General features: G+C 71.1%; 104 protein-coding genes, 1 tRNA gene and 2 pseudogenes (1 of these 107 cut by a window edge). 57 read left to right on the top strand and 50 right to left on the bottom strand.

All coding sequences use genetic code 11. The features are described 5' to 3' along the window. A protein-coding gene (locus ACFUNE_RS34375; protein WP_383576300.1) for an HAD family hydrolase crosses the window boundary here: on the bottom strand, positions 1 to 106 show its 5' portion. 836 nt of this gene lie to the left of the window's left edge; the window shows 106 of its 942 coding nt (coding positions 1-106); it begins with the start codon at positions 104 to 106; the stop codon falls past the left edge of the window. Positions 107 to 240: 134 nt separating this feature from the next. Between ACFUNE_RS34375 and ACFUNE_RS34370 the strand changes: the two genes are divergently transcribed. The 8 genes from ACFUNE_RS34370 to ACFUNE_RS34335 all read left to right on the top strand — a co-directional run bounded on the left by ACFUNE_RS34370 (position 241) and on the right by ACFUNE_RS34335 (position 9836). Then, positions 241 to 516, top strand: a complete 276-nt coding sequence (locus tag ACFUNE_RS34370) for a glutaredoxin family protein (protein ID WP_383576297.1) — start codon at positions 241 to 243, stop codon at positions 514 to 516. A gap of 285 nt (positions 517 to 801) precedes the next feature. After that, on the top strand, positions 802 to 1587 hold the full coding sequence (locus tag ACFUNE_RS34365; protein WP_383576295.1) for a redox-sensing transcriptional repressor Rex: 786 nt from the start codon (positions 802 to 804) through the stop codon (positions 1585 to 1587). Further along, a complete protein-coding gene (locus tag ACFUNE_RS34360) occupies positions 1584 to 3077 on the top strand; it encodes a glutamyl-tRNA reductase (protein ID WP_383576292.1) in 1494 nt (497 codons plus the stop codon). The genes ACFUNE_RS34365 and ACFUNE_RS34360 overlap by 4 nt, the downstream gene beginning before the upstream one ends. Beyond that, positions 3074 to 4060: a hydroxymethylbilane synthase gene (gene hemC, locus ACFUNE_RS34355; protein ID WP_376379396.1), complete on the top strand. Its 987-nt coding sequence runs from the start codon at positions 3074 to 3076 to the stop codon at positions 4058 to 4060. Before ACFUNE_RS34360 ends, hemC begins: the two co-directional genes overlap by 4 nt. Next, positions 4057 to 5724, top strand: a complete 1668-nt coding sequence (locus ACFUNE_RS34350) for a uroporphyrinogen-III synthase (RefSeq protein WP_383576288.1) — start codon at positions 4057 to 4059, stop codon at positions 5722 to 5724. Before hemC ends, ACFUNE_RS34350 begins: the two co-directional genes overlap by 4 nt. A gap of 274 nt (positions 5725 to 5998) precedes the next feature. Beyond that, entirely contained in the window at positions 5999 to 6994 is a 996-nt protein-coding gene (hemB, locus tag ACFUNE_RS34345) for a porphobilinogen synthase (protein ID WP_383576285.1), read from the top strand. A gap of 107 nt (positions 6995 to 7101) precedes the next feature. After that, entirely contained in the window at positions 7102 to 8418 is a 1317-nt protein-coding gene (locus ACFUNE_RS34340; protein ID WP_383576282.1) for a hypothetical protein, read from the top strand. Between the two features lie 368 nt (positions 8419 to 8786). Beyond that, positions 8787 to 9836: a MarR family transcriptional regulator gene (locus tag ACFUNE_RS34335; RefSeq protein ID WP_383576280.1), complete on the top strand. Its 1050-nt coding sequence runs from the start codon at positions 8787 to 8789 to the stop codon at positions 9834 to 9836. On the opposite strand, the gene ACFUNE_RS34330 is transcribed toward ACFUNE_RS34335, so the two are convergent. The 3 genes from ACFUNE_RS34330 to ACFUNE_RS34320 all read right to left on the bottom strand — a co-directional run bounded on the left by ACFUNE_RS34330 (position 9830) and on the right by ACFUNE_RS34320 (position 11971). Then, positions 9830 to 10591 carry a hypothetical protein gene (locus tag ACFUNE_RS34330; protein ID WP_383576277.1) on the bottom strand — a complete coding sequence of 254 codons (762 nt, stop codon included), beginning with the start codon at positions 10589 to 10591 and terminating at the stop codon, positions 9830 to 9832. The genes ACFUNE_RS34335 and ACFUNE_RS34330 overlap by 7 nt on opposite strands. Positions 10592 to 10705: 114 nt before the next feature. Then, positions 10706 to 11464, bottom strand: coding sequence for a DUF4253 domain-containing protein (locus tag ACFUNE_RS34325; protein WP_383576274.1), 759 nt, complete (start codon positions 11462 to 11464; stop codon positions 10706 to 10708). 99 nt (positions 11465 to 11563) lie between these two features. After that, the gene (locus tag ACFUNE_RS34320; protein ID WP_383576271.1) at positions 11564 to 11971 is read right to left on the bottom strand and encodes an SRPBCC family protein; all 408 of its coding nucleotides are present in this window, start codon (positions 11969 to 11971) and stop codon (positions 11564 to 11566) included. A gap of 487 nt (positions 11972 to 12458) precedes the next feature. On the opposite strand from ACFUNE_RS34320, the gene ACFUNE_RS34315 reads away from it, so the two are divergent. Beyond that, entirely contained in the window at positions 12459 to 13922 is a 1464-nt protein-coding gene (locus ACFUNE_RS34315) for a glycosyl hydrolase (RefSeq protein ID WP_383576268.1), read from the top strand. A gap of 44 nt (positions 13923 to 13966) precedes the next feature. Next, complete coding sequence (locus ACFUNE_RS34310) at positions 13967 to 14716, top strand: SGNH/GDSL hydrolase family protein (RefSeq protein ID WP_383576265.1); 750 nt, start codon at positions 13967 to 13969, stop codon at positions 14714 to 14716. A 97-nt stretch (positions 14717 to 14813) separates the two neighbouring features. Here the strand turns inward: ACFUNE_RS34310 and ACFUNE_RS34305 are convergent, their stop codons facing one another. From ACFUNE_RS34305 to ACFUNE_RS34295, 3 genes are all read right to left on the bottom strand, one after another. Then, positions 14814 to 15899, bottom strand: coding sequence for a CU044_5270 family protein (locus ACFUNE_RS34305; protein WP_383576262.1), 1086 nt, complete (start codon positions 15897 to 15899; stop codon positions 14814 to 14816). After that, a complete protein-coding gene (locus ACFUNE_RS34300; protein ID WP_383576259.1) occupies positions 15896 to 16567 on the bottom strand; it encodes an RNA polymerase sigma factor in 672 nt (223 codons plus the stop codon). Before ACFUNE_RS34300 ends, ACFUNE_RS34305 begins: the two co-directional genes overlap by 4 nt. 134 nt (positions 16568 to 16701) lie before the next feature. After that, a complete protein-coding gene (locus ACFUNE_RS34295) occupies positions 16702 to 17610 on the bottom strand; it encodes an alpha/beta fold hydrolase (protein ID WP_383576255.1) in 909 nt (302 codons plus the stop codon). A gap of 56 nt (positions 17611 to 17666) precedes the next feature. On the opposite strand from ACFUNE_RS34295, the gene ACFUNE_RS34290 reads away from it, so the two are divergent. Continuing rightward, positions 17667 to 18215 (top strand): helix-turn-helix domain-containing protein, encoded by a 549-nt coding sequence (locus ACFUNE_RS34290; RefSeq protein ID WP_383576252.1) that lies wholly within the window; start codon positions 17667 to 17669, stop codon positions 18213 to 18215. A gap of 62 nt (positions 18216 to 18277) precedes the next feature. On the opposite strand, the gene ACFUNE_RS34285 is transcribed toward ACFUNE_RS34290, so the two are convergent. Genes ACFUNE_RS34285 through ACFUNE_RS34275 form a run of 3 tightly spaced genes read right to left on the bottom strand, consistent with a single transcriptional unit; the run spans position 18278 to position 19849 of the window. Then, on the bottom strand, positions 18278 to 18811 hold the full coding sequence (locus ACFUNE_RS34285; protein WP_383576249.1) for a putative immunity protein: 534 nt from the start codon (positions 18809 to 18811) through the stop codon (positions 18278 to 18280). Positions 18812 to 18821: 10 nt separating this feature from the next. Continuing rightward, positions 18822 to 19067 (bottom strand): DUF397 domain-containing protein, encoded by a 246-nt coding sequence (locus ACFUNE_RS34280; protein ID WP_383576246.1) that lies wholly within the window; start codon positions 19065 to 19067, stop codon positions 18822 to 18824. Continuing rightward, positions 19067 to 19849: a Scr1 family TA system antitoxin-like transcriptional regulator gene (locus tag ACFUNE_RS34275; protein WP_383576331.1), complete on the bottom strand. Its 783-nt coding sequence runs from the start codon at positions 19847 to 19849 to the stop codon at positions 19067 to 19069. The genes ACFUNE_RS34280 and ACFUNE_RS34275 overlap by 1 nt, the downstream gene beginning before the upstream one ends. A 151-nt stretch (positions 19850 to 20000) precedes the next feature. Here ACFUNE_RS34275 and ACFUNE_RS34270 point away from each other — a divergent pair, with 151 nt between their 5' ends. Beyond that, a complete protein-coding gene (locus ACFUNE_RS34270) occupies positions 20001 to 20411 on the top strand; it encodes an ATP-binding protein (protein ID WP_383576243.1) in 411 nt (136 codons plus the stop codon). Positions 20412 to 20523: 112 nt separating this feature from the next. Here the strand turns inward: ACFUNE_RS34270 and ACFUNE_RS34265 are convergent, their stop codons facing one another. Beyond that, positions 20524 to 21801: an LAETG motif-containing sortase-dependent surface protein gene (locus ACFUNE_RS34265; RefSeq protein ID WP_383576240.1), complete on the bottom strand. Its 1278-nt coding sequence runs from the start codon at positions 21799 to 21801 to the stop codon at positions 20524 to 20526. A gap of 284 nt (positions 21802 to 22085) precedes the next feature. Beyond that, positions 22086 to 22829, bottom strand: coding sequence for a DUF4232 domain-containing protein (locus ACFUNE_RS34260; RefSeq protein ID WP_383576237.1), 744 nt, complete (start codon positions 22827 to 22829; stop codon positions 22086 to 22088). A gap of 395 nt (positions 22830 to 23224) precedes the next feature. Between ACFUNE_RS34260 and ACFUNE_RS34255 the strand changes: the two genes are divergently transcribed. Further along, positions 23225 to 24679, top strand: coding sequence for a helix-turn-helix domain-containing protein (locus tag ACFUNE_RS34255; protein WP_383576234.1), 1455 nt, complete (start codon positions 23225 to 23227; stop codon positions 24677 to 24679). Positions 24680 to 24710: 31 nt separating this feature from the next. Here ACFUNE_RS34255 and ACFUNE_RS34250 read toward each other — a convergent pair whose 3' ends face one another. Continuing rightward, entirely contained in the window at positions 24711 to 25631 is a 921-nt protein-coding gene (locus ACFUNE_RS34250) for an RNA polymerase sigma-70 factor (RefSeq protein WP_383576231.1), read from the bottom strand. Positions 25632 to 25804: 173 nt separating this feature from the next. On the opposite strand from ACFUNE_RS34250, the gene ACFUNE_RS34245 reads away from it, so the two are divergent. Continuing rightward, positions 25805 to 26290 (top strand): carboxymuconolactone decarboxylase family protein, encoded by a 486-nt coding sequence (locus ACFUNE_RS34245; protein WP_383576229.1) that lies wholly within the window; start codon positions 25805 to 25807, stop codon positions 26288 to 26290. A 95-nt stretch (positions 26291 to 26385) separates the two neighbouring features. Here ACFUNE_RS34245 and argS read toward each other — a convergent pair whose 3' ends face one another. After that, complete coding sequence (gene argS, locus ACFUNE_RS34240; protein ID WP_383576226.1) at positions 26386 to 28155, bottom strand: arginine--tRNA ligase; 1770 nt, start codon at positions 28153 to 28155, stop codon at positions 26386 to 26388. Between the two features lie 147 nt (positions 28156 to 28302). Here argS and lysS point away from each other — a divergent pair, with 147 nt between their 5' ends. Beyond that, on the top strand, positions 28303 to 30063 hold the full coding sequence (gene lysS / locus ACFUNE_RS34235) for a lysine--tRNA ligase (protein WP_383576223.1): 1761 nt from the start codon (positions 28303 to 28305) through the stop codon (positions 30061 to 30063). A gap of 66 nt (positions 30064 to 30129) precedes the next feature. On the opposite strand, the gene ACFUNE_RS34230 is transcribed toward lysS, so the two are convergent. From ACFUNE_RS34230 to ACFUNE_RS34220, 3 genes are all read right to left on the bottom strand, one after another. Next, positions 30130 to 31512: a DUF2637 domain-containing protein gene (locus ACFUNE_RS34230; RefSeq protein ID WP_383576220.1), complete on the bottom strand. Its 1383-nt coding sequence runs from the start codon at positions 31510 to 31512 to the stop codon at positions 30130 to 30132. Between the two features lie 182 nt (positions 31513 to 31694). Then, entirely contained in the window at positions 31695 to 32531 is an 837-nt protein-coding gene (locus ACFUNE_RS34225) for a DUF3558 domain-containing protein (protein WP_383576218.1), read from the bottom strand. Between the two features lie 255 nt (positions 32532 to 32786). Next, positions 32787 to 33605: a DUF3558 domain-containing protein gene (locus ACFUNE_RS34220; protein WP_383576215.1), complete on the bottom strand. Its 819-nt coding sequence runs from the start codon at positions 33603 to 33605 to the stop codon at positions 32787 to 32789. 171 nt (positions 33606 to 33776) lie between these two features. Between ACFUNE_RS34220 and ACFUNE_RS34215 the strand changes: the two genes are divergently transcribed. Next, entirely contained in the window at positions 33777 to 34970 is a 1194-nt protein-coding gene (locus tag ACFUNE_RS34215; RefSeq protein ID WP_383576212.1) for an RtcB family protein, read from the top strand. A gap of 104 nt (positions 34971 to 35074) precedes the next feature. Here the strand turns inward: ACFUNE_RS34215 and ACFUNE_RS34210 are convergent, their stop codons facing one another. The 3 genes from ACFUNE_RS34210 to ACFUNE_RS34200 form a co-directional block, all read right to left on the bottom strand. Continuing rightward, positions 35075 to 36718: an alpha/beta hydrolase gene (locus tag ACFUNE_RS34210; protein WP_383576209.1), complete on the bottom strand. Its 1644-nt coding sequence runs from the start codon at positions 36716 to 36718 to the stop codon at positions 35075 to 35077. A gap of 276 nt (positions 36719 to 36994) precedes the next feature. Next, positions 36995 to 37753: an SDR family NAD(P)-dependent oxidoreductase gene (locus ACFUNE_RS34205; RefSeq protein ID WP_383576207.1), complete on the bottom strand. Its 759-nt coding sequence runs from the start codon at positions 37751 to 37753 to the stop codon at positions 36995 to 36997. A gap of 62 nt (positions 37754 to 37815) precedes the next feature. Beyond that, a complete protein-coding gene (locus ACFUNE_RS34200) occupies positions 37816 to 38151 on the bottom strand; it encodes a YnfA family protein (protein WP_307126497.1) in 336 nt (111 codons plus the stop codon). A gap of 146 nt (positions 38152 to 38297) precedes the next feature. Between ACFUNE_RS34200 and ACFUNE_RS34195 the strand changes: the two genes are divergently transcribed. Further along, positions 38298 to 38813, top strand: a complete 516-nt coding sequence (locus ACFUNE_RS34195) for a hypothetical protein (RefSeq protein WP_383576204.1) — start codon at positions 38298 to 38300, stop codon at positions 38811 to 38813. A gap of 112 nt (positions 38814 to 38925) precedes the next feature. On the opposite strand, the gene ACFUNE_RS34190 is transcribed toward ACFUNE_RS34195, so the two are convergent. Then, entirely contained in the window at positions 38926 to 40434 is a 1509-nt protein-coding gene (locus ACFUNE_RS34190; RefSeq protein WP_383576201.1) for an FAD-dependent oxidoreductase, read from the bottom strand. 85 nt (positions 40435 to 40519) lie between these two features. On the opposite strand from ACFUNE_RS34190, the gene ACFUNE_RS34185 reads away from it, so the two are divergent. Continuing rightward, positions 40520 to 41095 carry a TetR family transcriptional regulator gene (locus tag ACFUNE_RS34185; protein ID WP_383576198.1) on the top strand — a complete coding sequence of 192 codons (576 nt, stop codon included), beginning with the start codon at positions 40520 to 40522 and terminating at the stop codon, positions 41093 to 41095. A gap of 77 nt (positions 41096 to 41172) precedes the next feature. Here the strand turns inward: ACFUNE_RS34185 and ACFUNE_RS34180 are convergent, their stop codons facing one another. Together ACFUNE_RS34180 and ACFUNE_RS34175 are read right to left on the bottom strand one after the other, a co-directional pair. Beyond that, a complete protein-coding gene (locus ACFUNE_RS34180; RefSeq protein ID WP_383576195.1) occupies positions 41173 to 41922 on the bottom strand; it encodes a Mut7-C RNAse domain-containing protein in 750 nt (249 codons plus the stop codon). 190 nt (positions 41923 to 42112) lie between these two features. Next, entirely contained in the window at positions 42113 to 42949 is an 837-nt protein-coding gene (locus tag ACFUNE_RS34175; RefSeq protein ID WP_383576192.1) for a DUF6597 domain-containing transcriptional factor, read from the bottom strand. 82 nt (positions 42950 to 43031) lie between these two features. Here ACFUNE_RS34175 and ACFUNE_RS34170 point away from each other — a divergent pair, with 82 nt between their 5' ends. Further along, entirely contained in the window at positions 43032 to 43610 is a 579-nt protein-coding gene (locus ACFUNE_RS34170) for a TIGR03086 family metal-binding protein (RefSeq protein WP_383576189.1), read from the top strand. Here the strand turns inward: ACFUNE_RS34170 and ACFUNE_RS34165 are convergent. After that, on the bottom strand, positions 43537 to 43848 hold the full coding sequence (locus ACFUNE_RS34165; RefSeq protein ID WP_383576186.1) for a hypothetical protein: 312 nt from the start codon (positions 43846 to 43848) through the stop codon (positions 43537 to 43539). The two genes, ACFUNE_RS34170 and ACFUNE_RS34165, sit on opposite strands and share 74 nt — an antisense overlap. 331 nt (positions 43849 to 44179) lie before the next feature. Continuing rightward, entirely contained in the window at positions 44180 to 44599 is a 420-nt protein-coding gene (locus ACFUNE_RS34160) for a MerR family transcriptional regulator (RefSeq protein ID WP_383576184.1), read from the bottom strand. 350 nt (positions 44600 to 44949) lie between these two features. Between ACFUNE_RS34160 and ACFUNE_RS34155 the strand changes: the two genes are divergently transcribed. From ACFUNE_RS34155 to ACFUNE_RS34140, 4 genes are all read left to right on the top strand, one after another. After that, entirely contained in the window at positions 44950 to 46452 is a 1503-nt protein-coding gene (locus tag ACFUNE_RS34155) for a SulP family inorganic anion transporter (RefSeq protein ID WP_383576181.1), read from the top strand. A 362-nt stretch (positions 46453 to 46814) separates the two neighbouring features. Further along, the gene (locus ACFUNE_RS34150) at positions 46815 to 48503 is read left to right on the top strand and encodes a SpoIIE family protein phosphatase (RefSeq protein ID WP_383576179.1); all 1689 of its coding nucleotides are present in this window, start codon (positions 46815 to 46817) and stop codon (positions 48501 to 48503) included. Then, entirely contained in the window at positions 48500 to 48721 is a 222-nt protein-coding gene (locus tag ACFUNE_RS34145; protein WP_383576176.1) for a hypothetical protein, read from the top strand. Before ACFUNE_RS34150 ends, ACFUNE_RS34145 begins: the two co-directional genes overlap by 4 nt. After that, a complete protein-coding gene (locus ACFUNE_RS34140) occupies positions 48718 to 49140 on the top strand; it encodes an STAS domain-containing protein (protein ID WP_383576173.1) in 423 nt (140 codons plus the stop codon). The genes ACFUNE_RS34145 and ACFUNE_RS34140 overlap by 4 nt, the downstream gene beginning before the upstream one ends. A gap of 37 nt (positions 49141 to 49177) precedes the next feature. Here ACFUNE_RS34140 and ACFUNE_RS34135 read toward each other — a convergent pair whose 3' ends face one another. From ACFUNE_RS34135 to ACFUNE_RS34120, 4 genes are all read right to left on the bottom strand, one after another. Then, positions 49178 to 49549, bottom strand: a complete 372-nt coding sequence (locus ACFUNE_RS34135) for an STAS domain-containing protein (protein ID WP_383576170.1) — start codon at positions 49547 to 49549, stop codon at positions 49178 to 49180. Positions 49550 to 49654: 105 nt separating this feature from the next. Further along, entirely contained in the window at positions 49655 to 50140 is a 486-nt protein-coding gene (locus ACFUNE_RS34130; RefSeq protein WP_383576167.1) for an ATP-binding protein, read from the bottom strand. An 82-nt stretch (positions 50141 to 50222) separates the two neighbouring features. Next, on the bottom strand, positions 50223 to 50576 hold the full coding sequence (locus ACFUNE_RS34125) for an STAS domain-containing protein (protein WP_383576164.1): 354 nt from the start codon (positions 50574 to 50576) through the stop codon (positions 50223 to 50225). An 83-nt stretch (positions 50577 to 50659) separates the two neighbouring features. Further along, positions 50660 to 51268 (bottom strand): hypothetical protein, encoded by a 609-nt coding sequence (locus ACFUNE_RS34120; RefSeq protein WP_383576161.1) that lies wholly within the window; start codon positions 51266 to 51268, stop codon positions 50660 to 50662. A 292-nt stretch (positions 51269 to 51560) separates the two neighbouring features. Between ACFUNE_RS34120 and hemL the strand changes: the two genes are divergently transcribed. The 7 genes from hemL to ccsB all read left to right on the top strand — a co-directional run bounded on the left by hemL (position 51561) and on the right by ccsB (position 59234). Next, positions 51561 to 52868: a glutamate-1-semialdehyde 2,1-aminomutase gene (hemL, locus tag ACFUNE_RS34115; protein ID WP_383576159.1), complete on the top strand. Its 1308-nt coding sequence runs from the start codon at positions 51561 to 51563 to the stop codon at positions 52866 to 52868. Then, the gene (locus tag ACFUNE_RS34110) at positions 52865 to 53554 is read left to right on the top strand and encodes a histidine phosphatase family protein (protein WP_383576156.1); all 690 of its coding nucleotides are present in this window, start codon (positions 52865 to 52867) and stop codon (positions 53552 to 53554) included. Before hemL ends, ACFUNE_RS34110 begins: the two co-directional genes overlap by 4 nt. Before the next feature lie 184 nt (positions 53555 to 53738). Next, entirely contained in the window at positions 53739 to 54995 is a 1257-nt protein-coding gene (locus tag ACFUNE_RS34105) for a hypothetical protein (protein ID WP_383576154.1), read from the top strand. 67 nt (positions 54996 to 55062) lie between these two features. Then, entirely contained in the window at positions 55063 to 55668 is a 606-nt protein-coding gene (locus ACFUNE_RS34100; protein ID WP_383576151.1) for a TlpA family protein disulfide reductase, read from the top strand. Further along, positions 55665 to 56438 (top strand): cytochrome c biogenesis CcdA family protein, encoded by a 774-nt coding sequence (locus tag ACFUNE_RS34095; RefSeq protein WP_383576148.1) that lies wholly within the window; start codon positions 55665 to 55667, stop codon positions 56436 to 56438. The genes ACFUNE_RS34100 and ACFUNE_RS34095 overlap by 4 nt, the downstream gene beginning before the upstream one ends. A 4-nt stretch (positions 56439 to 56442) precedes the next feature. Continuing rightward, a complete protein-coding gene (locus ACFUNE_RS34090; RefSeq protein ID WP_383576146.1) occupies positions 56443 to 58155 on the top strand; it encodes a cytochrome c biogenesis protein ResB in 1713 nt (570 codons plus the stop codon). Next, entirely contained in the window at positions 58152 to 59234 is a 1083-nt protein-coding gene (gene ccsB, locus ACFUNE_RS34085) for a c-type cytochrome biogenesis protein CcsB (RefSeq protein ID WP_383576143.1), read from the top strand. Before ACFUNE_RS34090 ends, ccsB begins: the two co-directional genes overlap by 4 nt. 67 nt (positions 59235 to 59301) lie before the next feature. Here ccsB and ACFUNE_RS34080 read toward each other — a convergent pair whose 3' ends face one another. Further along, the gene (locus ACFUNE_RS34080; protein ID WP_383576141.1) at positions 59302 to 60627 is read right to left on the bottom strand and encodes an aldehyde dehydrogenase family protein; all 1326 of its coding nucleotides are present in this window, start codon (positions 60625 to 60627) and stop codon (positions 59302 to 59304) included. Further along, the gene (locus tag ACFUNE_RS34075; RefSeq protein ID WP_383576138.1) at positions 60624 to 61319 is read right to left on the bottom strand and encodes a type 1 glutamine amidotransferase domain-containing protein; all 696 of its coding nucleotides are present in this window, start codon (positions 61317 to 61319) and stop codon (positions 60624 to 60626) included. Before ACFUNE_RS34075 ends, ACFUNE_RS34080 begins: the two co-directional genes overlap by 4 nt. 174 nt (positions 61320 to 61493) lie before the next feature. On the opposite strand from ACFUNE_RS34075, the gene ACFUNE_RS34070 reads away from it, so the two are divergent. Beyond that, entirely contained in the window at positions 61494 to 61934 is a 441-nt protein-coding gene (locus ACFUNE_RS34070; protein ID WP_383576135.1) for a MarR family winged helix-turn-helix transcriptional regulator, read from the top strand. Between the two features lie 44 nt (positions 61935 to 61978). Here the strand turns inward: ACFUNE_RS34070 and ACFUNE_RS34065 are convergent, their stop codons facing one another. Then, positions 61979 to 62383, bottom strand: a complete 405-nt coding sequence (locus ACFUNE_RS34065) for a PLD nuclease N-terminal domain-containing protein (protein WP_383576132.1) — start codon at positions 62381 to 62383, stop codon at positions 61979 to 61981. 89 nt (positions 62384 to 62472) lie between these two features. Here ACFUNE_RS34065 and ACFUNE_RS34060 point away from each other — a divergent pair, with 89 nt between their 5' ends. After that, complete coding sequence (locus ACFUNE_RS34060; protein ID WP_383576129.1) at positions 62473 to 63930, top strand: menaquinone biosynthesis decarboxylase; 1458 nt, start codon at positions 62473 to 62475, stop codon at positions 63928 to 63930. Beyond that, positions 63927 to 64838 (top strand): menaquinone biosynthesis prenyltransferase MqnP, encoded by a 912-nt coding sequence (mqnP, locus tag ACFUNE_RS34055; protein ID WP_383576126.1) that lies wholly within the window; start codon positions 63927 to 63929, stop codon positions 64836 to 64838. The genes ACFUNE_RS34060 and mqnP overlap by 4 nt, the downstream gene beginning before the upstream one ends. Here the strand turns inward: mqnP and ACFUNE_RS34050 are convergent. Continuing rightward, on the bottom strand, positions 64828 to 65433 hold the full coding sequence (locus ACFUNE_RS34050) for a rhomboid family intramembrane serine protease (RefSeq protein ID WP_383576123.1): 606 nt from the start codon (positions 65431 to 65433) through the stop codon (positions 64828 to 64830). The genes mqnP and ACFUNE_RS34050 overlap by 11 nt on opposite strands. A 95-nt stretch (positions 65434 to 65528) precedes the next feature. Here ACFUNE_RS34050 and ACFUNE_RS34045 point away from each other — a divergent pair, with 95 nt between their 5' ends. Then, complete coding sequence (locus tag ACFUNE_RS34045) at positions 65529 to 66212, top strand: UbiX family flavin prenyltransferase (RefSeq protein WP_383576120.1); 684 nt, start codon at positions 65529 to 65531, stop codon at positions 66210 to 66212. A 10-nt stretch (positions 66213 to 66222) separates the two neighbouring features. On the opposite strand, the gene ACFUNE_RS34040 is transcribed toward ACFUNE_RS34045, so the two are convergent. Further along, on the bottom strand, positions 66223 to 66372 hold the full coding sequence (locus ACFUNE_RS34040) for a hypothetical protein (protein WP_383576337.1): 150 nt from the start codon (positions 66370 to 66372) through the stop codon (positions 66223 to 66225). Positions 66373 to 66493: 121 nt separating this feature from the next. On the opposite strand from ACFUNE_RS34040, the gene ACFUNE_RS34035 reads away from it, so the two are divergent. The 5 genes from ACFUNE_RS34035 to ACFUNE_RS34015 all read left to right on the top strand — a co-directional run bounded on the left by ACFUNE_RS34035 (position 66494) and on the right by ACFUNE_RS34015 (position 71046). Next, positions 66494 to 66949 (top strand): Lrp/AsnC family transcriptional regulator, encoded by a 456-nt coding sequence (locus ACFUNE_RS34035; RefSeq protein ID WP_329229967.1) that lies wholly within the window; start codon positions 66494 to 66496, stop codon positions 66947 to 66949. 92 nt (positions 66950 to 67041) lie between these two features. Next, entirely contained in the window at positions 67042 to 68205 is a 1164-nt protein-coding gene (gene mqnE / locus ACFUNE_RS34030; protein ID WP_103760160.1) for an aminofutalosine synthase MqnE, read from the top strand. A gap of 151 nt (positions 68206 to 68356) precedes the next feature. Continuing rightward, complete coding sequence (locus ACFUNE_RS34025; protein WP_383576117.1) at positions 68357 to 68884, top strand: GNAT family N-acetyltransferase; 528 nt, start codon at positions 68357 to 68359, stop codon at positions 68882 to 68884. A gap of 112 nt (positions 68885 to 68996) precedes the next feature. Beyond that, a complete protein-coding gene (locus ACFUNE_RS34020; protein ID WP_383576114.1) occupies positions 68997 to 69293 on the top strand; it encodes a DUF4229 domain-containing protein in 297 nt (98 codons plus the stop codon). A 367-nt stretch (positions 69294 to 69660) separates the two neighbouring features. After that, positions 69661 to 71046: a dicarboxylate/amino acid:cation symporter gene (locus ACFUNE_RS34015; RefSeq protein ID WP_383576111.1), complete on the top strand. Its 1386-nt coding sequence runs from the start codon at positions 69661 to 69663 to the stop codon at positions 71044 to 71046. A 75-nt stretch (positions 71047 to 71121) separates the two neighbouring features. Here ACFUNE_RS34015 and ACFUNE_RS34010 read toward each other — a convergent pair whose 3' ends face one another. Beyond that, positions 71122 to 72312: an alpha/beta hydrolase family protein gene (locus ACFUNE_RS34010; RefSeq protein WP_383576328.1), complete on the bottom strand. Its 1191-nt coding sequence runs from the start codon at positions 72310 to 72312 to the stop codon at positions 71122 to 71124. A gap of 241 nt (positions 72313 to 72553) precedes the next feature. Here ACFUNE_RS34010 and ACFUNE_RS34005 point away from each other — a divergent pair, with 241 nt between their 5' ends. Further along, positions 72554 to 73174, top strand: coding sequence for a TetR/AcrR family transcriptional regulator (locus ACFUNE_RS34005; protein WP_383576325.1), 621 nt, complete (start codon positions 72554 to 72556; stop codon positions 73172 to 73174). 10 nt (positions 73175 to 73184) lie between these two features. Here ACFUNE_RS34005 and ACFUNE_RS34000 read toward each other — a convergent pair whose 3' ends face one another. Continuing rightward, positions 73185 to 74015, bottom strand: coding sequence for a MaoC/PaaZ C-terminal domain-containing protein (locus ACFUNE_RS34000; protein ID WP_383576108.1), 831 nt, complete (start codon positions 74013 to 74015; stop codon positions 73185 to 73187). A gap of 3 nt (positions 74016 to 74018) precedes the next feature. Further along, the gene (locus tag ACFUNE_RS33995) at positions 74019 to 75341 is read right to left on the bottom strand and encodes a 3-oxoacyl-ACP reductase (RefSeq protein WP_383576105.1); all 1323 of its coding nucleotides are present in this window, start codon (positions 75339 to 75341) and stop codon (positions 74019 to 74021) included. Positions 75342 to 75415: 74 nt separating this feature from the next. On the opposite strand from ACFUNE_RS33995, the pseudogene ACFUNE_RS33990 reads away from it, so the two are divergent. The 3 genes and pseudogenes from ACFUNE_RS33990 (at position 75416) to ACFUNE_RS33980 (ending at position 80679) form a co-directional block, all read left to right on the top strand. Then, positions 75416 to 76693 (top strand): annotated as a pseudogene (locus ACFUNE_RS33990) (acetyl-CoA C-acetyltransferase). Between the two features lie 230 nt (positions 76694 to 76923). Beyond that, a complete protein-coding gene (locus ACFUNE_RS33985; RefSeq protein WP_383576103.1) occupies positions 76924 to 78846 on the top strand; it encodes an AMP-dependent synthetase/ligase in 1923 nt (640 codons plus the stop codon). A gap of 264 nt (positions 78847 to 79110) precedes the next feature. Then, a complete protein-coding gene (locus tag ACFUNE_RS33980) occupies positions 79111 to 80679 on the top strand; it encodes an APC family permease (RefSeq protein WP_383576100.1) in 1569 nt (522 codons plus the stop codon). Between the two features lie 5 nt (positions 80680 to 80684). On the opposite strand, the gene ACFUNE_RS33975 is transcribed toward ACFUNE_RS33980, so the two are convergent. Next, positions 80685 to 81416 carry a siderophore-interacting protein gene (locus ACFUNE_RS33975; protein WP_383576098.1) on the bottom strand — a complete coding sequence of 244 codons (732 nt, stop codon included), beginning with the start codon at positions 81414 to 81416 and terminating at the stop codon, positions 80685 to 80687. A gap of 181 nt (positions 81417 to 81597) precedes the next feature. On the opposite strand from ACFUNE_RS33975, the gene ACFUNE_RS33970 reads away from it, so the two are divergent. Then, positions 81598 to 82443 carry an LLM class F420-dependent oxidoreductase gene (locus ACFUNE_RS33970; protein WP_383576095.1) on the top strand — a complete coding sequence of 282 codons (846 nt, stop codon included), beginning with the start codon at positions 81598 to 81600 and terminating at the stop codon, positions 82441 to 82443. Between the two features lie 136 nt (positions 82444 to 82579). Beyond that, complete coding sequence (locus tag ACFUNE_RS33965; RefSeq protein ID WP_383576092.1) at positions 82580 to 84064, top strand: peptidoglycan D,D-transpeptidase FtsI family protein; 1485 nt, start codon at positions 82580 to 82582, stop codon at positions 84062 to 84064. A gap of 71 nt (positions 84065 to 84135) precedes the next feature. Here ACFUNE_RS33965 and ACFUNE_RS33960 read toward each other — a convergent pair whose 3' ends face one another. Both ACFUNE_RS33960 and ACFUNE_RS33955 read right to left on the bottom strand, forming a co-directional pair. Then, positions 84136 to 85314 (bottom strand): hypothetical protein, encoded by a 1179-nt coding sequence (locus tag ACFUNE_RS33960; protein ID WP_383576089.1) that lies wholly within the window; start codon positions 85312 to 85314, stop codon positions 84136 to 84138. 180 nt (positions 85315 to 85494) lie between these two features. Then, positions 85495 to 86328: an HAD family hydrolase gene (locus ACFUNE_RS33955; protein WP_383576087.1), complete on the bottom strand. Its 834-nt coding sequence runs from the start codon at positions 86326 to 86328 to the stop codon at positions 85495 to 85497. A gap of 119 nt (positions 86329 to 86447) precedes the next feature. Between ACFUNE_RS33955 and ACFUNE_RS33950 the strand changes: the two genes are divergently transcribed. Beyond that, entirely contained in the window at positions 86448 to 89024 is a 2577-nt protein-coding gene (locus ACFUNE_RS33950) for a bifunctional FO biosynthesis protein CofGH (RefSeq protein ID WP_383576085.1), read from the top strand. Positions 89025 to 89226: 202 nt separating this feature from the next. Then, positions 89227 to 90097 (top strand): annotated as a pseudogene (locus tag ACFUNE_RS33945) (hypothetical protein). A 74-nt stretch (positions 90098 to 90171) separates the two neighbouring features. Here the strand turns inward: ACFUNE_RS33945 and ACFUNE_RS33940 are convergent. Then, on the bottom strand, positions 90172 to 90567 hold the full coding sequence (locus ACFUNE_RS33940) for a MerR family transcriptional regulator (RefSeq protein ID WP_383576082.1): 396 nt from the start codon (positions 90565 to 90567) through the stop codon (positions 90172 to 90174). Between the two features lie 59 nt (positions 90568 to 90626). On the opposite strand from ACFUNE_RS33940, the gene ACFUNE_RS33935 reads away from it, so the two are divergent. The 3 genes from ACFUNE_RS33935 (at position 90627) to ACFUNE_RS33925 (ending at position 93691) form a co-directional block, all read left to right on the top strand. Beyond that, positions 90627 to 91733 (top strand): alkene reductase, encoded by a 1107-nt coding sequence (locus tag ACFUNE_RS33935; protein ID WP_383576079.1) that lies wholly within the window; start codon positions 90627 to 90629, stop codon positions 91731 to 91733. A 138-nt stretch (positions 91734 to 91871) separates the two neighbouring features. Continuing rightward, positions 91872 to 92345, top strand: a complete 474-nt coding sequence (locus ACFUNE_RS33930) for a carboxymuconolactone decarboxylase family protein (protein WP_383576076.1) — start codon at positions 91872 to 91874, stop codon at positions 92343 to 92345. Between the two features lie 230 nt (positions 92346 to 92575). Then, complete coding sequence (locus ACFUNE_RS33925; protein WP_383576073.1) at positions 92576 to 93691, top strand: ADP-ribosylglycohydrolase family protein; 1116 nt, start codon at positions 92576 to 92578, stop codon at positions 93689 to 93691. A gap of 175 nt (positions 93692 to 93866) precedes the next feature. Here ACFUNE_RS33925 and ACFUNE_RS33920 read toward each other — a convergent pair whose 3' ends face one another. The 4 genes from ACFUNE_RS33920 to ACFUNE_RS33905 form a co-directional block, all read right to left on the bottom strand. Further along, on the bottom strand, positions 93867 to 95450 hold the full coding sequence (locus ACFUNE_RS33920; RefSeq protein WP_383576070.1) for a sodium:solute symporter family protein: 1584 nt from the start codon (positions 95448 to 95450) through the stop codon (positions 93867 to 93869). A gap of 553 nt (positions 95451 to 96003) precedes the next feature. Next, positions 96004 to 96210: a DUF397 domain-containing protein gene (locus tag ACFUNE_RS33915; RefSeq protein WP_383576067.1), complete on the bottom strand. Its 207-nt coding sequence runs from the start codon at positions 96208 to 96210 to the stop codon at positions 96004 to 96006. A gap of 280 nt (positions 96211 to 96490) precedes the next feature. Continuing rightward, entirely contained in the window at positions 96491 to 97348 is an 858-nt protein-coding gene (locus tag ACFUNE_RS33910) for a helix-turn-helix domain-containing protein (RefSeq protein ID WP_383576064.1), read from the bottom strand. Between the two features lie 240 nt (positions 97349 to 97588). After that, positions 97589 to 98308, bottom strand: coding sequence for a GPP34 family phosphoprotein (locus ACFUNE_RS33905; RefSeq protein ID WP_383576062.1), 720 nt, complete (start codon positions 98306 to 98308; stop codon positions 97589 to 97591). Between the two features lie 195 nt (positions 98309 to 98503). Here ACFUNE_RS33905 and ACFUNE_RS33900 point away from each other — a divergent pair, with 195 nt between their 5' ends. The 3 genes from ACFUNE_RS33900 to ACFUNE_RS33890 all read left to right on the top strand — a co-directional run bounded on the left by ACFUNE_RS33900 (position 98504) and on the right by ACFUNE_RS33890 (position 104165). After that, positions 98504 to 101158 (top strand): D-alanyl-D-alanine carboxypeptidase, encoded by a 2655-nt coding sequence (locus ACFUNE_RS33900; RefSeq protein ID WP_383576059.1) that lies wholly within the window; start codon positions 98504 to 98506, stop codon positions 101156 to 101158. A 229-nt stretch (positions 101159 to 101387) separates the two neighbouring features. Further along, positions 101388 to 103220, top strand: coding sequence for an MFS transporter (locus ACFUNE_RS33895; RefSeq protein ID WP_383576057.1), 1833 nt, complete (start codon positions 101388 to 101390; stop codon positions 103218 to 103220). Positions 103221 to 103268: 48 nt separating this feature from the next. Then, the gene (locus ACFUNE_RS33890) at positions 103269 to 104165 is read left to right on the top strand and encodes an adhesin (RefSeq protein WP_383576055.1); all 897 of its coding nucleotides are present in this window, start codon (positions 103269 to 103271) and stop codon (positions 104163 to 104165) included. Positions 104166 to 104195: 30 nt separating this feature from the next. On the opposite strand, the gene ACFUNE_RS33885 is transcribed toward ACFUNE_RS33890, so the two are convergent. From ACFUNE_RS33885 to ACFUNE_RS33875, 3 genes are all read right to left on the bottom strand, one after another. Next, positions 104196 to 104945: an ATP-grasp domain-containing protein gene (locus ACFUNE_RS33885; protein WP_383576052.1), complete on the bottom strand. Its 750-nt coding sequence runs from the start codon at positions 104943 to 104945 to the stop codon at positions 104196 to 104198. 189 nt (positions 104946 to 105134) lie between these two features. Continuing rightward, positions 105135 to 106322: a PQQ-binding-like beta-propeller repeat protein gene (locus tag ACFUNE_RS33880; RefSeq protein WP_383576050.1), complete on the bottom strand. Its 1188-nt coding sequence runs from the start codon at positions 106320 to 106322 to the stop codon at positions 105135 to 105137. Positions 106323 to 106720: 398 nt separating this feature from the next. Continuing rightward, positions 106721 to 106793: transfer RNA gene (locus ACFUNE_RS33875), tRNA-Arg, on the bottom strand. A gap of 439 nt (positions 106794 to 107232) precedes the next feature. Between ACFUNE_RS33875 and ACFUNE_RS33870 the strand changes: the two genes are divergently transcribed. Continuing rightward, complete coding sequence (locus ACFUNE_RS33870) at positions 107233 to 107808, top strand: TetR family transcriptional regulator (RefSeq protein WP_383576047.1); 576 nt, start codon at positions 107233 to 107235, stop codon at positions 107806 to 107808. A 79-nt stretch (positions 107809 to 107887) separates the two neighbouring features. Here the strand turns inward: ACFUNE_RS33870 and ACFUNE_RS33865 are convergent, their stop codons facing one another. Together ACFUNE_RS33865 and ACFUNE_RS33860 are read right to left on the bottom strand one after the other, a co-directional pair. Continuing rightward, complete coding sequence (locus ACFUNE_RS33865; protein WP_383576044.1) at positions 107888 to 108544, bottom strand: ScbR family autoregulator-binding transcription factor; 657 nt, start codon at positions 108542 to 108544, stop codon at positions 107888 to 107890. Positions 108545 to 108711: 167 nt separating this feature from the next. Then, a complete protein-coding gene (locus ACFUNE_RS33860) occupies positions 108712 to 109491 on the bottom strand; it encodes a response regulator transcription factor (RefSeq protein WP_383576041.1) in 780 nt (259 codons plus the stop codon). Between the two features lie 546 nt (positions 109492 to 110037). On the opposite strand from ACFUNE_RS33860, the gene ACFUNE_RS33855 reads away from it, so the two are divergent. From ACFUNE_RS33855 to ACFUNE_RS33845, 3 genes are all read left to right on the top strand, one after another. Next, complete coding sequence (locus tag ACFUNE_RS33855; RefSeq protein ID WP_383576038.1) at positions 110038 to 111027, top strand: ScbA/BarX family gamma-butyrolactone biosynthesis protein; 990 nt, start codon at positions 110038 to 110040, stop codon at positions 111025 to 111027. Positions 111028 to 111062: 35 nt separating this feature from the next. Next, positions 111063 to 112091, top strand: coding sequence for an NAD-dependent epimerase/dehydratase family protein (locus tag ACFUNE_RS33850; protein ID WP_383576035.1), 1029 nt, complete (start codon positions 111063 to 111065; stop codon positions 112089 to 112091). Between the two features lie 237 nt (positions 112092 to 112328). Next, a partial coding sequence (locus ACFUNE_RS33845) for a biotin carboxylase N-terminal domain-containing protein (protein ID WP_136209427.1) occupies positions 112329 to 112453 on the top strand: 125 nt, incomplete at its 3' end.

Here is a 112453-nt window from a genome sequence, read left to right as displayed (position 1 = left end):
AGGGGAGTGCCGACTTCCGCGCGGCCTCGGCTGCGGCCTCGCCTGCGAGCACGCTGCGTGCCGTGGCGGGGCGCCTGCGGGGGGTGAGCCATCCAAGAGCGGCCATGTCGTGAGCATAGCCATTCCGTTCGGCTCTTCCCGACCCGGCGGGATGCGGCGGTGTGAACTCTCCGGGACCGGGGCGTTAAACGGGTGATTCCGCGCTCCCACCCACCCGTCCGGGGGGCGCAGAATGAAGGTATGAGTGCACTGCTGCGTCGTACGAGGAAGAAGCCCGCGGACCGTGTGGTGACCCTGGTGGGGAAGCCCGGGTGCCATCTCTGTGACGATGCGCGGCTGGTGGTCAGCGCGGTGTGCGAGGAGACCGGCGCGTCCTGGGTGGAGAAGGACATCACGCGGGACGAGGCGCTGTACAAGGAGTACTGGGAGCAGATCCCGGTGGTCCTGATCGATGACGAGCAGCACACCTTCTGGCGCGTGGATCCGGCGAGGCTGCGCACGGCTCTGCGTACGTGAGGGGGCTTCCTCGGCGAAACCCGGTTAACATCATGGGCGTTTTGAGTGGTCTCGGGGGCGTGGACATGAGGAGTGTGTACCGTCTTGCCCCCTTCGGGCCCGCAACGGGCTGATGGCGTCCCGGGTTCCGGGTCCGCGCAGGGAATATGCGTGACCCCGGTCACTTTGACCGGACAAAACGGACACTATCTTTGTGCACGCGTTCACAAAGACATAGCCTGCTGTCGACGGGGCGGTCATAGGACATACGGCCGCCTGCAGCCCCGCTCATCCCGCAGGAGCACCGTGGCAACTGGCCGAACTCACCGACCGGCGACCCGTAGCCGAGGAATTCCCGAGGCCACCGTCGCCCGGCTTCCGCTGTATCTCCGCGCACTGACGGCGCTCTCCGAGCGCTCGGTTCCCACGGTGTCGTCCGAGGAACTCGCCGCGGCGGCGGGAGTCAATTCCGCCAAGCTGCGCAAGGACTTCAGCTACCTGGGCTCCTACGGCACGCGTGGTGTCGGGTACGACGTCGAGTATCTCGTCTATCAGATCTCCCGTGAGCTCGGGCTCACACAGGACTGGCCGGTCGCGATCGTCGGCATCGGTAATCTCGGCGCCGCGCTCGCCAACTACGGCGGCTTCGCCTCCCGTGGTTTCCGGGTCGCGGCCCTGATCGACGCCGACCCCGCCATGGCGGGCACGCCCGTGGCCGGGATCGCCGTGCAGCACACCGACGACCTCGACCGGATCATCAGCGACAACGGGGTGTCGATCGGCGTGATCACCACCCCGCCCGGCGCCGCCCAGCAGGTCTGCGACCGGCTCGTCGCCGCTGGGGTGACCTCCATCCTGAACTTCGCGCCGACGGTGCTCTCCGTGCCCGACGGTGTCGACGTGCGCAAGGTCGACCTCTCGATCGAGCTCCAGATCCTCGCCTTCCACGAGCAGCGCAAGGCCGGCGAGGAGGCCGCGGCCGACGGCCGGACGGTGGCGGAGGACGACGCCGACGACGCGCCGCCGATGCGCGCCACGCCCACCGGCCGGAAGGGACCTGACGGGGACATGCCCGCCGTGATGCCGGCATGAGTCTTCTGGTCGTCGGACTGAGCCACCGCAGCGCCCCCGTCTCCGTGCTGGAGCGGGCGTCGCTGGCGGTCGACGCGCAGACGAAGCTGCTTCAGGACACCCTCGCCGCGGAGCCGGCGACCGAGGCCGCCGTCCTGGCCACCTGCAACCGCATCGAGCTGTACGCCGATGTGGACAAGTTCCACGCGGGTGTGGCCGAGCTGTCCACCCTGCTCGCGCAGCACAGCGGCGTCGGGCTGGACGAGCTCACTCCCTATCTTTATGTGCACTACGAGGACCGTGCCGTCCACCACCTCTTCTCGGTGGCGTGCGGACTGGACTCCATGGTCGTCGGCGAGGGCCAGATCCTCGGCCAGATCAAGGACGCGCTCGCGCTGGGGCAGGAGCTCCACACCGCGGGCCGGCTGCTGAACGACCTCTTCCAGCAGGCCCTGCGGGTCGGCAAGCGCGCCCACAGCGAGACCGGGATCGACCGGGCCGGGCAGTCGCTCGTCACCTTCGGCCTGGAGCAGCTGGCCGACGGCGCCGAGGTCACCGAGTGGGCCGGGGGCAAGAGTGCCCTGGTGATCGGCGCGGGCTCGATGTCCTCGCTCGCCGCGGCCACCCTGGCCCGCGCGGGTGTCGAGGAGATCGTCGTCGCCAACCGGACCCGTGCCCGTGCCGACCGGCTCGTCGAGATCCTCGGCCAGGCCGGTGTGCCGACCGTGCGCGCCGTGGAGATGGCCCGGGTGACGGGCGAACTGACACGTGCCGACATCGTGGTGTCCTGCACCGGCGCGACCGGGCTCGTCCTGGGCGCGGATGCCGTCGCCGACGCGCTCGGCGTCGACTTCGACAGCGCCGCGCAGGCGCCCGAGGCTTCCTCGGCGGCCGCGCCCGACGAGCTGGACCAGCACGCCGCCTGGGTGGAGAACGGCTCAGCGACCGCCGCCGCGCAGGACCGGGCCGCGCGCCGGGGCGAGCCGCGCCCGGCCGGCACCGGACCGGCCCGGCTCCACCTGCTCGACCTCGCGATGCCGCGTGACATCGACGGAGCGGCCCACCGCATCGCCGGTGTGCGCCTCGTCGACATCGAGTCGCTCGCCGAGGCGTCCGCGGACGCCCCGATGGCCGCCGATGTGGACCAGGTGCGCACCATCGTCGCGGACGAGGTCGCCGCATTCGGAGCCGCGCAGCGCGCCGCCCACATCACTCCGACCGTGGTCGCCCTGCGCACCATGGCCGCCGATGTGGTGGCGGGCGAGATCGCGCGGCTCGACGGACGCCTCCCCGACCTGGACGAGAAGCAGCGCGCCGAGATCACGCAGACCGTGCGCCGCGTCGTCGACAAGCTCCTGCACGCGCCCACCGTGCGGGTCAAGCAGCTCGCCAGCGAGCCCGGCGGCGCCGGGTACGCCGATGCGCTGCGGGAACTCTTCGACCTCGACCCGCAGACGGTGGCCGCCGTCTCACGGGCAGACCTGAACGACCCGAATAGAGGGCGGTCATGACCGACAACTCACCCCTGGGCGGGGAGACCACCACACCGCTCCGGCTAGGCACCCGGCGCAGCAAGCTCGCCATGGCGCAGTCCGGCATGGTCGCCGACGCGGTCCGTGAGGTGACCGGGCGTGCCGTGGAGCTCGTGGAGATCACCACGTACGGAGACGTCTCCCGGGAGAACCTGGCGCAGATCGGCGGGACCGGTGTGTTCGTCGCGGCCCTGCGCGAGGCGCTGCTGAGCGGCGAGGTGGACTTCGCCGTCCACTCGCTCAAGGACCTGCCGACCGTGCAGCCCGAGGGGCTCGTCCTGGCCGCCGTGCCGGTGCGCGAGGACCCGCGCGACGCACTGGTGGCGCGGGACGGGCTGACCTTCGAGCAGCTGCCGCCCGGTGCCCGCATCGGCACCGGTTCGCCGCGCCGTATGGCGCAGCTCAACGCGTACGCCCGCTCGCACGGCCTCGAGATAGAGACCGTCGCGATCCGCGGCAACGTCGATACGCGCATCGGTTTCGTACGAAGCGGGGAGCTGGACGCGGTGGTACTCGCCGCCGCCGGGCTCAGCCGCCTCGGACGCACGGACGAGGTGACCGACTTCCTGCCGGCCGACACCGTCCTGCCCGCTCCCGGCCAGGGAGCACTGGCGATCGAATGTGCTGAAAGCAGCACGGACCTCGCCGCAGCGCTCGCCGAGCTCGACGACCCGTACACCCGGGTCGCCGTGACCGCCGAGCGCGCCCTGCTCAACGCCCTGGAGGCCGGCTGTTCCGCACCTGTGGGTGCGCTGGCCGACCTCCTGGCCGACGCGCAGGTTGTCAACGAACTGCGCCTGCGCGGTGTCGTCGGTTCAACCGACGGCACTTCCCTGGTGCAGCTGTCCATCACCGGTCCCGTCCCCACGTCGCACGACGACGCGGCGGCCCTCGGTCGCGAGCTCGCGGCCGAGATGCTTGCCAAGGGTGCGGCCGGTCTTATGGGGGAGCGAGCACTTTGAGCCCCACCGGCCCTGTCGTATCCGACTTCCCTGTCCTGGCTTCAGGGCATGTCACCTTCCTCGGCGCCGGTCCCGGCGACCCGGGACTGCTGACTCTGCGCGCTGTCGAGGCGCTAGCGAGCGCGGACGTCCTTGTCGCCGAACCGGACGTTCTCGACGTCGTCCGCTGCCATGCGCGGGCGGGGGTAAGCACGCCTGAGCTGACGGTTGTTGACGTGGCGTCAACACCCGCCGGAGTACCCGTTCTCAGGGATGCCGCCAATCTTGTCATGGAGGCAGCGAAGGGCGGCAGGCGGGTGGTGCGCGCCGTCACGGGCGACCCCGGCCTGGACGGCAACACGGGCGCCGAGATGCTCGCCTGCGCTGCCGCGGGCGTGCCTTTCGAGGTCGTCCCCGGAATCGCCAACGCCGTAGGTGTCCCCGCGTACGCCGGTGTGCCGCTGCGCGACGCGCAGGGTGCCGACGTGCGCTTCGTCGACGCGCGTACGGCGTCGGACCGCTGCTGGTCCGAGGTCGGCGCGAGCGATGCGACGGCCGTCGTGTCCGCGTCGCTCGACTCGGTGGCCGCGGCCGCCGGTGAGCTGGTCTCGGCGGGCCGCAAGCCCGACACCCCGCTCACGGTCACGATCGCCGGGACGACGACGCGGCAGCGCACCTGGACGGCGACCCTCGGGACGATCGCCCAGGTCCTGAAGCAGGCGAAGGTCCTCCCGTCGCCCGACGGGCACCTGCCCGTCATAGCCGTGGTCGGGGAGCGCAGCTCCGCCGCCCAGCGCGACCAGCTCGCGTGGTTCGAGTCCAAGCCGCTGTTCGGCTGGAAGGTGCTCGTGCCGCGCACGAAGGAGCAGGCGGCGTCGCTCTCCGACCAGCTGCGTTCCTACGGTGCCGTGCCTCACGAGGTCCCGACGATCGCGGTCGAGCCGCCGCGCACGCCCCAGCAGATGGAGCGGGCGGTCAAGGGCCTGGTCACGGGCCGGTACGAGTGGATCGCCTTCACCTCGGTGAACGCGGTGAAGGCCGTGCGGGAGAAGTTCGAGGAGTACGGGCTCGACGCCCGTGCCTTCGCCGGGATCAAGGTCGCGGCCGTCGGTGAGCAGACCGCCGCCGCGCTCGTCGACTTCGGTGTGAAGCCGGATCTGGTGCCCTCCGGTGAGCAGTCGGCCGCGGGTCTGCTGGAGGACTGGCCTCCGTACGACCCGGTCTTCGACCCGATCGACCGGGTGTTCCTGCCGCGTGCGGACATCGCCACCGAGACCCTGGTGGCCGGGCTCATCGAGCTCGGCTGGGAGGTCGACGACGTCACCGCGTACCGCACGGTCCGCGCTTCGCCGCCGCCGGCCGACACCCGCGAGGCGATCAAGGGCGGCGGCTTCGACGCGGTGCTCTTCACCTCGTCCTCGACCGTCCGCAACCTGGTCGGCATCGCGGGCAAGCCGCACAACGTGACGGTGATCGCGTGCATCGGCCCCGCCACGGCGAAGACCGCCGAGGAGCACGGCCTGCGGGTGGACGTGCTGTCCCCGGAGCCGTCGGTGCACAAGCTGGCCCAGGCGCTGGCGGACTTCGGCGCGCAGCGCCGGGACGCGGCGAAGGAGGCCGGTGACCCGGTGACCCGGCCGAGCGAGCGGCGTCCGGGTGCCCGGCGCCGCAGGACGACCACCTGAGGGCCTGAACCGTGTGTGCGGGCCCGGCTGCTTCCTCGCGGAGGCGGCCGGGCCCGCTGCCGTCTCCGGTCCGCGGATCGCGCGGCGCGTGGGGTCCCGGGCTCGTAGCGCAGTGGTCGTCGCGCCTGCACCGCATGTGGGAGGAGGCCGGTTCGGATCCGGCCGGCCCTGTTCCAGCCTGCGAGAGCCCGGTGGTCGCGTCCCGCTCCAGGGGCCGCTTTTTCCGGCTCGGGTGTCGGTAAATCGGTGATGTGTGCGGGTCTAGTCTCGAAGGATGACTGAGTACGGAAACTTCCCCGGCTCGCGGCCCCGCCGGCTGCGGACGACCCCCGTCATGCGGCGCATGGTCGCCGAGACCCGGCTCGACCCGGCGAATCTGATCCTGCCCGCGTTCGTGCGCGAGGGCATCGACGCGCCGGTCGCCATCTCGACCATGCCCGGGGTCCAGCAGCACACGCTGGACACGCTGCGGAAGGCCGCCGTCGACGCGGTCGCGGCGGGCGTCTCGGGGATCATGCTCTTCGGCGTCCCGCTGGACGAGAAGAAGGACGGCCGGGGTACGGCGGGGACCGACCCGGACGGCATCCTCCAGGTGGGTCTGCGGGCGGTGCGGGAAGAGGTCGGGGACGACCTGGTGATCATGTCCGACCTCTGTCTGGACGAGTACACCGACCACGGGCACTGCGGGGTGCTGACCGAGGACGGCCGCATCGACAACGACGCGACGCTGGAGCGGTACGCCGAGATGGCCCAGGTCCAGGCCGACGCTGGGGCACACGTGGTGGGCCCCAGCGGCATGATGGACGGTCAGGTCGGTGTGATCCGGGACGCGCTGGACCAGACGGGCCACGAGGACGTGTCGATCCTCGCCTACACCGTGAAGTACGCCTCGGCCTTCTACGGCCCGTTCCGCGAGGCGGTGGGCTCCTCGCTCAGGGGCGACCGCAAGACGTACCAGCAGGACCCGGCGAACGTCCGTGAGTCGCTGCGGGAGCTGGCGCTCGACCTGGAGGAGGGTGCCGACATGGTCATGGTCAAGCCGGCGGGCCCCTACCTGGACGTCCTGGCCAAGGTCGCCGACGTGGTGGACGTTCCGGTCGCGGCGTACCAGATCAGTGGCGAGTACGCGATGGTCGAGGCCGCCGCGGAGAAGGGCTGGATCGACCGGGACGCGGCGATCATGGAGAGCCTGACGGGCATCCGGCGGGCGGGCGCGCACATGATCCTGACGTACTGGGCGACGGAGGTCGCGCAGAAGCTCGGGCGCTGAGCCTCTCGGCAGGACGCGGGTCGTTGCGGAGCCGTGGCCCGCGGCCCATGCCGCTCCGGAATCAATCCGGTTGAGCGCGGACCGCGTCGGCGGTCAAGATCGTACGCATGTTCTCACGCAGGAATCGCCGTCCCAGGTCCCCCGAACTGGCCGCGGCCTGGGAGTGCCTCGACGGGGGTGATGTCCCCGGTGCGCTGCGCGAGTTGAGGCAGGCCCCCTCGGCGCCGCTGGGGCAGGTCGCGGTCGTCGTCGGGCGGGCCGCCGGGGCGGCGGGCTTCGACGACCTGCGGGAGGCCGCCAGGACGCTGGCCGCGCACCCCGACCGGGTGCGCCCGCTCCACGACTACGGGTACGCGTGCGTGGAGCGCGGGGTGCCCTACCTGGCGATACCCGCGCTGCGGGAGGCTCTGCGCCTGGCGCCGGAGTCGTCGGGGGTGCTGCGCGAGCTGGTCTCGGCGTACGAGCGCGAGGGGCGGCACGGCGAGGCCGTCGAGGTCCTGCGCGCGCACGAGTCCGGTCTCGCCGACTGGCCCGATCGCTACCTCCTGGTCTTCAACGCCGTGCTGGCGGGAGATCTGGAGCTGGCCCGCCGTCAGCACGCGCGACTGCCCGCTCCCGACGACGACATATGGCTGGGCGCACGGGACCGGCAGGATCTGGTGCTGGAGCGCGGCACGGCTGCCGGGTCGGTGAGCCCGCTCGACCGGGTGGATCTGCGGGGCTGGCAGTACGTCATGGGCGGCACGGTGCTGGGCACCCTCTCCCCCTTCGGCTTCGACGCGGGGATGACGGGGCGGTACGCCTGGACGCAGGACAGCCACGAGCAGTGTCTGAACGGTCTGCTCCGGCTGCGGTCGGTGCTGGCCGCCGCCGAGGTGCGACCGCGTTCGGTGTCCCTGCTGCCGGACCGGGGGAGCAGGATCCTGGGGCTGGCGGCGGCCGAGGTGCTGGGTCTTCCGGCGGAGCCGTTCGAGGCGGGCCGGGGGGACACCGTCGTCATCGCCTACGACCTGGACGACACCGCACGGGCGGAACGGGGCGAGGAAGTCGTCGGGCAGCTCTTCCACCGGACGCCGGGGCAGGTCCTGCACGAGCACGCGAGCTGCTGGACCGATCCGCCCGCCGTCGCCGCCGACAGCGTCACCTTCCTCCATCAGTCGGTCGTGGCGCCGTGGGGTGAGCGGCTGATGCCGGGCCCCGACGGCGAGGTGGAGACCGGGGAGCCCGACGCGCGGCCGGAGGCGGAGATCGCCGCGGAGATCGTGGCGTCCGACCCGGAGCCGGACGGGGGAGACGGGCAGACGCCGCCCGATCCCGTGGAGGTGCTGACGGACTTCGTCGCGGGGGTGCGCGGCACCTGGCTGCGGGGCGACCGGGCCCGGCTGAAGTCGTCCGGGCCGGTGGGCAGCTCGCGGTTCATGTGAGGGGCCCCGTTCATGTGGGGGCGCTCGGGCGCTCGGGTCCCGAAGCTCGGATCCCGAGTGCCGGGAGGGGGCGTGTCACTCGTTCGAGGGATGCCGGGCGGCCGTCGGGCCCGATGCTTGAGCTTCGGGATCCGAGGGCCGGGATGCGGGCTTCGGGACCCGAGCGCCTTCTTGTATCCGGGAGGGAAAAGAAGGGCCGGGGAAAACCTCCCCGACCTCCCTCACCCGTCACGAGCAGCAAGTATGACTAATTGTGAGCGAGTTGCGGCGGAGAGTCGCGGTTGCTTACGGTGCCGGAAGCGAACGACCCCGACGCGGTGCTGACAACACCAGGCCGGGGTCTCACCCCAAGATCGAGAGACGATCCCGTGGCTATCCAGCACCTTAGCTCCGCCCTGAGCGCCCCCGCTTCCTCGCGCCCGTACCCGATGGCCCATCCCGGTTACGGCAAGCGTTCCGCACCGGACCAGCAGCCGCGACGCGCCGCCGACTTCAGCCTCCTGCCCCTGCGGGAGCGCAGCATCGCCGGGTTCATCGACCACCTGCCCGAGGGTGCCGCCATGGACGTCAAGGGTCTGGCCAAACAGCTCCCGCTCTACGGGCAGCAGGCCGTGGCCTCGGCGCTGAAGGCCCTCTCGGTCGCCGGGTATCTGCGCCGTGTCCGGTGCCTGGTCGGTGGCGAGGGCGGTCAAGTGCGCTGGGTGTTCCGCACGTTCTGGTCCCGGACCGCCAGGGACAACGAGTGGTGGGCGGCCCTCGTCCGCGCCGGGCGCGAGCAGGCGGCGGTGGCCGAGCCCGTGGTCGTCCGGCCGGTGGCCCCCGTCGTGCCGCAGCAGCGGGTGCCGGAACCTGACCCGTCCGTGCCGGAGCAGCGGGCGCAGGACCTCGGTCCGTCCGTGCCGGAGCAGCGGGCGCAGGAGCCCGCCCCGGCCGTGCCGGAAGGTCCTTCGCCCGCGTACGCCGCGCTGGCCCGACTCGGCCGCGTGGATGCCCGTCTGGCGCTCTCGGCTGCCGACTGCGCCGTCCTGGAGCCGCTGGCCGCCGAGTGGTTCGCCCGTGGCGTGGACGCCGACTACCTGAAGCACGCCCTGTCCGCCGGGCTCCCCGAGCAGGTCGACTCGCCGGTCGGCTTCGTCCGCTGCCGTCTCGCCGGCAAGCTCCCGCCGCAGGTGCCCGCCGCCCCGGAACCGCCCGTGTCCGGCGCTCCCGTGCCCCGGGCGATGATGGAGTGCACCGAGTGCGGTGCACCCGGCCGCCCAGGAGCTCTCACCGACGGCCTCTGCCGCTCCTGCCGCCTGTCGGGACCCGAGGCGGTCCCGGCTCCCGAGGACCTGCCCGCCGAGCGAGACGTCCGACGTACGTCGCCGGGCTTCGCGACCTGCTCAAAGCGCCCTGAGCCCGGGAGAATGCCTCAGTAGACGCGGTCGGGCCAGTGCGGGTCCTCCCAGCGGGCGGAGCCGGTCAGCCCGATGAGCCGTATCCGGTGCAGCAGCTCCTCAGGAGCGTCCTGGGCCCGGAGCCGTGCGGGCGCGTGACGGACCAGCCAGGCCGCGAGTTCGACGCGGAGGGCGTCCTCGTCGCTTTCCCACGCGTCCCACGGAAGCTCGTCCCCCAGCAGGTGGTACTCCCATCGGGCAGCCGCTTCGGCCAGGTGCCGGTCGGTGGCGCCGTGGTCGAGCGCCGCCCAGGTGTCCAGCCACGGCGTGAGTGTGCCGGACGCCTCGACGCACAGGGCGAGGAGCTCATGGGCGGGGACGGCGGGCTCCGGCTCGACGAGGGTGTGGCCCCACCAGGCGTCCAGGAACTCCTGGACCGCCAGGCGCTGAGGCTCCGGCCACTGCTGCCAGTGGCCTCGGACGAACGACTTGCCGACCTCGTACATGCCGAACATGGGTTTCACGTCGCCGCTGGTCAGCTCCCTGGCGAACTGGGGCAGGACGCGGCGCAGGACGGAGTCGTGATCGGTCCAGTCGGGGGCGTCCCAGGTGCGGCGCAGGAGGTCCGGGTCGAGCTCCACGTCCGGGACCTTCAGGAGGGCGAGTTCTTCCTCGCTGCCCCAGTGGCAGGTGCAGTTGGCTTCGTCGCGGTGAGCGGTCATTCCTCGGAAGGTGACGGTCAACCGGTCCAGCGCCCGGTCGAGCCGGAGGCGGGCGGGAGTGGCTTCGCGGTTCATCGGTGGCAGCACGACCTCAGGGACTCCGGTGGCTTCCGCCGGCCGAAGATCGCGACCCTACCGGCTCTCCCGGCCCGTCGCACGCGGGTTGTCCGTCGCGCGACCCGGACGGCCTCAGTCCCACCAGAAGGACCACGTCTCCTGGCCCAGGAGGTGCTTCTCGGCGTAGACGTCCATGCCGTTCGGAGGGACCGCCTCGACGTTGTCCGGGCAGAAGGCGAAGTGCTCGGCCGCCAGGGCCCGGGCTTCCGCCGCAGTGGTCGGAGGCCGTCCCACGGACACCGTCAGGGTGTCGAAGCCGAGGGCGACGACCCGGATGTCGAAGCGGTCCTCCCATGAGCGCAGTACGGCGCAGAGCCGGGCCACGTCGTTCTCGTGGTTGAGCGGGCCCGACCAGCCGATGGCCGCCGGGATGTCCGCACTGCGGCGGGCGGGCACGAGGGCCGCCCGTACGGAGTCCGTGAGCATGTCGGCTATCTCGGCGGCCAGTTCGTCCGGGGTCTCCGGCGTGCTGGCGGCGGGCCCGGGGGCCAGGCCCGGCCACCGGGCGGACTCCTCCTCCAGCTCGTCCGAGGCGTAGGCCTCCCAGGCCTCGGCGAGGACCTCCTCGGCGTCGTGGTCGCCGGGGTAGCTGGTGTCGGCCGGGCAGAGCTCCCACTCCTGGGGGCCCTCGTCGCGGCGGCCGGTGTCGATCAGCACCGGGAGCAGCCCGAGCGGGCGGCCGGTGGCCCGCAGCCGGGTCCAGTCGCCCGGCCGTGCGGGCGCGTCCGCGTACCAGAGCAGGGGCTCGTGCCACGGTCCGTCGCCGGTGGTGTCCACGAGCGTGCCTGCCGGGAGGGCGAGCGAGGGCAGTTGGTTGGGAAGGGTCGCCATGACCGGTCACCCTAGGGTCTGCCACTGACAGCCCCCCCTGACGAAACGTCATGCCCTGGCCTTGGGCCTTGCCCCTGCTCGGCTGTCGGGCCCGGGGGCTCAGGCCCGTTCGACGATCCGCTTGAGCGTCGCGAGGTCGGCGGAGACCGCGGCCTCGTCGCTGCGGAACTCCTCCGCGCTCACGCCCGGCCGGTGGCGCAGCGTGAACACGACCTCGCAGCCGGGGCCGTCCGCGATCACGCGTACCGGGTTGTAGACGGTCTCGCCTGAGGGCAGGGTGACGTGGTGATCGAGGACGCCGAAGTCGTTCCTGGGCGCGAAGTCGACCACGACGCGTCCCATGGGGGAGTCGGCGATCCACTGCCCGTCGGTCTCCTCGACCGCTGCCCCGAGCCCCGCCGCCCACTCGGGGAGGTGGGACGGGTCCGACGCGTAGGCGTAGACCTGGCCGGCGGGGCGGTCGATGTGAATGCTGAGGTGCCGGGATCCGGCGTCGGATGTGGTCATGGCGGCGACGCTACCCAGCCGGCCCGTCCTCGTCCTGGACGGATCGGACACCGGAGCGTCTCCGGTCGGCTGCTACGGGACCGGCCCCCGGGCCGGGTGGCCGGCGCATGCGCCCGGTCCGCCGTGTCCTCCGCTCCTCCTGCCGCGCCCGTCCGGCGCGTGTTCCGGTGGCCGTGCGGAGGCGAGGAGCCGACGGGTCGTCACAGGCTTCTTCTGTCACAGGCGTTGACGGGGCGCTCGGGAGTGCCTAAAAAGTTCTATTACATCGATGTAAGAACCGCTCGGCGAGCAGCGCACGATGTCCGCCTCCGTATGCCCGAAGCGTTGATGGGAGCGCTCCCCCGCTCCCTGGGGCTGCCGGCTGCCCCACAGCCGGCGACGGAAGCCAGCCCTGTCCCGCTCCCGGCCACCCGGCCCAGGGCGCGGGACAGGGGCTCGTCCCCCCACGCCCCATCCGTCACGGTTTCCCCCACGAAACGAGACTTCAGTGACTCCCACCCTGAGCAGAACCCGAGTGGCCACGGCAGGCATCGCGCTGGCCCTGCTCGCGGCCGTGGCTCTCCCGCAGGCCTTACCGGCCGCGGCCGCCCCCCGGGCGGCCGCTCCGGCCGCCGACGTCACCGCCGAGGCCGAGGACGGCACCCTGGACGGTGTCACCGTCGGCGCCGCCGAACCCGGTTACTCGGGCACCGGATACGTCGAGGGGTTCGACAGTGAGGCCGACAGCGTGCGGATCCCGCTGCCGGACACGCCCGCAGGGCTCTACTCGCTGACCGTGCGCTACCGCTCCCCGTACGGGGACAAGCACACCGGCCTGGAGGTGAACGGAACCGGCCTCGGCGATCTGGTCCTGCCGGGCGGCACCGCGTTCGGTGACGCGGACGCAGGCAGGGTCCTGCTCAAGGACACCGGCAACGTGGTGACCGTCCACAGCGGCTGGGGCTACTACCAGATCGACTCGTTGACCGTCCGCCCCGTACCGGACCGTCCGGCCCATCAGCTCGGCGGCGTACCGGTCGATCCGCAGGCCACCCCCGAAGCGCGCTCCCTGCTCTCCTACCTGTCCGACCACTACGGGACCGACACGCTCAGCGGGCAGCAGGACACCACCAACATCGAATGGCTGGAGCGAAACGTCGGCAAGGCCCCGGCCGTCGCGGGTCTGGACATGATGGATTACTCGCCCAGCAGGGTGGAGCACGGCGCGGCCTCGTCCGAGGTGGAGCACGCCCTCGACTGGGACCGGCGCGGGGGCATGACCACCTTCGTGTGGCACTGGAACGCGCCCAGCCACCTCATCGACCAGCCGGGCAAGGAGTGGTGGCGCGGCTTCTACACCGACGCCAGCACCTTCGACGTCGCCGCGGCGCTGGCGGACCCCCAGTCGGAGGACCACCGGCTCCTGCTCCGTGACATCGACGCGATCTCGGCGCAGCTGGCGCGGCTCCAGGACGCCGGGGTGCCCGTGCTCTGGCGCCCCTTGCACGAGGCGGAGGGCGGCTGGTTCTGGTGGGGCGCGAAGGGTGCCGGGCCCGCCAAGGAGCTGTACCGCCTGATGTACGAGCGGATGACCGTCCACAACGGTCTGCACAACCTGATCTGGGTGTGGAACTCGGTCGACCCCGCCTGGTACCCGGGCGACGACGTGGTGGACGTGGTGAGCGCCGACTCCTATCCGCAGGCCGGCGACCACGGGCCCGTGTCCGGCACGTACGAACGCCTGGTGTCCCTCACCGGCGACACGAAGCCCGCGGCGCTCACGGAGGTCGGCCCGGTCCCGGACCCCGAGCTGATGCGCGCCTACCGCTCGGACTGGAGCTGGTTCGTGACCTGGGGCGGCGACTTCCTGACCGACGGGGTGAGCAACCCCGTGGACTTCCTCAAGAAGGTCTACGACGACCCGCACGTCATCACCCTGGACAGCCTCGGCGACTTCAAGCACCACAGCTGAACGGCGCCGTTTCCCCCCACCGGAACACACCCCCTGGAGACATGATGCGTGCCTCGAACCCGCCTTCCCCCGGCGCACCCGCCGCCGGCCGTCCCACCCGCAGACGCCGTGCCGGGGCGCTCTGCGCCTCCGTGGCGGCCGCATGCGTCCTCGCCCTGGGCGCGCCGGGCACCGCGAGCGCCGAATCCAACGGCGGACTGCGGATCATGCCGTTGGGCGACTCCATCACCGACGGCTTCAACGTGCCCGGTGGGTACCGCACCCGGCTGTGGCAGCGTGCGGCTGCCGACGGGCGGACCGACGACTTCGTCGGTTCCGGGTTCAACGGGCCCCCGGAGCTGGGGGACCACGACCACGAGGGCCACTCCGGCTGGCGGATCGACGAGATCGACGCGCAGATCACGGGGTGGCTCCAGGCCACCGGCCCGCGCAGCGTGCTTCTGCACATCGGCACCAACGACGTCGTGCAGGACCGGGACGTGGCCGGGGCTCCGGGACGGCTCTCCGCGCTCATCGACCACATCACGGCGACAGCCCCGGACGCCGACCTGTTCGTCAGCGACATCGTCCCCTTCTCCGACCCGGTCCTGGAGCAGCGTGCCGCGGCGTACAACGGGGCCGTACCCGGCGTCGTCGAGGCCTGGGCGGCGCAGGGCCGGCACGTCCACTTCGTGCCCATGCACGACGCGCTGGGCACCGCCGACCTCGCCGACGGTGTCCACCCCAACGCCGGTGGCTACGCCAAGATGGCGGACCGCTGGTACGCGGCCCTCAGCGCCGGCCCCTGGATCTGACGCACCGTCCCCCGCATCCCCCCACACCGTCCTGGAGGCGACTCATGTGACCGGTGCCGGGGCGCACGGCCGCGCCCCGGCAGCTCTCCGCGCGGGATCAGGTGGTCGTCGACGGCTTCCCGGCCGACGGCCTTTCGCGGAGGGCGTCGACGACCGCGCGCTCCAGGACGGCCGACCGGTTGATCAGGGTGCCTTTCCTGCCCATGGAGGTGTCCCTGATGAGGTAGCTCCGTTCGCCCAGGTACTCCAGGGTGGTCGGGTCGAAGATCCAGGCGGTTCGCCAACCGGCCCGGGTGTCGTCGCGGGCCACGCCGATCCCGTGCCGGCCGGCCGCGTCCACCGCGTCGGGGTCCTCGGTCACGCCGGGGATCCTCGCCGCTGCCCTGTAGAGGGCGGACGCGGTCCTCGGCGGCATCACCGTCTCCCGCAGCAGCTCACCGATGGTGTCGAACGCGTCCCGGTCCGGGTCCCGGTCCTCGGCCGGGGTGTCACGCGCGTCCTGGTCCGTGGTGATCTCGGTGGCGAGCCGCCGCAGCAGGGCGTCGGGGTCGGTGGGCAGGGAGGCCAGCCATGTGTACGTCGGCCGGCTGAGGCCCGCCGGGTAGCCGACGGGCTTCTCACCGTCCGGGACCCCGACGGTGATCGGGATGTACGAGCCGTCCTGGTGGATCAGGCCCTCATCGGTCACCGGCCCCGACTCCTGCGTCATCCAGACCTCACGCTCGCGCGGCTCGGTCAGCTTCACCGGGCCGTCGAACATGCCCTCGTTCTCGGCCGTCAGCGTCCTGACGTACACGAACTGGTCGCCGTTGGGCTTCTGTTCACCGCTCTTCGAGGCGACCGAGGCGATCCGGTCCAGCAGCACGGCCGCGCCGCGCGGGGCCGTGGCGGCGGAGCCGGTGCCCGCGGCGGACGGCGCCGGAGCGCTGTCCTGGCCGGTCACGGCGAGCGTGGTGAGCAGTACGCCGCCCAGGGCCAGTCCGGCGGCGGGCAGCAGGACGGCGGGGCGCAGGAGGCGGGGGCGTGCGGTGGCGCGGTCGCCGTCCTGGTCGATCAGACGCATCAGGGTGTCCTTGTGGTGGAGGTGACGGCCAGGGGGCAGGTCCCGTTCGGCCGGGGCCGGCAACAGCCGGGCCATTTCCTCGCGTTCGGCCCGCTCGGGGCCGGAGGTACGGTCGTTCATCGGGCTTCCTCCTGGATGGGCAGGGCCACGAACGCGGCCCTGCTCCCTACCTCTCCGCGGCCCGGGCGGGGTTCCCGGCCGGACCGGACTTCTCCTCCGGGGTGTGGCTCCCGCGCGGGCCCGTCCGCTGCTGACGGGCCGAGCCGCTCGTCGGTGAGCCGGCGCAACCGGGCACGGGCACGGGACAGCCGGGAGCGCACGGTGCCCACCGGGATGCCCAGGGCCTCGGCCGCCTCGGCGTAGTCCAGCCCGGACCAGACGCAGAGCACCAGCACCTCGCGTTCGTGGCGGCGGAGCCCGTCGAGTGCCTGCCCCACCGCGGCGAGCCGCCGTACGTCGTCGACGTGTCCGGCCGTGGCGTCAGCGATGTCCACCACCGGTCCCGGGGCGGGGTCCCGGGACAGGAAGGCCAGGCGCCGGCGGATGCCGCGGTTGGCGTTGCGCGCCTTGTTCGTGGCGATCCCGAGCACCCACGGCCGCAGCGAGCCGCCCTCCGGCTCGACGGTGTGACGGGTGCGCCATGCTGCCAGGAAGGTCTCGGACATCACTTCCTCGGCCGTCGACCAGTTGCCCGTCAGCCGGTAGGCGTGGTTGTAGACCGCCCGCGCGTACTCCTCGTAGAGCGCGGCGAACGCCTCGTGATCGCCCGCCCTGATCCGTGCACGCATGCGCTCCCCATCTCGCTGTTCCTCACACCTCACACCACCTACCTCTCCGGTCCGGGCGGGGGGTTCCGGTGACCCGCGCCACACCACGGGGGCGCTGGGCGGTGGACGCTGATCCGCCGGGGACGGGGCAGTCCTCAGGCGCGGTCCAGGAGGTCCAGGATCGCCTGGAGCACGGCGTCCTGGCTCTCCTCGTGCAGCCAGCCGTGACCTGCGTCGGGGAGGGTGCGGTGCTCACCGCGCGGGACCGAGGACGCCAGCCGGGCGTGGAGGTCCGACTTGGTGTCGTTGATCCACCGGAGCACGTCGTCCGACCACAGCTGGGCCTGGGTGTCGTCGTGGCCCAGGGCGGTGACCACGATCAGGGGGATGCCGGGCAGGGCCCGTGCGGTTCTCAGCTCCTCGGCGACCTCGTCGTAGAGGTTGCGGTCCTCGCGCAGACCGGCCTTCCATGCCGCGGTGGCGTGGTGCTCGGCGAGTGGACCGCGTACGGCGTCGGGCCACTTGGCGAAGAGGGGGGCTGCCTGTCGGCGGGCCTGGTCGAGCTGGTCCGGCGACAGTTCCGGTATCTCCATGCGGTGGAGCGCGGTGAGCCTCTCGCGTGCCTCCTGCGGGGCGAGCTCGTGGAGGTCCTCGTGGAAGGGGTCCAGCAGGAGCAGCCCCGCCACGTCCTCCGGGTGGTGGTGGGCGAAGTGGCGGGCGTACGCGCCGCCCAGGGAGTGGCCGACGAGGACGTACGGGCCCGGCACGCCCGCTGTCCGGAGGAGGGTGTGGAGCTCGGTGGTGACGTCGGCGGCGGTGCGGGGGAGCGCGGCCGAGTCGCTCCAGCCGGTGCCGGCCCGGTCGTAGAGCACGCTGGTGGTGGTTCCGGCCGTCCGGTCGTGGATGTTCAGGTAGTCCAGACCCACCTGACCGGCGCCGGGGAGGAAGACCACCGCGGGGCCGCCCTCCCCGGAGCGGTGAAGCATCAGTCGGCGGCCGGAGACCTCGTACAGCTGCCCCAGCGGAGGTCGGGAGCGCGTTGCTTCGGGCGTGGGGCGCGGCATGGGAGCGCCTCCCTTCTCAAGTTTGAGAAAGGTATCGAAGATGAGAACATGCGTCCATGGAAACGGTTGATCTGCTGCTGCACCCGGTGCGGATGCGCATCGTGCACGCCATGCACGACGGGCGGACCCGCACGACGACCGAGCTCTGCGCTCTGCTGCCCGATGTCTCGAAGGCCACCGTCTACCGGCACGTCGGCCTGCTGGCTGAGGGCGGTCTCTTGGCCGTCGAGGAGGAGCAGCGCGTGCGCGGCGCCGTCGAGCGGCGCTACCGGCTGGTGCGCGACCGCGCGGTGATCGACGCCGCGACAGCGGCATCCCTGTCACCCGAGGACTACCGCCGGGCCTTCGCGGTCGCCATGGCCACCCTGACGGCGGAGTTCAACGCGTACGCCCACGGCGAGGGGGCCGACCCGTCCGCCGACCTGGTCGGCTTCCGTCAGCACGCGCTGTGGCTCGACCCGGACGAACTCCAGCAGATGATCGCCGAGTTGCGTGCCGTGATCGTCCCCCGCCTGGCCTTCGGTCCGGCGCCGGAACGCACACGGCATCTGCTCAGCCCGATCCTCTTCCCGGCGGAGCCCCGGCCCGAGCCCGCCGCCGACTGACCTCGACCGTTCGGACCCTGGTTTCGGCGCGGGTCGTCATGTGCGGGGGCGTGCGGGGCCCGTCACCGGCGAAGGCCTGCGTCCAGCAGGCGGGTCAGCTCGCCGACACGTCCGCCGCCGGTCGGCGCCGCCGGATAGCGGGCGAGTACGTCCACGACGCCCGGCGTCGCGCGCCCCACCGCCTCCTCGACACGATCGGCTCCCACGGCCGGATCGTCGCCGGCGAGCAGCTCGGCCGCCCTGGCCGCGTGGGCGGCTGCCCCCAGGATGTGCTTGACCTGGGTGGGCTTGGGCAGCGGATGCAGGTAGGCGGCGCCCGCAGCCGCCATCGCGGCCCTCGCCGCCTCGCGGCCGGCCGGGGTGTCCGCGCACTTCGCCGCCTTGAGCGCTGCCCACGCCGTGTCGCGCAGAGCCTTTCCACGCTCGCCGCCCCGCGCGAACTCCCAGGCGGCGCCGATCGCTTCACGAGGGCGCGTGTCGTCGGGCTGCTCGGCCTCGAAGGCCTCCAGTGTGCTGTCCGCGCACGCTGCGGCGAAGGCCGTCACCTCGCGGAGGTCCTGGGTGCTCAGCTCGATCTCGCCCGCTGCGTCCGCCACGGCTACGTGGTCAGCCCCGGGCTGCGGCGTAGGCGGCGAAGGACGACCAGGCGGCGGGGGCGACGGTAAAGGTGGGGCCGTCGGGGTTCTTGGAGTCGCGGACGTGGATGGCGCTGGGGTGGGCGGCGACTTCGATGCAGTTGCCGTCGTCGCTGCCGCTGTAGCTGGACTTGCGCCATTCGTAAGCCACTTCGAGGCACTGGCCGCCTTCGCTGCCGCTGTAGCTGGACTTGAACCAGTGCATTGCGGTGCCCATCACTCTCCCAGCAGACGGTCCAGCAGGCCCAAAGTCTCCTCAGGGCTACGTGCCTGAGCTCGCAGCATTGCATATTTCTGCGACAGGATGCTGACCTCATTCGGGTCGGAGACGAGCTGGCTTCCCCGTTGCGTCTCGGAGTAGGCGATGTACTGGTGTTCTGGGGTCTCCAGCAAGGTGAACGGGCCGTCGAGCCCAGCGTGGCTCCTGCTGACGAGGGGCAGGATCTGGAGGCAGACCCCTGGCAACAGGGCGCACGTGTGTAGGTGACGCAGTTGCTCCAGGTATTGCCGCTTCGGCAATAGTTGAAGCATGAGAGCGGCCTCCCAGACCACCATGCTGATCGTTGGTGGATTGCTGCGGCGCAGGATCTCCTGGCGTTCAAGGCGGGCAGTTGCCTGAGCGGCGACCTCGTCGTCGCTGAACGCGGGCACTCGGTTGCGGAAGACCGCCTTCGCGTATGCCTCGGTCTGGAGTAGCCCCGGAATTACGTGGCTGTCGTACCACGACAGCGCCAGCGCCTCCCGTTCCAGGTCCATGTACTGCTCCGCCCACGCCGGGATCAGGTCCACCTCCGGCAGGTTGTCCACCGCCGTCTCCAGCGCGCCCTTCGTGCCCAGGAGCTGGTCCAGGCGGCGGGCGAGGTCGGGCAGCAGCGCGCGGCGGCCCTGTTCGATGGAGGCGATCGTCTCCAGCTGGACGGCGGCCCGGTCCGCCAGCTGGGCCTGGGTGAGGTCCGCCGTCATGCGGAACAGACCGACCAGCTTGCCGACGAGCTTCATGGCGGACGCGTTCTTGCGCTGCCGCTTCCTGGGGTGCATACGGTCGGACTCCCCGCCCTCGTACGTACTTCACGCATGCGCGGCCCGTACAAGAAATCTGTACGGGTTCACCTACTGCCTGAGGGTATGCACAGAGAGTGACCATCGTCCCGTGAACGAGACGATGCAACCCTCCCTGCTGCGCGAGCGGTTCTGCCGCCGTGAGCGCCGGTCCGTCCCCGCTGTCCGGGAGTTCGTGGGTACGGCGGCGGCTGACTGGGGATTCGAGGCGCGGGCGGACGACGTGCTGCTGTGCGTGAGCGAGCTGGCGACCAATGCGCTGCTGCACGGCGTGCCGCCCGGGCGGGGCTTCCTCGTGAGGCTGAGGCTCGTGGAGGGAGGGCGCGAGCTGCTCGTGGAGGTGCACGACAGCGGGGGCGGAGTGCCGGTGGTGCGGGAGCCCTGCGGGGAGTCGGGGCGCGGGCTGCTGCTGGTGGACGCGCTCGCCGACCGGTGGGGTGTCGGGGAGCGGGACCCCGGGAAGGTCGTGTGGTGCGTGTTCTCCGGGCCCGCGCCGATGTGAGGATCGCGTCGTGACACAGCGGCGGGCCCGGCACCGTTGCTCGGTGCCGGGCCCGCCGGGTGGTCACTCGCCTGGAGCGGTGGGGTGCCTGGCCGGCATCCCGCCCCGTGGGTCAGGCGTGGGAGCCGGCCTTGCGGCGGCGTACGACGAACACCGCGCCCGCGCCGATCGCCAGGGCCGCGCCGCTCGCCAGGGCGAGCTGCGACGTCGCGTCGGACGAGCCGGTGGCGGCGAGGCTGCCGCTCGTCGGGGTGGCCGACGCACCGGTCTGCGGCGAGAGGTTGGAGTTGGGCTTGGAGCTCGGCTGGGCGTCCGGGACCTTGCCGGGCTTGGTGCCCGCCGCGGCGATCATGAACTCGTAGCCCTCGAGGTCAGGACTCCCGCCGCAGGTGCCGTTGTCGTTCCAGTAGTCACCGGCGACGAAGGTGACGCCGTTGCCCGCGGGGGCCTTGGCGTCGATGGAAAGGCGCATCTTGATGTCGGCGTGGGCGCCGGCCTTCAGCGGGCTGATGCGGTCCATGTAGTTCTCGTTGTCCACGTTCTTCCACGCGGAGGACGAGGCGGAGGACCACTGCAGGTGCACCAGGTGGTCGAGGTCCTTGAGGCCGGTCTTGTCGGTCGCGTGGACGTAGGCGAAGGGGTACACCTCGTCCATCGTCTTGGTGGTGCCGTTGGTCACCCGGAGCTTGAAGTCGGTCTTCGTGCCGGCGACGACGGTGGACGGCAGGCCCGTGACGACCGTGGTGAGCTTGGCCTCGGGGACGCAGGTCTCGTCCTCGCCGCCGCCCTCGGCCTCCTCCTCCTTCGCCTTGGCCAGCGCCTCGTCGGCGGCGTCCTTGTCGGCGAGCGCGGCCTTGGCCGCCTTCTGCGCCGTGCCGATGGCTCGCGCCGCCTCGACCCGCGCGTCGTCCCACGCGTCCTCGGCCTTCAGGACCTCGGCGTCGGCGGTGGTCTTGGCCTCGTCGGCGGTCTTGGCGGCTGCCTGCGCCCCGGTGAGCACGGCCTCGGCGGCGGCCTTGTCCTCGTCGGTGGCCGTCTCCGGGAGGGCGTCGATCGCGGCCTGGGCGTCGAGGACGTCCTGGTCGGCGGTGGTCTTTGTGGTGGCGGCTTCCACGGCCACCGCCTTGGCGGCGTCGTAGGCCACCTTCAGGGGAGAGGCGTCGGTGTCGAGTGCCTCCAGCACCGCCTTGGCGGCCTCCACGGCCGCTACGGCGTCGTCGTACACCGCCTGTGCCGCGGCGGCGGCTATCTCCAGCTCCGCGACGGACGGCTTGTTCTGCGTCTGCGAGGCCGGCTTGTCGTCTGCGAAGGCGGGGGTGACCGACAGCAGGACCAGCGGCGTGGTGACTGCGGCGGCAACAGCTGTGGCAAGAATGCGGCGAATCTTCACAAGGGCCCTTCGGGGTACGGAACAGCAAAAAAAGAAGAAGGGGTCGCCAGCGGAAATGGGTCACGCAGATGCGACGTGAGGTGATCGTATGACCGTGAAGGTGATCCGGCGTCACGCTTTCTTCACACGTTCCCGCCAATACCACACTCTTGCGGCGGACAGAGAAGGTGAAAGGGGGCAGTTGCCTCCTCCGTCTGTGCTTTCGCTGTGATCAATGCCACAGAGGGCAGGGCTGCGACGTTCCGGGAGCCCGTCGCGGCCCTGCCCTGCCCATGTCGAGCCGGTCAGTACATGAGGGCGTCGTCCATGTCGGTCTGCCAGTACGTCACGGCCAGTGTGCTGTCGACGTAGACCTTCTTGCCGAGCGGGACGTTCACCATGGCGCCCGCGGAGCCGCCGTCGCGGCCCTGGAAGCCGACGGCCAGGTCCTTGGTCGAGTAACCGCCGGAGCCGCTGCCGTCGGCGGACGAGGTCATGACGCCGGTGTACGCGGACTCGCCGGGGGAGAGGACGACCACGGATTGCGGGATGCTGTCCTCCACGACCTGGGGCACGGACTGCGCCTCGCCGAACCGGAGGAACGGGTAGGAGTAGGCGTAGCAGGGCTTCGAGCCGGTGTTGGTCACCGTGAGCAGCATGTGGTTGATGGGGCGCTGAACACTCGTCATCGTGAGCTTCGTGTTCGCGCCGGTGCAGGTGACCGGGGACGCGCCGGTGCCGCTGCTGTTGACCTGTTCGGCCGTAGGCTTCGCGGCGTTCGCGGCGGGCTTCGCGGTGGAGGAACCGGAATCACTTCCGGTGCCCGAACCGGAGCCGGTGGCCCCCGAGTTTCCGGTCGTCCCCTCGCTCGTGTCCGCCGCCGGGGCCGCGGAGGTGCCCTCGGCCGGCGCCTGGGCGGCCGAGTCACCGGAGCCTTCCGCAGCCGACGGGCTGCCGCTCTGGCAGGCGGTCAGCGACAGGGCCGCGATCAGTGCGGCGGTGCCCAGGGCGGAGGTGCGGGCGGCGCGGCGGAAACGAAGGTTGCGCATGAGTGGTTCTCCCCGTTCGAAGGTGGTGAGTGCCCGGAGCGCCGAGTTGGCGCCCTGACGTGCGGGCGGGTGTACTGAGCGGTGACGCATGGTCAGAGGCGTTACAGGAGTGCGATGACGACCGCGACGCAGACGATCAGCACTCCCGCGGCTACCGCGTCGGTCAGGCTCAGTTCAGGTCGATTGCGCACGGCGGCTCCCGGGACGGGTGAGGGTGGGATGTACGGGTCGCGGGGAACGCCGCGGTGTGTCCACATCCTTTCCAGCCCCGGAATCCGGTCGCAACGGCTGTCGGGGCATGCGGGACGCTGGAACGCTTTCGCGCCCTCTGACCTGCGCGGACATCACCTCCCTGGAATGCCTTTCCGGGAAGGAACGGAAGGGGAACGGTCGGGGTGGGCACAGAGATCCAGGATTTCGCGGAGCTGCTCAGAGGGCTGAAGGAGCGGTCCGGGCTCAGCTACGGGGCGCTCGCCCAGAAGCTGCACATGAGCACGTCGACCGTCCACCGGTACTGCAACGGGGATGCGGTCCCTCATGACTACGCGCCCGTCGAGCGCTTCGCGCGGGTGTGCCGGGCCTCGGCCGACGAGCTGATGGCGCTGCACCGGAAGTGGATCCTCGCCGACGAGGCGAAGCGGCGCGGGACGAGGAAGCCGGAGGCGGACGGAGCCGCCGGTGACTCCGGCGCCCCTGCCACTGCCCCGGGCGCCCTCGCCGACCCTGCTCCTGCCGCTCCCGCCCTGCCGTCTCCGCCCGGAGCCGGGCCGGCCGTGCCGGTGCCGGCGGCATCCGAGGCCGAGGCTCCCGACGGCGCCGAACCTGAAGCGGAATCAGAGCACGGACTCGAAGCGGAATCCCTGTCGGAGGACGTGACACCCGAGGGCCCCCGGCGCGGGGCCGCCGCCCCCCGCCGCACCCCCCGGAGACTGCGTGTCCTGCTCACCGCCGTGGCGGTCGTGGCGCTCACCGTGCCTGCGGCTCTCGTCGTGCGGGGGCTCGGCAACGACGCGCCGGCCGACGACAAGCAGTCGGACGCGGCGTTCAGCGACGCTCCCGTGGGGCCGAGCGGCCGTGCGAGCGGGAGCGGGAGCGGGAAGCCGAGCAGCAGCGGCAGTCCTTCCGCGACACCCGGGACGAGCACGTCCTCGCCGAGTGGCGCGCGCGGTGGCCCGGCGACGCCCCCGGCCCCCTCGCGTGAGCCGCGGAGCGACGGGGTACCCGTCCACGCCACCATCAGCTCGTACAACTGGGAGTCGCCGTGCGGGCAGTACTACCTGCTCGACCAGGAGCCCGACGACGTCCCTCCGCCGCCCCCGCCCCAGGACACCCGTGGCTGGGCGCGAGCCCTCGGCGGTGTGGACGGGGGCGACATGATGCTCGAACTCACCGTCCAGGGGACGTCCGGTGAGGCGGTCGTGCTGAACGGGCTGCATGTACGGGTGCTCGGGCGCGACGCGGCGCTCGCCCGCTCCGCGTACTCGATGGGCAACGGCTGCGGGAGCGGGATCACGCCGCGCTCCTTCGATATCGACCTGGACGACAGCCGGCCGCGCTCGAAGCCCGTCGCGGGGACCGAAGGGGACACGGTCGTCCCCGCGAAGGACTTCCCGTACCGGGTGAGCTCCACCGATGTCGAGGTCTTCAACCTCGACGCGCACGTGGAGGGGCACGACGTGACCTGGTACCTGGAGCTGGAGTGGACCAGCGGCGGCAGGAGCGGGGTCCTGCGCATCGACGACGGGGGCAAGCCCTTCCGTACGAGCAGCCTCACGGCCCGGCCGTCGTACTACTACCGCTCGGACACGGCGCAATGGGTCCCGGAGGAGTGGGGCCCGGAGGACCAGTGACGGCCGGGCCGGGGGCGGCCCGGCCGTCGCCTCAGCGGCTCAGGACGGTCTCCTGCTCCATGCGTGACAGCTTCTCGGGGTTGCGCACGGCGTAGAGGCCGGTGATGAGCCCGTCGTCGATGCGCACGGTCACCACGGTGTCGAGTGCGCCGCCGAGCCTGACGACCAGCGCCGGGCAGGCATTGACATGTGCCGTCCGCAGCGACAGCCCGGCGGCCCTGCCGAGCCCGCCGATCAGTAGCCTGGCCACCTTGTCGGCCCCTACGACGGGCCGGAGGACGGCCTGCCTGACTCCTCCGCCGTCCCCGAGGAGAACGGCATCGGGGGCGAGGACGTCGAGCAGGCCCTGAAGATCGCCCGTTTCCACGGCGCGCCTGAACGCGTCGAGCGCGTCCCTGGTCTCGGCACGGGAGACGGCCCCGCGCGGCCGGCGTGCCGCGACGTGCGCCCGTGCGCGGTGGGCGGTCTGGCGGACGGCGGCCGGGCTCTTGCCGACCGCGTCGGCGATCTCCTCGTATCCGAGGTCGAACACCTCGCGCAGCACGAACACCGCCCGCTCGCCCGGCGCGAGTGTCTCCATCACCAGCAGCATCGCCATGGAGACGCTGTCGGCCAGCTCGACGTCGTCGGCCACGTCCGGCGCGGTGAGCAGCGGTTCGGGAAGCCAGGTGCCGACGTAGGACTCCTTGCGGCGGCCGAGCGTGCGCAGGCGGCCGAGCGCCTGCCGGGTGGTGATCCGCACCAGGTAGGCACGCCGGTCGCGCACCGTGCCGAGGTCGACGCCCGCCCACCGGAGCCACGTCTCCTGCAGGACGTCCTCGGCGTCGGCGGCCGAGCCGAGCATCTCGTAGGCGACGGTGAAGAGCAGGTTGCGGTGGGCGACGAACGCCTCGGTGGCGGGATCGGCGCCTCCCTCGTCGGCCGGCTGGCCCTCCGTGCGTCCGCTCTCCATCGGCTGCTCCTGCCTGTCGGCCTCGACGGTCTCCTGTGCACAGGACGCCGCGCCCCGCCGGTCTGTGACAACCGCGAGAGGTGGCGCTCGTCACACGGGCGGCCCGTCACACCGTGCGTGCCGTCGGCATCTCTTGTTCATCCGGTGCAGGACACACGAGTGAGGACGACACGATGAACGCACGGTTCAACCTGTTCGAGAACGAGGTCGGCAGCCGGTTCGCCAAGCGGTTCGCCGGCATGGCCGTGGTGCTCCAGCAGTCACCGCTGCCGCAGTCCACGCAGGAGCTGGTGTCGCTGCGCGCCAGCCAGATCAACGGATGCGGCCACTGCGTCGACATGCACGTCAAGGAGGCCTCGGCCGCCGGTGAGACGGCGGTCAGGCTCCACCTGGTCGCCGTCTGGCGCGAGTCCACCGTGTTCACCGAGGCCGAGCGGGCGGCGCTGGCGCTCGCGGAGGAGGGCACCCGGCTCGCCGACGCCCACCAGGGCGTGTCGGACGAGACGTGGGACCAGGTGCGCAAGCACTACGACGACGACCAGACCGCCGCGCTGATCGCGTTGGTCGCGCTGATCAACGCCGCCAACCGGCTAGCCGTGATCACGCACCAGAAGGGCGGCTCCTACGAGCCGGGCATGTTCGCCGCCGCGCACGGCTGACCGGCGGCCCGAAAGGAATCGCCCGTGCGGGACGGTGTCCCGCACGGGCGATTCCCGTGGTGCGCCCGGACGCCGCAGCGGCGGCCGGGGCGGAGTCAGAGGCGCTCGGGCGTCCGGATGCCGAGCAGCTTCATGCCCTGGTGCAGGGTGCGGGCGGTCAGCTCGACGAGGAACAGCCGGTTCTCGACGACCTCCGCCGGGTTCTCGTCGCTCAGGACCTGGCACTGGTCGTAGAACGTGGTGAGGTGCGAGGCCAGCTGGTAGAGGTACGCGGCCAGCTTGTGCGGCTCGTACCCCTCGGCCACCTCCTCCAGGACCCCGCCGAACTGGTCCAGGTGCAGGCCCAGCGCGCGCTCCGCCGGGGCCAGCTCCAGCTCCGGGTGCGCGGCGGGCTTCGCGTCGCCCGCCTTGCGGAGGATGGAGCGGATCCGGGCGTAGGCGTACTGGAGGTACACCGACGTGTCGCCGTTCAGCGACACCATCTGGTCCAGGTCGAACTTGTAGTCCCGCACGGCGGAGGTCGACAGGTCGGCGTACTTCACGGCGCCCACACCGACGTACCGGCCGTTCTCGACGATCTCGTCCTCGGAGAGGCCCACCTTCTCGGCCTTCTCCCGGACCACGGCGGTGGCCCGCTCGACGGCCTCGTCGAGGAGGTCCTCCAGCCGGACGGTGACGCCCTCACGGGTCTTGAAGGGCTTGCCGTCCTTGCCGAGGACCGTGCCGAAGGCCAACTGGTGCGCCTTGACGTCGTCGTTGAGCCAGCCGGCGCGGCGGGCCGTCTCGAAGACCATCTTGAAGTGCAGGGACTGCCGGGCGTCGACGACGTAGACCAGGGTGTCGGCCTTGAGGCCCTGCACCCGGTCGCGGATCGCGGAGAGGTCGGTGGCCGCGTAGCCGTAGCCGCCGTTGGTCTTCTTGACGATCAGCGGGACCGGGTTGCCGTCCGGGCCCTTCACGTCGTCGAAGAACACGCACAGCGCGCCCTCGGAGCGGACGGCGACGCCCGTCTCCTCCAGGATCCGGCAGGTCTCCTCGAGCATGTCGTTGTAACCGGACTCACCGACGATGTCGGGGTCGTCGATGACCATGTCGAGCTTGTCGAAGACGGAGTAGAAGTAGATCTTCGACTCGTCGACGAAGCGCTGCCAGTGCGCCAGCGTCTCCGGCTCGCCGGCCTGGAGGGCCACCACCCGGTCGCGGGAGCGCGCCTTGAACTCCTCGTCGGAGTCGAAGAGGACCCGCGACGCCTTGTAGACGCGGTTCAGCGACGACATCGCCGCCTCGCCGTCGGCCTGGTCGCCCTCGTGCTTCAGCTCGTCCGGGTGCTCCAGGAGGTACTGGATGAGCATGCCGAACTGCGTGCCCCAGTCGCCGATGTGGTGACGCCTGACGACGTTCTCGCCGGTGAACTCGAGGATCTGGACCACGGCGTCACCGATGACCGCCGACCGCAGGTGGCCGACGTGCATCTCCTTGGCCACGTTCGGCTGGGCGTAGTCGACGACGGTCGTGCCCGCGGACGACTTCAGCGGGACGCCGAGCCGGTCGCCGTCGGCCGCACGGGCGGCGAGGGTCTCCACGATCGCCCGGTCGGTGAGGGTGATGTTGAGGAAGCCGGGGCCGGAGACCTCGATCTCCTTGATCAGCCCACCCGCCGGAAGGGCCGCCGTGACCTGGGACGCCAGCTCGCGGGGGTTGCCCTTGAGCTTCTTGGCGAGCGCGAGGATGCCGTTGGCCTGGAAGTCGGCCCGGTCGCTTCGGCGCAGCAGCGGGTCCGCGGTGCCGGCATCCGGCAGAGCTGCCGTCAGGGCGTCCGCCAGCTGCTGCTGGAGCGTGGAAGCGAGGGAAGGGACCGAAGCCATGAGCCGGCTGCCGTTTCCGTAGGGGGCAAAGGATCACCCCAGTATCCCACGGGGTGCAAAGCCGTTTTCGCGCTGCGGGTGGTACCTGGGAGAATGGGTGTGCCCCTGCTGGGGGACGCCCCTACGAGTCCTACACGAGAGAAGGACGTGCCGACCGTGGCTTCGAGTCAGAGCAGCACCGAGACCGACTGGGTCTCCCGCTTCGCGGACGATGTCATCGCCGAATCGGAGCGACGTGCGCCTGGCAAACCGGTCGTCGTCGCGTCCGGCCTCTCCCCGTCGGGCCCGATCCACCTGGGCAACCTCCGCGAGGTCATGACCCCGCACCTCGTCGCCGACGAGATCCGCCGCCGCGGGTACACCGTGCGCCACCTGATCTCCTGGGACGACTACGACCGCTACCGCAAGGTGCCGAACGGCGTCGAGGGTGTCGACGACTCCTGGCAGGCGCACATCGGCAAGCCGCTGACCTCGGTGCCCGCCCCGGCCGGGTCGGCGTACCCGAACTGGGCCGAGCACTTCAAGGCCGCGATGACGACGGCGCTGGACGAGCTGGGTGTCGAGTACGACGGCATCAGCCAGACCGAGCAGTATCTGGCGGGCACCTACCGCGAGCAGGTCCTGCACGCGATGAAGCACCGGTCCGACATCGACGCCGTCCTGGACCGCTACCGCACCAAGAAGGACGGTGCGGCGGGGGCCAAGGGCGGCAAGAAGCCGCAGCAGAAGAAGGTCGACGAGGCCGAGCTGGAAGCGGCCGAGGGCTCCGGCGCGGCGGACGAGGACGACGGCGGCTCCGGCTCCGCGGGGTACTTCCCGTACAAGCCCTACTGCGGCAACTGCGAGAAGGACCTCACCGTCGTCACGTCCTACGACGACGACACGACCGAGCTGAACTACACCTGCTCGGCCTGCGGCTTCGCCGAGACGGTCCGGCTCAACGAGTTCAACCGCGGCAAGCTGGTCTGGAAGGTCGACTGGCCGATGCGCTGGGCCTACGAGGGCGTGATCTTCGAGCCCAGCGGCGTGGACCACTCCTCGCCGGGCTCCTCCTTCGTGGTCGGCGGCCAGATCGTGCGCGAGGTCTTCGACGGCGTCCAGCCGATCGGCCCGATGTACGCGTTCGTCGGGATCTCCGGCATGGCGAAGATGTCGTCCAGCAAGGGCGGCGTGCCGACCCCGGCCGACGCGCTGAAGATCATGGAGGCGCCGCTGCTGCGCTGGCTGTACGCGCGCCGCAGGCCGAACCAGTCCTTCAAGATCGCCTTCGACCAGGAGATCCAGCGGCTCTACGACGAGTGGGACTCGCTGGCCCGCAAGGTGGCCGACGGCACGGTGCTGCCCGCCGACGCCGCCGCCTACGCACGGGCCGTCGGCACGGCCGCCGGGGAGCTGCCCAGCACCCCCCGCCCGCTGCCGTACCGCACGCTCGCCTCGGTCGCCGACATCACAGCCGGCGCCGAGGACCAGACGCTGCGCATCCTCAGCGAGCTCGACCCCGAGAACCCGCTGACCTCGCTCGACGAGGCCCGGCCCCGGCTCGACCGCGCCGAGAACTGGATCACCACCCAGGTCCCGGCCGAGGCCCGCACCATCGTCCGCGACGAGCCGGACAAGGAGCTGCTCGGCTCCCTGGACGAGCAGGGCCGCGAGTCACTGCGGCTGCTGCTGGAAGGGCTCGACACGCACTGGTCGCTGGACGGGCTGACCACGCTCGTCTACGGAGTGCCGAAGGTGCTGGAGGGCCTGGCGCCGGACGCCAAGCCGACGCCGGAGCTGAAGGTGGCCCAGCGCTCCTTCTTCGCGCTGCTGTACCGGCTGCTCGTCGGCCGTGACACCGGGCCGCGCCTGCCCACGCTGCTCCTCGCGGTCGGGGCGGACCGGGTGCGGACGCTGCTCGGCGCGTGACGGACCGGATGTGAGGAAGGGCGGGCCGCTCAGCGGCCCGCCCTTCCTCTCTGTCCGCCGGCGCCGCTACGCGATGTGGTCGGCGGCCATCTCGTTGTCGAAGCGCTGCTTGAAGCCGGGCAGCAGCCTGCGGAGCAGGGCGGCGCTGTGCGGGTGGCGGACGTTGTGGCCGTCCGAGAGGTGGATGTCGAGCACCTCGGCGCTCGGGTAGTCCTGGTGCTGGTGGGTGTACGCCGTGAACACGTCGTACGCGATCTCGCCGAACTCGATCTCGGTCTGGGCCCATTCGGCCGGGTCGGCCTCCTGCGGGGCCAGGTCCTGCCGGGCCGCGTCCTGCCGCACCGGCTCGGGCTGCTCCTGGAGCGGTCCGGCCTCCGGCTCGGCGGCGCGCGGGTGCGGGAAGGCGCCGATCGTGCCCACGTTGCCGAGCGGGCGGGTCCGGCCGGGGCCCGAGGGGATCATCATCGGGCTGGAGTCCGTGCCCTCGTCGTACTCGGGGTCGTACCCGCCCTCGTACACCTCGTCCTTGGGCGCCGCGAACCAGGGGCTGCCGTGCGAGCCGGGGCCCTCCGGGTACTGCTGCTCGAACTCGTCCTGCTGGACGAACCGGTCCTGCTGGTCGTACTCGTCCTGCTGGTACCGGTGCTCCTGGTCCTGCCGGCGGCCGCGTTCCGGCTCGCTCTGCGGATCGGGGACGTACGGGAGTTGGGGGTGCTCCTGCGCGGTCTCCACGGCGGCCGGGGCCGGCGGCAGCAGAGCCGGCTCGATGCCCGCGGCGGCCAGGCCGGCCGGGGCCGTCTCGGCCAGCGGGACACCGTACTTGGCCAGACGCAGCGGCATCAGCGACTCGATGGGCGCCTTGCGGCGCCAGTTGCGGCCGAAGCGGGCCTGGAGACGGGCCTGGTAGATCAGCCGGTCCTGTTCGAGCTTGATGACCTGCTCGTAACTGCGCAGCTCCCACAGCTTCATCCGGCGCCACAGCTTGAACGTGGGGACGGGGGAGAGCAGCCAGCGGGTGAGGCGGACGCCCTCCATGTGCTTGTCGGCCGTGATGTCCGCGATCCGGCCCACCGCGTGCCGGGCGGCCTCGACGGCGACGACGAACAGGATGGGGATCACCGCGTGCATGCCGGTGCCCAGCGGATCGGGCCAGGCGGCGGCGCCGTTGAAGGCGATCGTCGCCGCGGTCAGCAGCCATGCGGTCTGGCGCAGCAGCGGGAACGGTATGCGCATCCACGTCAGCAGCAGGTCCAGCGCGAGCAGGACGCAGATGCCCGCGTCGATGCCGATCGGGAAGACCAGGGAGAACTGGCCGAAGCCCTTCTCCTCCGCGAGTTCCCGTACGGCGGCGTACGAGCCCGCGAAACCGATCGCTGCGATGAGCACGGCGCCGGCGACGACGACCCCGATGAGTACGCGGTGCGTGCGTGTCAGCTGCATTGCGGCCACCCGCGATCCCCTCCCGACTTCGATGAACCCGGCTCCACTTCGGCATCCGGGGCGGGCACAGCCTGGCACATGCCCGCCGGGCGCGTTGCGTGGGGAGGGGCCGAAGCCCGGTACCCGCAGGAGTACCGGGCTTCGTCAGGGCGCCTCGGAGCAGGGGAGTTCGTGCCCCTGCCCGGTCGTGGTCACGCCTTCCTGGACGCCTTGGCCGTCGTCTTGGCCGTCGTCTTGGTGGACGACTTCGGGGACGTCTTCGGGGACGCCTTGTCCGAGGCCTTCGGGGACGTCTTGGGGGACGGGGCGTCCGCGGACTTCTCCGTGTCGTCGGCACCGACCGCTGCGACGGCCTCCTTGGCGGCCTTCTGCGAGTCCGCGAGGATGTCGGCGGCCGAGGGGGTCTTGGCGCCTGCGAAGCCGGCCCCGTTGTAGGTGACGCTGACGAGGACGTTGCCCGTGCGGGCGAGGACCGTCGCGTACTCGAAGTCCTCCTTGGACTTGCTGAGGCCGTACGTGACGGCGGTGGCCTGCTCGCCGAGCCCGGCGACGGGCTTGGCCGCGGGCTTCTCGGCGCCCTCGGTCGCCTGGGCCTTGGCGACCTGCTTCGTGTACTCGTCCGTCGCGCGCTTGGCGCCGCTGCCCAGCGACTGGTCGGACTCGAAGCGGGTGAAGCCGATGTCGAGCCAGCGGTACTGCGAGCCCTTCACGCCGTTGTCGTCCAGGCCGTTCCAGGCGCAGCTGCCGCGGGAAGCGGTGTCGCTGGACTTGCCCGGGGTGCCGCCCTTGGTCTTGGCCTTCGGGACCAGGTCCTCGATCGTCTTCTTGGCGACCGACGTGCAGGCGTCCGGCAGCGTGTCGAACTTCGCGGGCTCGACGGTGGGCTCGGCCTTCTTCGTGCTCGGCGAGGACGCGGCGCCCGATTCCTTCGCGTCGCCGGAGTCCGACGAGCAGCCGGCGGCGACGAGCATCACCGGAACGGCGGCGCAGGCGAGTATGCAGGACAGTCGCGGGGCTGATCGGTGCATGGTTCCTTCACTCGGACGGCACGGCGGTGTCGGTCGTGCGGGCGGGCAGTCGTGCGGGCGGTCGGGCGGTACTGCGGTCGGGCGGTTGCGTCGGCCGGGCGGGGCGCCGGGCCGTACGTCGCGGTGGACGCCGCTCCGTACGTCGGCCGTACGCCGGTCGGGGGCCACGGTACGACGGACCGCGAGCGGATGCCGCCTCCGGCCGGAGGCCCCGGGATGCTCCGGGGGCCCCGGTGGGGGGCCCGCCGGAGTGGGTCACTCGCTGAGGGTCTCGGCCAGTTTCCGCGCCAGGGCCTGCGCCTTCTCCTGCAGTTCCCTGCTGTCGGGTACCTCGGTGACGCGGGCGGGCTGCTCGGTGTACTGGACGGTCACGATGACGTTCGATGTGCGGAATACCACGCTCACGGTGCGGTGCTGCGCGGTGGAACCCGCCCGGGTGAGCGCGTCGTCCAGGAACGCGGCGTCCCCGAGCTCGTCGAGCAGCCGCGGCCGGAGGTCCTCGTCCGGGTCGGTGCCGGTGGTGCTGCCCGACGGCTCGCCGGAGGGCGTGGCGGAGGGTGTGCCGCTCGGGGAGCCGGCCGGCTTGCCGCCCGGGGACGAGGAGGCCGGTCCGTCGGGCGTCTCGCTGGGGGTGGCACCGCCCGGCGCCGGGAGTGCGGCCGCCTCCTGCTTCGTCGCGTACACCTCCCGGGCGCGGTCGTCGTCGCTCACCGAAGGGTCGTACGACACGACGCGCTCGAAGTCGATGGACAGGTTCCGGGAGGCGTCGGGGACGTCCGACTTCCAGCGGCAGCCGACCTTGCGGTCGGTGTCGTAGGTGACGGTCGCCGTGCCCTCGTACACCTTCTCCTGCTGGTCCTCGGGCAGCTGGGCGGCGCCCGGCAACAGGTCCTTGAGGGTGGAACGCGGTACGGCACGGCAGGATTCGGGCAGCGTCCGGTACTTCCCGGGAGGCGCGGCCGTGACCGTGGGGCTGCCGGGCTTGCTGTCGGCGTCGGGGTCGTCGGCGTCGGAGCCGGCGCTGCAGCCGGCGACGAGCGCTACGAGAAGCGCGACGCCGGGTACGTACGCCATGTGTCGCACGGTCCCAGGCTCCCTTCGGTACGAAAACGGGTTGCCGCTCGATGGCGGCCGATGGACACAATGTGTATCGCACGCGCCGCTGTGAATGCCGGTCGGCCGACCTTTATGCCGACCTCGGCACCGGTTTTGCGCTTTCAGTCTTTTCGGGGGAATCGAGGGGTTATGTCGTATGTAGAGGTACCGGGTGCGCAGGTTCCCATCCGTATGTGGGCGGACCCGGCGTCGGTCGAGGACGGCGCCATGCAGCAGCTGCGGAACGTGTCCACGCTGCCGTGGATCAAGGGCCTCGCCGTCATGCCGGACGTCCACTTCGGCAAGGGGGCGACCGTCGGCTCGGTGATCGCGATGCACGGCGCGGTCTGCCCGGCCGCCGTGGGCGTGGACATCGGCTGCGGGATGTCGGCGGTGAAGACCTCGCTCACGGCCAACGACCTTCCGGGAGACCTCTCGCGGCTCCGGTCGAAGATCGAGCAGGCCATCCCGGTGGGCCGGGGGATGCACTCCGACACGGTCGACCCGGGGAAGCTCCACGGCTTCCCGACCAGTGGCTGGGACGACTTCTGGTCGCGCTTCGACGGGATCGCCGAGGCGGTCAGATTCCGTCAGGAGCGCGCCACCAAGCAGATGGGGACGCTCGGAAGCGGGAACCACTTCATCGAGTTCTGTCTCGACGAGGCCGGCTCGGTATGGCTGATGCTGCACTCCGGGTCCCGGAACATCGGCAAGGAGCTCGCCGACTTCCACATCGGGCAGGCCCAGAAGCTTCCGCACAACCAGGGCCTCGTCGACCGTGACCTGGCGGTCTTCATCGCCGACACCCCGCAGATGGCGGCGTACCGCAACGACCTGTTCTGGGCGCAGGAGTACGCCAAGTACAACCGCGCGATCATGATGGGCCTCTTCCAGGACGTGGTCCGGAAGGAGTTCAAGAAGGCCCGGGTCACGTTCGAGCCCGTCATCTCCTGTCACCACAACTACGTGGCGGAGGAGCGGTACGACGGCATGGACCTGCTCGTCACCCGAAAGGGCGCGATCCGTGCGGGCTCGGGGGAGTTCGGGATCATTCCCGGGTCCATGGGAACCGGCTCGTACATCGTGAAGGGGCTCGGGAACTCGAAGTCCTTCAACTCCGCCTCGCACGGTGCGGGCCGGCGGATGAGCAGGAACGCGGCCAAGCGCAGGTTCTCGACACAGGACCTGGAGGACCAGACGCGGGGCGTCGAGTGCCGTAAGGACTCCGGCGTGGTGGACGAGATCCCGGCGGCGTACAAGCCGATCGAGCAGGTCATCGACCAGCAGCGCGATCTGGTCGAGGTCGTCGCCAAGATCAAGCAGATCGTGTGCGTGAAGGGCTGATCGTGTGCGTGAAGGGCTGAGGCCCGGCGCCGCACGCGGAAGGCAGGCCCCGGACCGGCCGCGGTCCGGGGCCTGCTGTTGTACGGAGGGTCCTCAGGACGTTCTCAGGAGAGGCCGGCGGCCGTGGCGCCGCCGCCGGTGGAGACACCACCAGTCGGCTTGGGGGCGGTGAAGGGCGGGGTGTCCTGCCGGCACGTCGTTCCGGCCGGCGGAAGAACTCCGTCGACGAAGTACCGGCTCTCGTGGTCCTGGACGCAGCTGCTGGGGTTGAGGAGCGCGGTGTGGCCGTACCCCTCGTTGGTCAGCAGGCGTGCGTCGGCAAGCTCCTCGACCATGGCCCGCGAGTTCGGATAGGCGGTGGAGGGGTCGTAGGTGGTGCCGACGACCAGGACGGGGTTCGCGGTCCGTCCGTCCCACGGGCCGGTGTAGCGGTCCGGGGAGGCGGGCCAGGTGGTGCACCCGGCGGTCGCCCAGGTCCAGAAGCGACCGGCATCGCCCGCGCGGGCGGCCGAGGCCTCTTCCAAGGAGGGGTAGACACCTGCGTCACGCGGATTGGGGCTGTCGCCGCAGAGCACGGCCGCCGCCTGCTCCTCGCCCAGGTACGGGTTCGGATCGGGGACCGGCGGTGCGGGCGGGAAGGGCGCGGGCTCCGGTGCCCGGCCCTGCCACAGCTCCTGCAACCGGCCGGCGAGGTCGGCCCACCCGCTGACGAGGTAGAGGCTGTTCACCGTGTCGGCGACCGTACGTGCGTACGTCCACGTGTCCACGGGCTCCTTCCGCAGCCGCTCGGTCAGCCGGTCGAACTTGTCCCTGGTCGCCATCGGGGTGCCGGCGGAGAAGGCGCAGCGGGCGGTGGTGGTGGATCCGCACAGGTCGAGGAACTTGTCCAGGGTCGCCGCCGCGCTGCGGTCCGATCCGACGCGCAGGAACGTCGTGAGCCGGGCGTCGTCGGACGAGTGGTTCGTCCAGGCCTGGGGGCCTATGTTGCTGTCGAGAGTCATGGCCCGGACCTTGCCGGGGAAGAGGTTGGCGTAGGTGGCGCCCAGGATCGTGCCGTAGGAGATCCCGTAGTAGTTGAGCTGTGGCTCGCCCACCGCGCGGCGTAGCTGCTCGAGGTCGCGGGCGGTGTCGGCGGTCGACACGTGGCGCAGGAGCTCGGGGTCCTTCTTCTCGCAGCGGCGGACCAGATCCGCGTACGCGGCGGTGAAGTCCTTCTGCTCCTTCTCGCCGACCGGGAAGCCCACGGCCTTGCTCGCGTTCCAGTCGGCGGCTTCCTGGGGAGTCGTGAAGCAGTTCACGGCGGTGCTGTTGCCGATTCCGCGGGGGTCCCAGCTGACGATGTCGAACCGCTCCCGCACCTCGCGGGGGAAGAACTCCCAGTTCTGCGGCATCTGGACCGTCCCGGGCCCGCCGGGGCCGCCGGGGTTGAAGAACAGGGTTCCGACGCGCTTTCCGGGGCCGGTCGCCTTCCGTCTGACGACGGCCAGGTCGATGCTGCGGCCTCCCGGGCGGGCGTAGTCCAAAGGCACCTCCGCGGTGGCGCAGTCGAACGGACTGCCCTGGACGCAGGGTCTCCATTCCAGCTGTGGGGCGGGCACGGAGGGCGGCGGTGCGGCGTCGGCCGCGACGTGGCCCGGCCCGGTCAGTGCGGTCGAGCAGGACATCACCGCGGCGATGACAGCGGCGTGGCACCGCCGGCCCACTATGAACCCACGCAGGGGGTGTGCGGGCAGGGGGAGTGCGGGCATGTTCCGGCCTCTCTCTGGTGACTGAGCGCCCGAGCCGGCCGACCACCCGGACCTCGGCACGCACCTGTGTCCACAACACAGCGGTCCACGACGGCGCGCGAGGCATGCGCAGCCGATCGGCCGACGAGGTCCGCGCCGAGAGGTGCCGCCGAGGGAGAGGCCGCCGGGACGGCCGGGCCCGCACACACGCGAGCCCCGGACTCCCGTGGCGGGATCCGGGGCTCGTTCCAGCTGTGTGCTGTGTGCCATCCGTCGGGCGGCCGTCGGCCGTCGGCTTCAGAGCGTGCGGTGGACCTTGGAGTTGGAGGCCTGGGCGCGGGGGCGGACGACCAGGAGGTCGATGTTGACGTGGCTCGGCCGGGTGACGGCCCAGGTGATCGTGTCGGCGACGTCGTCGGCGGAGAGCGGGGCGTCGACGCCCGCGTAGACCTTGGCGGCCTTCTCGGTGTCACCGCGGAAGCGCGTCGTGGCGAACTCCTCGGTCTTGACCATGCCGGGTGCGACCTCGATCACGCGGACCGGGGTGCCGACGATCTCCAGCCGGAGGGTCTCGGCGAGCACGTGCTCGCCGTGCTTCGCGGCGACGTAACCGCCACCGCCCTCGTACGTGGAGAGGCCGGCGGTGGAGGAGAGGATCACGATCGTGCCGTCCCCGCTCGCGGTGAGGGCGGGGAGCAGGGCCTGGGTGACGTTGAGCGTGCCGATGACGTTCGTCTCGTACATCTGGCGCCAGTCGGCGGGGTCGCCTGTGGCGATGGAGTCGGCGCCCAGCGCGCCGCCCGCGTTGTTCACGAGGACGGCCAGGGAGCGGAACGCGGTGGCGAACTCGTCGACCGCCGCGCGGTCGGTGACGTCCAGGGCGTACGCCGCCGCCTGGTGGCCCGCTTCGGTGAGCTCGGCGGCCAGGGCCTCGATGCGGTCCTTGCGGCGTGCGGTGAGCACCACGCGGTATCCGGCGGCGGCCAGCTGCCTGGCGGTCGCGGCGCCGATGCCGCTGCTCGCACCGGTGATGACGGCGATGGGGGTGGCGGCCATGCGAACTCCTCGGACAGCTGATCGGTACGGGGCCAGGATAGGCGGGCGGTACGGGTACGGGTTCAGTGGTTGCGGGGGGCGTACATGATCAGCGCCATGCCTGCCAGACAGATCAGCGCGCCGGTCACGTCCCAGCGGTCCGGGCGGTAGCCGTCGGCGACCATGCCCCAGGCGATCGACCCGGCGACGAACACCCCGCCGTACGCCGCGAGGATGCGGCCGAACTCCCCGTCCGGCTGGAGTGTGGCCACGAATCCGTAGGCACCGAGGGCGATCACCCCCGCACCGATCCAGATCCAGCCGCGATGCTCACGCACGCCCTGCCAGACGAGCCACGCGCCCCCGATCTCGAAGAGCGCGGCTACGACGAAGAGGGCGACGGAACGGGCGACGAGCATGGGGCCAGCGTGCCATGCGGGGCGGGACGCGGGTGCCGGGGCGGGTGAGCGGTGCCGGCCGCCGACGGTGGGCCGTGCGAGTGGGGGAAGTGCGACGAACCGGTCATCACATAGGGATGATTGGGTGTTATCGGTATCTTCTGCTCATGCGAGTGACGCGTAGTGCAGTGCTGAAGGCGCCCGCCGCGGCGGCGATGGCGGCGGCCGTGGTGCTGGGTCCGGGGCTGTCCGCCGTGGCCGAGCCCGCACCGCGGGGCATCGCGCAGCGGGCGATCGCGCCGGAGGCGGACGTGTCCCACCACGGACGTGTCTCGCTCACGGAGGAACGGATCGGGGTCCAGCTGTTGACCGGGAACCGGGGGCCGTCGCCGCTCGCGGACGCCACCGTGCGCCTGCGCTTCTCCGCGCCGCTGGCGGCCTGGCAGCGGCTGCCCCGGCGCTGCATGCGCGGCGGCAGCAGCACGGTCCTGTGCGCGACCGGACCGCTGCGCGTGGCCGGGGACGCGCGGCGCACGGCTCTCGGCCTGCGCTTCGCGGGCCGGCCGGCCGAGGTCGTGGTGCGGGTGGACACCGTCTGGAACGGCGGTGCGAGCGACCGGAACCGGCGGAACGACACGCGTGAGGTGCTGGTCCTCTCCACGGGTGACGCGTACGTCTTCTGAAGCGGTGCCGGGTGGTCTCGGGTGGTCTCGGGTGGTCCCGGGTGGTCCCGGGCGGTCCCGGGTGGTCCCCGGCGGTGCGGGTCCCGGCCGGTGCCGGGCGTCTGGCGGACGGTCAGCGGCCCCGGGTGGACGATGGGTTGCCGAGGGCCTGCCGCAGGGCGTCGGGGTCGGCGTGCTCGCCCGCCCAGGCGATGTAGCCGTCGGGGCGTATGAGCAGGGTGGTCGTGCGGTCGCCCGTCCAGTGCGCGTGGACGAGCGGTGCCGGCCCGGTGAAGCCGGGGGCGTCCGGCGGCGTGACCAGGACGAAGGAGCCCTCGCGCAGGAGCTCCAGGAGACGGCCCTCGGCCAGCCGCAGGTCGGGGGAGCGGCTGCCCGTGAGGCGGTGGCTGCCCTTCGGTGCGTCGTACGAGATGCCCACGCCGGAGATTCTTCCGATGACCTTGTCCGAGGCCGGCCGGACGATGGACACCGCGTGGGCGACGGCCGTCCGGGCGAGCCGCTGCCACGGGGTTCTGGCCATGGCCAGGCGGATGATGGCGCCGCTGGCGCGCAGGACCTGGGTGCCTACCGGGTGCCTCTCGGCGTGGTAGCTGTCGAGGAGTGCTTCGGGGTCGGCCGCATGCCCGCGCAGGACGGCGGCGAGCTTCCAGGAGAGGTTCGCCGCGTCCTGGAGGCCGGTGTTCATGCCCTGGCCGCCCGCCGGCGAGTGGACGTGGGCGGCGTCTCCGGCGAGGAAGACCCGGCCGGTGCGGTAGGCGGGCACCTGGCGTTCGTCGCTGTGGAAGCGTGAGATCCAGCGGGCGTCGTGCATGCCGTAGTCGGTGCCGAGCGCGAGACGGGCTGTCTCGCGCAGCTCGTCGAGCTCCACCGGGTCGTTGTCGTCGGCCTGATGGGTGCGGTTCCAGCCCATGACGCGGTACCAGCCGTCGCCGAAGGGGGCGATGAAGGCGAAGGCGTCGCCCGCGCCGTTGACCGTGAGGAGCGCGGAGGGCTCCTCGGTGAGCCGGACGTCGGCCAAAACGATGGACTTGATCACGGACTCGCCCGGGAAGGGCAGCCCGAGGGCCATGCGGACGGAGCTGCGCACCCCGTCGGTCCCCACGAGATACCGGGCCTCGACGGTGGACCGGGTCCCGTCCGCGTCGCGTATCGCCGCAGTGACCGTGTCGCCGTCGGCGGACTGGCTCAGGCCGAGCAGCTCGGTCCCGAACCGGATGTCCGCGCCTGCCTTGAGCGCGCGGTCCCTCAGGAGGTGCTCCACCTCGTACTGAGGGGTGATGAGGAGGAACGGGAAGCGGCTGCGCAGCCGGGTCAGATCGAGCGAGAGCCGTCCGAAGAGGCGCAGGTGGGTGAGGGCCGTGCCGGTCTTGATCAGCGCGTCGGCGAGTCCTCGGGCGTCCAGCACCTCCAGGGTGCGTGCGTGCACGGCGAAGGCCCGGGTCAGGGTGCCCGCCTCGGCCGGGCGCCGCTCGACCAGAGTGACCGACAGGCCCTGGACGGCGAGGTCGCCCGCCAGGAGCAGCCCTGCGGGGCCCGCGCCCACGACCACGACATCGGTGGTGCCGGCGTAGCTGGATCCGGTGCTGGACGTGCCGGTCATGACGGCCTCCGAGTAGCTCATGCCAACGCTTGTTGGTCAACGCTTGTTGGCAACAGTAGGTGGGCGCATATGGCTTGTCAACGGATGTTGGCCTACAGTTGTTGGCATGACAGTGCGCGCCTCCTCCGCCCCCCGTCGCTCGGACGCCACCAGGGCGGCGATCCTCGAAGCCGCCCGCGAGCGGTTCGCCGCCGAGGGGTACGAGCGCGCCACCATCAGGGCCATCGCCCGCGACGCGAGCATCGACCCGTCCATGGTGATGCGCTACTACGGGTCCAAGGAGGGGCTGTTCGCCGCCGCGTCCGTGATCGACCTGCGCCTGCCCGGCCTGGGAGCCCTGCCCGGCAAGCACGTGGGCGCGGTGCTGGTCGGTCACTTCCTGGACCGCTGGGAACAGGACGACGTGCTGACGGGTCTGCTCAGGGTCGGCGTCACCAATGAAGCGGGGGCCGAGCGGATGCGGGCCGTCTTCGCCGAGCAGCTCGGGCCGGTGGCCGCCGGGGTCTGTCCCGATCCTGCCGACGCGCCCCGCCGCGCCGCGCTCGTCTCCACGCAGATCCTGGGCATGGCGCTCGCGCGGTACGTCCTGCGTATCGAGCCCGCCGTGGCCATGTCCCGCGAGGAGATCGTCCGCTGGCTCGCACCCACGGTCCAGCGCTACCTGACGGCCGAACAGCCCTGACGGCGGGCGGCGCCCAGGGGCTGCGTGAGGGATGTGGCGCCCGCGGTCCGATCGGACCGGAGGCGCCCGGCGGTCTCTCAGGCCGTCGGAGCCTGGCGGCCCGCCCCGCCGAACTCGCCCATGGCGTCCGCCACGATGCCCTCCAGGCGGGCGTGGTGGGCGCCGCGCCAGTACACCCGGCCGCAGGCCGTGCACTGCGCGAACACGTCGTAGGACGCCTGCGTGCCCTGCTCCAGGCGGGAGCTCACCGAGTCCTTGTCCGCTTCGGCGAGTTCCCCGTTGCACGCGGTGCAGCGCGTCCACGGCGCCAGTACGGGGGCGAAGCGTCCCAGGATGTCGCGGAGCTGCTCCTCGGGCCGGTCGCTGTAGACGTACGCACCCGCCCAGATCTCCCTGCGCCGGAGCAGCCCCCGGTCGCGGGAGAGCATGACGCGCTTCTGCTCCGCCGAGAGGGTGGCCAGCGCCGGATCGCCGATGTCCTCGCTCTCGTACGCGGCATCCACGCCCAGGAGCCGCAGACGCCGCGCGAGCGTGCCCAGATGTACGTCGAGCAGGAAGCGCAGCGGCGCGCCCGGGACCTGCTGGGGGCGGTGCACCGCCCTCACTTCGACCAGCTCGCCGGCTCCGGGGATGTGGGAGACGGGCACAGGGCGGCCGTCGACCAGGAGCTCCCCTGCCTCGGTGAGCGGGACGCCGAGCGACTCCACGACGTGTCCGAGGGTCGACGAGCCGTCCGTGGCGACTGCCGTGCGCCCGAGGCGGCGGTCGTGGGCGACGAAGAGCCGCAGCTCCGGGGCTACTTCGAGGGTGATCTCGGGTCCGTTCACCCGGTCAGGATGCCATTGCGCGGGGGCGCGCGGCGAAGGGATTCCGGCAGCCGTCCGGCGCCGGCCCCGCGGGTCCCGCCGGCGCCCCTGCCGGCTCCGGGACGGGAGCCGGTCCGTCGACGCCGCACGGCGGGGGCGGCGCCGCATCGGTGGTGCACGCGTGTCGACGCCGCACGGCGGGGGACGGGAGTCAGCGCTGTGCGAAGGCTGTCGGGGGCACACCCACCGTGGCCGTGAAGTCCCTGACCAGGTGCGCCTGGTCGCTGTAGCCGAGATCGGCGGCGAGCTCCGCCCAGTCGGGCTCCGGATCCGTCCCGGCGCGCTCCAACGCCTCGTGGATGCGGTGGCGGAGGATGACCCACTTGGGCCCGACCCCCACATGGGCGGAGAACAGCCGTTGCAGTGAGCGCACGGACATGCCTCCCTCACGGGCGAGCGCGTCCACCCGCAGCAGCGAGCGGTCGGTGCGCACGAGCTCGGCGAGCTCCGCCGCGAGCTCCGCCTGTGGGTCCGGTGGGGGAACGAGCGGAAGCAGATACGCGTCCAGTGCCGCGACCCGGGCGTCCTCGTCGGCCGGGCCGAGCACGGACCGCGCCGTCCCGGAGGCCGGAGGCCCGCCCGCGGGGGCGGCCAGCACCTCGTCGGCGGGGACCCGGCGCCCGGTCCACTCCGACACGGGCCGGTGAGGGGCGAAGGGCCGGAAGGCGCCCGGCCGGAACTTCACGCCGCACACCCGCCCCCTGCCCTCCAGCCGCTGGCTGAACAGGCCCTGCACGACGCCGTAGACCTCGGCGAAGCCGGTCCGTTCCGCCTCGCTGCCCGGCTCCGTGCGCTGGAAGACCAGGTGGACGCTCGGGTGCGGCACCACCTGTGAGGTGTAGGGCTCCGCAAGGTCCCAGTCGATCAGCCAGTAGTGCTCCAGATGCTGCCGGAGCGCGGGGGCGGGGTCGCGGAGGCGGAAGCGGACGTGGGTGAACAGGTCGGGGGCGTCGACGATGCCCCGTGTCTCGCGTCGGGGTCCGGCCATGATCGGATCCTAGGACGGACGGACCACCGCGCTGACGTGTTTCTTCAAGACGCCACGTCCTGCGGGGCGCATCGTCGGGAACATGAAGACGATCAGTGAACTCCTCGAGGAAGCCGCCGCCCGGGCCGTGCCCGTCGTGCGGGGCATCGACGACGGTCAGCTGGCCGAGGGCACGCCGTGCGGCGAGTACGACGTCCGGGCCCTGCTGAACCACCTCTTCACCGTGATCGAGAATTTCCGGGCGCTCGCGGTCAAGGGCTCGACCGACTTCAGCCGGACGGATGATGTCGTCACGGGGGACTGGCGCGGCCGGTTCGACGACGCGACGGCACTGCTGGTGAAGGCCTGGGCCGAGCCCGGCGCGGAGGAAGGGACGCCGGGGAGCATGGGGATGCCGGCCAGAACGGTCGGACTCATGGTGCTGGGGGACCTCACCGTGCACGCCTGGGACCTGGCCAGGTCGACCGGCCAGGACTTCGAGCCCGACGCCGCCGTGGTGGCGGAGCTGGGCCCCGGGCTGGAGGAGCTGGCCCCGCAGGCACGGCAGATGAAGGTGTTCGGCGAGCCGTTCCCCGTGCCGCCCGGCGCTACGGCCTTCGAGCGGGCGCTGGCCGTGACGGGCCGCGATCCTGGCTGGAGTCCGACGCCCCGCTGCCCGTGAGGGTGCCACCGGCCGGGTGAGGGGCGGCCGGGTCGGCGTAGAGCCTGCCGAGGGCCGCGTACGCCTTGTCGACGACGGCCTCGGCGAGGAGCACCGCCTCGCGTGCGGCGAGGCGGGACGCCCGGCGTGTGTAGGGCGGCGGGGGCTTCCGCCGCCGGCGCCGGCAGTCGCAGACGGCGTACACCCCGCTCGCGACGACCACGGCCGGTACGGTCAGGGTCAGCAGCAGGTCGTCCATGCCGGGAGCCTCCTCGGGGTTCGTGCTTCTTGCATCGGCAACCCCGGCGGTGCGGCTGGAGATCATTCTTCGGCCAATGAATGGCCGAAGGGCGCCCTCCCGCACCCGTTGGTACGCGCTCTTCGACGAGCGCCCGCGCCGGGTGGTGGACGAGTGCCGCGACCGGTGTCGCTTCCGGTGAGTGCCGCTCCCGTTGCCCGCCGCCGACAGGTGCCGGATGCCTGGACGTCACGACCACCAGCAGGTGCCGGATGCCTGGACGTCGCGACCGCCAACGGGTGCTGGACCGGCGGGACATCGCGACCACCAGCAGGTACCGGGCCTCCCGGCGTCACGCCTCCGGCGGCCCGCCGCGGTCCAGGCGCGTACGCAGGGTGAGGGCGAACTCCTCGGCCCGCGCCAGCTGGACCCGTACCTTCGCGACCTGCTCGGACGCGGACCTCTCGTACGTGCGGACCCGTTCGAGGAGTTCGTCGCGCTCGCCCGCGGTCAGCTCCTCGTCCGTGTCGAGACGGTCGACGGCCTCCAGCAGGTCCCGCATCTCGTCGAGGGTGAAGCCGAGGGGCTTCATCCGGCGGATGACCATCAGCCGGGCCACGTCGGCCTCGGTGTACAGCCGGAACCCGCCACGCGAGCGGGCGGAGGGGGCCACGAGGCCGGTCTCCTCGTAGTGCCGGATGGTGCGCAGCGACAGCTCGGTGCGCGCGGCGACCTCGCCGATCTGCATGTGCTCGCCGCTCACGGTTCCCATGTGCCCTCCCACTCATGCCGTGACCACAGGGGAGGACGGCGTTTCGATCCCTACCCTAACGTTAGGGTAGAGTTGCCTGTCGCAAGTCCGCCAGGGGCCGATGACGTCTCCGACGCACGACGGGCCCGCGGGCCCCGGTGCCCGGCGCGATCCGCCTCCCGGCGCCGATCCGCTCCCGGCGGGAGCGCGTGCGTCAGCACCGCCGCTCACCCCCGGCGACAGCCCCGCGCTGTCCGCCCCCCATGCTTCCGTCCGCCGTCGTGGACGATCCGCGGGATGCCGTCCGGCCTCCGCGCCCCGCACGCCCCGGTACGCCGGGCGTGCCCGAGCAACGACAGGTCACGCCTTCCTTGTCCACATCCGTACTGTCGCGGGCCGGCCGGCCCGGCGGGTTCCGGCCGTCCTGGCTGTCGCCGAAGGTCCTCCGCACCGAGGTCCTGGCCGGTCTCGTCGTCGGGCTGGCGCTGATCCCCGAGGCGATCTCGTTCTCGATCATCGCCGGTGTCGACCCGGCGGTCGGCCTGTTCGCCGCGTTCACGATGGCCGTCGTCATCTCCGTCGTCGGCGGCCGGCCCGCGATGATCTCGGCCGCGACGGGCGCGGTCGCCCTCGTCATCGCTCCGCTCAACCGGGAGCACGGGTTCGGCTACCTGATCGCGGGAGTGATCCTGGGCGGGGTCTTCCAGATCGTCCTCGGAGCGCTCGGGGTCGCCAAGCTGATGCGGTTCGTGCCCCGCAGCGTGATGGTCGGCTTCGTCAACGCGCTGGCGATCCTGGTCTTCATGGGTCAGGTCCCGGAGCTGAGCGACGTCCCCTGGCCCGTGTATCCGCTGGTCATCGGCGGGCTGGCCCTGATGGTCCTCTTCCCGAGGATCACCCGGGCGGTCCCCGCCCCGCTGGTCTCCATCATCATCCTGACCGCGATCACCGTGGCCGCGGGCATCGCCGTACCGACCGTCGGTGACAAGGGCGAGCTGCCGTCGTCCCTGCCGGTTCCCGGCCTGCCGGACGTCCCGTTCACCCTGGACACCCTGACCACCGTCGCCCCCTACGCGCTGGCCATGGCGCTGGTAGGCCTGATGGAGTCGCTGATGACGGCCAAGCTGGTCGACGAGATCACCGACACGCACTCCAGCAAGACCCGCGAGTCGATCGGCCAGGGCATCGCCAACATCGTCACCGGCTTCCTCGGCGGCATGGGCGGTTGCGCCATGATCGGCCAGACCATGATCAACGTGAAGGTCTCCGGCGCCCGTACCCGGCTGTCCACGTTCCTCGCGGGCGTCTTCCTGATGGTGCTGTGCATCGCGTTCGGGCCGCTCGTCTCCCGTATCCCCATGGCGGCGCTCGTCGCGGTCATGGTCATGGTGTGCTTCGCGACCTTCGACTGGCACTCGGTCGCGCCCAGGACCCTGAAACGGATGCCCGCCGGCGAGATCGCCGTGATGATGATCACGGTGGTCTGCGTCGTGGCCACCGAGAACCTCGCCGTCGGTGTCGTCGTCGGTTCGGTCACCGCCATGGTCATCTTCGCCCGGCGGGTCGCCCATCTCGCCGACGTCACATCCGTCACCGACCGGGACGGCGGCCGGGTGGTCTACTCCGTCTTCGGCGAGCTCTTCTTCGCGTCGTCCAACGACCTCGTCGGCCGGTTCGACTACGCCGGCGATCCGGGCGAGGTCGTCATCGACCTGAGCGCCGCGCACATCTGGGACGCGTCGGCGGTGGCGACGCTGGACGCCGTCACCACGAAGTACGAACAGCGCGGCAAGAGCGTGGAGATCACCGGTCTCGACGAGCGGAGTGCCGACCTCCACGGCTCCCTCAGCGGCCGGCTCGCCGGCGGTGGCTGAGGCGCCCGGCGCCTGAGGGCGCGTCACTCCGAGGGGCGGCTGCCGCCGCTCCCGCACACCGCGCCGGCGTGAACCGGAGCACACGGTCCGCGCGCACCGCGCCCCCCATGAGAGCGCCTCGCGGGCACGCCCCGCACGCTGCTCCGGGCCGCCCCCGAAGTGCCCCGCGGGCACGCTTCGTACGCCGCTCCGGGCCACCCCGGAGGAGCCTGGCGAAGACGCTCCGTACACCGCTCCGGGCCGTCCCCGTGGCAGGGGGGCGGGTTGCCATACGCTCCTCGGCTGGGCAATGGTTGCCGAAGGGAAAGCAATCTTCGTCCAGTTGGAAGGTGGTGCGACTCGCTTCGGGCGGGTCCCCCCTCATGGCTCCTCCGAAGGAACACATCGCTACGAGAACGCAGCACCCGTCCACGTCCGACCTGTGGGAAACGGCCCCCTGCCCCGTGATCGTCGTCGACCGGGCCGGAACAGTCGTCGACCTCAACCCGGCCGCCGGCTCGCTCCTCGACCGCGCGGTCCCGGGCGGCGCGCTCACGGCGGCGGCGCCCGCCTGGCTGACACGCGCACATGGGCAGACGGCGGCGGTCCCCGCCGCCCGCCCGGCCGGTGACGACCCGGTGCCCGCAGCCCGTCGCCCCGCGTTCCGGGGGCGGATCGGTGCGCGGAGCTTCGAGGCGCACCCGGTCCCGCACCGGAACGGCGACGTGGTGTGGTGGCTGGTCGACGACACCGGCCGGCGGCTCGCCGAAGACGACCTGGCCACGGAGCGGAAGCGGACCGACTTCCTGGCGGAGGCGTCGAACACCTTGCTCGCTTCGCTGAACACCGACCGCTGTATGCAGGTCACCGCGCAGCTCGCCTCCCGGCACCTCGCCGATGCCGCCGTCGTCGTCCTTCCCGCGTCGGGGCGGAAGCTGCCCGTGGCGTACGCCGTCGAGGGCGGGGCCGCGGTGCGCGCCACGGTGACGGCGGACCCCGCCCAGGTCCCCGGCCTGAGTGAGGCGCTGCAGGGATTCCCGCCCGTCCCCTCCCGGTGGATCGACCCCGCCTCGCTGCCCGACTGGCTGATCCCGGAGGGCTTCGGCGGCACCGTGGGCTCGGCGGCCGTCACCCCTCTGCCGGGCCACGGCGTCCCGGCCGGCGTCCTGGTCCTGCTGCGCGGCGCGGGTTCCGCGGAGTTCAACGAGAGCGAGGAGGTCTTCGCGCGGCTGTTCGCCGCACGGGCCGGTGCCGCGCTGTCCGCCGCACGCCTGTACGCGGAACAGAGCGGCATCACCCGGACCCTGATGCGGGATCTGCTGCCGCCTTCGCTGAACCGGGTGAACGGAGTCGAGTTCGCCGGCGGCTACCGGCCCGCCGCCGCACAGGACCGGGTGGGCGGCGACTTCTACGACGTGCACCCGGGCAGCACGTCCGAGGACGCGTCCCTCGCGGTCCTCGGCGACGTGTGCGGAAAGGGCCTGGAAGCGGCCGTTCTCACCGGCAAGATCCGCAACACGCTCCAGGCGCTGACGCCGATGGGGGGCGACCACGAACGGATGCTGCGCCTGCTCAACGGGGCGCTCCTCAACTCGCACCACACACGCTTCGCGACCCTGGTGCTGGCGTCGGTCCGGCGGGAGGCGAGCCGGGTACGCCTGCGCCTCACGTCGGCCGGCCATCCCGCCCCGCTGGTGATCCGCAACGACGGCCGCGTCGAGGAGGTCGACACCCGGGGGACCCTGGTCGGGGCCCTGCCGCGCATCGAGGCCCGGACCGTGGAGACCGACCTCCTGCCGGGCGAGACGTGTCTGCTCTACACCGACGGCGTCACCGAGGCGCGCGGTGGCCCCCTCGGCGACGAACTCTTCGGCGAGGAGCGGCTGATGCGTGCCGTGTCGGAGTGCGCGGGCATGCCGGGCACGGCTGTCGTCGAGCGTGTCCAGATGCTCGCGTCGCAGTGGCTGCACGACGGCAGGCACGACGACATGGCGCTCGTCGCGATCACCGCCCCGCCGAGCACCCACCTGAGTGCGGTGGACGGCCACACCCGGGGCAGGTACACCGCATGACGCACACTCCTGCCGAGCCCCGGACGCGCGGCCTCCAGGACCGGTTGTGGGCGGCGGTGACCGACCGGAACGAACACCCCGCCACCGCGGTGGCCCTCGGCGCCCTGGGTACGGAACTCAAGGACTTCCCCCGGTCCACCAGGCTGCTCGACCGGGCGCACCTCGTCCCGGACGCCCTCCTGGCGACCGCCGGCCACCACCCACGGAGCCCTGGATGACCGATCACCTCTGTCCGCCCCTCACCCTGACCGCCGAATCCGCTCCGGGTGCCGTACGTCTGCGGCTCGTCGGTGACCTGGACTTCGACACCGGCGAGCAACTCGTGGAGCGTGCCCGGGAGTGCCTCGCCGACGATCCGGACCTGCGCGACCTCTTCATGGACTGCGAGCGGCTACGGCTGTGCGACTCGACGGGCCTCTCCAGCCTCCTGCTGATCCACCGCGGCACGGCGTCACGCGGAGTGGTGCTGCACCTGGAGAACCCGCCCGCCTTCCTCCTCAGGCTCCTGGACGTCACCGGAACCGGCCGGCTCTTCGCCCTCGACGGGGCGGGCGCGCGGGCCGAGGGCGCGGAGGACGGGCAGCCGTCCGGCGGGACCCCGTACGGCGCCGTGCAGCCGCCGGCGCCGTACGGCTGACACGACGGCTCGGGCCGGCCCATTGAGCCTCCAGAGGTCAGGAGGCGGCCGGCGGCGCGCCGATGGCCGCGTCGAGCGACGGGAAGCTCCGGAGGACCCGGTCGACACCCGCGGTCCGCAGGAGCCGCGCCAGGGACGTGCCCGGTGAGGCGAGGCGCAGGTCCGTCCGCCGGTGCACCTCGATGAGGAGACTCAGGAACGAGGAGTCCGCGAAAGTGACGGCGGACGCGTCCAGCACGACGGCGCGGTGCCCGGCCACCGCCTGCCACAGGGCGATGAAGAGGGGATCGATGGTGTCCGAGTCGAGATCGCCCTGGGCCCGCACGACCCAGCAGCCGCCGGTCTCGCCTTCGGACGCCACCACGGGCGGGCCGGCCGGTGCGGATCTGTCGAGGGGCTCGCGGACCATGCGGGGATTATGCCAACTGCTCGCGCCTGCCCGCGCGGACGCCCTGCCATTCGGGTGGCGGCTTGCGGCCACGTGCCGCCCGCCGCCTGAGGGGCGACGCGCCCCTCAGGCGAGGGCGACCAGCGCGACGATGTTCTTGCCCCCGGGGAGGTACGTGACGGAGACCTGCTTCGCCAGCCTGCGCACCAGCATCCATCCGTAGCCGCCGACGGGGTTGGTGCCCGGATCGCGCTTCTCGGTGACCGGCGCCCGCGTGCTGGCATCGGCGACGGTGAGGAGGAGGCCGTCGTCGGTGATCTCCGCGGCGAAGCCGGTGAGCCCTCCGCCGTGCCTGACCGCGTTGGTCACGAGCTCCGACGTCACCAGCAGGGCGTCGGCCACCACGACATCGGCCGGGCCTTCCCCGCCCAGCCCGCAGAACTGGGCCTCCAGGAGCCGGGTGACGACGTCACGGGCGGCGGCCGCGTTCCGAGGTACACCGGGCGGGCGGCCGGTGTCCGTCGGCGGCCCCGGGGCGGGCGAGACGACGACCTCCTCCGGTCCATCGGCCGGATTCGTGCCGTCCCGCAGTACTTCTCGTTCCCCGTTCATTATTCTCTGCGCCTGCCCGACCGTGCTCCGGTCACACTCCCTGCCGGGGGTCCGGGTGCCGGGCGGCCCGGTCCGCGGCCGGTCAGCATGCCAGTGCCGCGTCCACCGTGTCGGCGAACGTGAAGGCGCCGAGGGTGCCCGAGACCTCGAAGAGCCGGTGCACGCCCGTCCCGAGCGGTCCGGCCAGAATCAGCCGTACCCCGGCCTCGTCGTGGCGACGCTGGGCGTTCAGCAGGGTGTGCAGACCGGTCGAGTCGGCGAACTCCAGCCGGGACAGATCGGCCACGGTCAGCCGTCCGCCGCTCCCGGCGGCCTCCTCCAGCGCCCCGGCCAGCCCCGAGGGGCTCGACCATCCGTCCAGGCTCCCCCGGACACGGACCAGGACGACACCGTCGTCCGCGGCCTCCACGACCACACTCAGTTCATCCGCCGTCATGCGTCATATGTTCCTACACCGGTGGGGCCGGAAGAGAGCGGAGTGGGTTCCGCCCGTTTTTTCGCCCTTCGCCGACCTCCGGGTCAGGGCCAGACCAGGCAGTACGCCTGGTGTCCGGCGTCGTGCAGCCGGTGGGAGAAGTCCTGCCACTCGTGGAGCAGTTGGTAGACGTTGAAGGCATCGCGCGGGCCGCCGCGGTCAGGGACCGTGGACCAGATGAAGGCCGCGGCGCCGACCGATTCCTCGCCGACGTCCCGCAGCGGGTCGACCACGGTCATCGGCAGCTTGACCACGGCGTAGTCGGGGTGGAGCACGACCAGCTCCAGCGGGGGGACCTTGTGCAGGGGTATGCCCTGTATGCCGGTGAGGACCATGGCCGCCACCGTCTCGGGCTTGATCTTGCTGAACATGCCGCCCATGCCCAGCTCGTCGCCGCCCAGCTCCTCGGGACGCATGGAGATGGGCACGCGTGCGGCGGTGGCCCCGTCAGGGGCACCGAAGTACTTGTAGGTCACCCCCACCCGTCCACTGCTCCTGCTCCCGGAACCATCGGCACCACCCGTCTGGGCATCCCGTACGCGCTCGGCCCGATCGTCCCGTACTCGTTCGGCCTCGCGTCGGTGCCGCCCTCGCCGGGCAGGCTCGGGCCCCAGGCCGTCGGTCCCTTCGCCCACTCCGCCACCGCGATGCATATCTCATCCACCCGACTACTTCTTAGGAGACACAGCCCCGCCGCGCAACCCGATCATCGTCAGTGACCTCCCCCACGGGCGTGCGGTGAAACACCAGTCCGCAAGACCGTCGACGCCTCTGACACCATGGCATGTGTGAGCTTTCCCTATGACGCCCCAGTTTCGCAGACGCGAGGAGACTGACGCCCTTTCGTTGTACGAGCCTCATACGGGGAGAGCGCGCTCCCTGCTCACAGGCGGCCGGGAATTCCGGCCAGGCCCCCCGAATCCCGAATCGCAGATCAGGACCAAAGTGGCGTATTCATACGAAGCCCCAGTTTCGCAGACGCTTTTCGACCGTGCGTCCCTCGTGACACCCGGCGGCGTGAACTCCCCCGTGCGTGCCTTCCGGGCCGTGGGCGGTACGCCCCGGTTCATGGTGTCCGGCACGGGTCCGTACCTCACCGACGCCGACGGCCGTGAGTACGTCGACCTCGTGTGTTCGTGGGGGCCGATGATCCTCGGCCACGCGCACCCCGAGGTCATCGCGGCCGTCCAGGACGCGGTGGCCCGTGGTACCTCGTTCGGTACGCCGGGTGAGGGCGAGGTCGCGCTCGCCGAGGAGATCGTCGCCCGGATCGAGCCCGTGGAGCAGGTGCGGCTGGTGTCGTCCGGCACCGAGGCGACCATGTCCGCGATCCGGCTCGCCCGCGGATTCACCGGGCGCGCCAAGGTCGTGAAGTTCGCCGGGTGCTACCACGGGCACGTCGACGCGCTGCTGGCCGCGGCCGGCTCCGGGGTCGCCACCTTCGGCCTGCCCGACACGCCCGGCGTGACCGGCGCTCAGGCGGGCGACACGATCGTGCTCCCGTACAACGACCTGGACGCCGTGCGCGCCGCGTTCGCCGCGCAGCCGGGTGAGATCGCCTGTGTGATCACCGAGGCCTCGCCGGGCAACATGGGCGTCGTGCCGCCGCTCGACGGCTTCAACGCCGGGCTGAAGGAGATCTGCGCGGCCGACGGCGCGCTGTACATCTCCGACGAGGTGATGACCGGCTTCCGTACGTCGAAGGCCGGCTGGTACGGCATCGACGGGGTGCGGCCCGACCTGATGACCTTCGGCAAGGTCATGGGCGGCGGCTTCCCGGCCGCGGCCTTCGGCGGCCGTGCCGACGTGATGGCCCACCTGGCCCCCGTCGGCCCCGTCTACCAGGCCGGCACCCTCTCGGGGAACCCGGTCGCCACCGCCGCGGGCCTCGCCCAGCTGCGGCTGCTCGACGACGCGGCGTACGCGAAGGTCGACGCGGTCTCCGCGGAGCTGCGCTCCCTGGTCGGCGAGGCGTTCACCAAGGAGGGCGTCGCCCACACGGTGTCGGCGGCGAGCAACATGTTCTCCGTCTTCTTCACCGACGAGCCCGTCCGTGACTACGAGGGCGCGAAGAAGCAGGAAGCCTTCCGCTTCACCGCGTTCTTCCACTCGATGCTGGAGCAGGGCGTCTATCTGCCGCCGTCCGCCTTCGAGTCCTGGTTCGTCTCCACCGCCCACGACGCGCGGGCGATCGAGAAGATCGCCGCCGCGCTGCCCGCCGCCGCCCGCGCCGCATCGGAGGCCACCGCATGAGTGAGCACAGAGACCAGGACATCACCGTCGTCCACCTGATGCGCCACGGTGAGGTGCACAACCCGGACGGCGTGCTCTACGGGCGCCGGGCCGGCTACAGCCTCTCCGACCTCGGCCGCCGGATGGCCGACCGGGTCGCGGAGCACCTGGAGAAGCGCGACATCACCCATGTCGTCGCCTCCCCGCTGGAGCGCGCGCAGGAGACGGCCACGCCGATCGCCAAGTCGCACAGCGTGGAGCTGGCCACCGACGAGCGCCTCATCGAGGCCGCCAACGTCTTCGAGGGCAAGACCTTCGGGGTCGGCGACGGCGCGCTGCGCAAGCCCGAGAACTGGAAGCACCTCACCAACCCGTTCAAGCCGTCCTGGGGTGAGCCGTACGTCGAGCAGGTCGTGCGGATGATGGGTGCCCTGGACGCGGCGCGCGACGCCGCCCGTGGGCACGAGGCGGTGTGCGTCAGCCACCAGCTGCCGATCTGGATCGTGCGGAGCTTCGTGGAGCGGCGCAGGCTGTGGCACGACCCGCGCAAGCGCCAGTGCACCCTGGCCTCGCTGACGAGCTTCACGTACCAGGGCGACAAGATCGTCTCCGTCGGGTACACGGAGCCGGCCCGGGACCTGGTGCCGGCGCATCTGCTCGCGGGTGCGAAGCCGGTCAAGGGGAAGTCCAAGGCGTTCGGGGCGTAGGCGCCCCCTGCCGCGTCCGGGCCCCGCACGCCCCGCCGTTCTGTGTGTCATGTGCAGCACCTGTAAGGGTCTGTTCACGTAACAACTTTTATGATTATCGGCGGAACCGTCGTGTTGGTTTCCTCATCTAAGCCATCGCCAGTTTGTATGGCCTTGAGGTAATACGACCGCAGATGGGGACGCTATGCGTGAAATCGACCGAAGGGGCCTGCTCGGGGCCGGACTCGGAGCCGCAGCCGCACTCACGATGACCGGCTGCGGCTCCCTCGGGTCATCGGACAGGGACCGGCCGGAAACCGAGAAGGGCGGCAAAGGCGGCAAGGGGACGCCCGGGAATGGCGGCGGCCCACCCGAGAAACACGTCAGGCTGATCGGTGACGGCTCCACGGCCGACACCGGAAAGCAGCCGAATCAGCCCACTGCCCCCGTCCCGCTCGAAGCCGGACAGACCCCGCCGCAGTTCGTGATCTTTTCCTGGGACGGGGCGGGAGAGGTCGGCAACGGCCTCTTCCCGCGCTTTCTCGAACTCGCCAGGGAACACGACGCGGCGATGACCTTCTTCCTCTCCGGGCTCTACGTGCTGCCCGAGTCGAAGAAGTCCCTCTACCGTCCGCCCAACAACCCCCGGGGCGCCTCGGACATCGGCTATCTCACGGACGACCACGTCAGGCAGACGCTGAAGTACGTCCGTCAGGCATGGCTCGACGGACACGAGATCGGAACCCACTTCAACGGGCATTTCTGCGGTGGTTCCGGATCGGTCGGCGACTGGACGCCCGCGCAATGGCAGAGCGAGATCGACCAGGCGATCTCGTTCGTCACCGAATGGCGGACGAACACCGGCTGGCAGGATCTCGACCCGCTGCCGTTCGACTACCGCAAGGAACTGGTCGGGGGCCGCACACCCTGCCTGCTCGGCCAGGACAATCTGCTGCCCACCGCGAAGCAGCTGGGCTGGCGCTACGACGCGAGCTCGCCCGGCGGCACCCAGATGTGGCCCGAGAAGCGCCAGGGCGTCTGGGATCTTCCGCTCCAGGGCATTCCTTTCCCCGGCCACACCTTCGAAGTCCTCTCCATGGACTACAACATCCTCGCCAACCAGTCGAAGAATTCGACCAACGGCATGCCCTCGCGCTATCCGGGGTGGCGCACCCAGGCCACCGAGGCGTACATCGCCGGATTCGACCGCGCCTACGAGACGAATCGTGCGCCCTTCTACATCGGAAACCACTTCGAGGAGTGGAACGGCGGCATCTATATGGACGCCGTGGAGGACGCGCTCAAACACATCGCGGGCAAGCCGGATGTGCGCCTCGTCTCCTTCCGGCAGTTCGCCGACTGGCTCGACGTACAGGACCCGGCGGTGCTCGCGAAGCTGCGTACGCTCCAGGTGGGACAGTCCCCCGAGGGTGGCTGGAACACCTTCTTTAAACAGGCTTGACAAGGGGCTTTACGGGCACCGAGGGGGGTGCGCAAGATCCCCGGAACTGCCATGCGAAACTTTTCACATGAGCTCTGGCCGCGCACCCCGACGCCGCTTCACCCTGCTGGCCGCCACCGCCGTGGCCGGCGCGCTGACCCTGTCCGCGTGCAGTGGTGACGGCACCAAGGCGGGCGGCGGCGGCAACACGAACTTCGTGACCGGCAGCGGAGGCGTCTCCACCGTCGCCAAGGGCGAACGCACCGACGCGCCGAAGCTCGACGGCACCACGCTGGACGGCGAGGACCTCGACATCGCCGACTACAAGGGCAAGGTCGTCGTCCTGAACTTCTGGGGATCGTGGTGCGGCCCCTGCCGCGCCGAGGCCAAGCACTTCGAGAAGGTCGCGAAGGCGACCGAGGGCCAGGGCGTCCAGTTCGTCGGGGTCAACACCCGGGACGCCCAGAAATCCCTCGCGGTCAACTTCGAGGAGGACTTCGGGATCACCTACCCGAGCCTCTACGACCCGACCGGGAAGCTGCTCCTGCGCTTCCCGAAGGGCACGCTGAACCCGCAGGCCATCCCGTCGACCGTGGTCGTCGACCGGGACGGGAAGCTCGCCGCCCGTTCGCTCGCCGCGCTCGACGCCACGAAACTGCGCGAGATGATCGATCCGCTGGTCGCCGAGAAGTGACTCCGGTGCTCGAGCTGGCCGCTGTCGCCGGCGGAAACGACACGGTCGCCGACGGGGCCCTCATAGTGGCTCTGCCCATCGCCCTGCTCGGCGGTCTCGTCTCCTTCTTCTCGCCGTGCGTCCTGCCGTTGGTGCCCGGCTACCTCAGCTACGTCACCGGGGTCAGCGGCGCCGATCTGGCCGAGCGCCGGCGGGGCAGGACCGTCGCCGGGGCCTCGCTCTTCGTGCTCGGGTTCACCGTCGTGTTCGTGTCCGGGGGCGCGCTCTTCGGTTTCTTCGGCCAGACGCTCCAGGGGTACAGCGGGACGCTCTCCAAGGTCCTCGGCGTGCTCATGATCCTCATGGGGATCTTCTTCATGGGGCTCATGCCCTGGATGACGCAGCGCGAGTTCCGCATCCACAAGAGGCCGGTGACCGGGCTGACGGGCGCACCACTGCTCGGTGCCCTCTTCGGTATCGGCTGGACGCCGTGTCTCGGCCCCACCCTCGCCTCGGTCAACACGCTCGCCTTCGACCAGGCGACCGCGGGCCGCGGAGCGATCCTGTCCGTGGCGTACTGTCTCGGCCTCGGCGTCCCCTTCGTCCTCACGGCGATGGCCTTCCGACGGGCCCTCGGCGCGTTCGGCTGGGTCAAGCGCCACTACGCATGGGTCATGCGGGTCGGCGGCGGCATGATGATCGTCACCGGACTGCTCCTGCTGACGGGCGCCTGGGACGCGCTCGTCCAGCAGACGCAGAGCTGGTCCAACGGCTTCACTGTAGGGATCTGAGTCCATGAGCAACACGCACACCACGGAGGAGCGCGACCTCGGCGAGGCAGGAGCACAACTCTCCACCGCCCCGCGCGAGGAGTCCGCCTCCTCCGTACCCGCCATGGGTGTGATCGGCTGGGCCAGGTGGTTCTGGCGGCAGCTCACGTCCATGCGGGTCGCCCTGATCCTGCTCTTCATGCTGTCGCTCGGCGCCATCCCCGGCTCGCTGATCCCGCAGAACAGCGTGGACGAACTGAAGGTGCAGACCTTCAAGGAAGCCCACACCGCGGTCACCCCGCTCTACGAGAAGCTGCAGTTCTTCGACGTCTACAGCTCGGTGTGGTTCTCCGCGATCTACATCCTGCTGTTCATCTCGCTCATCGGCTGCATCGTCCCGCGCACCGGCCAGTTCGTCGGCCAGCTGCGGGGCCGCCCGCCGGGCGCCCCGAGGACGCTGACCCGGCTGCCCGCCTACACGACCTGGCGCACCGAGGCCGACCCCGAGCAGGTCCGCGAGGCCGCGCTGCGCGTCCTGCGCAAGCGGCGCTTCCGCTCGCACGAGGCCGGTGACGCGGTGGCCGCGGAGAAGGGCTATCTGCGCGAGACCGGGAACCTGCTCTTCCACATCGCGCTGATCGTCATGCTGGTCGCGTTCGCGGGAGGGCAGCTCTTCAAGTCCGAGGGCGGCAAGCTGGTCGTCGAGGGTGACGGTTTCGCCAACACGATCACCCAGTACGACGACTTCAAGTCCGGCTCGCTCTTCGACAACGACGACCTCGCCCCGTTCAGCTTCGACCTGGAAGACTTCGTCGGCACGTACGAGCGCAACGGACCCCAGCGCGGTACACCCCGGACCTACGAGGCCCGCGTGACGTACTCCGAGGGTGCGGACGGTGAGCCGAAGAAGAAGGTCATCGAGGTCAACAAGCCGCTCGTCGTCGACGGCACGAAGGTCTACCTCAACGCGCACGGCTACGCCCCGGTCATCTCCGTCAAGGACGGGAAGGGCAGGGAGGTCTACCGCAGCGCCGTGCCCCTGCTGCCCATCGACAACAACGTCACCTCAACCGGTGCGATCAAGGTGATGGACGGTTACAAGGACGCCGGCGGCAAGAAGGAGCAGCTCGGCTTCCAGGCCTTCTTCGTCCCGACGTTCGCCGGTGACGGCCAGGGCACGATGTTCTCGCAGTACCCCGGCGCCGACTACCCGGTCCTCGCGCTCAACGGCTACTACGGCAGCCTCGGAGTCGACTCCGGACTGCCGCAGAACGTCTACCAGCTCGACACGTCCAAGATGAAGGAATTCAAGGACAGCAACGGCGACAAGCTCAAGAAGCGGCTGCGCCCCGGCGAGACCATGAAGCTGCCCGACGGCGCCGGCTCGATCACCTTCGAGAGCGTCGAGGAATGGGCGAGCTTCCAGATCTCCCGCCAGCCCGCAGCGGGCTGGGCCCTCGGCGGCGCCGTCGCCGCCATCTTCGGGCTCGCCGGATCGCTCTTCATCCAGCGCCGCCGGGTCTGGGTGAGGGCCGTGCGGGGAGCGGACGGCGTCACCGTCGTCGAGATGGCGGGCCTGGGCCGCAGCGAGTCCGCGAAGCTCCCCGAGGAGCTGGGCGACCTCGCCGTCGCCCTCCACACCGTCGTGCCGACCGCACCCGACCCCACACCCGACCCGGCGCCCGGGACCGAGCCCGGACAATCTGCCGAAGCACCTGCCGAAGGGGCTGAGAAGTGAATCTCGCCGCCGCAACCAACGAGAATCTGGCGAACATCAGCAACACGCTGATCTACTCCTCGATGGCCGTCTACACCCTGGCCTTCTTCGCGCACATCGCGGAGTGGGTGTTCGGCAGCCGCAGCAAGGTCGGCCGCACGGCCGCCGCTCTGACCGGGCCGGCCACCGCCGGCTCCGCGGTGAAGGTGCAGGTCGCGCAGAAGGACGGCGGCACCGCCGTGCTGGAGCGCCCCAAGGTCGTCACGCGCTCGGCGGCGGGGACCCGGGACGTCCCCGACGGCCCCGGCGCGGCGGGCGGCACCTTCAAGGGCGACCTCTGGGGGCGGATCGCGGTCTCCCTGACCGTCGTCGCCTTCGCCGTCCAGGCGGGCGGAGTCGTCGCGCGCGCCATGTCGGTGCAGCGGGCCCCCTGGGGCAACATGTACGAGTTCTCGATCACCTTCTCCACCGTGGCGGTCGGGGCGTACCTGATCCTCCTGGCGCTGAGGAAGAACGTCCGCTGGATCGGCCTTCTCCTGGTCACCACCGTCCTGCTGGACCTCGGTATCGCCACCACCACGCTGTACACCGACAGCGACCAGCTGGTCCCGGCGCTGCACTCCTACTGGCTGTGGATCCACGTCTCCACCGCCATCATCTGCGGCGCGGTCTTCTACCTGGGCGCCGTCGGCACCCTGCTCTACCTGTTCCGGGACAGCTACGAGAACAAGATCGCGAACGGCGGTACGCCCGGGAGGTTCGCCACCTCCGTCCTGGAGCGGCTGCCCGCCGCGAAGACGCTGGACACCTTCTCGTACCGCATCAACGCCGCCGTCTTCCCGCTGTGGACGTTCACGATCATCGCGGGAGCGATCTGGGCGGGCGACGCCTGGGGCCGCTACTGGGGCTGGGACCCCAAGGAGGTCTGGTCCTTCATCACCTGGGTCGCCTACGCCTGCTACCTGCACGCCCGTGCGACGGCCGGCTGGAAGGGACGCAAGGCGGCCTACCTGGCGCTGATCGCCTTCGGCTGCTGGCTCTTCAACTACTACGGCGTGAACATCTTCGTCACCGGCAAGCACTCCTACGCCGGAGTCTGACCGGTACACCCGGGTACGACGGGAGGGCGCGACCGATGTCGGTCGCGCCCTCCCGTCGTGTGCGCGGTCAGCCGAGCGGGGTGTCCAGGACAGCCTTGCGGTGGCTGAACGTCTCCAGGGAGTACCGGCCGTGGTAGTTGCCCATGCCGCTCTCACCGACCCCGCCGAACGGCAGGTCCGACACGGTCAGGTGGGCCAGCGGCAGGCCGAGGCCCACCCCTCCGGACGAGGTCTCGGCCAGCAGCCGCTCCCGCACGGCGGGGTTCTGTGTGAAGGCGTACAGCGCCAGCGGCTTGTCCCGGTCGTTGATGAAGGCGATGGCCTCGTCGAGGCCGCCGACCGTCACGACCGGCAGCACGGGGCCGAAGATCTCCTCGCCCATCACGGGTGCGTCGGGCGCCACATCGGCCAGCACCGTCGGCGCGATGTACTTCGTGGAGCGGTCGTGCGTACCGCCCGTCACCGTACGGCCGGAGCCGAGGAGGCCCACGAGCCGGTCGAAGTGACGCTCGTTCACGATCCGCCCGTACTCCGGGTGGGCCGAGGCGTCCGGCCCGAAGAGGGACTCGACCGCCGCGGCGAGCGCGTCGGCCAGGGCCGGGGCCGTCTCCGGGTCGGTCAGGACGTAGTCGGGGGCGACGCACGTCTGGCCGGCGTTGAGGAACTTCCCCGCGGCGAGCCGGGCGGCCACCGTCCTCAGATCCGTGTCGCGGTCGACGAACACGGGCGACTTGCCGCCCAGTTCCAGGGTGACCGGGGTGAGGTGGCGGGCAGCGGCCGTCATCACGATGCGGCCCACCGTGCCGTTGCCGGTGTAGAAGATGTGGTCGAACCGCTCGGCCAGCAGCGCGGTGGTCTCCGGGACCCCGCCCTCCACCACGGTGACCGTGTCACCGTCCAGGTACTCGGGCAGCAGCCGGGCCAGGGCGGCGGAGGTGGCGGGCGCCAGCTCGCTCGGCTTCGCGACCACGGTGTTGCCCGCGGCGAGCGCTCCGGCGACCGGCGCGAGCAGCAGCTGCACCGGGTAGTTCCAGGGCGCGATGACGAGGACGACGCCGAGCGGGTCCTGCACGGTGCTCGCGGTCGCCTTCGCGAGGGCCGCCGGGACGGGGGCCGGCTCGGGACGCAACCACTCCGCGAGGTGCTCCAGGGTGTGGTCGATCTCGCGGACCGTGAAGTCGATCTCGGTCCGGTAGGCCTCCTTGCGGCTCTTGCCCAGGTCGGCGTGGAGCGCCTCGGCCAGCTCGTCACCCCGCTCGGTGAGCAGGGCGCGCAGCCGGGTCAGCCGGTCCGTGCGCCATGCGAGGTCCCGGGTGCGTCCGGTGCGGAAGGCTGCTCGGAGGCGCGCGACGACGTCGGCGGGGGCTTCCCGCACGGGCGCGGCGGCGCTCACAGGGCCGCCATGATCTCGCGGGCCAGCTGCTCGGAGGAGGCGGGGTTCTGGCCGGTGTGCAGATTGCGGTCGTGCACGGTGTGCACCGCCCACGGTTCGGCGGCGGCGTAGTCGGCGCCGAGCTCGGTGAGACGGCTCTCCAGCAGCCAGGGCGCCTTCTCGGCGAAGCCGGCCTGGGTCTCCTCGGCGTTGCTGAAGCCCGTCATGCGGTAGCCGGCGAACGGCCAGCCGCCGTCCTCGCGACGGGCGGCCAGGAGGGCTGCGGGCGCGTGGCACAGGACGCCCACCTGGGTGCCGGAGTCCAGCGCCGCGGTGAGCAGACGGCCGGACACCTCGCTGACGGCCAGGTCCTCCATGGGGCCGTGGCCGCCGGGGTAGAAGACGATGTCGTACGACGTGGGCACCACGTCCTCGAGCCGGGCCGGGATGCGGAGCGTCTCGTCGATCGAGGCCAGGTACGAGGCCACGGCGTCGGCCTGCTCCTGGCCCCCGTTGGCCTCGGCGGCGAGGCTGGCGGCGTCCACGGTGGGGGCGACGCCGCCCGGGGTGGCGATGGTGATGTCGAAGCCGGCCTGGGTGAAGACGCGGTGCGGGGCGGCGAGTTCCTCGGCCCAGAAGCCGGTGGGGTGGGTGGTGCCGTCGCTGAGGGTCCAGTGGTCGGCACCGGTGAGGACGAAGAGTACGGAAGGCATGGGGGTGCTCCCTACGAGACGCGGGACGTACAACGCGTGAAACATGAAGCTTGATATGCTCAAGCAATACCGTTCATGTAACGGGTCAAAGTTGAGCATGTCAAATGAATGCGGGTACGCGGCGGCCGGTTCCGGGCCTCCGGACCACGCGTACCGATCGAAGGATGACCGACCATGACGAAGGAACCGGCACCCCGCGCCGTCCCTACGCCGGACGAACTTCTGGAACCCCTCGCCGTCGTCGTCCGCGGCCACCACGACGACCTCACCGCCGTCGCCGGCCGCCACGGTCTGAGCACCTCACAGGCCCGGGCGCTGATCGCCCTCACAGAACCCATGCCCATGAGCGCGCTGGCCAGTCATCTGGTGTGCGACGCGTCCAACGCGACCGGCCTCATCGGCCGCATGGAGGTCCGCGGTCTGGTGACGCGCACCCCGGCGCCCGGCGACCGCCGCTCCAAGGTGGCCTCCCGCACGGAGGAGGGCACCGAGCTGGCGCATCGCATCCGCGCCGAGATGCGTGTCGTGCACGGCGCACTGGAAGCCCTCACCCCCGAGGAGCGCACGGCGCTGCTGCCCCTGCTGGACAGGCTGGGACGACTGCTGTCCCCGTGAACCCGCGGTGGCCGGTCCGCGGGCCCATGAAGTGACGGACGGCCTCAGGGGGCCGTCGGCGGAGCCGTGTCCTCGGGTCCGCCGCTCTCCCGGCGCTTCATGTCCTCCTCGCGGCGGCGCAGGTCCGCCTCCCAGTCCTCGAGGCGCGACTCGTCCTTCTTGTTCTCGTCCTTCAGCGACCTGAGGAAGTCAGGGTTGTCGTCGGGAGCCACCCAGGTGGTGCGGTGCCTGCGGTGCCACTCCGAGGGCGTCCGGCCGTCCGCCGGTACGGTGCGCATCTTCCCGGCTGCGAGCCAGACGATCGGGCCGACGATCCAGAACAGCAGGATGATGAAGACCCAGGCCACCTTCGGCAGGTGCTTCGCCTCGTCCTCCGGGGTGTTCAGGCAGTCGATGAACGCGAAGATCGTCAGCGCCAGCGGCAGGAGATAGATCAGGGCCCTGAGCATCGTGCAAGATCCCCCGAGGTGAGGTGAGGAGGCGCACGGACCGCCCCCGCTGTCGGGCCCAGGGTAGCGGGTGTCCGATACTTGACCGTATGGCTTACGACGATCTTCGCTCCCTGCTCCGAGCTCTGGAGCGCGAGGGCGATCTCAAGCGCATCAAGGCCGAGGTCGACCCGTATCTGGAGGTCGGCGAGATCGTCGACCGGGTGAACAAGGCCGGTGGCCCGGCCCTGCTCTTCGAGAACGTCAAGGGGGCGTCCATGCCCCTGGCCATGAATGTCTTCGGGACCGACCGGCGACTGCTCAAGGCGCTGGGGCTGAAGTCCTACGCCGAGATCAGCGAAAAGATCGGCGGTCTCCTCAAGCCGGAGCTGCCGCAGGGCTTCGTCGGGATCCGCGAGGCGTTCGGGAAGCTCGGCGCCGTGTCCCACCTCCCGCCGAAGAAGGTGAAGTCCGAGAGCGCCCCCGTGCAGGAGGTCGTCCTCACCGGCGACGACGTGGACCTCGACCAGCTGCCCGCGCTCTTCACCTGGCCCGAGGACGGCGGCTCCTTCTTCAACCTGGGCCTCACGCACACCAAGGACCCGGAGACGGGGATCCGCAACCTCGGGCTCTACCGGCTGCAGCGCCACGACAAGCGCACCATCGGGATGCACTGGCAGATCCACAAGGACAGCCGCAACCACTACCAGGTCGCCGCCAAGCGCGGTGAGAAGCTGCCCGTCGCCATCGCGTTCGGCGCACCGCCCGCGGTCACCTACGCCTCCACCGCGCCCCTGCCCGGAGACATCGACGAGTACCTCTTCGCCGGCTTCGTCCAGGGCAAGCGGATCGAGATGGTCGACTGCAGGACGGTCCCGCTCCAGGTCCCGGCCCAGGCCGAGGTCGTCATCGAGGGCTGGCTGGAGCCGGGCGAGATGCTGCCCGAGGGCCCCTTCGGCGACCACACCGGCTTCTACACCCCGCAGGAGCCGTTCCCCGCGCTGAAGATCGACTGCGTGACGATGCGGAAGCGCCCTCTGCTCCAGTCCATCGTCGTGGGCCGGCCGCCCACCGAGGACGGTCCGCTGGGGCGGGCCACCGAGCGGTTCTTCCTGCCGCTCCTCAAGATCATCGTGCCGGACATCGTGGACTACCACCTGCCCGAGGCGGGGGGCTTCCACAACTGCGCGATCGTCTCGATCGACAAGAAGTACCCCAAGCACGCCCAGAAGGTCATGAGCGCCATCTGGGGAGCGCACATGATGTCGCTCACCAAGCTCATCGTCGTCGTGGACTCCGACTGCGACGTCCACGATCTGCACGAGGTCGCCTGGCGGGCGCTCGGGAACACCGACTACGCCCGGGACCTGACGGTCACCGAGGGCCCGGTGGACCACCTCGACCACGCCTCCTACCAGCAGTTCTGGGGTGGGAAGGCGGGCATCGACGCGACGCGCAAGCTCCCCGAGGAGGGGTACACACGGGACGGGGGCTGGCCGGAGATGGTCGAGTCCGACCCGGAGACGGCGGCGAAGGTCGACCGCCGGTGGAAGGAGTACGGCCTGTGAGTGCATCGGCCTCGGCGGCGGCTGTCCCGCAGCCGCGCAGCAAGCCCCGCGCGTTCCTGCGGCTGGTGATGATCGAGCACTCGGTCTTCGCGCTGCCCTTCGCCTACATCGGCGCGCTCACCGCGATGTTCCAGCTGGACGGGAACATCCACTGGGGCACGCTGCTGCTCGTGACCCTCGCGATGGTCGGACTGCGGACGTTCGCGATGGCCGCCAACCGGATCATCGACAGGGAGATCGACGCCCGTAACCCCCGTACGGAGGGCCGGGAGCTGGTCACCGGTGCGGTCACGGTGAAGTCGGCGTGGACCGGCGCCCTCGTCGCGCTCGTCGTCTTCCTGGGCGCCGCGGCCCTGCTGAACCCGCTCTGCCTGGCCCTGGCGCCGGTCGCTGTCGTACCGATGATCGTCTACCCGTACGGCAAGCGGTTCACGAACTTCCCGCACGCGATCCTGGGTCTCGCCCAGGCCATCGGGCCGATCGGGGCCTGGCTGGCGGTGACCGGGAGCTGGTCGTGGGACGCGGTGATCCTGGGACTGGCCGTCGGCATCTGGATCGGTGGCTTCGACCTGATCTTCGCCTGCCAGGACGTGCGGGCCGACCGGGCCCACGGAGTGCTCTCCTTCCCCGCCCGCTTCGGCATCCCGGCCGCCCTGTGGGGCGCGCGGGTCTGCCACGTGGTGACGACCGGGCTCCTGGTGTGGTTCGGACTGGCGACGGACGCGGAGATCTTCTACTGGATCGGCATGGCGATCGTCTCCGTGGCCTTCGTGTACGAGCACCGGGTCGTGCGGCCGCACGACCTGTCCCGCCTGAACCGGGCCTTCTTCTCGGTCAACGGCTTCATCGGGATCGCGCTCTTCGCCTGCGCGCTCCTCGACCTGCTGGTGCGGGGCCTCACACCGTGACGTAGCCGCCGGGCTCCCGGGGGCGACGGGGGCGGCGGAAGGCGAACGCCGCCACCACCCCGCCCGTCAGGCCGAAGAGGTGGCCCTGCCAGCTGATGCCCGAGTCGGTCGGCAGCACGCCCCAGAGCAGGGAGCCGTAGACCGCTGCGATGATGACGCCGAGGACGATGTCCAGAGGGCGACGGTCCACGAAGCCGCGGACCAGCAGGTAGCCGAAGAGGCCGAAGACCACGCCGGACGCGCCGAGCGTCACCGTGTTCGGCGGTGCGGTGAGCCAGACGCCGAGGCCGGACGTCACGATCACCACGAGGACCACGGCGGCGAACCTGCGTATCCCGCCGAGGGCCGCGATGAAGCCGAGGACCAGCAGCGGGACGCTGTTGGAGGCCACGTGTTCCCAGCCACTGTGCAGGAAGGCGGACGGCACGATGTCCGCCAGCTCGGCCGGCTCGCGCGGGCTGACCCCGTAGGTGTCCAGGGAGTTGCCCGTCGCCGCGTCGATGCCTTCCAGCAGCCACAGCAGCGCGACCCAGGCGACCATGACCACGCCGGCCGTGACGGCTCGTGCGGTGGCGCTCGTGCGTGTGGCCGTCATGGCCACCCCCTGTCCATGGCTGTTCCCTCATCGGTGGCAACGTGCGGAGCCCCTGGCTCAGTTCCTGGGGCGGGGTGCCGGATAGGCTCGGCGGTGTGAGAGCCACGACTTCGACGAGTGAGCAGCAGCGCAGGCCTTGGATTGTCGGGGTATCGGGCGCATCGGGCACACCCTTCGCGGCTTCTGTGCTGCGCGGGCTGCTGGCCGCCGGGGAGAGCGTCGATCTGGTGGTCAGCCGTGCCTCGCGGCTGACGCTCCTGGACGAGACGGGGATCGCCTTCCGCGACGCGCACTGGCAGGAGGACCTGCGGAGCTGGCTCGCGCGGGGCGCGGACGGCGAGCCGGACACCTTCCGGCCGGACATCGACGGCGTACGCCACTGGGCGGCCGGCGATCTGGCGGCGGGGCCCTCCTCGGGGTCGTACCCGGCGAAGGGGATGCTCATCGTCCCGGCGTCGACGGCATGTGTCGCCGGGGTGGCGCTCGGGCTCTCTAAGGACCTGCTCCAGCGGGCCGCGAGCGTGACGCTCAAGGAGCGGCGGAGGCTGGTCGTGGCCGTGCGCGAGACACCGCTCAGCGGCTCGACGCTGAAGCAGATGGTCGCGCTCGACGAGGCGGGCGCCGTGGTGCTGCCCGCCTCTCCGGCGTTCTACGCGGGGGCGACGCACATCCAGGACCTGGTGGACTTCGTCGCGGGGCGGGTGCTGGACGCGGCGGGAGTGCCGCACCAGCTGTACCGCCGGTGGGAGGGGGAGCTCGGTGGCGCCTCCCGGGGCTGACCCGGCGGGGTCAGGCCTTCTTCCTGCTCACACGCGGGGTGCGGGTGCGGTCGACGCGGTGGGCGGCGGCGGGCTGGTGGGCACGCGAGCGGTTGGCCAGGTCCTGCAGCTCGCGCATCCGGGCGTAGGCCATCTCGATCGAGTACACGGTGACAGTCACTCCTGAAGATTCGAATGCGTTTCTTGGATGATGAGAAAGATTTACAGGGCCTGACCCTGTTGTGCCTTAGATTCTACACGTAAGCTCGCGGTACTGCTGAACAATGGAAGGTTTCAGTCATATGGACGCGGTGGACAGGCAGCTCATCCAGGCCCTCAGAGAGAACGGCAGGGCCTCGTACGCCGAGCTGGGGCGGCTCGTCGGGCTCTCCGGGCCCAGCGTCACCGACCGCATCAACCGGCTGGAAACCGCCGGTGTCATCACCGGCTACCGCGCGACCGTCGACTCCGCCTCGCTGGGACTCGGCGTCACCGCGCTGATCGGCATCTCGCTCTCGGACGCCGCCGACCACCAGGACGTCGCCCACCGCCTGAAGGACCTCGCCGAGATCGAGGACTGCTGGTTCATCGCCGGCGACGACTCGTACATGCTCAAGGTGCGGGTCGGTGACGTGGACGGGCTGGAGAAGACCATCCGCAGGCTCAGCGGCACCAAGGGCGTCTCCCGGACCCGTACGACGGTGGTGCTCTCCACCAAGTGGGAGAACCGGGTCGGGGAGCTCCCCGAGGAGGAGTGACGCGGAGCGGCAATGGGGGTGCCGTGACCAGGAAGGCGGGGGAGTACCGTGGGCTGCCGGATCCGTTGCACAGAGACATGGGAGGCGCCCTAGTGGACGCGGGACTCAAGCGCGAGCTGGAGGAGAAGGTCCGGGCGGGCGAGCGGCTGACCCGCGAGGACGGGATCGCGCTCTACGAGTCCGACGACCTGGCCTGGCTCGGCGGGCTGGCCCACGAGGTGCGCACGAGGAAGAACGGCGACGTCGTCCACTTCAACGTCAACCGTCACCTCAACATGACCAACGTGTGCACCGCGTCCTGCGCCTACTGCTCGTTCCAGCGCAAGCCGGGCGAGAAGGACGCGTACACGATGCGCATCGAGGAAGCCGTCCGCCTCGCCCAGGCGATGCGGGGCGAGAACCTCACCGAGCTGCACATCGTCAACGGGCTGCACCCCACCCTGCCGTGGCGCTACTACCCCCGCTCGCTCAGCGCGCTCAAGGAGGCGCTGCCCGAGGTGGCGCTCAAGGCGTTCACGGCGACGGAGATCCACCACTTCGAGACGATCTCCGGGCTCTCGGCCTCCGAGATCCTCGACGAGCTGATCGAGGCCGGTCTGGAGTCCCTGACCGGCGGCGGCGCGGAGATCTTCGACTGGGAGGTCCGCCAGCACATCGTCGACCACAACACCCACTGGGAGGACTGGTCGCGCATCCACCGTCTGGCGCACGAGAAGGGTCTCAAGACCCCGGCGACGATGCTGTACGGGCACATCGAGGAGCCCCGTCACCGCGTCGACCACGTGCTGCGGCTGCGTGAGATGCAGGACGAGACCGGCGGCTTCCAGGTCTTCATCCCGCTGCGCTACCAGCACGACTTCGTGGACATGAAGGACGGCAAGGTCCGCAACACCCTCCAGGCGCGGACGTCGATGGCGACGGGCGCGGAGGCCCTCAAGACCTTCGCGGTCTCCCGGCTGCTCTTCGACAACGTCCCGCACGTCAAGGTGTTCTGGGTGATGCACGGCGTGCAGACGGCGCAGCTCGCGCTCCAGCACGGCGCCGACGACATGGACGGTTCGGTCGTCGAGTACAAGATCACGCACGACGCGGACGACTACGGCACCCCGAACAAGCTCGGCCGTGAGGATCTGCTGGACCTGATCCGCGACGCGGGCTTCCGGCCCGTGGAGCGCAACACGCGGTACGAGATCCTGCGCGAGTACCCCGGCCCGGACGCCGGTCGCCGCGAGACGCCGCAGCCGATGCGCGTCTGAGGCCCTCCGGCCGCCCGGCGCCCCGTGCCCCTCGCGGGTAATCCGGTCGTCCCGCTGTACGAAAGCCCCGGCCTGCCGTCCCCAGGCCGGGGCTTTCCCGCGTGGTGGACGCGGTTTGAAGCACATCGTACGTAATAGTTAATATGCGCATATGGCGCTTACATTCGAAGTGGATCCCGCATTCGACCGAGCTCTGCGGGACGGCATCACCGCGCTCTGGGTCGACGTCAGCAACGCCGGCGGAGCCGTCGGCTTCGTCCCGCCCGTCACCGGCGAGGAGGTCCGCCCCGAGCTGGTCAAGCACCTCGCGGGGATCGTCGAGGGCCGCACCCACCTGGTCGTCGGCCGGGACGAGGGCGGCGCGGTTGCCGCCACCGCCTTCCTCACCCACAACACCCACCGGCTCATGCGGCACTGGATCGGCGTCTACACGGTGATGGTCCACCCGCGCCACCAGGGCAAGGGCTACGGCCGCGACCTGATGGCGGCCACCGCCGACGCCGCCCTGGGCATCGAGGGCATCGGCGCCATCCGGCTCACCTGCCGGGGCGGCACCGGTGCCGACCGCTTCTACGCCTCCTGCGGATACAAGGAGGTCGGCCGGGTGCCGGACGCCATCCGGGTCGCCGAGGGCGACTACCGCGACGACATCATCATGCTGCTCCCGCTCCACCGGTAGGGGTGCGGCGGGGAACCCTGCGAACTGATCGAATTCGGGGCATGCTTCACTGGTCGGGCAGGACTCAGACTGCACGACCGCAGGAACGTCGGACGTAGAGAGAAGGCCAGCCGTGTCCGCTGCCAAGCCGAGCGCAACGATCCGGTACACCGCCATGCGCGTGCTGATTTTCGTCGGCTGCTTCTTCGTCTCCGGTGTGGCGGTCCACTTCGGTGTGCTGCCCTCGGGCGTCGGCGGCTCCAACGTCGTCTGGGTCATCCTCCTCGGCCTGCTGCTCTCCGCGCCCCTCAGCTTCATCCTGCTGCGGAAGCAGCGCGACGAGATGTCCGAGCAGCTCATCTCCTCGGTCGACCGCACCAAGGCCAGGCTCGAGGCGAACCGCACCCGTGAGGACAGCGTCGCCCGGTAGGCGCCGCGTAAGGTTCCTCACACCCGCACCCCGTACAGACGAAGCCCCGGACCGGAGCAGCCGCTCCCGTACCGGGGTTTCGGCGTGTCCGGGCCTGGTCCGGCAAGATGATCAAGAAGTGGACCTTTGAGGTTCTCAAAGTTGCAGTGTTAACGTATTCGACATGAAGACAGCTGTGCGCACCCACCACGCCCTGGGCGTCCCGCTCGTGGTGCGCCTGCATGTCGATCTCTGCCGCTGTATGTCCGCGGTCTGTTGCCGCAACGTCTGAACCGGCATCATGCAGCGGCGCCGTCCCTGACGCGGGCGCCGCACCCCCGTCCCCCTGTTCGACCGCACGACCGTACGTCTGTCCTCGTACGTCCCGATGCGTCACATCTGGAGTGTGTCCGTGTCCGCGAATTCCGCGCCCCCCGCAGAGACCGAAGCCGGCAAGCCGTCCGGTTCCGGCTTCCGCCTGCCCAGCATCCCGTTCTGGGTGCAGATAGTCGCCGGTCTCGTCCTCGGTGTCCTGCTCGGCTGGATCACCCGCAGCTATGACATCGGCTGGCTCTACACCACGCTCGACCAGGTCGGCCACATCTTCGTCCAGCTGCTGAAGCTGGCCGTCGCGCCCCTCGTCTTCTTCGCGATCCTGGTGTCGATCACCAACCTGCGCAAGGTCAACAACGCAGCCAGGCTGGCCACCCGCACGCTGCTGTGGTTCATGATCACCTCGCTGATCGCCGTCGCCATCGGCCTCGCGATCGGCCTGATCACCAACCCGGGCTCCGGCACCGGCCTCACCCCGAAGGACGGCGCCAAGCCCGAGAGCGCGGGCTCCTGGCTGGACTTCCTCACGGGCATCATCCCCACCGACGTCATCACGCCGTTCACCGAGCTGAACGTGCTGCAGATCGTCTTCATGGCTGCCGTCGCCGGCATCGCCGCGCTCCAGCTCGGCGAGAAGGCCAAGCCGATCCTCACCCTCAGCGAGTCGATCCTGGAGCTCCTCCAGAAGGCCCTGTGGTGGGTCATCCGCCTCGCCCCGATCGGCACCGTCGGCCTCATCGGCTACGCGATCGCCGACTACGGCTGGGACCTGATCGGCAAGTACGCGACGTTCACCGCCGACGTCTACATCGGCTGCGCCCTGGTGATGTTCGGCGTCTACCCGCTGCTGCTCGCCACGGTCGCCAAGGTCAGCCCGATCCAGTTCTTCAAGGGTGCCTGGCCCGCGATCCAGCTGGCCTTCGTCTCCCGCTCCTCGGTCGGCACGATGCCGGTCACCCAGCAGGTCACCGAGCGCCTCGGCGTCCCGAAGGAGTACGCCTCCTTCGCCGTCCCCTTCGGGGCCACGACCAAGATGGACGGCTGCGCCGCGATCTACCCGGCGCTGGCGGCGATCTTCATCGCGCAGATCTTCGACGTCCAGCTGGGCATCGGTGACTACATCCTGATCGCGTTCGTCTCGGTCATCGGCTCGGCGGCCACCGCCGGCCTCACCGGCGCCACGGTCATGCTGACCCTCACCCTGTCGACCCTGGGCCTCCCGCTGGAGGGCGTGGGCCTGCTCCTCGCCATCGACCCGATCCTGGACATGATGAGGACGGCGACGAACGTCGCGGGACAGGCTCTGGTCCCGGTGATCGTCTCGGCTCGCGAGAAGATCCTCGACCACGACATGTACAACTCGGCGTCGGCCTCCCCGGTGGAGGAGCCCGAGCCAGAGGACGCGAAGAAGGAGACGGCGGGCGTACCCGTCGCCGTCTAGCGAACCCGCACACACGAGAGCGCCCCCGGCCCGTACGAGGCCGGGGGCGCTCCCGTGTCTTCGGGCGCGTGCCCGTCAGGGCCGGTTGAAGACGACCTCCGGGTTGCCGGAGGTCGGGCCGTCCAACAGGGGCCGGTGGTGTCCGCGCAGGTGCTGGTCGAGGAAGGCGCTGACGTAGTCACGCGTGATCCGGACCTGCCGGTCGGTGGAGAGCGTGACCGTGGGATCCAGCGTCACGTCCATCCGGTCCTCCAGGACGGGTATGTCCGTGAAGCTGGAGTGGCCGGAGCCGTCGACGCCGATCCACCGCTTCCAGCCGTCCAGCCGCTGCCATCCCTCGTCCCAGGACTCGTCGTCGCCGGGGGAGTGGGACGCGGTGCCCAGCATCATGAAGGGGCGCCCGTCGAGGCCGGACGCGGGGATCCGCTCCTGGAACGTGCCGTCCATGTTGACTCCGGCGTCGACACGGGGGTCGGCGAGCATCGTGGATGCGGCGGCGCTGCCGCCGATGGAGTGGCCGACGGCGGCGACCCGGCGCCGGTCGATCATGCCGGAGTGCTCCCAGGCGGGGCGGGGCCCCGTCAGCCGGTCGAGCACGAAGGAGAGGTCGGCCCCGCGTCCCGTGGAGACGGCCTTCACCACTTCCTGCTCCGCCTCCTCGTCCGGCGCCGTCTCGACCGCTTCGCAGGCCGCGCAGGTGAGGATCCGCCCGCCGGGGAACGCCACCCCTATGGCCTCGTAGGCGTGATCGACGCTCGCCACGACGTAGCCGCGGCTCGCCAGGTCTTCCGCGAGCGAGGTCATGGTCGCCCGGGGGTTGCCGAAGCCGGGGGAGAGCAGCACCAGGGGAAAGCTTCCGCGGGCCGTCCGTGCGCCGGTGCGGGCGTGGGTGGGGAGCGAGCTGACCAGGGCGGGGGCGTCGTCCCCGAGTCCGAGGCGCGCCAGCAGGGCCTCGGCCTCCCCGGTGCTCATGTAGGGAGCGGTCGCCCCTGGCCGCCCGACGCGGGCCGGGTAGTACAGGGACACCATCAGCTCGCGGTCCCCGGACTCGGGGACCCACGGGTCGGTGCGGCTGTGGTCCGTGAGGTGCAGGGTCTCGGTGCCGACGGCGTACGGCCCGGTCGGGCGGGGCAGTTCGACGGTGCCGGCGGCAGATGCGGCAGGCGCTGGTGCCGGGCCCGGTAACGCCTGGGCGGTGGCGACGGGCGTGGCCAGCAGGAGTGCGGCTGAGAGGGCGGCGACGGCCGTCCGTCCGCGGAGTCTCATCGTCATGCTGTGGACACTAGGCGGCGGGTCCGGGCGGAAGCATCGATCCGCGGGGTGATCCCGTGGGCTACCAGCGGTGTACGCGGTGCTACGCCGGAGGTAGTGGACGACTACAGGCCATCGTGGCCGGGTCCCGTCAGTTCCGTACGACGGGGGACAGGGCCGCGCCGTACTCTTACCGAGGAGTAGTGCCGTGGGGGCGGGAGGGATGTCTGACGTGAGTGCAGTGAAGAGCAAACGTATGCCGCGCGCGGTGCGTGAGCAGCAGATGATGGACGCGGCCGTGCGGACGTTCGCTCAGCGCGGCTACCGGGCCGCCTCGATGGACGAGATCGCGGAACTGGCCGGTGTGTCCAAGCCCTTGGTCTACCTGTATCTGAATTCCAAGGAGGAGCTCTTCACCGCGTGCATCAGGCGTGAGGCGAAGGCGCTGGTGGAAGCCGTGCAGGCGGGCGTGGAGCCGGGGATCCCGGCGGACCGGCAACTGTGGTCGGGGCTGCGGGCGTTCTTCACGCACACCGCGGAGAATCCGGACGGCTGGGCGGTGCTGCACCAGCAGGCGAGCTCGCACGGGGAGCCGTTCGTCAGCGAGGTGGGGGCGCTGCGCAAGGAGATCGTTGCGTTCGTGACGGGTCTGATCGGGGCTGCGGCGCGCGAGGCGCACAGCGATCCGGCGTTGCCCGACCGGGATGTGGCGGGGCTCGCGCAGGCGCTGGTGGGGGCGGCGGAGGCGCTCGCCGGGTGGGCGAACGTCACTCCCGGTGTCTCGGCGAAGGAGGCCGCCTCCACCCTGATGAACTTCTCGTGGGCGGGCCTGGAGAACCTCATGCACGGGCGCGGCTGGCAGTCCCGGGGGGAGTGAGCGGGGCGGCTCAGACCCCCCGGGTCACGCTGCCGGTGAGGTGGACGCGGTCGCCGCCGCGCACCTGGAAGCCGGTGTCGTCCGCCGCGTAGGTGACGGTGGAGGGCAGGAGGACGGGGGCCCTGAAGTCCGCCCGTACGGAACGGATCCGGCTCTCCGCTCCGTCCGCGCCTCCGGCCTCCGCGAGGCAGCGGGCGACGGTCCACATGCCGTGCGCGATGTGCCGGGGGAAGCCGAGGAGGCGTGCGGTCACGGGGTGGAGGTGGATCGGGTTCCGGTCGCCCGAGGCGGCTCCGTAGCGCCGTCCGAGGTCGGTGGGCAGCCGCCACTCCGCCACGGCGGGCAGCTCCCGTCGGGTGGCCGGGGCGGGGGGAGGGGCAGCCGTCGTGGTGGTGTGCCGGGACAGATAGCCGCTGCGGGACTCCCAGACGAGCCCGCCCGCGAGCCGTGCCTCGGTCACCATCGTGACCTCGGTTCCACGCCGGTGGGGCGTCAGCTCGGCGGCGTACACCGTGATGTCCGGTTCGTCGGTGGGCTGGAGCACCCTGTGCGCGGTGATCTCGATCCAGGTGTGGACCAGGCCGAGCACCGGCAGTGGGAACGCGCGTCCCGTCATCAGCCGCATGGCCAGGGGGAAGCCCAGGACGTGCGGGTAGGTGAGCGGCAGCGGGCCCGGTTCGGCGAAGCCGCAGATCCTGCTGTACGCGGCGAGGGGGCCGGGGGCGATGGGGGCGGGCGGGAGCACCTCACGGCCGGTGGGCAGGGCGGCGCCGGGGCGTCCGGCCCGCTTGAACGGTGAGGTGACGGCTCCGCGGGCCAGGGAGAGGCTGAGGCCGGTCATGGATCAGGCCCCCAGCAGGCTCTGGCCGCAGACCCGGACGACCTGGCCGTTGACGGCGCCGGAGGCGGGCTGGGCGAGCCAGGCAGTGGTCTCGGCGACGTCGGCCGGGAGGCCGCCCTGGGACAGCGAGTTCATGCGGCGGCCCGCCTCCCGGATGAAGAGGGGCACCGCGGCGGTCATCTTCGTCTCGATGAAGCCGGGTGCGACGGCGTTGACGGTGATGCCGTGGTCGGCGGCGGCCCGCGGGGCCAGGGAGCGGACGAGGCCGATGATGCCCGCCTTGCTGGCCGCGTAGTTGGTCTGGCCGTTGTTGCCGGCGATCCCGGCGATGGACGCGGTGGCGACGATCCTGCCGCCGCGGCGCAGGGTGCCCGACTCGACGAGGGCGTCCGTGGTGCGCAGGACGCTGTCCAGGTTGACGTCGATGACGGAGGCCCAGCGGTCGGCTGGCATGTTGGCGAGCCGCCGGTCGCGGGTGATGCCCGCGTTGTGGACCAGGATGTCGAGGCCGCCCGGGACGGCCGCCGCGATCCGGTCCGCGGCGTCGGGGGCGGTGATGTCGAGCGGCAGGGCGGCTGCGCCGAGGCGGTCGGCGGTGCGGACGAGCTCCTCCTCGGCCTGCGGGACGTCCAGGCAGATCACCCGGGCGCCGTCCCTGGCGAGTACGGAGGCGACGGACGCGCCGATGCCGCGTGCGGCTCCGGTGACGAGGGCGGTGCGTCCGGACAGGGGTGCGTCCCAGTCGGCCACCACGCCGGCCTCGTCGGCGGTGAGTTCGACGACCTGGCCGCTGATGTAGGCGGAGCGGGGGGAAAGGAGGAAGCGGAGCGTGGACTCGGCGGATGCGGCGCTCGCGCCGGGGGCGAGCCGCAGCAGCTGCGCGGTGGCGCCCTTGCCGATCTCCTTGCCGAGCGAGCGTACGAAGCCTTCGAGGGCCTGCTGGGCCGCAGCCTGGTGGTGGTCGTCGGGGGAGGGGGTGGTGCCGAGGACGACGACGCGGCCGCCGGTGGCCAGGGACCGTACGACGGGGTGGAGTGCGGCGTGTACGCCGGCGAGTCCGGCCGCCGTGGTGATGCCGGTGGAGTCCAGGACGACGGCGGCCGGGCGCGCGGCCCGGTCGGTGACCTCCAGGCCGGTCGCGGCGAGTACCGGGCCGAGCGTGCCGGTGTGGGCGGAGGCGCCTGCGGTGAGATGGAGCAACGGCCCGTCGAGGGAGGGCGTTTCCAGTGTCCAGCGGCGCAGAGGCGTGGGCTGCGGCAGGCCGAGCCTGCGGGTCAGGAAGCGGCCGGGTGCCGTGCCGGTGAAGTGCAGATAGCGGTCGGCCATTGTCTGGACTCCTGCTCGGTCGTAGATTTACTCCAGAGTAAGGTTACTCAAGGGTCAGGAGTTGTCGAGATGAGTTGGTCGAGTTGATTCCCCTCCCCCTCCCGCAGCCGCGCCGGGTCGCGGTCGTCGGCGGCAGCCGCATCCCGTTCGCCCGTTCCGACGGCCCCTACGCGTAGGCGTCGAACCAGGACCTGCTGACCGCCGCCCTGGACGGACTCGTGGACCGCTTCGGCCTGCGGGGACAGCAGGTCGGCGAGTTCGTCGCCGGAGCGGTGCTCAAGCACAGCCGGGACTTCAACCTGGCGCGCGAGACCGTCCTGGGATCCGCCCTCGACCCGCGTACGCCCGCCTACGACATCCAACAGGCGTGCGGCACCGGTCTCCAGGCCGTCGTCGCCGCGGCCAACAAGATCGCGCTCGGCGCGGTCGACTCGGCGATCGCGGGCGGCGCGGACACCACGAGCGACGCGCCGCTCGGCGTCAACGACCGGCTGCGCAGGATCCTGCTGGAGGCGCGCCGCGCGAAGTCGGCGAGCGCCCGCGTCAGGGCCCTGGCCGCCGTCCGGCCCCGCCACCTCGTCCCGGACATCCCGCGCAACGCCGAGCCCCGTACCGGCCTTTCGATGGGTGAGCACGCGGCGGTCACCGCCCGGAAGTGGGGTGTGACGCGCGAGGACCAGGACCTGCTGGCCGCCACCAGTCACCAGCGGCTGGCCGCCGCGTACGACCGGGGCTTCCTGGACGACCTCGTCGTCCCGTACCTCGGCCTGGACCGCGACCAGAATCTGCGCCCCGGCTCCACGGTGGAGAAACTCGCTACCCTGAAGCCGGTGTTCGGGGCCGGCCACCCCGACGCGACCATGACCGCGGGCAATTCGACGCCGCTCACCGACGGCGCGGCCACCGTGCTGCTGGCGAGCGAGGAGTGGGCCGAGGCGCACGGCCTGGAGCCGCTGGCCTTCCTGTCGGTGTACGAGACGGCCGCCGTGGACTACGTGCACGGTGAGGACGGTCTGCTGATGGCGCCCGCGTACGCCGTGCCGCGGATGCTGGAGCGTGCCGGGCTGGGCACCGAGGACTTCGACCTCTTCGAGATCCACGAGGCCTTCGCCTCCCAGGTGCTCGCCACCCTGGCGTCCTGGGAGGAGCAGGGGCTCGCGCCCGTCGACAGGGACAAGCTGAACGTGGCCGGATCGTCCCTCGCCACCGGCCATCCCTTCGCCGCGACGGGTGCGCGGATCGTTGCGACCCTCGCCGCGCTGCTCGCGGAGCGGTCCACGCCCGGCCGGGGCCTGATCTCGGTCTGTGCCGCGGGCGGGCAAGGGGTCACCGCCGTCCTGGAACGCCCCTGACCCACACAGGACCTGCATGCCGGAACGCCCCTGACCCACACAGGACCTGCATGCCGGAACGCCCTGACCTCCACAGGGCCGCTGCATCCTGGAACGCCCCCCGGGCCGCACCGGATCCGCGGCCGCACCCCGCCCATCCGTACGTGAACGACCCCGCGCACCCAGCAGCCGCCCCGGCGCCGGACCCCAGGGACGGGGCCGGGGCCGGACCCCACGACGAGGAGCCGCCCGTGTCCACGCCCGCCCCCGCCGCCGCCGTATCCGCCGCGCCCACCGTTCCCGTCCTGGTCGAGCCGACCAAGGTCAGGGCGGCGGACGGCACCGTACGGGAAGTCTCCGTGCCGCCGCTCGCGCCGACCGTGCGGCGTGGTTCGCTCGCCGAGATCCCCTTCGACAACGCCCTCCAGGCTCCGGCCGAGGCGGTCCTCAGCCGCAAGCAGACGGACGGCAGCTGGCGGGACGTGACCGCCGCCGCCTTCGCCGAGGAGGTCCTGGCGGTCGCCAAGGGCCTGATCGCGGAGGGGCTCCGGAGCGGGGACCGGATCGCGATCATGGCCCGTACGACCTACGAGTGGACGCTGCTCGACTTCGCGTCCTGGGCGGCCGGACTGGTCACCGTGCCCGTCTACCCCACCTCCTCGGCCTTCCAGACACGCTGGATCCTCCAGGACTCCGGAGCCGTCGCCTGTGCCGTCGAGACGAAGGAGCAGGGGCGGCTGGTCAGCCAGGAACGGCAGCAGCTCGGGGACCTCGCGCACCTCTGGCAGTTCGACACGGGCGCGATCGGCCGGCTGAAGTCGCTCGGCAAGGACGTGCCCGACGCGGCCGTCGCCGCCCGTCGCGCGGCCCTGCAGCCGGACAGCCCCGCCACCCTCATCTACACCTCCGGCACCACGGGCAGGCCCAAGGGCTGCGTCCTGACGCACGGGAACTTCTTCGCCGAGGTCGACAACGCGATCGAGCTGCTCCACCCGGTCTTCAAGTCGGTGTCGAAGGAGCCCGCGTCCACCCTCCTGTTCCTGCCCCTGTCCCATGTCTTCGGCAGGATGGTGGCGATCGGCTGCCTGCGCGCCCGGGTGCGGCTGGGTCATGCGCCGTCCATCCGGACCGAGGACCTGCTCGCCGATCTGGGCGGCTTCGAACCGACGTTCCTGCTGGCCATCCCGTACGTCCTGGAGAAGGTCTACAACACCGGCAGGGCCACCGCCGAGAAGATGGGCCGCGCCTCGTCCTTCGACCGCGCCGCCCGGATCGCGCGGCGTTACGGGGAGGCGGTCGAGGCCGCCGAGCACGGCACCGGCCCCGGCCCGGGACTCGGGCTGCGCGCGGCCCGTGCCCTGTACGACCCGCTGGTCTACCGCCGTATCCGTGCGGCGCTGGGCGGTCGCGTCCGGTACGCGATCTGCGGCGGCTCCCCGCTGGGCCGCCGGCTCGCCGCGTTCTACGCCGGCGCGGGCATAGAGATCTTCGAGGGCTACGGCCTGACCGAGACCACCGCCGCGGCCACGGTCACCCCGCCGCTCAGGCCCCGCCTGGGCACGGTGGGCTGGCCGCTGCCGGGCACGGCCGTGCGCATCGCGGACGACGGTGAGGTGCTGCTCAGTGGCGGCCAGGTCTTCCAGGGCTACTGGGACACCGAACGCGGCGAGGCCGCGCCGTATCCGGAGGACGACTGGTTCGCCACGGGCGACCTGGGGGCCCTGGACCAGGACGGCTACCTGACGATCACCGGCCGCAAGAAGGACATCATCATCACGTCCGGTGGCAAGAACGTCGCCCCCGCCCCGCTGGAGGACTGGCTGCGCGCCCATCCCCTGGTCAGCCAGTGCATGGTGGTCGGGGACAACCGGTCGTTCATCAGTGCCCTGATCACGCTGGAGGCGGACGGGCTCGCCCACTGGCGCCGGATGCGGAAGAAGGAGGGCGTCCCGCTGCGGGAGCTCGTCCACGACGAGGAGCTGCTCGCCGCGCTCCAGCGTGCGGTCGACGAGGCCAACAGGCTCGTCTCGCGTGCCGAGTCCATACGCAAGTTCACCGTTCTGCCGGGGGACTTCACGGAGCAGAGCGGCCACCTCACCCCGTCGCTGAAGCTGAAGCGGGACGCGATCACCCGGGACTTCGACGCGGAGATCGAGGAGTTGTACCGGAAGTAGCCGTACCCGGCGGACTGCCGGGCCCGCGGCCCGGAGCGACCTCGTGATCCGGGCCGCGGGAAATTTTTGAACTGCCCCAAAACGGACAGTGGTGCGGTTCTCGTATACGTTCCAGCTTCATTCTGGAGCGTTGATTGCAAGGCTCAGTTCATTTACGGCCTTGGATGTGTCGGCCCAACTGCGGCTGCGTACCGACGAGTCAAGGGTGAGACGTTGGAGTCTCACCCTCCGGATATGGAAATCGCAGCGCATAGCGTCCTCTCCATGACAGACCTGGACGCGCGGCCACGGGCCGGAGACACGGTACGGGGCGGCGCCCCGGCCGACGGCGGCGTACGTGAGAAGGGCCTCGGCGGGAACAGCGTCGGCCTGATGGGCAGCGCGGTCCTCGGCATCTCCACCGTCGCCCCGGTGTACTGCCTGACCTCGACCCTCGGATCGACCGCCGGCGAGGTCGGTGTGCAGATGCCCGCCGTCTTCCTGGCCGGGTTCCTCCCGATGCTGCTGGTCGCCTTCGCGTACCGGGAGCTCAACAAGGCCGTGCCGGACTGCGGCACCTCGTTCACCTGGACGGTGAAGGCCTTCGGCCCGCGCCTCGGGTGGATGTGCGGCTGGGGGCTGGTGATCGCCACGATCATCGTCCTGTCGAACCTCGCCGGTGTCGCCACCTCCTACTTCTGGCTGCTGGCCGGCGAGGTCAGCGGAAGCGACTCCGTCGCCGCCCTGGACGACAGCAAGCCCGTCCACATCCTCACGTGCCTCGTCCTGATCGCCGTCGCGACGGCGATCAGTTACCGGGGGATGACGGCCACCAAGGGCCTCCAGTACACCCTCGTGGCGCTCCAGCTCGTGGTCCTCGCGGTGTTCGTGGCGATGGCCGTGCAGAAGGCCGGCAGCGGCGACTTCGCCGCGACGTCGACGGACTTCTCCTGGTCGTGGCTGAATCCCTTCGCCGTCCGGTCCTTCGCCGCCTTCACGGCCGGACTGTCCCTCTCGATCTTCATGTTCTGGGGCTGGGACACCTGTCTCACCGCCAACGAGGAGACCACCGGAGCCGAGAAGACACCCGGCCGCGCGGCCCTCATCGCGATGGTCGTCCTGGTCGCCTCCTACCTCGCGACGGGCATCGCCGCCCAGATGGCCGTCGGCAGCGGCGGCTCGGGGCTGGGCCTCGCCAACCCGGACACCTCCGACAACGTCTTCGCCGCCCTGGCCGGCCCGGTCATGGGTCCCGGCCTGGGCGTCCTCCTCTTCCTGGCGGTGCTGGCCTCCGCCGCCGCGAGCCTGCAGACGACCTTCATCCCGGTGGCGCGCACGGTCCTGGCGATGGCGTCCTACGAGGCCCTGCCCGCCTCGTACGCCCGGGTCCACCCGCGCTTCCGGACCCCGGGCAGGGCCACGGTCGTGGCCGGTGTCGCGACCGGCGTGTTCTACACGGTCATGACCCTGGTCAGCGAACACGTCCTGGTCGACACGATCTACGCGCTCGGGCTGATGATCTGCTTCTACTACGCGCTGACGGCCTTCGCCTGCGCCTGGTACTTCCGTGCCGAACTCACCCGGTCCGCCCGTGACCTCGTCTTCAAGGGCCTGTTCCCTGTCGTCGGCGGCATCCTGCTCACGGCCGTCTTCGGCAAGACCCTCTACGACATGTGGGACCCGGCGTACGGCTCCGGATCCTCCGTCCTCGGCGTCGGCTCCGTCTTCGTCATCGGCGTCGGGCTGCTGCTGCTCGGCGCGGTGCTGATGGAGGGCATGCGGCGGCGCAGCCCCGCGTTCTTCCGCGGTGAGGTGCTCACGAAGGAGACCCCGGCGTTCGTGGTCGAGGACTGAGCGGCTCAGCCGGCGCGCCAGTAGCCCAGCGCGTGCACCCGGTCCCGGGGGAGGGCCAGTTCCTTGCGGGCGTAGGAGCCCAGGGCCCGGGTGGTCGCGGTGTCGCAGGCGATCCAGATGTACGCGTCCGAGGCGTCCTCGCCGAGCAGGCCGGGCAGGGAGGCCTTCACCTCGGCGACCAGGTGCGCTCCCGCGTCGCGGCGCGGGACGGTGCGCAGGGTGTGGTGGGACGGGTCCAGCCGGAACGGCAGCTTCTCGTCCGGGGCGTGCGCGGTCTCGCACCAGATCGTCGCCTCGACGCCGGGGAGCGAGTCCAGCAGCGAGTTGACGGCCGGGAGCGATGCGGGGTCCCCGATGACGAAGAGCCGTGCGGGCCGCGGCTCGGGCAGGGTGAAGCGGGTGCCCTGGAGGGTGGCGTCGATCGTGTCGCCGGGCCGCGCGGAGCGGGCCCAGTCGCTCGCGGTGCCGTCGTGGAGGGCGAATTCCAGACTGAACGTCCCGGCGGCCGGGTCGGGGTCGACGAGGGTGTAGCCGCGCTGGTGCGGCCTGCCGTCCCGCTCGAACCAGAGCCTGACCCACATGGTCGGGTGCGCGCCGCCCGTCGCCGCGAGCAGGCCGCCGTCGGTGACCGTCACCCGCCGGAAGCCCTCGGTGACCTGTTCCGCTCCGGTGACGGTGAACGTGAAGTCCTGTCCCCGGAAGAGCTTGAGGACGACGCCTTCCCAGCCGTGACCCATGACAGTTCTCCCTCGAACGACTGGCCGGAATCGAACTTAGGGTAGCCTAAGTTTTACGATTCCGGTGGAGTCCGGCGGGAGTTGCGGCCGGAATCGAGCGGTCGGGCCCGCGGAGTGAGGGCGTTGACGCGCGCGACCGCATACCGTGGATCCGTCACGGACGACGACGGAGGTGCCTCGCATGCGGATCGCCACAACGATCTTCCTCACCGACGAGACGATCACGCCGGTCCGGCTCGCGCGCGAGCTGGAGCAGCGGGGATTCGGCGGCCTGTACCTGCCGGAACACACCCACATCCCCGTCAGCAGGGACACGCCCTACCCGGCGGGCGGCGAACTGCCCGCCGAGTACGGCCGGACCCTCGACCCCTTCGTCGCCCTGGGGCAGGCGGCGGCCGTCACCGAGCGGCTGGCCCTCGGTACGGGCATCACGCTGATCGCCCAGCACGACCCCATCGACCTGGCGAAGCAGGCCGCCACGCTCGACCACCTCTCCGGCGGCCGCCTCACGCTCGGCATCGGCTTCGGCTGGAATGTGGAGGAGGCCGCCGACCACGGGGTGGAGTGGGCGACCCGGCGTGCGCTCGGCAGTGACCGGCTCGCGCTGATGCGCGCCCTGTGGGCGGAGGAACCCACGGCGTACGAGGGAGAGTTCGGCTCGGTCCGGGCGAGCCACGCCTACCCGAAGCCGGTGCAGAAGGCGCGGGGCCCGGTGAACGGCCCGCGCACCCTGATCGGCGGGGCGGCCGGGCCGAAGCTGTTCGCGCAGATCGCCCGGGACGCGGACGGCTGGCTGCCGATCGGTGGCCGAGGACTGTCGGAGTCCGTGCCGAAACTGCGTGCGGCCTGGGAGGAGGCGGGGCGCGATCCGGAGCAGCTCCAGGTGGTGCCCTATGCCGTCCGGCCCGCCCCAGGGAAGCTGGCGTACTACGCGGACCTGGGCATCGACGAGGTCGTCCTGCAACTTCCCCCGGCCGAGGAGGCCGAGGTGCTGCGCGCGCTGGACGCGTATGCGGCGTACTTGTGAGGGGGCGGTGGCCGGAAAGCCACCAGAGGTGATCGTCCGGTGCAACCGCCGACGCTAAAATCGCATCTATCACCTCCGGACATCAATGGTGCGGCCCGCGTGCGTGTGTACCCGGCTGCCTGGGAGCGGGAGCACGATGAACAGGCCGTTGCGGCACATAGCCATCTTCTGTGGGCTGCTGATGCTGGCCCTGCTGATCAGGACCAACTGGCTTCAGTACGCCAAGAGTGAAGAGCTGGCCACCCACGAGCACAACCGGCGGGTGAAGATCACGCAGTTCGCCACCCCGCGGGGCGACATCATCGTGGGCGGCAAGGCGATCACGGGGTCGAAGGAGGTCCAGGGGACCGACTTCAAGTACCAGCGCACCTTCAAGCAGGGCGCGATGTACGCACCCGTCACCGGCTACGCCTCCCAGGCGCAGGGCATGTCCCTCCTGGAGAAGACGTACGACAGCATCCTCAGCGGCCAGGACGAGCGGTTCGCCTTCCGTCACGCCAAGGACATCCTCACGGGTGAGGAGCGCAGGGGCGGCGACGTGGTCACCACCATCGACCCCAAGGCGCAGGAGACGGCCTACAAGGGCCTGACCGACCTCGACGCCCGGGGCGCCGTCGTCGCCCTCGAACCGGCGACCGGCAAGGTGCTCGCCCTGGTCTCGACCCCCTCGTACGACCCCTCGGTCTTCGCGGGCAACTCCTTCAAGGAGGGCGACAAGTTCCAGTCGCTGGTCGACGAGAAGGGCAAGCCGCTGGCCAACCGCCCGCTTCGTGAGACCTTCCCGCCCGGTTCCACCTTCAAGATCCTCACGGCCGCCGCGGCCCTGGAGCACGGCGTCGTCACGGACGTGAACGCCCGGTCCGACGCCCGTTCCCCGTACAGGCTGCCGCTGTCATCAAGCACGATCGGCAGTGAGGCGGGCGACGCGGTCTGCGACAAGGCGTCGCTGAAGACGGCCATGCAGTACTCCTGCAACAACGTCTTCCTGGACGCCGCCCTCAAGGTGGGCGACGAGGGGATGCGCGAGACGGCCGAGAAGTTCGGCTTCAACGAGGACGTCTACTCCGAAGCCTTCGGCGACATGCTCGCCACGAAGAGCCTCTACCCCCAGGAGCTGGACAAGCCCGGCACCGCCCTCACCGGCATGGGCCAGGGCAGCCTCACCAGCACCCCGATGCAGATGGCGATGATCACGGCGGCCCTCGCCAACAACGGCAAGCTGATGCAGCCGTACATCGTGGACAAGCTGCAGGGCCCGGACCTGTCCATCCTGGAGGAGCACGAGCCGCAGCTCATGAGCCAGGCCGTCTCGGAGGAGACGGCGAAGAAGGTCCAGGAGATGATGGAGTTCACCGCCAAGGAGGGCAGCGCCCAGCGCGCCCTGATCGACGGTGTGACGGTGGGCGGCAAGACCGGTACGGCTCAGCGCGGCAACGACGTGACCAAGGAGGTCCCGTACGGCTGGTTCGTCTCCTACGGCAAGGCCTCCGACGGGCGGTCGGTCGCGGTCGCGGTCTTCATCGACCCGACGGCGATGGACATCTCCCGCTCGGACATCTCGGGTGGCGGCCTCGGCGGCCCCATCGCGCGGAAGGTGATGCAGGCGGTGCTGGGCAAGTAGCGCCCGCCCCGCTGGACACGGCAGCCCCCGCCCGACTTCGACACGTCGTCGACTCCGGGCGGGGGCTGCTGTCATGCGACGGGCTTCTCCGGCCGGTCCGCCGGGGCGGGTTCCGGTGCGGGGGCGGACGGTACGGGCTCGGCAGCCCCGGCTCCGCCCCCGGCCAGTCGCAGCACCGTGACAGCGGCGAGGCCCGCCAGGAGGCCCCAGGTGAGGGCGGCCGGTACGTGGCCGCCGAGGGCGCCGTTCAGGTACTGCCACGCCCGCCGCCCGCCCGCGTCCGCCCCGATCACCGCGCATTGGAACAGCTGGGACGTCAGCAGCCCGATGGCCGTCGCGCAGAATCCGCCGACCGCCATCGCCGGCACGGTCACCCGGGTCAGGAGGACGGGCAGCAGCCGCAGCGCCCACCACACCACCACGAGCAGCAGCACGTCGGCGAGCCGGTAGAGGGCCCATTGGAGGACCGAGCCGCCGACCGGTCCGCCGACCGGAGGCGACCAGCCGCCCAGCAGGAGCCAGGCGCGCAGGAGGTCGCCCGGTTCGGCGAGGAGCCCGCCGGACACCCAGGCCGTCTGGATGGACGCGGCCACCGACTCGTAGGAGAGGACCACCAGGGACAGCGCTACGACGGCGGTGCCGACGGTCGCGGCGAGGCGGGCCGCCCGCCGGGGGGCGGACGTCAGGGGCGGTGTAGCCGCTCCCTCGGTGGTGATCCGTGCCACGAGCACGGTGACCACCGCCGCGACGAACGAGGCGATCACGGTGATCTGCTGCCCGGAGGAGGCCAGGCCCGCCAACTGGGGCAGGACCCGGTAACTGCCCCGTCCGTTCGAGGCGATCAGCCAGGGCGCGGAGACGGTCGCCGCGAGAGCTCCGGCGGCCATGCCCCAGGCCCACAGCGCCGGCAGCAGGGCGGGCATCCGGCCCTTCACCGGAGGCAGCCTGCGCACGAGGAGCAGTGCCCCCGGTACGAAGAAGACGAAGAGTGCGGCGAACCGGATCTGCATCGCCGTCTCGTGCAGGGTGCGATAGCGCGAGGCATCCGCACCACCCGACCCGGCGGAGCCGGGCGGATCGTACGACCAGGGCGAGAGCCAGTACTGCAGATCGGCGACCGCCTGGCCGCCCAGCGTGTCGGTGGCACCCTGCAGGTGCAGCACGCTCACACTCGCCCCCGCCCACCAGAGCAGCGCCGTGAGCAGCAGCGCCCCGGCCAGGACCGGTATCGCCGCGCGTCTGTAGGTCATGGACGTCCCCCGATGTGATCGCACCCCGTGAATTCCCTCTGGCGGGAGGAGAGTACGGGGCGGTGATCACACGACGGTCACGGCGGGCCAGGGCCATGACGAGGGCGGCGGTCGGTCCGTGGCCGGACGGGCGGATGCCGCACACGGCAGGGGAATGTGGTCCATGCCCCCGCCCGGGGATCAGGTCCGCGACTCCTCGGGCGGACCGGACCGCTCCGCAGGAGTGGACGGCTCGGGCCGCACGGCGTGCAGCCGGCCGGAGCGCGCGGAGTGGCCGGGGGGCGTGGCCTGCTCGGGAAGTGCGGGCTCCGCGTGGGGCGCGCGCGGCGCGGGGTGCTCCCGGGGGACGGCATACGGCTTCCGTCGTCCGGCGGCGGTTCCGCCCAGCAGCGCCGGGAGTTCGGTCAGGGCGCTGATCCGCCAGTCCGCCGTCTCCATGACGTCCGGGTGGTCCGCCCACCAATGACCGTACGGGCCACGGCGGATGTGGGCCGTGCGCAGTCCCGACGACTTCGCCGGGAACAGGTCGTCGGCCGGGTGGTCGCCCACGTGGAGCGTGGCCTCCGGCGCGGCCCCCGACACCTCCAGCACGCGGGTGAAGAACTCCCGGTCCGGCTTGGAGACGCCCCACTCCTCCGAGGTGACGACCAGGTCCGCCGGCAGGTCCAGGGCTCGGAGCAGCTCTCCGGCCCGGGCCGTCCGGTCGCCCGCGATCACGACCCGCAGCCCGAGCGCACGCAGTTCGGCCAGCGCGGGGCGGACGTCGGGGTAGAGGTCGGTCTCGTCCAGGTGCTCTCTGCGGCCCGCCGCCGCGCGGGCCTGGTACGCCTCGGTGACGTCCATGCCGGGGCGCAGGATGCGCAGGGCGTCCGAACCGTCGCGGCCCTGTGCGACCGCGGCGCCGACCAGCGCGCTGACGGTGTGCGGCGGGACGCCGAGCCAGTCGGCCCACGAGGCCCAGTGGCGGTCGTCGCGGACGAGGGTTTCTCCGATGTCGAAGACGATCGTTTCCATCACCTCTCCTAACCTACGGGGCAACCAGGACATAACGGCCAAGGCGCCAGTGTGGAGGGGTGATCGGGCCGTGTGGAGGCCCTCGTCCGGAAGGAGGGACGCGCTCGTATGCTCGGATCATGACCGATCCTCAGCGCCCCACGACCAACGCCATGCGGCGCGCCCTCCGGCGGGCCCGCGACGGTGTCGCACTCGACGAGACCGAGGCCGCCGTCCTGCTCCAGGCGCGGGGGGACGACCTGACCGATCTCGCCGCGTCCGCCGCCCGGGTGCGGGACGCGGGGCTCGACGCGGCGGGCAGGCCAGGAGTCATCACGTACTCCCGCAAGGTCTTCATCCCGCTGACCCGGCTCTGCCGTGACACCTGCCACTACTGCACCTTCGTCACTGTGCCGGGCAAGCTCCGCAAGGCGGGGCACGGGATGTTCATGTCGCCGGACGAGATCCTGGACGTCGCCCGCAAGGGCGCCGAAATGGGCTGCAAGGAAGCCCTGTTCACGCTCGGCGACCGGCCCGAGGACCGATGGCCCGAGGCGCGGGAGTGGCTGGAGGCGGAGGGCTACGACGACACCCTCGCGTACGTGCGCGCCATGGCGATCCGCGTCCTGGAGGAGACGGGGCTGCTGCCGCACCTGAACCCGGGTGTCATGACGTGGACGGACCTGCAGAGGCTGAAGCCCGTCGCCCCCTCCATGGGCATGATGCTGGAGACGACGGCGACCAGGCTGTGGTCGGACAAGGGCGGCCCCCACTACGGCTCCCCGGACAAGGAGCCGGCCGTCCGGCTGCGGGTGCTGGAGGACGCGGGCCGGTCCAACGTGCCGTTCACCACGGGCATCCTGATCGGGATCGGCGAGTCGTACGAGGAGCGGGCCGACTCCCTCTTCGAACTGCGCAAGACGGCCCGCGCCTACCACGGCATCCAGGAAGTCATCGTCCAGAACTTCCGCGCCAAGCCGGACACCGCGATGCGCGGGATGCCGGACGCAGAGCTGGAGGAGCTGGCCGCCGCGATTGCCGTCGCCCGCCACATCCTCGGCCCCTCCGCCCGGATCCAGGCCCCGCCCAATCTCGTCGACGCCGAGTACGCCCTGCTGATCGGCGCGGGCATCGACGACTGGGGCGGGGTCTCGCCCCTCACCCCGGACCATGTGAACCCCGAGCGCCCCTGGCCGCACATCGACGAACTGGCGGCCCGCACGGCCGAGTCCGGCTTCCAGCTGCGTGAACGGCTCACCATCTATCCGGAGTTCATCCAGCGCGGGGAGCCCTGGCTCGATCCGCGCCTCCTCCCGCACGTGCGGGCCCTCGCGGACCCGGCGACGGGCCTCGCGAAGGAGGGCGCGATCCCGGTGGGGCTGCCCTGGCAGGAGCCCGACGAGGGCTTCAACGCCTCCGGCCGCACCGACCTGCACCGCACCATCGACACGGACGGCCGCACCGGCGACCGGCGCGACGACTTCGACGAGGTCTACGGCGACTGGGGTGCCCTGCGCGAGGCCGCCGCCCCCGGCATGGTCCCCTCCCGGATCGACACCGACGTACGCCAGGCCCTGAGCCAGGCCGCCGACGACCCCACGAAGCTCACCGACGACCAGGCCCTCGCCCTGCTCCACGCCGACGGTCCGGCCCTCGACGAGCTGTGCCGGATCGCGGACACCCTGCGCCGCGACGTCGTCGGTGACGAGGTCACCTACATCGTCACCAGGAACATCAACTTCACCAACGTCTGCTACACCGGCTGCCGCTTCTGCGCCTTCGCCCAGCGGCGCACGGACGCCGACGCCTACACCCTCTCCCTTGACCAGGTCGCCGACCGCGCGGCGCAGGCCTGGGACGTCGGCGCGGTCGAGGTCTGCATGCAGGGCGGCATCCACCCGGACCTGCCCGGCACCGCCTACTTCGACATCGCGCGCGCGGTGAAGGAACGCGTCCCCGGCATGCACGTCCACGCCTTCTCGCCGATGGAGGTCGTCAACGGGGCTAGCCGTACGGGGATGTCCGTCCGTGACTGGCTGACCTCCGCCAAGGAGGCCGGTCTCGACTCGATCCCGGGCACGGCGGCGGAGATCCTCGACGACGAGGTCCGCTGGATCCTCACCAAGGGAAAGCTGCCGACGGCCGACTGGCTGAACGTCATCCGCACGGCGCACGAAACGGGCCTGCGCTCCTCGTCCACGATGATGTACGGCCACGTCGACCAGCCCCGCCACTGGCTCGGCCACTTCAGGACGTTGGCCCGCCTCCAGCAGGAGACGGGCGGCTTCACGGAGTTCGTCACGCTGCCCTTCATCCACACCAACGCCCCGGTCTACCTCGCGGGCATCGCCCGTCCCGGGCCCACCGACCGGGACAACCGGGCCGTCACCGCTATGGCGCGGCTGCTGCTGCACCCGCACATCACCAACATCCAGACCAGCTGGGTCAAGCTCGGCGCGGAGGGCGCGGCCGAGATGCTCCGCTCGGGTGCGAACGACCTCGGCGGGACCCTGATGGAGGAGACCATCTCCCGTATGGCGGGCTCCAGTTACGGCTCGTACCGCTCGATCCAGGACCTCGTCGCCATCGCCGACCTCGCGGGCCGCCCCGCGAAGCCGCGTACGACGCTGTACGGCGAGGTGCCCGAGGAGCGGGTCACGGCCGCGGCGGCCTCGGACGGCCACCTGCCGGAGCTGCTGCCGGTGCTGCCGCAGTAGCGGTACACGGGCCGCTTCCGGAGCCGCACGGCCTGGCTCCGGGAGCGGCTGCTCGCAACTGCCGCTCTGCATAGGTCACTCACATGGGTGATCTGGCCCTTTCGGGCGGGGATGAGTGGCATCGCAGGCATATGCTCCAGGCAAGGTCGAAGTCAGTGCTCGGGGGTGCTTCGATCATCAAAGCCACTCGCAGGAGCCCCGCATGGTCAGTTCGCCCCATGAGGCGATGCATCGCTTCTTCCAAGAGCACCCGGGCCTGTTCTCCCGTGTCTCGGAAGTGCTGGGAATCACGATCGCCCCACCCGTCTCGGTCACCGTGATGCCTACCGACCTGACCGAGAGCCGTCCACTCGAACGGCGTGTGGACACCCTGCTGCGGCTGGACACGCAGAACGACGAGCCGCTCCTGCCGGCCATCGAGGCCCAAGGGAAGAAGGACACGGACAAGCCGGCGAGCTGGGCCTACTACCTGTCCTACCTGTACACGAAATACAGGCTTCCGCCGCTGCTGCTGGTCGTCTGCCAGGACCGTGCCACCGCGGAATGGGCCTCCGGCCCCGTCTCCATCGGCCCTCGCCAGTGGCCTGCGCTCACCCTGCGCCCACTCGTCGCGGGCCCGCACAACATGCCGGTGATCAGATGTCGCCGAGGCTCGCAAGGACCTGGCGCTCACGACACTGGCGGCGATCACACATGCCGCCGATCCGGACATCGGTGCCATACTGAAAACGCTGTCCACCGCTCTGCGGGACGTACCGGAAAGCATCGCCGACCCCCTTGTCGAACTCACCGCACAAGGCCTAAGCAATCGCCCGGCCGCACAACAGTGGAGGAACCTGGTGGCCGTGGACCTCTCTTTCTACAAGTCCTTCATGGCTGAGGAAATCCGGGACGAGGGCCGGACGGAAGGCATCGCTCAGGGCATCCTGCTCTTCCTCGCGCAAGCGGGCGTCGACGTATCGGACGAGGCGCATGGACGGATCACCACCTGCGGCGACCTCGAGACCCTGAACCGCTGGCTCCTGCGGGCCCCCACCGCCCGGTCGGCCGAGGACGTCTTCGCCGAGGAGTAGGCGGCTCCTGAATCGAAGCGACCTCCCGAACGGCCCGATGCGACCGTCAGTGGTACATGTCCGTACGGGACGAGTCAGGACGGGTGGCGCGCTGTTCGCTGTTCGCTCGGGGTCTCGCCCGCCGCCGTCGCGATCACGTCGTCCAGTACCTCCCGGGAGCGGCGCAGCTCCTCGATCTTCCGGTCGATGCGGTCGCGCTCCACGGTGAGGTCGCCGACCAGGCGCGGTGTGGCGGTCGCGGAGGGCCCTCCGTCCGCGTCCCGTACGCAGGGCAGCAGCTCGGCGATCTTCGAGCTGCAGAGGCCGGCCGCGTAGAACTCCTGGATGCGGATCACGCGGTCGACGGCCCACTCGGGGTAGTCGCGGTGGCCTCCGGGGGTACGGTCGGCCGTGAGCAGCCCTTGTGTCTCGTAGTAGCGCAGGGAGCGCTCGCTCACCGCCGTGCGCCGGGCCAGTTCGCCGATCCGCATGGAATTCCTCGCCTCCGGGACTTGAACCTGACACCGGTGTCAATTCTTACCGTTCCGGCATGACGAACGCAGCCACTTCCTCCCAGAAGCTCTTCGAGACCACCGCACTCGGCCCCCTCACACTCCCGCACCGCCTCGTGATGGCCCCGCTGACCCGGAACCGGGCCACAGCAGAAGGCGTGCCGACCCCGCTGATGGCCACCTACTACGCCCAGCGCGCCTCGGCGGGGCTGATCATCGCGGAGGCGTCCACGCCGAACCCGGTGGGTCAGACGTACCCGAACATCACGGCGATCCACAGTCCGGCCCAGGTCGAGGGCTGGCGCCAGGTCACGGAGGCGGTGCGGGCGGAGGGCGGCCGGATGTTCCTCCAGCTCCAGCACGGCGGACGCGTCGGCCACCCCGACACCAGCGGGCTGACGCCCGTCGCGCCCTCGCCGATCGCGCTGCCCGAGACGATCCACACCCCCGCCGGGCGCACGCCCTCGGTCGTCCCCCGCGAGATGACCGCCGAGGACATCAGGTCCACCGTGGCGGACTTCGCCTCCGCCGCGCGCAACGCGATCGAGGCGGGCTTCGAGGGGGTCGAGGTGCACAGCGCCAACGGCCACCTGCTCCACCAGTTCCTGGGCCAGGGGACCAACCGGCGGACCGACGGCTACGGCGGGCCGGTGGACCACCGCATCCGCTTCGTCGTGGAGGTCACCGAGGCCGTGGCGGCGGAGATCGGCCCCGGGCGGGTCGGCCTGCGCGTCTCGCCGTGGAGCACCGTCAACGGCATGGAGGAGGGCGACACCGAGGAGATCTACCCGGCGCTCCTCGGGGCGTTGGCGGGGGCCGGCCTGGCCTACCTCCACGTGGGGTACGCCGACCCGGAGGACCCCGTCTTCCAGCGCATCCGCAAGGACTGGCCCGGGACTCTGATCGCCAACCCCGTACTCCCGAAGGACCGCATCCCGGAGGACGGCGGCATCGCCCACGGCGAGCGGCTGCTGGCCGCCGGGGCCGACCTGGTCGCGCTCGGCCGCCCCTTCCTCGCCAACCCCGACCTGATCCGCCGCATGCGCACGGGCGCCCCGGTGAACCAGGTCCGGGACGCCTACATGATGTACGTGGGCGGGGAGACGGGTTACACGGACTATCCGGCGCTGCCCGCCGACGCGTGAAGGGGCCGGGGAGCGCGCGGCCGGGGTCCTGCCGTCGGCGGCGGGGAGACGTGGATCACACACGGCCATGTCACATCCCGGCCGGTCCGTTCCGTCAGAGGTGCGCAACCACACAGTGAAACGGCATGGGAGCGCATCATGAATGCTCGTCTGGACATGTTCGGCAGCCCGTTCGCGGCCAAGTTCCAGAAGCACATCAACTCGGCGGGCAAGGCGGTCACGGACACCGGCCTGCCGGCCGCGACGCAGGAGCTGGTGAAGATCCGGGCCAGCCAGATCAACGGCTGCGGATTCTGCCTCGACATGCACACCAAGGAGGCCGCCGAGGCCGGTGAGACGGCCACACGCCTCCACCTGGTCGCGGCCTGGCGGGAGGCCACGGTCTTCACCGACGCCGAACGCGCCGCCCTGGAGCTGGCGGAGCAGGGAACCCGCATCGCCGACGCGGCCGGAGGTGTGACGGACGAGGTCTGGGAGAACGCCGCGCGGCACTACGACGAGGAACAACTCGCCGCCCTGGTCGGCCTGATCGCCATCATCAACGCCTACAACCGGCTGAACGTCATCGTCCGGCTGCCCGCGGGCGGCTACCGGCCCGGCATGTTCGGCTGAGCGAGCGCCGCCGTCGGGACCGCGCCCGAGGTCCCGGCGGCGGGGCCCGTCGGGTGCCCCGGGCGTCCCGCGCCCGCGCGCTCCACAGGACAGGCAGTTCACCGGAAATGGGTCGCTCGCACGCCAGGAGGCGAAACTCCGTACATACCGTTCCGCCCCTGAACCGCCCGTTCCCGTTCGATTACAGTGCTTGCGCAGTCGCACACGGTAGGTCGGGCGGAAGGGGCACGGTGAGCACAGGGACCACAGCTGTCTGGGGCCGTGTCCAGCAGCAGGACTTCCGCAGCCGGGTGCGGGGGGCCCTGCTCGGCGGCGCCATCGGTGACGCGCTCGGGGCGGGTGTCGCGGGGCTCCCCCTGGAGGCGATCCGTGCGACCCACGGGGCGGACGGGGTGGCCGACTTCGTGCCCGTGCGGGGCGGCCGGGGCGCCGTCACCGCCGTCACCCAGCTCACCCTCTTCACCGTCGACGGGCTGATCCGTGCCCAGGTACGCCGCGACACCGGCGCCTGGCACCCGCCCACCGACGTGCACCGCGCCCATCTGCGCTGGGCGGCGACCCAGAGCGCCTGGGGGCCGGACGAACGCCGCAAGGACAACGGCTGGCTGGCCGGGGAGGAGTGGCTGTACGCACGCCGCGCCCCCACCAGGGAGTGCCTCGCCGGCTTCGGGGACGCCACGATGGGCACCCTCGCCGTACCCAAGAACCCGGCGGCCCGGGACTCGGCCGCCCTCACCCGCTCCGCGCCCTTCGGGCTGCTCGTCGGCTGGGAGCCCCAGCTCGTCCTCCAGCTGGCCGTCGAGTGCGCCGCCCACACCCATGGGCACGCCACCGCCCAGCTCGCGGCCGGAGCCTTCGCCGTCCTGGTGCACGGACTGGCCCGTGGCGAGACCCTGGACGGCTCGGTCCAGCACGCCCTCGCCCTGCTCGCCGAACGTCCGGGCAGTGAGCAGGTCTCCGAGGCGCTCCGGCAGGCCCTCGGTTCCGTACGGCAGGGGATCCCGGGACCCGCTCTCATCGAGGCGCTCGGCGACACCGACTCGGCGGAGGAGGTCCTCGCTGTGGCGCTGTACTGCGCGCTGGTCGGTGAGGACGTACGCCACGGGCTGCGGCTCGCCGTGAACCATTCCGGGCCGTCCGCGGCGACAGGGGCCGTCTGCGGGGCCCTTCTCGGGGCCCTGCACGGCGAGACGGCGCTGCCGCCGGCCTGGCTGGCGGAGGTGGAGGGGCGTTCGACCCTCCTGGAGCTCTCCGACGACTTCGCGATGGAGATGACCCAGGGCCCGGCCCTGCACAGCCCGACGGCCGTCGCGCCCGGCTGGCTCGCCCGCTACCCGAGGGACTGAAGCCCGGCCCCGGAGCGCTCGGGCCGGCTCAGGGCCGGGGCGGCCGGCGGCGGACAGAGGTGGGCTGCCCGGGACTGAAGCGGGCGGTTCGGGACTGAGGCGGCGGTCAAGGACAGAGGTGGGCGGACGCCGCCGCGCCCGCCCACCGTTCATGTGCCCCCACGTCTGCGGGAGGTCAGTCCTTCACACCCTCCGGGACCCCCGTGCTGTCCGGGCCGGGCTTCTGCAGGGGGACGGCTGCCGCCGCGGCCGTGCCGCCGGGGCCCCCGTCGTCCGTGTTGATCATCTCGATGATGGCGTCGCGTTCCGGGGTGTCCTCGGGCTTGATGAAGCCGATGACGATGTAGAGCACGAGCGAGATCGCCAGCGGCAGCGCCACCTGGTACTGCAGGGCGACGTCCGTCTTCACCGAACCGTCGAAGTTGTAGTTGGTGAGGTAGAACGCGAGCAGCCCCGCCGCCCAGCTGGTGAGCGCCGCCGTAGGACCGGACCGGCGGAACCGGCGCAGCAGGCCCAGCATGAACGGGATCGCGATCGGGCCCATCAGACCGGCCACCCACTTGATGACGACCGAGATGATGTCCTTGAACGTCGGCGAGTTGATCTGGGTCGCCAACGCCATCGACAGCCCGAGGAAGGCGAGCGTGGACAGCCGCGCGGCCAGCAGCCCGCTGCGGTTGCTCCAGGTGCGGGCCGCCTTGGAGAAGACCGGGGCGATGTCCCGGGTGAAGACGGCGGAGATGGCGTTCGCGTCCGAGGAGCACATGGCCATCGTGTGCGAGAAGAACCCTACGACGACCAGGCCCAGCAGGCCGTGCGGCAGCAGCTGCTCGGTCATCAGGGCGTAACTGTCCGAGGCGTCGGGCTTCTTGGCCTCGACGAGCAGCGGGGCGACCCACATCGGGAAGAAGAGCACGGTCGGCCAGACCAGCCAGAGAATGGCGGAGAGCCGGGCCGAACGGGTCGCGGAGCGCGCGGAGTCCGTGGCCATGTAGCGCTGGGCCTGGTTCCACATGCCGCCGTTGTACTCGAAGGTCTTGATGAAGAGGTAAGCGAGCAGGAACGTCACCGTGTACGGGCCGGCCGTCGGGTCCGTGTGGCCCTCGGGCAGCTTGTCCCAGACCGTCCACAGCGAGCTGAAGCCGCCGAGCTTGCTCATCGCGATGAACAGCATGGCGAGACCGGCGAAGAGCTGGATGATGAACTGCCCGAGCTCCGTGAGCGCGTCGGCCCACAGCCCGCCGACCGTGCAGTACACGGCGGTGATGGCGCCCGTGATGAAGATGCCCTGGGTGATCGTGATGCCCGTGAAGACGGAGAGCAGGGTGGCGATGGCGGCCCACTTGGCGCCGACGTCCACGATCTTCAGCAGCAGGCCCGACCAGGCCAGGGCCTGCTGGGTCTGGATGTTGTAGCGGTTCTTGAGGTATTCGAGCGGCGAGGCGACGTGCAGCCGCGAGCGCAGCCGGTTGAGCCGGGGCGCGAAGAGCTTCGCGCCGATGCCGATGCCGATGGCGATCGGCAGCGACCAGGTCACGAAGGACGTGACGCCGTACTGGTACGCGATACCCGCGTAGCCGGTGAACATCACCGCGCTGTAGCCGGACATGTGGTGCGAGATGCCCGAGAGCCACCACGGCATCTTGCCGCCGGCGGTGAAGAAGTCGCTGACATTGTCCACGCGCTTGTGCGACCAGAGTCCGATCGCGACCATCACACCGAAGTATCCGATGAGCACGGCCCAGTCGAGACTGTTCATGTGCCCCCTCCAGGGGTCCGCCTTGTGAACGGGAACGCGCTTCGTCAGTACGGCCGTTCAGCGGTGCCCCCGTGCGGGAACGGGGACTTCGGGGATTGAACCGCTTGTTCGGGTCCTCGGTCAAGGTTTTCTCGATCAGGGATGTGAACACGGATCAGCAAGGCGAACGATTTTACTCGTTCTTGACCTTGCGGGGCGTTGTCGTGAACGTGACCGCGGCCACACGATGAGCGAGCACTTCGTCAGGCTGTGCAGAGAACCGACGCAAGGCAGGAACGCTCGAGAACGCAGAACGACCGCACGGGATGCGGGTCCCGTGCGGCCGGAGGAGGGGGAGGACTGAACCATGTGAGGTCGGGGCACCGATGGCGCTTCGCGCGCTGTCCGTTTCGACCGCTGAGGTTCTGATGTGCGTGGTGCGCCGGTCTGCGGCGCTGTGTGTCCGGTGGTGGGCCGAGCCCTCTCGGCCAGGACGGCGGACCAGTCGAGAGGGCTCCTGGCGGTCGTGCGCGATGACCGGACACGGTGCGGCGCGTGGTGACCGGCGTGCCGGTCAGGCGTTGATCGAGCCCGACGCCACGTCACGCACGAACGTGTTCCACGCTCCGGAGACGAAGGAGAGCGCGGGGCCTTCGGGAGCCTTCGAGTCGCGCACGGCGATGGCCTGCGTGACGGGCGACTTCACTTCGACGCACGCCCCGTTGCCGCCGGAGTACGACGACTTCGTCCAGTTTTCCGTAGCACCCTGAAGAATAGCCATGTTCACTCCGGTTCAGAGAGTTGATGTGAGTGGCACCAACTTCGTGCTCGTTGGCGTGATCGACGCTACTCGCCAACATCGCCTGGTGGTGCAGCCGTTCACTCGACCGGATGGCATATTCAGTGCGGCTCTTCCGCGGTGAGGTGGTGGCGGTGTATCGTCCCGCCCCCACCTCACTCACATCGCAGTGTTTCTCGCATTTCGGCCCTTGTCGGGCTGTCCTGTTCCCGTGGGTTCCCTACGCCCTTCCGGCGGGCTGTCGGTGGGTGCAGCCCCCGGCTCAGCGGGTGTAGCTCTTGGTGATGTCGCTGATGAACTGGCGGGTCTGGTCCACGTTCAGCGCCTGTGCCCGCAGGTGCTCGTACATGACGCTGTACCGCTGCACGTCGTTGGCCTTCTCCAGGTAGAGGTCGCTGGTGACACCTTCGATGTACACGACGCTGGAGTCCGCGGCGTCGGGGAACTCCAGAATGGCGTACTGGCCGTTGATCCCGGGGTGCGCCCCCATGTCGAAGGGCAGCACCTGCACGGTCACATGGGGGAGCTGGGACTGCTCGACGAGGTGCTCCAACTGCTCGATCATCACCTGCTTGCCGCCGACGAGCCGGCGCAGCGCGGACTCGTCGATGACGGCCCACAGGCGCAGGGGGTGCTCGGGGGCGTTGACCCGGTCCTGGCGGCGGGCCCGGACGTTCACCCGCTTCTCGATGTCGGACGGCGGTGCCTCGGGCAGCGCTCCGTTGATCAGCGCCTCCGCGTAGCTCCGGGTCTGCAGGAGCCCGGGGACGATCTGGGGCTCGTACACCCGGAGGGACTCGGCGTCCGTCTCCAGGCCGATGTACACGCTGTACGGGATGTCACCGAAGGCGTGCCACCAGCCCTGCTGGCGGGAGTCCTTCGCCATCTGCATCAGTGAGTCGACGATGCGGTGGTCCTCGACCTCGTACACCCCGCAGAGGTCGCGGACGTCGCGCTGGCTGATGGAACGGCGGCCGTTCTCCAGGCGGCTGATCTTCGACTGGGAGACCAGCAGCCGCTCCGCCACCTCCTCGGCCGTCATGCCCTTGATCTCGCGGAGGCGGCGCAATTCCTGGCCCAGCCGGCGTCGCCTGACGGTGGGATTGACGTTGGTCGGCACGGGAACGGCACCTCCGGCTATGCAGCTGTCTGTAGCTGTGCGTATCTACTGCTCAGCAGATTGCCACCCGAGGCCCCGGGCTCGCTGGGAAATCGCCACACCGCGATGAGCGCACGCAGGAGCGCGGGGCAGCCGGTGGATTCGGCTGCCCCGCGCCTGGTGCGGCTCCCGAACCGGGTCATGGGGACGTCGGTGCGGCGGTATGCGGTACTCCGCGCAGGTGTCCGCGCGGTCGTGCTGTCAGTGGACGGAGGTGTGCGCCATGCTGCCGCGGCGCGCTTGCGCTTGCGGCTGCAACGGCACGGCCGCCGTCTGCTGATTACGGCGCGGCTGGACGGCCGCACCGTTCTGGACGTCCATCACGGCATGCGCCACGAGACCGCCCATCGGGTCGTGTCTGATCAGGTCCCGGAGCCGGGAGCGCGAAGAGCGCCCCTCGTTCCCGGGGTACAGGTGCTTGCCGAGTCCGACCGCGTGGGCCAGTGCGGCGAGCGCCGCGGTCCGCGGGTCCGGCGGTACGCCGGTGCGGATCGCACTGTCCAGCCGGGCTCTGATGTCCCGGCTGATGGCCGTGTCCGTCGCCTGGTAGCGAGTCGTCGGCAGCACTCCGCACATCTGGCCCGCCACGGCATGAACCATGCCGCACCGCTCCAGATGAGCGAGGTAGATCTGGCGAAGTCCCAATCGGGGCCCGCCGATCCAGTGGACCGCCCGAACCGGACTGCCACGACGGCGCAGCAGTTCCAGTGCGGAGTCCAGAGTCGGATCTCCTGTCGGCCGTGGCATCACCACGGCTATACGATCCCCGTCAGGGGCTATCCGTCCTGCCAGAGCCAGCTCTACTAGCTGTGCCCCGGCCAGGCCGAGGTCGAGCGACTGCGGCTGCGCTGTGGTACCCGTGGTCGGGTCCAGAGCGAGCAACAGAAGCTCCTCCGGAATCGTTCTGCGGCTCCTGCCCATCCATGCCTCCCCGCGTGGATGAGTGACAGGGTGACCCCTCTCACATTGGTCTGTCGAGGGTGCCTGGGTGCTTTGTAAGGGAACCGTTAGGTATGTCGTTCTCGTCTAGCGGCTCGGCCAGGGGTTCACACAGGACACTGGTAGATGGTTCGGACAGTGCGGGCGTGACCCCGCTGCGCATCAAGGAGGTAATCGGTGGCGGGCGAGTCCCCCGACAAGTCGGAGCAGCGGAAGTCGTCGGGGACGGCTGGAGAACGCGATCCGCGTCTCGCCGTGTTCCGTGAACCCGGTGCCGGGGCCGACGGGAGTACGGCGGACGGGACGACCGTCCCCGCGACGGACAACGAGACGGCGGTCTTCCGTCTCCCGGCCTCCGGTGAGACCGGCGAGCCCGAGGGTGCCGCGGTCCCCGCCGAGGGCGCGGAGGGCCCTGAGGGGGGCTCTGGGCCCCGCGAGGAGGCCGATGGGGCCCCGGACGCGCAGGACGCGACCGGAGCGGCCAGGACGGCGCCTGAGGCTTCCGCGGACGCGGACGGGCCCTCTGCGGACGCGGAGGGAGCCTCCGAGGCCGGGCCGGAGGCGGGATCGGACGACGAGTCCGGGGCCGGGTCCGACTCCGTGGCCGAGGTGGAACCCGCGACCCACGCCGACGCCGAGAGCGAAGGCGACGCACGGTCCGACGCCGAAGCCGAGAGTGGAAGCGACGCGCGGCCCGACGCCGGTGCTGGCGACGACGAGCGTGCGTCGGACTCCGTACGTGACGAGCCCTCCGAGACCGCTCCGGAAGCCGGGGCCGACTCCGGATCCTCGGGCTCCGAGGCCGAGGTGAAGCCCACCGACGCCCGGCTGCGTGCTGCCGTCGCGGCGTGGGTGGCGACCGGTCCGGACGAGGAAACCGCAGCTCGCAGCGGTGCTTCGGAGAACGCGAGCGAGGACGAGGACGCTTCGGCCGGCGGCGACGCCGAACTCTCGGCGGACAGCGACGGCGATGCCCGGTCCGCCGACCCGGACTCCGACTCCGGCTCCGATTCGACCGACGCAGCGCCCGAGGCCGAGGCCGAAGCCAAGCCCGAGGCCGAGTCCAAGCCCGAGCCTGAGTCCAAGCCCGAGCCTGAGTCCAAGCCCGCGTCCGACACCGGCGACGCACCGGCCGCCAGCACCCCCGAGGACACTCCCCGTGTCCCGAGGACCCGCGAGGAGGCGGCCCCGGCCGAGGACGCGGAGCCCGCGCACGACGGGCGAGGAATCGATCATCCGACCGCCGTCTTCAAGGCGCTGCGGACCGATCAGGTCGACCACCCGACGACCGCGCTGAAGCTCCCGCCGAAGGAGAAGGAGACGGGGGCCGCGCGGAAGCCCGCGTCCTGGGCCGCGAAGGCCTCCGGCACCTCCGAGGCGCCTGCCGAGCGGACCAGCAAGTTCGTGCCGCTGCGCTCGGACGACGTACGCCCCGCGGCCGTGGTCGGCCCCACCATCACCCCGGACGTCGCGGCGGGTCCCGGCACCCCCGCGAGCCCCGGGGCCGGTCTGACCGAGGCCGAGCGGACCAGGCAGCAGCCCATGCCGCCGAAGCCCCCGCTCGACCTGCTGGCCGAGCTCACGAACACCCCGCCGCCCGTCGAGACCCCGGTCCGCACGGCGGTACGCCGGGTGAAGATCTGGACGCCGCTCGTCCTGCTCGCCCTGATCGTCTTTGCGATCGCGCAGGCGGTGCGTCCGCTTCCCGACCCGGCGCTGACGCTGACCGCCTCCCCGACGTACACCTTCGGCGGCGAGAAGCTGGACATGCCGTGGCCCGCGGAGGGCCAGGGCGCCGTGGAGGTCGAGGGCGTCGGCGCCGTCGGCTCGTACGGCACGGAGAAGGCCGCGCCGATCGCGAGCATGGCGAAGGTGATGACCGCCTACGTGATCCTGCAGGGGCACCCGATCACCGGCAAGCAGACCGGTGGGCAGATCGAGGTCGACAAGCAGGCCGGTGACGAGGCGAGTCTCGAGGACGAGTCGCGGGTGGCGATCGAGGAGGGCGAGAAGTACACCGAGCGCCAGATGCTCGAGATGCTGATGATCCCTTCGGGCAACAACGTGGCCCGGCTGCTGGCCCGCTGGGACGCCGGCACGGAGAAGGCGTTCATCGAGAAGATGAACGCCGCGGCCGAGGACCTCGGCATGACCAATTCGACCTACACGGACCCGAGCGGCCTCAAGTCCTCCACGGTGTCCACGCCCGCCGACCAGATCGCGCTGGGCAAGGCGGTCATGCAGAACGACGTCTTCCGGAAGACCGTCAACCTCCCGCAGGCCGACATTCCGGGCGTCGGCAGGATCTACAACAACAACTACATCCTGCTGGAACCCGGTGTCAGCGGTATCAAGACCGGTTCGTCGACCCCGGCGGGCGGCAACCTGCTCTGGACGGCCGACACCGTCGTCGACGGCAAGAGCCGCCGCATCATCGGTGCCGTCATGGGGGCGAACCTCGAAGGCACGCTCGACGCGAAGCTGGAGCGCGCCCGGCAGAACAGCCTCAAGCTGATCAGGGCCGCCCAGAAGGGCGTGGACTCCGCCACCGTGATCAAGAAGGGCCAGGTCGTCGGGTACGTCGACGACGGCCTGGGCGGACAGACCCCCGTGGCCGCCACCAAGGACCTGAAGGCGGTCGGCTGGGGCGGGCTGGAGGTCGATCTCAAGATGACCGACGGTGGCAAGGTCCCGGCGCACCAGGCCGAGGCGGGCACCGTCGTGGGAGAGGTGACGGTCGGTACCGGCACGGGCAAGGTCTCGGTCCCCGTCGCCCTCCAGAGCGGGATGACGGAGCCGGCCTTCGGCGACAAGCTCACCCGCATCACCTGAGCGGACCGGCTCCCCGTTCCCGCAGTGGTGGGGGCGGGGATCCGTCCGCAGTCGGCGCCGGTCGCCGGTGCACAGGGGGGTCCGCGAATTGACCGGCGCGGAGAAAATGCCGCGTGCTAGCGTCCCGGGGCAACGTGCGGACGCCGGGACGCGTCCCTCCGAGTACGGATGAGGCCCGTGCAGTACACCGACGGTTCGGCAGGCCCGGGCAAGGACGGGGAGAGTCGCAGTGACCACCGCTGAGCCGACACGGGCGGACGGCATCCCGCCCGCGCCGGCCGCCCCCAGCCCGACCGTGCGGATCCCGGCCCAGTCCGTCGGGGACGACGACGGTGCCGACGGTTCGATACGGAGCCGCCTGCGGCGCCACCCGGTCCTGCTGACGACCGCGATCGCCGCCGCCGTACACCTGATCTGGTTCTTCTTCTTCGCCAACAGCGGCGGCGACATCGCCGCCCAGGACGCCTGGGCCGAGTTCGTCGGCCGTCACCCCGGCACCGCGTACAACCTCGCCTGGTACGGGGGCATGCACCCCGTCTCGTACAGCGTGGTGTCGCCCTATCTGATGTCGGTGCTCGGCGTCCGTACGACGATGATGGTCGCCGGCACGGTGTCCTCGGCGCTCACCGCGCTGATCCTGGTGCGGGTCCCCGCCGTCCGCAATCCCCTGGCGTGCGCACTCGCCGGAGTCTTCGCGTACCTGTGCAACGCACTGTCCGGCCGGGTGACGTTCGGGCTCGGCATGATGTTCGCGCTCGGCGCCGTCGCCGCCGTCTTCTGCTGGCCGCACCGCTGGCGGTACAAGCGGTGGGCGAAGGCCGTCGTCGCGGCGCCTCTGGCCGGTCTCGCGACGGCGGGCAGCCCGGTCGCGGGACTCTTCCTCGGCGTGGTCGCCGCGGCGCTCTTCCTCAACAAACGGCGCCCCGGGGCGTACGCGCTCGGCCTGGCGCCCGTCGTGGTGGTGGTCCTCTCCGCGTGGCTGTTCCCGTTCTCGGGTACGCAGCCGATGGCGATCGGGACCCTGTCGCTGCCGTTCCTGTACGCCGTCTTCGTCTTCTTCCTGGTGCCCCGCGACTGGAGCACCGTGCGCACGGCCGCCGCGGTCTACGGGGCGGGGACGCTGCTGACCTACGTGGTCGACTCGCAGATCGGCTCGAACGTGTCGCGCATGGCGATGCTGTTCGCCGGTGTCGTCCTGCTCGCCGCGCTGCCGTACACGGCGCCGCGCACCCGCCGCTGGTACGCCCTGGTCATCGTCTTCGCGGGGCTGAACTTCTGGATCGGCTTCAAGGGGGTCGACGACATCGTCCGTACCGCCCCCACCGCCTCCTGGACGCGTGAGCTGGCCCCGCTGGTCAACCAGCTCCAGACGGCGGGCGCGGAGAAGGGCAGGGTCGAGGTGGTCCCCGCCAGCAGCCACCGGGAGGCCTCGGCGCTCGCCCCGTACGTGAACCTGGCCCGCGGGTGGAACCGGCAGGCCGACATGAAGCGCAACCCGCTCTTCTACGACGACACCCTCGACGCCGTGAACTACCGCGAGTGGCTGGACCGCTGGGCCGTCCACTACGTGGTGCTGCCGAACGGGGAGCCGGACTCCGGGGGCGAGCAGGAGGCGGGGCTCGTCGAGAAGGGGACGCCCTACCTGAAGGCGGTCTGGAGCGACGCCAACTGGAAGCTCTTCCGGGTCCTGGACCCCGTCCCGCTCGCCGATCCGCCCGCGACGGTGGAGCGGGCAGGCGACGACAAGCTGACGATCCGCGTGCAGTCGGCGGGACGGGTCCTGATCCGCATCCCGTACTCGCGCTGGCTCGCCGTCGTGGACGACGAGGGGAAGAGCGTGGAGCGCCCGCAGGAGACGGAGGCCTCCAAGAAGCGCTCGGCGGAGGACGGTGACGCCCCGAAGGACTTCACCAACGCCCACGGCTGCCTGATCAAGGTGGAGGAGGACGGGGACGGCGACGAGTGGACCGAACTCCTCGCGCCGCGCCCGGGTGTCTACCGCCTCGCGGCGCCGTACCAGCTGCAGCCGGGCACGCCGTGTCCTGAGGAACTGCGCCAATAGTGCGCGAACTCTCCCTCCGGAGGGGCAGCACTGGCAAGGTGTGCTGCCATGAAGTGCCAACATTGCGGCGGCGAACGCATCGGCCCGCTGCCGGGTATGGCCTGCCCCGCGTGCGGTTCCGCTGAGCGCCCGGCCCGCGGGAGCGGGTCCTGGATCGCCCGCGAGACGCTGACGGGCCGGGTCTCCACGCTGCCCCGGCGGCGGAAGGTCCTGCTGGCCGCGGGAGTGGCGGTGGCCGTGGGCGGTCTGGCCACGGCCGTGTCCCTGCTCGCCGCGGGGGCCGGAGGTACGCGCCCGGAGGCCACGGGGCGGGCCGGTGCCGTACCGGCACCGATCGGCGGCGGAGCGCCCACCCGGATCGGGCCCGAGGACAGCGAGCCGCCCGGTGGGAACGCCCCGGAACCGGAGCCGGAACCTTCCGCGGGCACCGGCCGCTACCGTTTCTCGGCCTGGGCCGGACCCGGTTGCGCGACCGGCGTGTACACGGAGAACGGGCGCTTCGAGAACGGCGACGCGGGCTGGTACACCGTCGAGTCGGGCGGATTCGCGGGGGGTTCGTGCGACGGCCGGTTCAGTGCCGTCCCGATGTCGGGGAGCCCGGGACAGGACCGGGGGAGCAACGCCGTCTGGTCCTGGCACCTCGGGGCCGGATTCCGTGAGTGCGCGCTGACGGTCTTCGTGCCCAGGAGCGTCCGCGACCGGGATGTGGCGGGAGACCCCACCGTCTACCGGGTCCTCTCCGACCCGCGGAACGCCGACTCGGCCTACACCGGCTTCGCCGTCGATCAGCCCGAGCACCGGGGGACGGCCGTCGACGTACGGACCTATCCGGTCAAGGGGGACACCTTCGCCGTGCAGATGGTCGACCGGGGGCGGGACTGGGGCGACGCGGAGCTGGTGGGCGCGCACCACGCGGCGGCGCAGCTGAAGGCCTCCTGCCGCTGACCCGCCCGCCTGCCTGCGCCGGCCCGCCGGTCACCGGACGAACGCGCTGTCCCGTTCCGTCAGGTGCGCGGCAGGGCCGGCGGCCCTGAGCACCACATCCAGCGCGCGGTCCGGGTCGGAGGCGTAACAGCCGCTCGCCCAGGCGGCGTTGGCCTCGACGATCGCCCACCGCCCCGCGTCGGTGACTCCCACGTCGGCGACGATCGCGGACGGCAGGGTGTCCCCGACGGCGGCGAGCACCTCCGTGCCGAAGGCGCGCGCATCGGTGGACAGGGGCTCCAGGCGCAGCCGTCCCGATGCCGCGTACCGGCTGCCGGTGTGCACCCGGCCGTCGAGCAGGTACAGCCGGTACTCCGCCTCGAAGACGACGACGTCGCTCACCAGCACCACGGTCTCCGGATCGACCGCGTCCGGCCCGGGCAGCCGGGACCCGTCCGTGTAGACCAGTGCGGGAATGCCCTTGTCGTTCGGTGACTTCACGAAGACCGGGCGGCGCAGCCCGTATGCCTCACGGATGGGCACGGCGCGGATCTCGCGCCCGAGGAACGCGACGGGCAGTCGTGCCAGCCAGTCGGCGGGAGCCTGGAGCGGTGCGACACCCAGTGCGGGGGCCACGGCATCGGCGAAGGAGGGACCGGCATGCAGATACGCATCCCCGTCGCACAGTTCCGGGGGCACCTCGTGGCCGGTCAGCTCCACGGTGTCCAGGCCCCGCCGCCGCGCGGTGTCGCGCAGTGACCGGGCGGAGGCGGTGAGACGGGGCGGGAGCACGAGGGGCATGCGTACGGATCCTGCCGCAACGGGGGCGGGAGCCCCACCGGATTTCGACCGGTGTCGGGGGCCGGGGTCGGCTTGCGGGCCGGATTCCTCGGCCTCTGTGCCCCTTTGCCTCTCTGCTCCTCTGCTCCTCGGCGCGAGGCTCGCCCCGGGCCATGGGGTGGCCGCCGGGACCGGCGGCCACCCCGTCACTCACTTCCCGTACGCGACCAGCAGGTCGGTGGCCGGAACCACCACGAGCCCGCCGCCCGCACCGAGGCCGGTCAGCGGCTGGGACACGTTGTGCTCGTCGGGCTCGTTGATCGGCGCGCCGACGTCGGTGGACCAGACGGACTCGCCGGTGGCGCCGTTGAGCGCCCACAACTGACCGGTACGGGAACCGACGTAGACGTACCCGTTGACGACGATCGGCGCCGTGCTGATCTCGCCGTCGCCCTCGAACGTCCAGCGACTGGCCAGGGTGCGGCTGTGCCGCTCCTGGAGGACGCCGTCATCGACGAAGTAGCCCTGACGGCCGTCGAAGGCCGGTGCCGGCGACCAACCGTTGGCGTCGTAGGTTCCGCGGGCCTTGCCGTCGGCGGTGTTGAGGACCGTGGGTGTCATCCCGGCGTCGTCGCGTATCCAGACACCGCCGTCGGCGACGACAGGGGTGCGGCCCCCGCCACCGGAGCAGTCCGTCTCGTGGTGCCACAGCGGGTCGCCCGACTTGGGGGCGAAGGCGTACGTCTGCTCACAGGCGTAGGAGACGTAGACCCCGTTGGCCGTGACGGCGGGGGAGCTGTTGTCCCCGTTCGCCACCGGCCGGCTCCAGAGCACCGCACCGGCGGCGGCGTCCACCGCGTACAGCGTCCCGCCCGACCCCGCGCCGGCCGTGTACACCACGCCGCCGGCGAAGGTGGGAGGCGAGGTGAAGGAGCCCTGACCGGGCAGCGTGACGGTCCAGAGCTTCTTCCCGGTGGCAGGGTCGAACGCCGTCAGCACGCCGTCGTAGTTCTGGGCGTAGAGCCGGCCGCCCCCGTAGGCGAGCGCGGACCACCAGTAGGTGCCGCCCAGCTCGACGGGCTTCCAGGCGTTCTTGCCCGTGGCCGAGTCGATGGCGTGGAGGACGGTGCCGTACCCGTCCGGCGAGGAGGCGGTGGCGAAGACGCGCCCGCCGGCCACGATGGGGTAGGACACGTCCCCGCCCAGGTCGCGGGACCACTTCTGGGTGAGCGGCGGCGCGCCGACAGCGGTGTCGACGAGACTGCCGTCGTGCCGTGCGTTGATCTGGTAGGTGGTCGAGACCCCGGTCTGCGTCGACTGCGCGCCGACCGGCGTCACGAGCGTGACGACGGACAGCGCCGCGCCGAAGAGGACGGCGGCGGTTCTTCGAAGCTTCACTCAGACATCCCTCTGCATCCGGCACCGCTGTGGCGATGCGCGCGGGGTGGGCCGGTTCCCCGGAGCTGTGGCCCGCTTCCGGACCCCATGATCCGTCACGTGAGCCCCAACAGCCTTCTATTTACGCATAGTTGGTGATCATGGCGGCTGCGGTCCGCGATCCGGGACAGGGCGCGATCGCGCTGACCTGGGGATGCGTGCGGTCCCGGTACGCGTGTAGCGATGCGGTCGAACGTCCGCTTCAGCTTCTCCGGTGCTGTCTCCCGGTCTGCCGGCGGAGTAGCGCACGGCTTCCGGCAGGCAGGCAGGCCGCGCGTGTGCCGGGTCGTGTCACGCGCAGCAGGGCGCCGGAACCTCGAAGGCCTCCCCTGAACGTTCAGGGGAGGCCTTTTCGCTTGTGCCCCCGGCAGGATTCGAACCTGCGACACCCGCTTTAGGAGAGCGGTGCTCTATCCCCTGAGCTACGAAGGCGGGGCTTCGGAAACGTGTGTCGGGTCCGGTGGGCCCGGGCACTCGGTTTCGCGTGAGCCGGTGGTGCGCGGCCGTGGCCGTGCACCGGGATCAGTGTAGCGGGTGGGCCCGTCGCGCGGCGGGGGTGCCGGGGTGCGGCCGTGGCGGCCTGCGCTTTCGTCGGATGTGTCCTCGGCGCGGAAGGGTGGTGGTGACCACGTAACGGACAGGATGGTCTGTTTTGAATTCTATTACTCTTGGGGTCGTTCCCGGTCAACCCCGAGCATATGAGGATGATTGAGGGAAATTGTCAGGTTCGGCTGGTCGGCGGCGAACGGAGTCGTGTAAGAGGCTGGTCTCAGATACCGGCAGACTTGTATGATTCCGATTTAGGCAGAGGCGCCGGTAGGTTTCCCCGACCTTTTGGGTGCCGTTTCGAGGAAGAGGCAGGCGCAGGCCCATGTACAAGCGGTCCGAGCAGACCCGCGAGGCTCTCGTCAGCGCTGCGGCGGAGCTCATAGCCACCGGGCGTTTCGCCGATGCCGGGCTGGTGAACATCTGCCGGGTCGCCGGGGTGAGCCGGGGGGCGCTCTACCACCACTTCGCCTCCATCGCCGAGCTCGTGGCCGAGGTGTACGTCCAGGCGCGCGAGCGCGCGACCGCCCTCGTCGAGGACTCCTTCGCGGGGCCGGCGGCCGACGCGCCGGCGCGGTTCAGCGTGGCTCTCGGTGCCGCGATGGCCAAGGACCAACTCATGTGTGCCGGGATGGGCCTGGGCGCCGACGGCACGGACAGCGCGCCGCTGCTGCGGGACGAGGTGCTGGGTATGGTCCGCGACCGGATGGTCGCGGACTCCGGGCGGGGCGGGGCCGCCCCCGACTCGCTCGCGGATCTGGCCGTGGTGGTCACCGCCGGGCTGGAGTCGCTCGGGTACACCGACAGCGGGTGGTGGGACCCGCGGCAGACGGAGCGGCTCTGGGGCATCCTGAGGCCGCTGTTCGCCGAAGCGGAAGAGGCGGCCGGGGCTCAGGGCTGAACCGGCGGGACTTCGGGCGGAAGAGGCGGCCGGGCTCGGAGCCGGGACGGCACGGCCGGGCGGAAGGGGCGGCCGGGGCTCACCGCTGTGCCGGAGCGGGGACCTCCGGGGTGGCGGGTTCGTCGGCCGGCGGCTGCGGGGCGGTGATCCGCAGGTGGCTGATCATGCCGGGGTTGGCCAGCCCCGGAAGAAGGAACCGCCACAGCGTGCAGATGCGCTCCGGGAGATCGCTCCGGTTCGTATACATCTGCGACATCACCTGCATGCCGGTGAAGGCGCCGATGATGACCGACGTGGCCTCGGCCAGATCCACACCCGGCAGGATCTCGCCCTGCTGCTGCGCCTGCTTCAGCAGGTCGAGTATGGCCGCGCTCGACTGCTCGTACGGAGTGGTCACGGGGCGGGGGAAGGACGTCTGCTCCACGGCCAGTCGCACGCTCGCCCGCAGCACCGGGTCGCGCTGGAGGCGGAACGCGAACTCGAAGGTGAGGTCGATGACCGACTGGAGCTTCACCTGCCGGAGCGGGACGACCAGGGCCTCGTCGTGCGCGGCCAGCAGGGCGACGGCGATGGCTTCCTTGGAGGGGAAGTGGTGGTAGAGGGCGCCTCGGGTCAGGCCCGTGCTCGCCAGGATCTCGTTGGTGCTGGCTGCGTCGAAGCCGCGGGCGTCGAACACCCGGGCGGCGGCTTCCAGGATCGAGAGTCGCGATCGTGTTCCGCGTTCCTGCTTACCCATCCCGGATCCTTGCGCTCGCCACTGGATATCAAACCGACTTGTCTGCATCCTATGACGAACGCCGGGCGGCGTCATTACCCGGGAGTGAGCATTCCGCAAAGAGGCACGCCGGGGCGTGGGAGGGAGCCGGGCCCGCTCCCGGTTCCCCTGACCCGCCGGGAGCGTGCTCAGGGGTGCCCGAGGCGGAAGCCGACCCCCCGGACCGTGATGATCCAGCTGCTCGAACCCAGCTTGCCGCGCAGGCTGCTCACGTGGGTGTCTATCGTGCGCCCGCGCTGCGACCAGGTGTCCTCCCAGACCTGCGTCATCAGCTGGCGGCGGGAGATGACCGCCCCCGGCTGCGAGGCGAGCAGGTGCAGGAGGTCGAACTCCTTGCGCGTGAGGTCGACCTGGCGCCCGTCCAGCGTAGCCTCGCGCGTGGTGGCGTCGATGCGCAGCGGGCCGTGGTCGACGGTCCGGGCGATCTCCTGCCGGGGGCGGGATCGGCGCATCACCGCCTCGATCCGGGCCAGCAGTTCGCGGAAGCCGTAGGGCTTGACCATGTAGTCGTCCGAGCCGGCCTGGAGCCCCAGGACCCGGTCGAGTTCGCTGCCGCGTGCGGTCACCGTGATGATCGGGGTGTCGCTGACCGCCCGGATGCCGCGGCAGACCTCCAGTCCGTCCAGGTCGGGCAGATCGAGGTCGAGCAGGATCAGGTCGGCTCGGTGGTGTCCCTGCAGCGCTTTGCCGCCGGTGGCCACGCTCTCGGCGCTGTAGCCCTGCCGGAGCAGTGCCTGGACGAGTGTGTCGGCGGCGCGTTCCTCGTTCTCGACGACCAGGACCCGCAGTACGTCACGGTCTCCTGAGGCGGATGGCTGAGGCGGAACTGCGATGCGGTGCGGCTGGGGAACCGCAGGGCGGTGCTGAGTGGTCCGGGGTTCGAGTAGGTCTGAAGCCTGGCGGTTCATCTGCTCCTCCTGAGGCACAGGCGTGACATCACGGACTGCTGAATGCTCACGCCTAACGAAGATAGCAAACAGACTTGTCTGATTGTCAACGACGAGGCCGGGCGGTGGTGTCGGCCTCGGATGCCCGCGCACCACCTGCAACGTCGTTGATTTTATGGTGAATTGGTCGGCGATTCGTCTTGTCCGGCGGAGTTGCCCGCGGAGTGCTCCGGTGCCTGATCAGACGAGTTATCCGGCAAGCCTGCCTGTTTTCCGAGAAGCTGTGCCCTGAGGTCGCGAAGTGACCGAATGTCCGGCGTGCGTGGTGTGTATGTCACCAACGGTCCACTTTCCCCCGAAACTGAGGGGCATCCTTCCGCTCTTCCCGAGGCTCGATGCTTGTGCGGTGCATCCGATTTCCTGGGCGTGCAGACCAAGTTTTTACTTGATATTACGAACCGACCTGTCTGTATCTTGGGACCCGCAACGATTCGTCGGCCACGGGGGTGGCTGCCGGCGTACGGCTTGCTCACCCCTGTCCAGAGACATAGATCGGGAGTGCCACGCATGCCGTCCCTTGCCTCCGCACCGTACGAGCCCAGCAGCAGCGTCCTGACCCCGCGTCCCGGAGCGGTCTGCCCGGAACTGACCACGACCGTGCCGCGCCAGTACGTCCACCGTGCCTCCGTGTCCGAGGTGCTGCTCACCGGCTGGGAGCAGGCCGCGAACAGCCCGGCGGACGGGGCCGAATCCTTCGTCGTGCGAGCCCAGTGGCCGCGTGGGCACTCCCTCTTCTCGCAGGTCGCGGGCTATCAGGACCCGATGCTGCTGATCGAGTCGGTCCGGCAGATCGGATCGCTGCTCTCCCACGCCGAGTTCGGGGCACCCTTCGGCCACCAGTTCCTGATGTGGGACATGTCCTTCGCGACCACCGCCGAGATGCTCGTCGCGGGCCCCGCCCCGACCGAGGTCGAGCTGCACACGGTCTGCAGCGACGTGGTCCGCCGGGGGAGAACCCTGAGCAGCATGCGCTACGACGTCACCGCGGTCGTCGACGGAGTGGCCCTGGCCACCGGGCGCGCGGGCTTCAGCTGCACCAGTCCCGCCGTGCACCGGCGGCTGAGGGGCGACCGCCCCACCTGTACCGGGTACGTGCCGGGCCGCCCGATCGACCCGGCCCGCGTCGGACGCAACGGTGCCGGGCACGTGGTCCTGGCCGAGGCCGGTACCGCTGGTGCCGGAGAGAACCGGTGGGAGCTGTTCGTCGACACCACGCACCCGATCTTCTTCGACCACCCGGTCGACCATGTCCCGGGCATGGTGCTGCTGGAGGCGGCCCGGCAGGCCGCGCACGCCTCCACCGGCATGCCCGACGCTCTGGTGGTCGCCCTCGACAGCACCTTCACCCGCTACGTCGAACTCGACGCACCCTGCGTGATCGAGGCCAGCCCGGGCCGGCCCGACGCCGCCGGCGGGGTGCGGGTGACGGTGGAGGGCACCCAGCAGGGGCAGACCACGTACTCCGTCGACCTCGTGCTGCAGCCCCGAGACCGCTGAAGCCCGTCCTTGCCGAGTCGACTGGAGAGTGCCGCGTGCACACCACCATGATCACCGGGACGACCGGATTCATCGGCCGGCACGTCGTCGCGGAGGCGCGGAGCCGGGGTGTCCCGCTCAGGCTGATGTCGCGCCGCCGCCCGCCGGTCCCGGCCGGGCCAACCAGGCCGGACCACGCCGTGCCGGGAGGGCCTGTCAGGCCGGACCGCGCCGTCACGGGAAGGCCCGCCGGGCCGGAACACGCGGTGCCGGGGGCGGCCGTCGAGAGGGGTGTCGTCGCCGACCTCGCCCGCCCGGAGTCGCTCCGGGGCACCTGCGACGGGGTGGACGTCCTGTTGCACTGCGCCTCGCAGATCGGGGGCGCGGCCGATGTCAACGAGGCGGTCAACGCCCGGGGGACCGCCGCTCTGGTCGCGGAGGCGGAGCGCGCGGGTGTGCGGCGCATCGTCTATCTCAGCACCGCGTCCGTGTACGGCCGCGGGACCTTCCGAAGTGCCGGTCCCGAGGAGCTCGAGCGCCGCCCGGGGTCGCCGACGTCCAGGACCCGGGCCGCCGCCGAGGACGTCGTACGTGCGGCGGGAGGGATCGTGCTCCGGCCGCATCTGGTGTACGGGGCGGGGGACACCTGGGCCGTTCCCGCGCTGGCGTGGCTGCTCCGGGCCCTGTCCGGCGCCTCGGCGGGATGGGACGCCCGTATGTCCGCCGTCGCCGCTCCCGAACTGGCCCGGCTGGTGCTGGGGGTGGGGTCCGCGCCGGCCGGGAGCCTCACCGCGTCCGTCTACCACGCCGCGCATCCACGGCCGGTCACCACGGCGAACCTGCTGCGTGCCGTCGCCGGGTGCATGGAACTCCCGGCTTCGGGCGCCCGCATGACGGTGCAACAGGCACGTGCCCGGCTGACGGCGGCGAGCCTGCCGCACCACGCACTGGACATGCTGGCCACCGATCACTGGTTCGACAGTGCTCCGCTCTGGGCCGACCTGGACCAGACGCCGGGTCCCGGATTCGCCGCTGATTTCGCGGAGACGCGGGAGTGGTACCGAAGCGTGGTCCGGGCAGCCTGAGTGTCGCCCCCTTCTGCTCGGGTGCGGCGGCCGTGCCGGCTGCCGCACCCGCCATGTTCGTGAGAACGCGCAGCCCCGTGGGGACTCTTGACGGGCGCCTGACCATTTCCTGCCAGTCTCTCGACACAGCTGGAGGACTCCTGGGAATGTGAACCCTCTTCTGTAACCACGCACGTTGAACACAGGGGCGAGTATCGAACAGTCTGGTGACTCCGAGCGAGTCAGGAGACGTTCATCGTGCGTAAAGTGCTTATTGCCAACCGTGGTGAAATCGCTGTCCGTGTTGCTCGGGCTTGCCGGGATGCCGGAATCGCGAGCGTGGCCGTCTACGCCGATCCGGACCGGGATGCTCTGCATGTGCG

Origin of the sequence: Streptomyces sp. NPDC057287, from assembly GCF_042667905.1 — a bacterium.
GTDB lineage: Bacteria > Actinomycetota > Actinomycetes > Streptomycetales > Streptomycetaceae > Streptomyces.
Note: the sequence above shows the minus strand (reverse complement) of the source record. Positions and strands in the feature narration are given on the sequence as shown.

Bases quoted from the DNA above. Each gene is read 5' to 3' on its own strand.
- ACFUNE_RS34370 (WP_383576297.1), top strand. From the start codon at position 241: ATGAGTGCACTGCTGCGTCGTACGAGGAAGAAGCCCGCGGACCGTGTG.
- ACFUNE_RS34360 (WP_383576292.1), top strand. From the start codon at position 1,584: ATGAGTCTTCTGGTCGTCGGACTGAGCCACCGCAGCGCCCCCGTCTCC.
- hemC (WP_376379396.1), top strand. From the start codon at position 3,074: ATGACCGACAACTCACCCCTGGGCGGGGAGACCACCACACCGCTCCGG.
- hemB (WP_383576285.1), top strand. From the start codon at position 5,999: ATGACTGAGTACGGAAACTTCCCCGGCTCGCGGCCCCGCCGGCTGCGG.
- ACFUNE_RS34340 (WP_383576282.1), top strand. From the start codon at position 7,102: ATGTTCTCACGCAGGAATCGCCGTCCCAGGTCCCCCGAACTGGCCGCG.
- ACFUNE_RS34330 (WP_383576277.1), bottom strand. From the start codon at position 10,591: ATGAACCGCGAAGCCACTCCCGCCCGCCTCCGGCTCGACCGGGCGCTG.
- ACFUNE_RS34325 (WP_383576274.1), bottom strand. From the start codon at position 11,464: ATGGCGACCCTTCCCAACCAACTGCCCTCGCTCGCCCTCCCGGCAGGC.
- ACFUNE_RS34320 (WP_383576271.1), bottom strand. From the start codon at position 11,971: ATGACCACATCCGACGCCGGATCCCGGCACCTCAGCATTCACATCGAC.
- ACFUNE_RS34310 (WP_383576265.1), top strand. From the start codon at position 13,967: ATGCGTGCCTCGAACCCGCCTTCCCCCGGCGCACCCGCCGCCGGCCGT.
- ACFUNE_RS34305 (WP_383576262.1), bottom strand. From the start codon at position 15,899: ATGAACGACCGTACCTCCGGCCCCGAGCGGGCCGAACGCGAGGAAATG.
- ACFUNE_RS34300 (WP_383576259.1), bottom strand. From the start codon at position 16,567: ATGCGTGCACGGATCAGGGCGGGCGATCACGAGGCGTTCGCCGCGCTC.
- ACFUNE_RS34295 (WP_383576255.1), bottom strand. From the start codon at position 17,610: ATGCCGCGCCCCACGCCCGAAGCAACGCGCTCCCGACCTCCGCTGGGG.
- ACFUNE_RS34290 (WP_383576252.1), top strand. From the start codon at position 17,667: ATGGAAACGGTTGATCTGCTGCTGCACCCGGTGCGGATGCGCATCGTG.
- ACFUNE_RS34280 (WP_383576246.1), bottom strand. From the start codon at position 19,067: ATGGGCACCGCAATGCACTGGTTCAAGTCCAGCTACAGCGGCAGCGAA.
- ACFUNE_RS34275 (WP_383576331.1), bottom strand. From the start codon at position 19,849: ATGAAGCTCGTCGGCAAGCTGGTCGGTCTGTTCCGCATGACGGCGGAC.
- ACFUNE_RS34260 (WP_383576237.1), bottom strand. From the start codon at position 22,829: ATGCGCAACCTTCGTTTCCGCCGCGCCGCCCGCACCTCCGCCCTGGGC.
- ACFUNE_RS34250 (WP_383576231.1), bottom strand. From the start codon at position 25,631: ATGGAGAGCGGACGCACGGAGGGCCAGCCGGCCGACGAGGGAGGCGCC.
- ACFUNE_RS34245 (WP_383576229.1), top strand. From the start codon at position 25,805: ATGAACGCACGGTTCAACCTGTTCGAGAACGAGGTCGGCAGCCGGTTC.
- argS (WP_383576226.1), bottom strand. From the start codon at position 28,155: ATGGCTTCGGTCCCTTCCCTCGCTTCCACGCTCCAGCAGCAGCTGGCG.
- ACFUNE_RS34225 (WP_383576218.1), bottom strand. From the start codon at position 32,531: ATGCACCGATCAGCCCCGCGACTGTCCTGCATACTCGCCTGCGCCGCC.
- ACFUNE_RS34220 (WP_383576215.1), bottom strand. From the start codon at position 33,605: ATGGCGTACGTACCCGGCGTCGCGCTTCTCGTAGCGCTCGTCGCCGGC.
- ACFUNE_RS34215 (WP_383576212.1), top strand. From the start codon at position 33,777: ATGTCGTATGTAGAGGTACCGGGTGCGCAGGTTCCCATCCGTATGTGG.
- ACFUNE_RS34210 (WP_383576209.1), bottom strand. From the start codon at position 36,718: ATGCCCGCACTCCCCCTGCCCGCACACCCCCTGCGTGGGTTCATAGTG.
- ACFUNE_RS34205 (WP_383576207.1), bottom strand. From the start codon at position 37,753: ATGGCCGCCACCCCCATCGCCGTCATCACCGGTGCGAGCAGCGGCATC.
- ACFUNE_RS34200 (WP_307126497.1), bottom strand. From the start codon at position 38,151: ATGCTCGTCGCCCGTTCCGTCGCCCTCTTCGTCGTAGCCGCGCTCTTC.
- ACFUNE_RS34195 (WP_383576204.1), top strand. From the start codon at position 38,298: ATGCGAGTGACGCGTAGTGCAGTGCTGAAGGCGCCCGCCGCGGCGGCG.
- ACFUNE_RS34190 (WP_383576201.1), bottom strand. From the start codon at position 40,434: ATGAGCTACTCGGAGGCCGTCATGACCGGCACGTCCAGCACCGGATCC.
- ACFUNE_RS34185 (WP_383576198.1), top strand. From the start codon at position 40,520: ATGACAGTGCGCGCCTCCTCCGCCCCCCGTCGCTCGGACGCCACCAGG.
- ACFUNE_RS34175 (WP_383576192.1), bottom strand. From the start codon at position 42,949: ATGGCCGGACCCCGACGCGAGACACGGGGCATCGTCGACGCCCCCGAC.
- ACFUNE_RS34170 (WP_383576189.1), top strand. From the start codon at position 43,032: ATGAAGACGATCAGTGAACTCCTCGAGGAAGCCGCCGCCCGGGCCGTG.
- ACFUNE_RS34165 (WP_383576186.1), bottom strand. From the start codon at position 43,848: ATGGACGACCTGCTGCTGACCCTGACCGTACCGGCCGTGGTCGTCGCG.
- ACFUNE_RS34160 (WP_383576184.1), bottom strand. From the start codon at position 44,599: ATGGGAACCGTGAGCGGCGAGCACATGCAGATCGGCGAGGTCGCCGCG.
- ACFUNE_RS34150 (WP_383576179.1), top strand. From the start codon at position 46,815: ATGGCTCCTCCGAAGGAACACATCGCTACGAGAACGCAGCACCCGTCC.
- ACFUNE_RS34145 (WP_383576176.1), top strand. From the start codon at position 48,500: ATGACGCACACTCCTGCCGAGCCCCGGACGCGCGGCCTCCAGGACCGG.
- ACFUNE_RS34140 (WP_383576173.1), top strand. From the start codon at position 48,718: ATGACCGATCACCTCTGTCCGCCCCTCACCCTGACCGCCGAATCCGCT.
- ACFUNE_RS34135 (WP_383576170.1), bottom strand. From the start codon at position 49,549: ATGGTCCGCGAGCCCCTCGACAGATCCGCACCGGCCGGCCCGCCCGTG.
- ACFUNE_RS34130 (WP_383576167.1), bottom strand. From the start codon at position 50,140: ATGAACGGGGAACGAGAAGTACTGCGGGACGGCACGAATCCGGCCGAT.
- ACFUNE_RS34125 (WP_383576164.1), bottom strand. From the start codon at position 50,576: ATGACGGCGGATGAACTGAGTGTGGTCGTGGAGGCCGCGGACGACGGT.
- ACFUNE_RS34120 (WP_383576161.1), bottom strand. From the start codon at position 51,268: ATGCATCGCGGTGGCGGAGTGGGCGAAGGGACCGACGGCCTGGGGCCC.
- ACFUNE_RS34110 (WP_383576156.1), top strand. From the start codon at position 52,865: ATGAGTGAGCACAGAGACCAGGACATCACCGTCGTCCACCTGATGCGC.
- ACFUNE_RS34105 (WP_383576154.1), top strand. From the start codon at position 53,739: ATGCGTGAAATCGACCGAAGGGGCCTGCTCGGGGCCGGACTCGGAGCC.
- ACFUNE_RS34100 (WP_383576151.1), top strand. From the start codon at position 55,063: ATGAGCTCTGGCCGCGCACCCCGACGCCGCTTCACCCTGCTGGCCGCC.
- ACFUNE_RS34090 (WP_383576146.1), top strand. From the start codon at position 56,443: ATGAGCAACACGCACACCACGGAGGAGCGCGACCTCGGCGAGGCAGGA.
- ACFUNE_RS34075 (WP_383576138.1), bottom strand. From the start codon at position 61,319: ATGCCTTCCGTACTCTTCGTCCTCACCGGTGCCGACCACTGGACCCTC.
- ACFUNE_RS34070 (WP_383576135.1), top strand. From the start codon at position 61,494: ATGACGAAGGAACCGGCACCCCGCGCCGTCCCTACGCCGGACGAACTT.
- ACFUNE_RS34065 (WP_383576132.1), bottom strand. From the start codon at position 62,383: ATGCTCAGGGCCCTGATCTATCTCCTGCCGCTGGCGCTGACGATCTTC.
- ACFUNE_RS34060 (WP_383576129.1), top strand. From the start codon at position 62,473: ATGGCTTACGACGATCTTCGCTCCCTGCTCCGAGCTCTGGAGCGCGAG.
- ACFUNE_RS34050 (WP_383576123.1), bottom strand. From the start codon at position 65,433: ATGACGGCCACACGCACGAGCGCCACCGCACGAGCCGTCACGGCCGGC.
- ACFUNE_RS34035 (WP_329229967.1), top strand. From the start codon at position 66,494: ATGGACGCGGTGGACAGGCAGCTCATCCAGGCCCTCAGAGAGAACGGC.
- ACFUNE_RS34025 (WP_383576117.1), top strand. From the start codon at position 68,357: ATGGCGCTTACATTCGAAGTGGATCCCGCATTCGACCGAGCTCTGCGG.
- ACFUNE_RS34015 (WP_383576111.1), top strand. From the start codon at position 69,661: ATGCGTCACATCTGGAGTGTGTCCGTGTCCGCGAATTCCGCGCCCCCC.
- ACFUNE_RS34010 (WP_383576328.1), bottom strand. From the start codon at position 72,312: ATGAGACTCCGCGGACGGACGGCCGTCGCCGCCCTCTCAGCCGCACTC.
- ACFUNE_RS34005 (WP_383576325.1), top strand. From the start codon at position 72,554: ATGCCGCGCGCGGTGCGTGAGCAGCAGATGATGGACGCGGCCGTGCGG.
- ACFUNE_RS34000 (WP_383576108.1), bottom strand. From the start codon at position 74,015: ATGACCGGCCTCAGCCTCTCCCTGGCCCGCGGAGCCGTCACCTCACCG.
- ACFUNE_RS33995 (WP_383576105.1), bottom strand. From the start codon at position 75,341: ATGGCCGACCGCTATCTGCACTTCACCGGCACGGCACCCGGCCGCTTC.
- ACFUNE_RS33980 (WP_383576100.1), top strand. From the start codon at position 79,111: ATGACAGACCTGGACGCGCGGCCACGGGCCGGAGACACGGTACGGGGC.
- ACFUNE_RS33975 (WP_383576098.1), bottom strand. From the start codon at position 81,416: ATGGGTCACGGCTGGGAAGGCGTCGTCCTCAAGCTCTTCCGGGGACAG.
- ACFUNE_RS33970 (WP_383576095.1), top strand. From the start codon at position 81,598: ATGCGGATCGCCACAACGATCTTCCTCACCGACGAGACGATCACGCCG.
- ACFUNE_RS33965 (WP_383576092.1), top strand. From the start codon at position 82,580: ATGAACAGGCCGTTGCGGCACATAGCCATCTTCTGTGGGCTGCTGATG.
- ACFUNE_RS33960 (WP_383576089.1), bottom strand. From the start codon at position 85,314: ATGACCTACAGACGCGCGGCGATACCGGTCCTGGCCGGGGCGCTGCTG.
- ACFUNE_RS33955 (WP_383576087.1), bottom strand. From the start codon at position 86,328: ATGGAAACGATCGTCTTCGACATCGGAGAAACCCTCGTCCGCGACGAC.
- ACFUNE_RS33950 (WP_383576085.1), top strand. From the start codon at position 86,448: ATGACCGATCCTCAGCGCCCCACGACCAACGCCATGCGGCGCGCCCTC.
- ACFUNE_RS33940 (WP_383576082.1), bottom strand. From the start codon at position 90,567: ATGCGGATCGGCGAACTGGCCCGGCGCACGGCGGTGAGCGAGCGCTCC.
- ACFUNE_RS33935 (WP_383576079.1), top strand. From the start codon at position 90,627: ATGACGAACGCAGCCACTTCCTCCCAGAAGCTCTTCGAGACCACCGCA.
- ACFUNE_RS33930 (WP_383576076.1), top strand. From the start codon at position 91,872: ATGAATGCTCGTCTGGACATGTTCGGCAGCCCGTTCGCGGCCAAGTTC.
- ACFUNE_RS33920 (WP_383576070.1), bottom strand. From the start codon at position 95,450: ATGAACAGTCTCGACTGGGCCGTGCTCATCGGATACTTCGGTGTGATG.
- ACFUNE_RS33915 (WP_383576067.1), bottom strand. From the start codon at position 96,210: ATGGCTATTCTTCAGGGTGCTACGGAAAACTGGACGAAGTCGTCGTAC.
- ACFUNE_RS33905 (WP_383576062.1), bottom strand. From the start codon at position 98,308: ATGGGCAGGAGCCGCAGAACGATTCCGGAGGAGCTTCTGTTGCTCGCT.
- ACFUNE_RS33890 (WP_383576055.1), top strand. From the start codon at position 103,269: ATGAAGTGCCAACATTGCGGCGGCGAACGCATCGGCCCGCTGCCGGGT.
- ACFUNE_RS33885 (WP_383576052.1), bottom strand. From the start codon at position 104,945: ATGCCCCTCGTGCTCCCGCCCCGTCTCACCGCCTCCGCCCGGTCACTG.
- ACFUNE_RS33870 (WP_383576047.1), top strand. From the start codon at position 107,233: ATGTACAAGCGGTCCGAGCAGACCCGCGAGGCTCTCGTCAGCGCTGCG.
- ACFUNE_RS33865 (WP_383576044.1), bottom strand. From the start codon at position 108,544: ATGGGTAAGCAGGAACGCGGAACACGATCGCGACTCTCGATCCTGGAA.
- ACFUNE_RS33860 (WP_383576041.1), bottom strand. From the start codon at position 109,491: ATGAACCGCCAGGCTTCAGACCTACTCGAACCCCGGACCACTCAGCAC.
- ACFUNE_RS33855 (WP_383576038.1), top strand. From the start codon at position 110,038: ATGCCGTCCCTTGCCTCCGCACCGTACGAGCCCAGCAGCAGCGTCCTG.